This is a genomic window from Mesorhizobium sp. B2-4-1, assembly GCF_006442185.1.
Lineage (GTDB): Bacteria > Pseudomonadota > Alphaproteobacteria > Rhizobiales > Rhizobiaceae > Mesorhizobium.
The window spans coordinates 1-109,477 of the sequence record NZ_VFVN01000013.1 but is presented as its reverse complement, the minus strand read 5'-3'; the positions used below and the strand labels follow the sequence as shown (position 1 = coordinate 109,477).

Sequence of the window (109,477 nt, the reverse complement as noted above, 5' to 3'; positions counted from 1 at the left end):
TATCGATGCATCATGTTTCGGAGAGATTTCGTGAAATGCTCGTTTGTGTTTCGAATATGTTTCCTCTGGTTAACGGGCCAAAGTTCCCAAATGGCGGACATTGACGCTGTCACCCTGGACAGGAGTAGGCACATAGGTATCCAGCCCGAAACGAAAGTTCGGATTGGCCAGACTTGAAAGGTTGGAGCCCTATTTCGAAACAGAATCTGCAACAAAGCGCATTTTCGGCGGCATGAAGCGGATACAGGCCGCCGGCAGAGTTGACGTAACGAAAGCAGACGGCAACGACCACGGGAACGAAAACGAACATGCGGTCCTGGTTTCTCGGGATCAGCATCGCAGCAGCAGCCATTAGCGGCGCCGGCACGGTTGCCGACGGTTCCATGGCCCGCCTCGCGGCGATGAGTTCGAGTGAGATCTCAACCCTCTATACCGTCCTGTTTTGTGCCACGGTCTGGATTGTTCCAGCCTGCGCATCGTCCGGCCCAAGGCCCACTGGCGGGTTGGCCTTCAGCTGCTGGCATTGCGCGGCCCCTCCGGCAACTTGCTGCTGAGAGGACCGAAGGCCCGCGCCGTGACGGGGGGCTCCGTAGACGGCGCGGGCACTTCGGGAGTTCCTGAAGTATGCCGAGGCGTCACGCGCCCACCCAAGACGGGCGTTGGTCTTCGGAAAACAAGCTGCCGCAACATGATTTACTGGGGATTGACGCAATGAAAACGAAACTTGCAGCTTCGGTGCTTTCGGCACTGCTCTACGCACAGGGCCTGCTCGGCTTTGCCGGGCTCGCCACCGTGCTCTTGAAAGAGCGCGCGCATGCAGGCGAGTTCGTGGCAGGCAGCGACATGCCGCCGGGGCCATCGCTACTGGTGGTGCGCTGAGCGCAGGGCAATCGGGCCCGAGGTGAAAACCGGTTTGGAAATCCGATGCTCAACCAGAGGAATTGCGTGAACGCCCAGCCGTCAATCGGCGAATTGCGCCGGCGGATCGAAACGGTAGCCGGCGCCGCGTATGGTGATGATAGCTTCCGTATCGAGCTTGCGGCGCAGCCGCACGATGCGCGAATCGATCGAGCGGTCGAAAGCGTCGACATTCTCGGCCGGCGCCGCCGCGATTATGTCGTCGCGCGTCAGCACCTTGCGGGGACTGGCCAGGAACAGCCGAAGCAGCGCCACCTGGCCGGGCGAAAGCTGCTCCTCCGTGCCCGAGCGGTGCATGACGATGGCCGACCTCAAATCGACGGTCGCGTTCTCCAACACGATCAGTTCCTGGGCGGCCCTGCCCCGCCGCGTCAGCAGGCCGCCGACACGGGCGGCGAGTTCCCTGACATTGAGCGGACTTTCGATGACGTCGGCCGCACCGAGCTCGAGCGCCAGCACCTTGTCGACGAGGTCGCACGGCCGGCAGATCAGGATGAAATCCGGTCCGCCTTCACCGCCCCCGCCTTGGCTGCCATAACGCCTGAGCAGATCACGTCCCTCCGCCTGGCTGAGGCTGTCACCGACGACGACGACGTCGACGCCCTTTCCCGCCAGCATAGATTCCGCTTCCCAGGGCTGGCGCGCCTGACGCACGTCGTGGCCTCGCCGCTCAAGGTGATCGGCGAGTTCGGTCGCCACCACGTCGGCGACGCAGATAAGCCCGATAACGGCGCGTGCAGCCATGTTTTCCAACCATTTCCTGGCAACCCGATATGAGTGCTGGACATCATGTTTATACCCAATCTACTTTCCACCGAAAGTGGGAGCGAGCGCATCGTGCGGGCAAGAATTTTAATTGTCGAGGATGAGCCCGATCTAAGAGAGGCGGTCGCCGAATATCTCGGCGCCGCCGGCTATGACGTGGCGACCGCCGAAACCGCGGCCGCCGCGCGCAGCCTGGTCGAAACGCAATCATTCCACCTCGCCATCCTCGACATCGCCATGCCGGGTGAGGATGGGCTATCGCTCGGCCGCTGGTTGCGCTCGAGACTGCCGATCGGCATCATCTATGCCACCGCCGCCGGCACCGCGCTTGATCGCATCGTCGGACTTGAGCTCGGCGCCGACGACTACATCGTCAAACCCTACGAGCTGCGCGAGGTGCTGGCCAGGGTCCGCAGCGTGCTGCGCCGGGTTCCGCAGCACGCGCCGATGCACGGCCAAAAGGCGAGCGATCCCCGCCGCTCCGTCGCTTTCGGCTCCTTCCAGGCTGATCTCGACGGCAGGCTGGTCACCGGCGCCAACGGCGCGGTGATCGACATGGCCAAGAGCGAGTTCGACGTGCTGGAGGTTTTCCTGACCCGCGCCAACCGGCTGCTGACACGTGCTGCCATTTCCGAAGCGATCGGCCTCACCGAAGATCCGGAATCCTCGCGCGCGGTCGACATTCGCATCATGCGCCTGCGCAAGAAGATAGAAACGGATCCGGCCAGCCCGAAATTCCTGCGCACGGTGCGCGGCGAAGGCTATATCTTCTCGCTGCCGGCCGGCGACGGCCACTAAGTGGGCGCGGGGGATTGCTCCCGCGCCTGTGCTGGTCTGTGGACGGATCCGTCGCAATACTTGTCGCCCAAAAACGCTCTTGGTTTTGGGACAACGCATAAAAACAAGGATTTGAGACGCGGCGCATGAAATCCGCTTGGCACCGCAACAATGGCTGAAAATGACCGCTGAAGCAGCAGGCACGGACATGCAAGACGGCCGGCAAGGCGCGGCGATGGCGGCCGTGCGCGTGGTGCGGCGGCTGCGCGAGGCCGGCGACTGGCAGCGCGAGATGGAAGCCATACTGGAAACGCTTTGCCACGCAATGGACTGCCAGCGCGGCATCCTGTTCCGCCTGCGCGAACTGCCCGGCCAGGGATTTGCCCAGTCGGTGGCCGCCTACTGGATCGATCCCGTGGTCGGTGGCGAGCTGGCCTCGCCGACGGTGATCGTGCAGTCGATCATCAACGCCGATCCGCTGCTGGAACGGCTGCAGGAGGATGAACGGCAGGGCAAGATTTTCGCCGGCCATACGCGCGACCTCGAGGGCTTCCTGAGAGCCGACTTCGAGAAACAGAGCATTAAATCGTTCCTGTCGGTGTCCGTATTCGCGCATGGCCACCTGTGGGGGACGCTGGCGGTCAATGACTGTATCGAGGAGCGCGAATGGACCGATGAGGAAGAAGCGACGCTGCATATCATCGCGCTGGCCATCGGCGACGCGATCGAACGCTCGCCCTCCGACGCCCACGCCAGCGAGGTCATCCGCCGCACCATGCTGCAAGCCTCGCTCGATGCCATCCTCGTCATCGACGAGACCGGCTCGATCGTCGAATTCAATCCGGCCGCCGAGAAGATGTTCGGCTTCCTGCGCAGCGATATCCTCGGCAAGGACCTGCTCGACACCATCGTGCCGATCTATTACCGTAAGGGCTATGCGTCGGGGGCCGAATACATGTCCGGCCGCGGCGCGCCAATGGTCGGACAGCGGCTCGAGACGGTGACCCAGAACGCCGCCGGCGAGATTTTCCCCATCGAACTGACGGCAACCGAGATGCGGGTCGCCGACCGCCGTCTGATCTTCGGCTCCATCCGCGACCTGCGCGACAAGCTGCGCGCCGAGGAGGAGATCAATCGGCAGCGCGAGAAGTTGCACCAGAACGAGAAGATGGCGGCGATGGGTTCGCTGCTTGCGGGTGTCTCGCATGAACTCAACAACCCGCTGGCCGTGGTTGTCGCCCAGTCGACGCTGCTGCACGAATTCGCCTCCGATCCGCAGACCAAGGTTCGCGCCGAGAAAGTGCGCGCCGCCGCCGAGCGCTGCGGCCGCATCGTCAAGAGCTTCCTGTCGATGGTCCGGCTGCATCCGACGGAGCGGGCCGAGACGGACCTCAACCAGGTGATCCGCGCGGCGCTCGAGGTGACCGCCTACGGCGCGCGCTCGAGCGGGATCATCATCGACACCGATTTCGCGCCTGGCCCGTTGCTGGCCATGGCCGACGCCGATCACGTCACCCAGGTGGCCGCCAATTTCCTCATCAACAGCCAGCATGCGCTGGCAGGCATAGGCGGCGACCGGCTGATCAAGGTGCGGACCTTCCGCAGCGAGCGCGGCGATCCCGGTTTCTCGGTCGAGGACAATGGGCCTGGCGTACCGGAAGCGATCCGGTCCCGCATCTTCGAATCCTATTTCACCACCAAGCCGGTCGGCGTCGGAACCGGCATCGGCCTGTCGATCTCGAAATCGATCATCGAGCGGCACAATGGCAATGTCTGGTTCGAGGAAGTGCTGCCAAGTGGCGCCCGTTTCGTCGTCCAGCTGCCGGCCATTGTAGCCGGCGTCGCCATCGCCGGCGAGGGCCAGCCGCGATCGAGCGGGCTGCGCCACGCCTTGATCATCGATGACGAGCCCGACGTCGCCGGTTCGCTCTCCGACATACTCGAACTGATGGGCATCAAGTCACGGATCGCGCCCCTCTGGGACACGGCCACAGCCATATTGGCTGGCCACATGCCGCCCGACATCGTCTTTTCGGACCTGCGCATGCCTGGAACAAGCGGCATGACCATCTATCGAGAGTTGCTTGCCGAAAGACCGGAACTGGCGCGGCGTTTCGTGCTGGTCACTGGCGACCTGATCGGCGCCAAGGCCGAAATCGAGGCGCTGCCGCTACTGCAGCGTCCGCAGATCCTGGAGAAACCGTTCAGCACGCTGGATGTGCGCAGCGTGCTTTCCGCCATTGCCGACCAGGTGGTTTCGAAGGGATAGACCGCACCAACCGGTAAAAAAAGCCCCCGGCCGACATGCGGCGGGAGCCGAAGGGAGCGCTGGACGCGCTCGGGGAGCGCCGCGGCACGTTCCAAAGCGGAGCCGCTTCGGAACCATGTTTCAGTCGAACTCAGAAAATATTCGGCGTATTGGTCAGCGGCGCGGCATTGGCGATCATCCGGACCGCACGGGCTTTGTGGGCTCCGGACTGCTCGGCTATGGCCCGCAGGCAATCGACGCTCTCGGCGCCCCAGGCCTGACCCTTGCAGGCAAAGTCGACCATCGACATCGGCAGGCGTGCGGTTCTGGTGGTGGTCATTGCGCCGCCGACGACGTTGGCTGGTGGATTGAGCGAAGCAAAGGCCGGGCCGACCGTCGGCGCGAACGCCATGCCGGCGAAGGCGCAAGCAGCCAGCGCCATGAACATCGCCATGGGGTGGTCGCTGGCGCGCTGGCGCAACGCCAGCTTCGGGCGGCGGCCAACGCGCTCCGGAGCCTGGGACCGGCGGTCGTTGCTGGCAATCTGAACTTTCGCATGCATCATCATCCCCTTCGTTGACTTTCTTTTTTTGATAAAACGAACTTAGTCGCGCTCTGTATCAGCGGAAAGCTGGCGTGAATCTGATATTGTAACCGCCTTGAAACGGGCCCGTGGCCAGACCACATCAAGCGGGCATCTCGCGCAGCCGATCCCGGCTCGGCGGACCGGCAAGGGCAAGCGCGGCGACGCCCTTTGTCTCGGCTTCCCTCCTGGCAGGATTTGCTTCGAAAACACGCCGGAACCAAGCTTTGAAACCCGGGCTAACGCCCGGATTCTCCGGGGTTTTCGGGGCGAGCCGTTGCATCGGATTGGATTGAAATCGGCGCGCCAACTTTCTTTCGAAAATATGCCTGTTTCCACAAGCCATTGCATTTCAATGAAAAATATGATTATATTGAACGGATATTCAATAAAAAGAAGAGACGTTTTATGAACCCGCATCTCCGTGACGTGGCCATTCCCAACGATTGGGACCGGCGGGGACTGCCTGGCTGGAGCTACCATTCCGATGCCCTCCTCGAACTCGAGAAGGAGCACGTTTTCCGCAACCACTGGCAGATCGCCGGACATGTCAGCGACATCCCTGACGCCGGCGATTACCTGGCCATGGACGTCGTCGGCGAACGCGCTCTGATCGTGCGCGGCAAGGACGGCGTCGTGCGCGGTTTCAACAATATGTGCCGCCATCGCGGCAGCCGTGTCGTCGCCGACAGCCAGGGCAACTGCAAGAACGCGCTAGTGTGCCCGTTCCACGGCTGGGTCTACAATCTCGACGGCACGTTGCGCGGCGCTGCCCGCCCGCGTTCCTTTCCCGATCTCGACAAGACCGAGTTCGGCCTGATGCCGCTCGATCTGGAGGTCTGGATGGGCTTTATCTTCATTCGCTTCCGCGCTGGCGGCCCGCAGCCCTCCGTCGCCGAGCTGATGAAGCCGATCGAGCCCGAATTCTCGCACTACAAGGCCGCCGACATGGTGCCCTCCTGGGGGATCTGGACCCAGAAAACTCCGGTCAACTGGAAGTCGGTGCGCGACGTCGACAATGAGGGCTATCACGTCGCCATGGCGCACCCGGCTCTGCAGGACCTCTATGGCGCGACCTATTTCGACGAACCCTTCGTCAACGGCGTGTCGCGCTCCTTCGCCAGCTACAACCCGCATGCCGGCCGTCGCTGGAGCGTAAGGAACTACGTCAAGATCGCGCCGGAGCCGGCGCATCTGCCGGACTATCTGAAGAAGGCCTGGGTCTATTATGGCATCTTCCCCAATGCCGTCCTCTCGGTGATGCCGGAATCGGTGCAGTTCTATCAGGAGTTCCCGCTGTCGACGGGTGAGACCCTGCTGCGCGGCGCCATTTACCGCTATCGCGACGAAAGCCGCGAGCAGGCTGCGGCCCGCTATCTCTCCTTCCGCATCGACCGCGACACCATGTCGGAGGATGTCCAGCTTTCGGTGTGGTCGAACGAATCCATGCTGTCGGAAGCCTTCGAGGGTTTTTACCTCTCCGACCTCGAATACGGAGTGCGCACCCACCACGACCATCTGCGCAGGCAGATCCCCGTGCTTGGGCTCGAAACGGCGCCGGAGGAGAAGGACATGTGGAACTTGAACGACGCGCTGCGGTCGCGTGGATAGGCGACGCCGATAATTGGCGAAACCATCGGTGAGAGCGCTCCTCTCCCCGTCCTATGCGGGGCGAAGAAAGAACGTCATCCCCGCCACACCCCTTCTTTCCTGAGATCATCCATCGTGCGCGAAATGCCCTCGCGCAAAATGCCGACCATGTCGTCGATCTGCTCGCGCGTGATGACCAGCGGCGGCGACATCACGCACATGTTGATCAGCGGCCGCACCAGCAGGCCGAGCTCGTGGCAATGCGCGTCGATGCGTTTGCCGACATTCTTGTCGAGCTGCAGCGGGTCCTTGCTTTCGCGGTCGGCGACACATTCGACGCAGCCCATCAATCCCAGCCCGCGCACCTCGCCGACCAACGGCAATTCTTCCAGCGTCTTCAGCTGCGCCTGGAAGTAGGGCGCGACCGCTTGCGTATGGGCAAGTACGCCCTGTTCCAGAAGGTCGAGATTCCTGAGCGCCACTGCGCAGCCGACCGGATGGGAGGTGTAGGTCAGGCCATGGCCGAACATCGCGTCGGGATGGTTCGACCGGCGCAGTTCCTCCAGCAGCCGTTCCGATATGATGACGCCGCCGAGCGGGAAATAGCCTGACGTCACACCCTTGGCGAAAGTGATCATGTCGGGATCGATGCCGAACACATCGCCGGAGGCGAAGACATGGCCCAGCCGTCCAAAGCCCGTCACCACCTCGTCGGAGACATAGAGGATGTCGTTGTCGCGGCAGATTTCGCGGATGCGCTTGAGATAGCCGTCCGGCGGCACGATAACGCCGCCGGAGGCCTGCACCGGCTCGCCGACGAAAGCGCCGATCCTGTCGGCGCCGACACGCGCGACGGTGTCGCGGAACTGGTCGACGAGGAAGTCGGTGAAATCAGCCATGCTCATGCCCTGCGGACGACGGAACGGATCGGGCGAGGACAGCTTGATCACCAGCTCGTCGGCGCCGTCCATCCAGTCGCGGTCACGCGGGCGGCCATTGAGCGAGGCCGACAGATAGGTCGAGCCGTGATAGGCGCCGCCGCGCGACAGGATCAGCTTCTTCTCCGGCCGGCCCCGCACATTGTTGTAGAACTGCATGAAGCGCAGCGCCGTCTCCACCGCCGAGGAGCCGCCTGTGGTGTAGAAGACGTGGCTGAGATCGCCGGGCGCATGACCGGCTATGCGACCGGCAAGCTCCGCCGAAGGCGCGTTCATCGTGTACCACGGCGTGTTGTAGGACAGTGCCATCGCCTGGTCGTACATCACCCTGGCGAGTTCCTCGCGCCGATGACCGACATTGACGCACCACATGCCGGCCGGCCCGTCGATCAACCGCTTGCCGGTGCCGTCGGTGATGTAGATGCCGTCGCCTTCGCCGATCAGCGCGCGCGCTTCCGCGCCGACCGAACCGGCATACGGCCAAGGCTGGACGAGATGGCGCCTGGCCAACTCGACGGCATCCGCGGCTCCGGCTCCGGCCATTTCGCTCGCCTTCAGGTCCCTCGCAGCCGCCATTGTCATCTCCACATAATTCGTCGAATTCAGGATTTCGAAATTTGGCCGGCAGTGCCGGAAATTTCCGGCATAATCCGCACTATTTTGAATGTCCGTTCAATCAATATCTCAGAAATAGCGCTTGATTTCAATCCGCGGATGCGGGCATGATGAAAGAAAGCCGGCAAGCTCGGGGCGCGATCAGCAAAACTGGTCACCGGTTTCGCGTTCGATCGCGCTCCAAAACAAAAATGGGAACAAACAGCCGGCGCCAGTCCAATGGGATAACGCATGGCGGGACGCTCCAGGCCAGCAACCGAGATCACAGCCGGAGCCCTGCCCCCCGGAGCCTGGCAATGACGGCGGCGGCGGAAGGGTCGCCCCCGTTGCGCATGACGCGGGCCAGACGAAATGCCCTTCTGCAATCCGAACCCGTGCAGGGCTTTGCCCTGATCAGCCCAACCTTTCTCTACGCGCTCATCCTCCTGGTCCTGCCGATCCTGGTGGTCATCGCCCACTCCTTCTGGACGCAGAACTATCTGACCATCGACCGCACCTTCACGCTGGAAAACTACCGCGTCGCCCTGACCGAGCCGATCTATCGCGATCTGTTGTGGCGCTCGCTGTATATCTCGCTGACGGTCAGCTTCTTCACCGTCGTCCTGGCTTATCCGATCGCCTATTTCATTTCCTTCCACGGCGGCCGCCACAAGAGCCTGTGGCTGTTCCTCATCACCATCCCGTTCTGGACCAGCTATCTCCTGCGCGTGATGTCGTGGAAGGTCATTCTCGGCTATAATGGCGTCTTGAACTCCGGGCTGATCGGCCTCGGCATCATCGACGAGCCGTCGACGGCGCTGCTCTACAATTCGAGCGCCGTCATCATCACGCTGACCCACGCCTGGGCGGCCTTTGCCATCCTGCCGATCTTCGTCTCGCTGGAGAAGATCGACCGGACCCTGGTGGAAGCGGCCACGGATCTCGGCGACGGTCCCTTTCGTTCGTTCCTTCGCGTGACTTTGCCGCTGTCGGCGCCAGGCATCATCTCGGCGGCGCTGATCGTGATGATCCCGACGGTCGGCGACTATGTCACCCCCAAGCTCGTCGGCGGCAAGGACGGCGTCATGATCGCCAACGCCATCCAGGCGCAGTTCGGCAAGGCCTCGAACTGGCCGCTGGGCGCCGCCCTTTCCGTCACCACCATGCTGGTCGTGACATTGATGGCCGGCGCCACGGTGCTGGTCATCCGTGCCGCCCAGAGGCTTGCGCGATGAGCGCGGCGCGACGTCTGCTGCCGGGCGGCTGGCTGTCGGCCTATGCCTTCCTCTATGTAGGTTTCCTTTATCTGCCTGTGATCTTCCTGCCGATCTTTTCGATCAACACGGCGGCTACGCCGAAATTCCCGCTCACCGGCTACACCCTCAAATGGTACGAGGACCTGCCCAACACGCCGGCGCTGCTCGACGCCACCTGGAACAGCCTGATCGTTGGCGTCTCGGCGTCCGTCCTTTCGACGGTTCTCGGCATCCTCGCCGCCCGCTCGATCACCCGCTACCGCTATCCCGGCCGGCGGGCCATCAACGGCCTGATCATGGCGCCGCTCGTGCTGCCGGAAGTCATCGTCGCCATCTCGATGCTGCTGGTGATGCTGCAGCTCGGCTTGAGCCTCTCCCTGTTCACCGTCGTGCTCGGCCATGTCCTGGTCTGCATCCCCTATTCGATGACGGTGCTGACCTCCGGCTTCGAGGGTTTCGACCGCAGCCTCGAGGAGGCCTCGGCCGACCTCGGCGAGAGCGCCTTCGGCACCTTCCGGCGGGTGACGCTGCCGATGGTGGCGCCGGCGATCATCTCCAGCCTGCTGGTCTGCTTCACCATTTCGCTGGACGAGTTCATTATCGCTTTCTTCCTGACCGGTACCGAGGCGACGCTGCCTATCTATATCTGGGGCCAGTTGCGCTTCGCGGCCAAACTGCCGGGCGTGCTCGCGCTCGGCACGCTGCTGCTGGTCGCCTCCTTCCTGCTGATGACCGTCGCCGAAACCCTTCGCCGCCGCGCGGCCAGACGCACGAAGAACGAGGGAGGGCTTTATGCCTGAGCAGGCCCCATCGGCACGAACCCTGTCCGAACGGACGATGATCGAGATCAACCGCGTCACCCGCAGCTACGGCGCCTTCAAGGCGCTCGACGATGCCTCCTTGACCATTCGCGAGGGCGAATTCTTCTCGCTGCTCGGCCCGTCCGGCTGCGGCAAGACCACGCTGTTGCGCATGATCGCCGGCTTCGACAACCCGACGAGCGGTTCGATCTCGGTCGGCGGCCAGCCGATGGAAGGCATTGCGCCCAATCGCCGACCGACCAACATGGTGTTCCAGAGCTATGCGATCTTCCCGCATCTCAATGTCGAGCAGAACGTCGCCTATGGCCTGAAGCGGCTGAAATTGCAGGGCGGCGAGGAGAAGCGCCGCGTCGAGGAAGCCCTGGCGCAGGTCTCTCTCACCGGCCTCGGCAAGCGTCTCGCCACCGAGCTGTCCGGCGGCCAGCGGCAACGCGTCGCGCTCGCCCGCGCGCTGGTGATGCGGCCCAAGGTGCTGCTGCTCGACGAGCCGCTGTCGGCGCTCGACAAGAAGCTGCGCGAACAGATGCAGGTCGAGTTGCGCCGCCTGCAGCAGGCCGTCGGCATCACCTTCGTGCTGGTCACCCACGACCAGTATGAAGCGCTGGCCATGTCCGACCGCATCGCCGTGATGTTCGGCGGCAAGATCGCGCAGGTCGCCTCGCCCAAGGAGATCTACCAGCGGCCGGTCAACCGCCAGGTCGCCGACTTCCTCGGCGGCATGAATTTCGTCAAGGCCGAGATCGTCGAGGAGAACGGCGGCTCGCTGGTCGTCGACACGCTGGGCTTCGGCCGTGTGAAGACCGACAAGCCGAAGGCCTTCGTGCGCAATGGCGGCGGTGCCACGCTCGGCATCCGCCCGGAGCGCCTGCGCGTCCTGTGGGACAACGCGACGGCCAAGTTCGAGGTTGCCGGAAAGGTGGTCGAACGCCACTATTTCGGCGAGATCACCCATTTGATCGTCGAGATCCCCGGCCTGGAAAAGCCGCTGTCGGTAACCGAGACCAACGATTTCGGCGCCGACGATATTCCGGTCGGCACTTCGATCCGCCTTGCCTACGATCCCGAAGCCCTGGTGGCGATGGCGGATTGACGGTTCGCGATGATCTTTCGCGCCGCAATGCGACCGGCAACGATCGCCCCTTCGACATAGCCGGGGAATGACGGCGACAGCTCCGACGATGCGAAATGAACAGGCGGCGCGCCGGCCAGGAGCACAGGTTCGGCATCGGTCGCCGCGACGTCGACGATGAGGTCGCTGTAGCCGCCGCCGCTCCAGCGGTCATGCGTCCAGTCGCGCTGGCTGAAACCCGCGATTTCGGCCGCGCCGGGGCCGAGGGCTTCCACCAGTTTCCCGGTCACTTCGGCGCGCAGTGCCGCCTCGCCAAGCTCACCCCAGCGCAAGGCGAGCGGGCCGCCGACGAAGACGACCAGCGCCGCGTGGCCTTCATCCGGACTGGCATCGCAAGCGAACAGCCCCGGCGGGTCGCGCCACATCACCATGCCGCTCAAGCCGCGGCGGCGCCAGAAGGCAGCGGGGTAGCGCACCAGCACCTTGATCACGGCGCCGCTTTCCCAAACGCCGAGTGCCTTCGCCAGGGATTCGGGCAGAGCGGGTGCGAAGTCCAGTTTCGCCGCCATGACCGGCGGCACCGCGACAAGTGCCGCCCGCGCTTCAATGACACCCGCCGCCGAGATGATGCGAACGCCTTGCGGCCCATGCTCGATGCATGAAACGGCTGCGTTGAGCCACAGCCGGTCGCCGAGATCGCTGGCCAGGTCCTCGGCCACCGACTGCATCGTCTCGCGCAGGAAATACTGGAGCTCCGGCACCTCATTGGTGATGCGCCGATCATTGTCGATCAGGTGCCAGAGCGGCAGTTTCTCCAGCGTCAGGCACCACAGGCCTTCGATCATCGAGCGGAAGGCTGCCTTGGCGGCATCGGCATCATCCTGCCGGTCGAGCCAGGCGGCAACGGTCAGCCCGGCAATCGAGGGATCGTCCGGCGCGATCGCGTTCATCCGCTCGCGGATCGCCATCGAACCAGAATAGGTTCGCTTCGCCTCGGCGGCGGAGATCGGCGGCTGGGCGATAAACGCGCCCTCGACATGGGTTTCGACCAGCATCTTGCCGCGCGCTTCGACAAGCGCCATCAGCTCCGGCATGTCCTCGCACAGGAACTGGCCGCCACTGTCGATGCGCTCGCCGGAACCGATCTCCGCCGACTCGACGCGCCCGCCGACACGGGCGCGCGCCTCGAGCAGCACGAAATCGACGCCGGCCTTTTTCAGCTCGAGCGCGGCCGACAGCCCGGTGAAGCCGGCGCCGATGATGACGACATCGGCTCTTGTGGACTCGCTGTTCAATAGCCGGCCTTGATCTTCTCGAACTCGGCGACCATGCGCTGCTTGAGCTCCGGCGGCACCGGCTGTTGGAACAGCGTCTTGTCGAGGAATTTGTCGAGATCGTCGAAGCCGCGGTCGGCCAGCACCTGGTGATCGACTGCGGCCATGCCGGCACCGTTGCCATGGCCGTAGCCGAAGGTCTTGACCATATAGTCCGACACCCCGGGCGCGTTGACCGCGTTCAAGAAATCATAGGCCTGGTCGAGCTTGCCCGGCGCATCCTTCATCAGCACATAGCCGCACACCCAGGTCGAGATGCCTTCCTTGCTGTCGCGGTTCATGGCGATCGGCAGGCCTTGCCCCTTCAGCGTCACATAGGTCTCGTTCCAGCCCCAGACGAGATCGACCTCATTGCCGATGAAGGCCTGGTTGAGATCAGTGTCGTCGGTCCAGTAGAAACGGATGTTCTTGTGCACGTCGCGCAGGAAGGCGGACGCCTCCTGGAACTGGGCATCGGTCATCCTTGTCCAATCCTTGAGGCCGATGACGAGGCTCGCCAGCGCGTAGGCGTCGTCGACATTGTCGCCGATGGTGACGCGGCCCTTGAACTTCGGGTCGGCGAAGATCCTGAGCGACTGCGCCTGCTCCGGCGTCACCTTGTCGGTGCGGTAGAGAAGCGAGGTGTTGCCCCAGTCGAATGGCATGAACCACGCCTTGCCGTCGTCGGTAGTGGCGAGATCCTTCATCGCCATGATGCCGGGATTGAGGTCTTTCCAGCCTGCTATCCTCGACGTGTCGAGCGGCTGCAGCAAGCCCGCCTCGCGCCACTTGACCACGCTTTGCGAACAGGGATGCGCGATGTCGGCCTTGAAGCCGGCCCGCATCTTCTCGAAGGCTTCGTCCTCGTCGCCGAAGAAGGCGAAGGTCGGCTCGGCGCCGTATTTGGCGGCATAGGCGGGGTGCAGCAGCGGGTCCTCATAGCCGGACCAGTCGAACACGACGAAGTCGCCGCCACCTTCCGCCCAGGCATAGACGGCGCCGGCGCCGATCACGCAGGCGGCGGCAAGGGCAAGGCGGCGTAGCACTGGCTTCATGGTGCGAATTCCCCCGTCGCGAAAGGCTGCCGCGAGGTTATGAGAATTCGCCTCTCTTGGCGAGCCCGTCCACCCACCATCTCCGCAGGCGGACGGGCGGCCGAGCCGGCTCAATATCCGGCTTTGATCTTCTCGAACTCGGCGATCATCTTGAGCTTGAGCTGCGACGGCACCGGCGACTGGAACAGCGTCTTGTCGACGAATTTCTGCACATCGTCATAGCCTTTTTCCTTCAGGACGGCCTGATCGACGCCGGCCATGCCCTTGGCGTTGGCCTGGCCATAGCCCCAGTCCTTGACCAGCACCTTGGCGGTTTCGGGATCGTTGACGGCGTTCAGATAATCATATGCCTTGTCGACATTGCCGGGCGCGTCCTTGAACAGCACATAGCCGCAGACCCAGGTCGAAATGCCTTCGTTAGTGTCCTTCTTGGCCTTGATCGGCACGCCGGCGGCGACCGATTGCACGGTGGCGTCGTTCCATGCCCAGGCAAGATCGACCTCGCCGCCGCTCAAAAGCTGCACCACGTCCGTTGTGTCGGTCCAGTAGGAGCGCACGTTCTTATGCACCTGGCGCAGGAAATCCGACGCCTGTTTGAACTGGTCGTCGGTCATCTTGGTCCAGTCCTTGACGCCGATGGCGAGGCTCGCCAGCGCATAGGCGTCGTCGACATTGTCGCCGATCGACACCCGGCCCTTGAACTTCGGATCGGCGAACGCCTTCAGCGACTGCACGTCCTTGGCGTCGACCTTTTCGGAATTATAGGTGAGCTGGGTGTTGCCCCAGTCCCAGGGCATGAACCAGGCCTTGCCGTCCGCGGTCGTGGCGAGATCCTTCATCGCCATGATTCCGGGATTGAGATCTTTCCAGCCTGTGATCTTCGATGTGTCGAGCGGCCGCAGCAGGCCGGCCTCGCGCCATTTCACCACGCTCTGCGAGCAGGGATGGCCGAGATCGGCCTTGAAACCCGAGCGCACCTTTTCGAACGCCTCGTCCTCGTCGCCAAAGAAGGCGACGGTCGGCGAATCGCCGTTCTTTTCGACATATTTCGGATGGAAGCTCGGATCCTCATAGCCGGACCAGTCGAACACGACCAGGTCTTTGTCGGCGGCAACCGCCAGGGCTGCGGCCGAGGCCGCCAGCACGCCGGTCAATGCCAGGGTCAATGTCAGGCGTCGGGCCAATGTCAGCCGCTGGATTGATGTCTTCATTGCTGTTCCATCCTCTTTTATTTATCGATTGCTTCATGCCTTGCGACGGGTGGCGGCTGCTCCCTGGTAATGTTTAGGGAATGCGGCCGACAGGAATTCGTTGGCTGCCTGCAAGGCGCTCTCGCGGGTGGTGTCTTCGGTGCCCATCATCAAGCGCAGCCACAGCCCCTCCAGCATCGCGCTGAGCGCCAGCGCCATGACCTGCGGCTCGTAGTCATATCCGCCGCTTTGCTTGAGCGTCGCGCAAAGCTCGATGAAGATGTTCTGGTAGACGGCATCGCGGGCGCTGCTCAGCGCCTGGTAGGTCGGCCGCGACTTGGCCTCGCCCCAGAAGGCGCACCAGGCCGCCAGCTTGCGCTTGTTGCAGATCGAACGGTCGAAATCGGCCGCGACCAGGGTCCGCAACTGGTCGGCGGGGTCGTTCCCCGCTTTCTCCAAGGCATTGCGCCAATGCGCCGAGTACTCGTCATACATATGCTGCAAGGTCGCGATCAGCAGTTTTTCCTTGCTCTCGAAATGGAAATTGACGATGCCGCGCGACAGGCCCGCGCCATCGGCGACGTCGGCCATCGTCGTCTCCGAATAGCCGCGCTTGGCCAGCGAATCGATCGTCGCCTCGATCAGCTGAAGCTGCCTGACCTCCTTGGAGGCCTTGCGCCCGCGTTTCTCGGGTTCGCTCGATGCCTCGGCGGACTGCTCTTGGCGTGCTGCAATTTTCATGGGTGCGGTCATGCTCCACATCGCCGGCTAGCCGACCATCTTCGGTTTTTGCCCGCGAAGATGAGTGGGACGGTGCTCGCCACTGTCAAGCACCTTCTGAATGGCCTCCCAGGTTCGTATGTTCTTGTCGACATAGGCGGCGCCCACTGCCGCCGCGACCGTCGGATAGAGCGGCCCCTTCAGCCTTTCCAGTTCGCCCCGCGCCACCTCGCGGTACCAGGGATTGCGGTCGCGAACCGCGATCTCGGCAAAGCCCGCCTGGCGCATCGCCTGTGCGTAGCGCGCCGGCGAGGCCATCGCGAAGGACAGCCCTTCGGCGGCGACATAGGCCTTCATCTCCGGTGATGGTTCGCCGTCATGCGAGATCATCCAGTTTGATGCCGCAAAGGCGCCGCCGGCCTTGAGCACGCGGAATATCTCCGCAAACAGCGCATCCTTGTCGGCGACATGCAGCAGCGCATCCTTGGAGAAGACGACGTCGAACGACTGATCCTCGAAAGGCAACCGCCCAGGCGGCGCCTGGATGAAGCTGGCGCGGTCGGCAAGCCCGCGGGAGGCTGCCCGGCGCCTGGCCGTTTCGATCACCGGCCGCTCGACATCGAAGCCGGTGACGTGCGCGGCGCCATGCCGTTCGACCAGATGCAGCGTGATGCCTCCGGACCCGCAGCCGATGTCGAGCACGGTCTTGCCTGCGAGCGAAAGTCCCTCGAGCACGCGGTCGACTTCGTCGGGCCCGCCCGGCGACAGGTAGCCGTCGCCCCACAGCGCCTCGAGGAAGCGGATGGCGGCTCCGTCGTACTCCGGCTCGGCCTCGGCCGTTTCGATCATCAACCCTCGATCCCCAATCGACGAATGTCCGTCTCGAACGCCTGCAAAGCCTAGCCCAGGTCTGGGAAAACGCAACATCATTTGTTGAACATTCATTCAATACGGCTGGACAAAACGACGACTACCGTGCCAAATTTCGCGCATTGAGGGGACGGATTACGCCAAAATGAACAGCGGATCGCATGGAAAGACTGGGCCAAAATGAAAGCTTGGGATGCGATCGTCATCGGCGGCGGACACAACGGACTGGTCAACGCCTGCTATCTCCAGCGCGCCGGGCTCGACGTGCTGGTGGTGGAGAAGAATCCCTGGGTCGGCGGCGCCGCCACCAGCCGGGAATTGACGTCGGGCTTCCTCTATTCCAACTGTTCCTATGTCTGTTCGCTGTTTCGCCCTGAAATCATGCGCGACCTCGAACTGCCGCGCTTCGGCCTGCAGGTTATCTCCTATGAGGGCGGCGCGGTGTTCACCAGGGATGGCGATTATCTCGCCAATTACCGGGACCATGATGCACACCGGCGCGAATTTGCGCGCTTCTCGAAACGCGATGCCGAAGCCTACGACCGTTATGCGCGCGACGTGACGCGCCAGTGCCGTTTCATCCAGCCGCTGTTGATGCGCACCGCGCCCGACCCGACCAGTCTGCGGCCGCGGGATCTGGGCGAGCTCCTTTATCTGGGCAAGAAATTCGCGGGCCTGTCGGCGGAGGAAATGGCGCTGACGCTGCGCTTCTGGACCATGTCGATCTCGGACTTCCTCGATGAATATTTCGAGACCGATGTCATCAAGGCCAATTTCGCTTTGTCCGGTATCATCGGCACGGCGCTCGGGCCGATGTCGCCCGGCACGGCTTATGTGCTGCTGCACCACTATATGGGCGAGGTCGACGGCTCGGTCGGCGCCTGGGGCTATGCGCGCGGCGGCATGGGCGCGGTGACAAAAGCGCTGGCGGCATCCTTCAAGGCGTCGGGTGGAACCATTCGCACCGGCGCCGAGGTCGACCATGTTCTGGTGAGCCGCGGCAAGGCCAAGGGTGTGGTGCTGGCCGGCGGTGAGGAGATCCGTGGCAAGCTCGTCGTCTCCAACGCCGACGTGAAGCGAACCTTCCTGAAACTGGTCGAGGAAAAGGAACTGCCCGAGATTTTCCTGCGCCGGGTCAGGAACTTCAAGATCCGAGGTTCGTCCGGCAAGGTCAACATCGCGCTGGACTCGATGCCCGAATTCCCGGCTCTGCCGAAGGATTCGCCGGTCTATCGCGGCGACATGCATTTCACCGATTCGATGGAGCGCATGGAGCGCGCCTATGACGACTGGAAGGCCGGGCGCTGGTCGGCCGATCCTTTCCTCGACATGGTCATCCCGACGACGCTCGACCCGACGATGGCGCCGCCGGGAAAACACTTCATGAGCTGCTTCGTGCAATACGCGCCGCCCAAGGTGAACGGCCATGAATGGTCCGACGCCGATCGCGACGGATTCGCCGAAAGCGTGATCGCGCAGATTGCCGACTACTCGCCCGGCTTTCGCGACCGCATCGTCCACATGGAGGTGCGCACGCCGCGCGAAATCGAGGCCGAGGTCGGGCTCACCGAAGGCAACATCTTCCAGGGCGAACTGACCTTCGACCAGCTTCTGTTCAACCGCCCGGTGCCGGGCTACGCGCAATACCGCTCGCCGGTCGGCGGTCTTTATATGTGCGGCTCCTCGACCCATCCCGGCGGCGGCGTCATGGGCGCGCCCGGCCGAAATGCCGCGGCCGAGATCCTGCGCGATCTCGCCAAATCGACCTCGCATATGAGCCCGGCCCATGACGTCATATGATGCAATCGTCATTGGCGGCGGCCATAATGGCCTCGTCACTGCTGTCACGCTGGCGAAGGCAGGGCGCAAGGTGCTGCTGCTGGAAGCGGGAGCCGATCTCGGCGGCGCCGCGCGCACGGAGGAATTCGCGCCGGGTTTTCATGTCTCGTCGATCGCCCATCTGCTGAACCGCCTGCATGCCGACGTGGTGAAGACGCTGGAACTGGAGAAGCATGGCCTGCGGATCACCCCAGACGACTTCGCGCCGTCGGTTGCGCTGTCGATGGACGGCTCCCCGCTGGTCCTGCACAGCGCCTATGGCGAAACGCTGACCGGCGCAAGTTTGTCCGAGCAATCCGCGTGGAAGCAGTTGCGCGCGCAACTGCTTCGCTATGCCGGCATCCTGGAACCCCTCCTCTCGCGTCGTCCGCCCGAGCTGGCCGGCATGTCGCTGCTGGAGACAGCGGCGCTCGGCCAGGCCGCACTGGCGCTGAAAAGGCTCGGCAAGGAAGACATGCGCGATTTCCTGCGTGTGCTTTTGATGAACGTCGCCGACCTGCTCGACGAGCAGCTTGCCGACATCAGGCTGAAAGGGCTGCTGGCCTTCGACGCGACGCTCGGCAGCCATCTCGGTCCGCGCTCGCCCACCTCGTTGCTCGGCCTCTACTACCGGCTGGCCGGCGAGGCCGGCGGTGCGGCCGGCGCGCAGACAGTGCCGAAGGGCGGCATGGGCGCGGTGATCGCCGCCATCCGCGCCTCGGCCGAAAAGGCGGGCGTGAACGTCCGCACATCGGCGCCTGTCGCAAGGATCATTGTCGAGAAAGGCCGTGCCGTCGGTATCGCATTGGACAATGGCGAGGTGCTGCGCGCCAGGACGATCGTCTCCGCGACAAATCCGGCGACGACTTTGCTCGACCTTGTCGGTCCACGCGAACTCGACACCGGCTTCGTGCGCAAGGTGAACAACATCCGCATGAAGGGTGATGTCGCCAAGCTTCACCTGGCGCTCGACAGGCCGCCGCAATTCACAGGTGTCGATGCCGCCGGCCACAGGGGGCGGCTGGTTATCGCCCCCTCGCCCGATCATGTCGAGCGCGCCTTCAATCCATCCAAATACGGCGCGTTCTCGCCCGAACCGGTGATGGAGATCACGCTGCCAAGCCTCGCCGATCCATCGCTCGCGCCCGACGGCGCCTGCGTGCTGTCGGCGGTGGTGCAATACGCGCCCTATGCTCTGAAAGAGGGATGGGGCGCCGGCAAGGCGAAATTCCTGGAGGCAATCATGGCTCAGCTCGAAGCCTACGCGCCAGGCATCGGCAAGACGGTGCGCCACACCGAGCTCTTGACGCCCGCCGACATCGAAACGCGCTACCGCATGCCGGGCGGCCACTGGCACCACGGCGAGTTGCAGGCCGACCAGATGCTGATCTCGCGCCCGGTCTCGGGCTGGTCCGGCTACGACACACCGCTCGACGGGCTGTTTCTCGCCGGTGCCGGTTCACATCCCGGCGGCGGCGTCTCCGGCGCACCTGGATTGAACGCCGCTCGACGCATCATTGCGATGAAGGGGTAAGGCGATGTTTCAGTTGGCGGCAGTCGCGTTCTACGGCGAAGGATCGCCAGCATGAATCAGCAACCATCATCCGCCCGCATCGCCGCCCAATCCCACTTCCGCACGTTGCGTCTCGGCACGCCGTTCCAGCCGCGCATCGATGCTCTGGCCAAGACCCAGGATTGGTACAACTGGGCGGGCTACCGCGCCCCCCATTCGCTGTGGGACGAGGAGCTCGAATATTTCGCCATTCGCAGCCAGTCGGCGCTCTTCGACATCTCGCCGATGACCAAATACCGCGTCGAGGGACCGGACGCCGAGGCCTTCCTCGACCGCGTCACGCTGCGCGACGTGACCAGGCTGAAGCCGGGCCGCGTCCATTATACCGCGTGGTGCGACGACGAGGGCTTCGTCCTCGATGACGGCACGCTGTTCCGGCTCTCGCCAACGCGGTTCCGGCTGTGCTCGCAGGAGCGGCATTTGCCTTGGCTGCTCGACAGCGCCATCGGGTTCGATGTGACGGTGGAGGAAGAGACCGAAGCCGTCGCGGGCCTGGCACTGCAAGGTCCGACCTCTTTCGCCGTGCTGCGTGATGCCGGTTTTGCCGATGTCGAAAAGCTGAAGGCATTCGACCTCGCCGAATTCCCGCATGATGGCGAAACCGTCACCATCTCGCGCACCGGCTTCACCGGCGACCTCGGCTATGAATTGTTCATGCCGGTCGACAAGGCGCTTAGCCTGTGGGACCGGCTGATGGCGGCCGGCGAACTGCGCGGCATCCGCGCCATCGGCTACACCGCGCTCAACCGCGCCCGGCTCGAAGCCGGGCTGATCGTCGCCAATGCCGACTTCACGACAGCCGAACACGCCATCCGCGCCGACCGCTTGCGCATGCCCGACGAGATCGGGCTCGGCTTCATGATTGATCTGGAAAAGGCCCATTTCAACGGCCGTCGCGCCATCTTCGAGGCGCGCGCCAAGCGCAAGCTGCGGCATGTGCTGGTCGGGCTGGAGATCGAAGGCAACATCCCGGCCGAACACGCCATCGTCTATCACAGGAAGAGCCAGGAGGTCGGGCTGGTCAGCGCCGCCATGTGGTCGCCGATGGCCAAGCGCAACATCGCCATCGCTTCGCTGGTGCGACCATATGGTGATACTGTCGTCGACGACCTCTGGGTCGAGATCTACGCAATGCGCGAGCTGCAATACCAAAAGCTGATGAAGCGGGCCAAGGTGGTGCCGCGGCCGTTCATCAAGCTCGATCGCCGCACCGCCAATCCGCCGGCGGATTTCTGACCATGGACGAGGAAGCCGACAAGCAGCAAGAAGAGGCGGCCGAACAGTGGGAACTGGTCAACACGCCGCTCGGCGAAAAATGGTCGGGCCGCACACGCTATGCCGCCGCCATGTTCTTCTACAAGCGCGGCGAGATGAGCGCCGAGACGCTTGAGGTCTACCGCATCTGCGCGCGGCTCGATTCGGAAAACCCGCTGCCGATCATCCGCGACCGCGGCGTCGGCAAGGACTGGCTGAAGCGCATGGGGTTCGGCTGACCTGCCTATCCTATGGTTCTTTCCAGCATGGCCAGCCAGTTTCGGTAGGCGATCTTTTCGATCAGCGCGCGGCCGAAGCCGCGTGCGGCGAGCGCATCGATGAGCTTCGGCAGACCGGCGGCGTCGCCAATGACGGCCGGGATCATGGCTCCGTCGAAATCGGAGCCGAGGCCAACCCCATCCTCACCCAGCGCCTGCAGCAGGGAATCGATGTGGCGCACCATGATGTCGAGGCCGGTATCGGCATTCATCTTTCCGTCCTCGCGCAGGAAGCCGGTGGCGAAGTTCAGCCCGACCATGCCGCCGGTTTCGCGAATCGCGCCGAGCTGCCAGTCGGTGAGATTGCGTGAGTGGCCGCAGATCGCATGCACGTTGGAATGGGTCGCGACCAGCGGCGCATCGCTGAGCGCGGCGACATCGCGAAAGCCCTTCTCGTTGAGATGCGACAGGTCGATCATGATCCTGAGTTGGTTGCAGGCCTTGACCAGCGCCTTGCCGGCATCGGTCAGGCCGGGACCGGTATCGGGCGAGGACGGAAAGCGGAACGGCACGCCATGGCCGAAAGCGTTCGGGCGGCTCCAGACGATGCCGAGCGAGCGCAAGCCGGCGGCATGCAGCACGTCGAGCATGGTGAGTTCGGGATCGATCGCCTCGACCCCTTCGATATGGAATACCGCAGCGATCGAGTCGCGCACCATGGCGCCGCGCACATCTGCGGCATTGCGGCAGACGCTCAGCGCTCCGGCCCGTTCCAGCCTGAACAGGATCGAGGCCATCGCGATCGTCGAGGCCAGCGCATCGCTGTGCGGGAGTTCGGGCGGCAACGGCTCGGCATCGCTGGGCGTCGACGGGACAGCGCCGCGCCGGCCTCTCTCGACAGGGGGCGGGAAGATCGCGAACATGCCGCCGGCGAACCCGCCGGCCCGTGCGCGCGGCAGGTCGATATGGCCGCCCGATTTCCCTTCCATGAACAGCTTTTCGACGTCCGGGTCTTTCGACTGATAGAGTCTGAGCAGCGTGTCGTTATGGCCGTCGAAGACGGGAACGAGATCGGTTTCGGTCATGAAGGGATCATTCGGTTCGATGTGCGCACGCCGCCCGCGATATATCATATCTACTTAGGCAAGATGGGCCGAGCGTGCAAATGCCAAAGCCGTGCTGGCCTATCACACTGTTTTACTCCCGAGGGTCCGGACTGGCAAAGCGCCGGCTGATCCTACCCCTTCAGCACGTCGGCCCACTCCGGATGACGGCGGAACTGGGCGTTGGCAAAGGGACAGAGCGGGATGATCTTCTTGCCCGCCGCGCGCGCGTCCTCGACGGCGCGGGTGACGAGCCGAAGCCCGGCACCCTGGCCGCGAAACGCGTCGGGCACTTCGGTGTGGTCGATGATGATCTGGTGCTCGCCGATCCTGGTGAAGGTCATCTCCGCCTCGGCGCCGCCCGGACCGCGCAGCACGTAGCGGCCCTTGGAACCACGATCTTCGAGTTCGATCTCCGGCAGTTGGTCAGGCATCGCTTACTCCTTGGGCCACGCCGGCAAAGAGCCGCCGCGCCGCCTCGATTTCGTTCGGCCGCACTTCGTGCCCGCCTTCATGCCACTCCACTGTGACATCGGCGCCATCGGCGCGCAAATTGGCTTCGAGCCGCGAAGTCAGGTTCGGCGGACAGATCGGATCCCGCCTGCCGGCGGTCACCAGAATGCGGCGCCCGGCAAGACTCCCGTTCACCTGCGGTTCGAACGGGATCAGCGGGTGCATCAGCACCGCCGCGTCGAACAGGTCAGGGGCTTCGAACAGCAGCGACGCCAGGATGTTGGCGCCGTTTGAATAGCCGAGAGCGTAGACCGCCGACGGTTTTGCCGCTGCTATCTGCGCCTTGACGAAGCCCGCCATCTTCCGAGTCGCGCGCGCCAGGTCCTGCATGTCATAGACGCCCTCGCCGGTGCGACGGAAAAAGCGCGCAGCGCCTTGTTCAGACACATCGCCGCGTGGCGAGATGATGGTTGCCTGGGGCGCGAGATCGCGCCCCAGCGAGACGAGCTGGCCCTCGTCGCCTCCGGTGCCATGGAAGACGAAGAGCAGCGGACCGCCCGGCGAACCGGGCAGCACCTTGTGGATGTAGCTGTCTGTGCTCATGACCCCGCCCCTCGGTCTTCCAGCTTCTGCAGATGCTGTTCGAGATAGGGCCGCAGGTGTTGATGCTGCGCCGGCAGCTTCAAAGCTTCACCGAGATGGGCGGTGTCCTCGTCGCGGTCGAAGCCCGGCTCGTTGGTGGCGACTTCGAACAGAACGCCGCCCGGCGTGCGGAAATAGATCGCCCAGAAGTAATCGCGGTCGATCACTGGCGTCACCTGGTAGCCGGTATCCATCAGCGCCTTGCGCACTTCGAGCTGCCTGGCGCGATCCTCGACGGCGAAAGCGACGTGATGGACCGAGCCCGCGCCGAGATCGGCAAAGGCGGCACCGGGTAGCGATTCGATGTCGACGACGTCGGCGCCATTGCCGTTCCTGATCGCCAGCCGCCTGACATTGCCGGATTTGTCGAGCTCCTCATAGCCCATGAACTTCAAGAGTTCCTCGGTGGCGCCGCCATCCTTCAGGCGCAGCGACACGGAGTGAAAGCCCCGGATCGCCTCGTCGGCGGGAATGCCGCCCTTCGCCCATGGCGCGCGCGTGTCGGCCCTGTCCTCGACGAGCGCGAAACCGTCGCCGTCCGGTCCGGCGAAGGCCAGACGCTTCTCGCCAAAGGTCTCTTCGCGCGAAAGGCCGGCGATACCTTCCTCGGCGAAGCGCCTTTCCCAATAGGCGAGCGTGCCTTCCGGCACCGAATAGGCGGTGGTGCCGACTTCGCCGACGCCGTGACGGCCCTTGCCGATATTGGGAAACGGAAAATAGGTCATCACCGAACCCGGCGTGCCGAGCTCGTCGGCATAGTAGAGATGGTAGACGTCGGGCGCGTCGAAATTGACCGTTTTCTTGACCCGGCGCAGGCCGAGCTTCCCAGTGAAGAACTCATTGTTCTGGCGGGCATCGCTGGCCATCGAGGTGACGTGATGCAAACCCTTGATCTGGTCGAGCATGAGTGCCGCTCCCTTGTTCTATTGCGGCCCCTGCCGCTGTCGCCGCCAATATGAGCATCGGCCTGTCCCCGTCAAAGGCGGCAAAGGCGGGATGGACTGTACTCTGGAAGTGAACAATCGAAAGCAATTTGTTCACCGATCCACCAGCAGCCCGGGCTTGCGCCGGGGCGGGATTTCGGTTCCATGAGCGACGCTCGCACATTAGCCAAGGATTATCGCCAGTGACCGGAAAAGGCAGGCGTCCGAACGTTCTCCTGATCACCTGCGACCAGTGGCGCGGCGATTGCCTTTCGGCGGCCGGCCATCCCCTGGTGAAGACGCCGAATGCCGACGCATTGGCAGCGGAAGGCGTATTGTTCAAGCGGCACTATGGCGGCGCGGCACCCTGCTCGCCGGCCCGTGCCTGCCTCTATACCGGCCTCTACCAGATGAATAACCGGGTTTGCCGCAACGGCACGCCGCTCGATGCCCGTCACGGCAATATAGCGCTTTCGGCGCGCGCGCTGGGCTACGATCCGACGCTGTTCGGCTACACCGACGTATCGCTGGATCCGCGCCGGCTCGCTCCGGCTGATCCGCGGCTGCGAAGCTATGAAGGCGTGCTTCCTGGTTTCACGGTGCGCCAATTGCTGCCAGAGCATCAGAAGCAGTGGCTGTCATGGCTGGGAATGCAGGGCATCGATACCGACGCCGGCTCCCCCGCGATCCATCGACCGGCGAACGGGGCAGGCGATGCCGGCTCCGTGACGAGTGCGCCGCCCGTCTATTCGAAGGAGCAGACGCCGACCGCTTTTCTTGCCGGCGAATTCATCCGATGGCTGGGCGAACAGGAGCATGCCGCGCCCTGGTTCGCGCATCTCTCTTTCATCAGCCCGCATCCGCCTTTCATCGTGCCTGCACCATACGACACCGTGTACGACCCCGCCGACGGCCCCGACTTTCGCCGTGCGGCAGACTGGCAGAAAGAGGCGGACAGCCATCCCTATCTCGCCTACGATTTCGGCAGGCAGAAAAAGCACAAGTTTCGACCTGGCGCCGCAGGCAGTGTACATGACTGGAGCGAGGATGATTTCCGCCGCATCCGCGCGATCTATTACGGCATGATCTCGGAAGTCGATGCGCAGCTCGGCCGAATCTGGCAGGCGGTCAAGACGGCGGGCGCGTGGGACGACACCATCGTTGTGCTTACCTCCGACCATGCCGAGATGATGGGCGACCATTTCATGCTGGGCAAAGGCGGCTTCTTCGACGCCAGCTATCATATCCCCTTGGTCATCCGCGACCCGCGTCACGGCCGCACCGCAGGCGTGGCCGTCGACCGCTTTACCGAGGCGGTGGACATATTGCCGACCTTGCTCGACCTGCTGGGGGGCGAACCGGCGCCGCACCTCGACGGTCATTCGCTGCGGCCGTTCATCGCCGGCGAGGAGCCGCCGGACTGGCGCGACGCCGCGCATTGGGAATTCGATTTCCGTTCGATCGCGGAAGGCGAAGCCGAACGGCATTTCGGCCTTGCCTCGCGCCAGTGCAATCTCGCCGTGATCCGCACGGAAAAATTCAAATATGTGCATTTCGGCGGCGGCCTGCCGCCATTGCTGTTCGACCTGGAAAAGGATCCCGCCGAGCTCGCCAATCTCGCCGCCGATCCCGCCTATCTCCCGATCAGGCTCGAGTTCGCCGAACGGCTGCTTGCCTGGCGGACCGAACATCTCGACCAGTCGCTGGCGCTGGCGGAGCTGACCAGGGATGGCGTTGTGGGCTATGTAAGTAGGGCAGTAGGGGAATAGGGAATCCCTACTGCCCTACTGCCCTACTGCCCTACTGCCCTACTGCCCTACTGCCGTTGTTGCTATCTCACGATCATCCGCTGCTGCTCGCGGTTCTGCGCATAGCTGCCTTTGTCATAGGCGGCCTGGGCCTCGAGCTGCTCCTTGGTGAAGGTCGTGTAGAGATATTTGTTACCGTCCTTGTCGGTCATGAATTTCAGGTTGTCCATGCCGACGGCGACTTCCTTCTCGCCGACGCCGAGGAAACCGCCGACATCCACGATGACCGCGTCGGTCTTGTTGTCGGGCGTCAGCACGACATCGCCGATCTCGCCGACCTTGACGTCGTTGGCGCCATAAACTGTGGTACCCTTGAGATCGTCGCCCCTGACCTCGCCGACAGGCATTTCGGTCAGTTTCGATTTGTCGATCGCTGCGGTCTTCGTCTGGTCGGGAGCGGTCGCATCAGGGGTGGAGGCGGACGGGGCCTGCGCCGTCTTGTCCATCGGAGCCGTATTGGTTGTCGGCGCGACGGCCGGGGTGGACGCAGCAGGTGCGTTCGATGCCGTCGTGACCGGAGCCGGATCATAAGCCTTGCGGTTGAAGTCCGGCAATGCCTGCAGCTCTTCCTTGGTGGTTTGGGCCACCAGCCAGCGGTCGCCGTTTTTCTCGGCCCACTGGGCCTTGCCGAAATCATACGTGACGTTCTTCTCGCCGATGCCGAGGAAGCCGCCGACGCCGATGACCAGTGATTGCGCCTTGCCTTCCTTGGTCAGGACGATGTCGTTGACGTTGCCGATGTTCTGCGCATCGTCGCCGGTCCCGTTATAGACGCTCTCACCGATGATATTGGTGGCGAGATTGCCGTCGGCGCGCTTCACCGGTTCCGCCGGAGCCGCGTTCATGTCGACTGGCGCCTGGGCGGTATCGCTCGGCGCGGATGTTGACGGCGCCTGTGCCGCTGTCGGTGCGGCCGGTGCCGGAGCATAGGGCTTGGTGTCGAACTCCGGCTGCGCCGTCAACTGGTCCTTGGTCGTCTGGGCGACCAGCCAGCGGTCGCCGTTTTTCTCGGCCCACTGCAGCTTGTCGTAATCGAACGCGACATTCTTCGTCCCAACGCCCAGAAAGCCCCCGACGCCGATGACTATGGATTTGGCCTGACCGTCTTTGTCGAAGACGATGTCGGTTACTTTGCCGATATTCTCGGCATTGTCGCCGGTGCCGTTATAAACCGATTCACCGATGATGTTGGTGGCGATGCTGCCCTCGGCGTGCACCACAGGAGCGGCGGGTTGCTCCGCGCCAGGCGCAGCCGGTGTCGGAGTTGTCTGCGCATGCGCGCCCGTCGCCACGAACATGGCAAGAGCAGTCGTGGCTAGAAGATTGCGGATCATGATGGTGTCTCCTCGTGCCTGATTTCATGCATGCCGCACCGGCCTCCGCCGTCACCGGCGACGGGCGAACGCGGCATTCGCCTGATCACAACGTCGTGACTGCGCCCATTGTTCCGACAAAAGCCAGGACGCATATTCTCCGCACACGCGGCCCGCAACTTGCGTCCTGCAAAGGGAAATTCGCCGCATCATCCGGAACCTTTTTGCCACTTGCGCCGTTCAGCCGACGGCTGGAGCTTCTCCGGCTCGGAGTTTTTTTGAGAACACGGAGGGGACATGCGGTTTGCGGCGGTGCTGAACCGGGACGGTGGCACCTTGCGCACCCTCGACCTGGATGGCTTTCGCGATCGCATGCGCGACCTGCTGGAGGCAGCAGGCCATTCCATCGATATCGACGTGGTTGCCGGCAAGGACATCGTGCCGGCATTGGACAACGCGGCTTCGCGTCGCGGCATCGACGTGGTTCTCGCCGGCGGCGGCGATGGCACGATATCGGCGGCGGCGGCGCGGCTGATGGGCAAGAAAAAGGCGCTGGCCATATTGCCCGCAGGCACCATGAACCTCTTCGCGCGCGGGCTCGGCATCCCGCAGACGCTCGATGCGGCTTTGCGATCCTTCGCCGATGGCGAGGTGATGGCGGTGGACATCGCCACCGCCAATGGCCGGCCTTTCGTGCATCAGTTCTCGATCGGCATGCACGCCAAGATGGTGCAGCTACGCCAGAACATGGAGTTCGGCTCCCGGCTGGGCAAGATGCGGGCATCCGCGAAAGCGGCTTGGCAGACGATCAAGAATCCGCCGGCGATGACGGTCACCCTGACCATTGGCGAGGCCGAGATCACGGCGCGAACCACCGGCGTCGGCGTCACCAACAACCTGTTTGGCGAGGGTCACCTGCCCTTTGCCGACAATCCGGCGGGCGGCGTGCTCGGCATTTATGTCACGGTCGCGCGGCAGCGCGCCGAACTGGTCAAGTTCTTCTTCAACGTCGCGCGTGGCAAATGGCGTGACAATGAACATGTCGAAATCCATCAGACAGAGCGGGCTGTGCTGAAGATCCGGTCGGCGGCCAGGAAATACCGCGCCGTCCTCGACGGTGAACTTATCAAGCTCGAGGACGAAATTACCATCGAAATCCACCCGGGCGCCTTGAACGTGCTGGTGCCGCGGCACGCCATGCGGGCAAAGGCGGCCTGATGCAGGGGCAGCCGACGAGGAACAGAAGACTAGCCGCTCGGAGCGCTGCCTTGTTCGGTGGTCGGGGATTTCGTGTACTCGCCGTAAATCTCGACGATGCCCCAAACGACAAAGGCCAGGAGAAGTCCCGCAATCAGGATCCGCAAGCCGTGCCAGCCCCAGTGTCCCTGACGCGCTTTGTTTTCAGGAATGGTCTTGGGCATAGCCGGCCTCGATGCGATGTGGACGCGTTGAGCGTCTCTGGCAAAACATCTTCGGGTAACGGTTCCTTGCTACGAAGGTTCCGCGTTTGGCCAAGCCCTTCGCCGGCAAGTCGGGAAGGCGAAGTCGGAGGGCTCGCGAGGAAGCGTCGGGGGCGCTGGTGAACAAGGCGGCGAAATTGGCGCCGGGCCTTCCGGCCGAAGTAATGCACGTCGTCAACGACGCCGGCCGGCTGGCCGTGCTGCACGGCTTGCAGGCGCTGGATACGATGACTGACGCCGACTTCGACGGCGTCAGCCGCCTTGCCGCGGCCGCCATGCGCGCACCGATCGCGCTGGTTACGCTCGTCGACGTCGAGCGGCAATGGTTCAAGTCGCGTGTCGGCCTGGACGAGATGGAGACCGCAACCGACATCTCCTTCTCCGCCCATGCGATTGCCGCGGGCGGCGAACTGATGGTGGTACCCGACGCGACCTTGGATCCGCGTTTTAAAGCCAACTCACTGGTCACGGGCAAGCATCACATCCGCTTCTTTGCGGGCGCGCCGGTGACCGTCGCCGGCGCCAGGATCGGAACGCTCTGCGTTTTCGACCGCAAGCCCCGTCCCTTTCCATCGCGCGTCAGGCTCGACCAGTTGAAGGCGCTGGCCGGCCTAGCCGCCAGCCTGTTCACGCTGAAGGATGCGACGCGCAGCGGCGCCATCGCCGAGGCGGCGCTGGTTCGCGAAGAAAAACGGCGCGCCATAGCGCTCGACGCGGCATCGCTTGCCAGCTGGGCCTGGGACATCCGCACCGACATGATCGAATGCGATGGTTTGCTGCCGGAATTGTTCAATCTGCCGCGATCGAACCGGTTGCGGGCGCGCGACATCCTGATGGCAATAGATCCACGCGACGTCTATCAAACCGAAACCCGCTTCCGCGACGCCTTGGCCGGCGGCGACGACTATTTCGGCGAGTACCGCGTGAAAGGCTTCCATCCACCCCGCTGGCTGGCGACGCGCGGCCGCGTCATCGAGCGCGATGGCGACGGCAAGCCGACGCTGATCTTCGGGGTCAATTACGACATATCCGAACGCAAGCTTGGGGAGGAAAGGCAAAGGCTGCTGCTTCGCGAACTCAATCATCGCGTCAAGAACACGCTGGCGACCGTTCAGGCGCTGGCGACGCAGACCGTGCGCCATGCCCGGCAGCCGAGCGCTTTCCTGGAAGCCTTCGGCGCCCGGCTCCAGGCACTCGGCATTGCCCATAATCTCCTGTCCGACCGGGAATGGCGCGGCATCGGCATCCATGAACTCATCCAGATCGAGGTGAGGCCCTTCGACACCGCCGAGCAACTGCGCATGACGATCACCGGTCCCGATCTGTTGCTGTCGCCGGACCAGGCAGTGGGGCTGGGCCTGATCTTGCACGAACTGGCCAGCAACGCCCTACAATATGGGTCGCTGTCGGCAACATCCGGCAAGGTCGATCTGAGCTGGAAGACACAAGGCAGAAAAAGCGACCGGCGCCTTGTCCTGAGCTGGCGCGAAAGCGGCGGTCCTGCGGTTGCCCCGCCCGAGCGGCACGGCTTCGGCTCGATCCTGATCCGCCGCAGCCTGGCCAAGGTCATCTCCAGCGAAGTGACGCACGAGTTCCGGCCGGAAGGCGTCTTTGCCGAAATATCCATGCCGCTGGAGGATCTCTCCAAGTGACCGCCCAGCCTTAATCCGGGCCCAGCCTTCATCCGGTCAGCCTCAATCAGGATCGCCGCCAGCCGGCCCGCCGGGACCTGGTTTCACGTTCTCGCGGTAGATGGCATAAGCCGCCAACGCCACGGCGGGACCGAGAATGGCCCCGAGGCCGCCCTTTCCCTTGAGCAGCGCCGGCAGAGCGGCCAGTGCGGCGGTGACCCCGATTGCCGTCATGTCCGCCTTGCGCCGTTCTGCCCGGCGCCGTGCGCGCGAGCCGGCCGAGAAGCGATAGATCAGCAAGATCAGGCCCGCGACGATCAGAAAGCCGACGCCGAATCCCAACGCCGCAGCGAGCGGCCCATAGCGGTCCGCAGCCCAGATATAGCCGGCCCCGATCAGGAAGCCGAGACCGCACAGCGCCGCAAGCGCGGCAAGCGCATAGACAATTGCAGCCGTGCGCGCGCGGCGCATGGCTGCAACGGTTTCGCCCGAAGCCAGGCCCGAGACAAGGGAAGCCAGCAATCCCATTTGAGCGGGACTAGCGGCGCGCCAGGAGCGCAAACAGGAAGCCGACGCCGGCGGCGATCGCCAATGAAGTCACCGGCTTCTCGCGCACGCTTGCCGCTATCTGCGCCTCGATATCCCTGGTGTTGCTGCGCAGGCTGTCAAAGGCTGCCTCGCCTTGGGCGCGCAGATGCTCGACACCTTCGGCGGCGGCACGGCGGGCGGTGCCGTATCCATGCTCGCCTGTCTTGGCCAACTGCTTCGTGAGCTTGTCGATATCGGCCTTCAACTGCCTGATATCGGCTTCGAGGTCCGAGTTCGCCCGCGCTTCGCCTGCGTTCTTTCCTGCGGCAGCTGCCATCGCTTAACTCCCTGTGATTGCTTTGGTTTCAACGCGCTGCATGTCTCAAAGTTCCGAGCCCCTCGGATAAACGGGCATGATCCCGCAAAGCGGGTGTCGGTTTGCCAAAAGATCACGCTCAATCCAATGGATAGAGGCCGTCCCGGTTCCATCGATCTGGACCCTAGCTCAAAACGGGGCCTCCTGCATCCGGTCAGATCAGCGGCCGCCGTTCCTTGCCCTGCCCCTCCCAGCCGGCAAGCTGCTTCAACCCTTCATGATCGATGATCTCGCAGCCGCCATCGCGCCACGCGATCAGCTTGCGATCCATCAGCTTGCGAATCGTCTTGTTGGTATGGACCAACGACAGCCCGAGCGTATCGGCGATGTGCTGCTGCGTGAACGCGATCCGGGTGAGCCGCCCGCCATTGAGGCCAACGGCCTTGGCCCGGCTGCCGATGAAGGCGATGAGATAGGCGGTGCGCTCGATCGCGCTGCGGCGGCCGACGCTGAGCAGGTTCTCATCCAGCATCCGCTCCTCGCGCGACGCGATCCAGGTGATGTCATAGGCCAGGCCCGGATGGTTGCGGAAAAGCTCATGCAGGGACTCCCGCTCGAACACGCAAAGCAGCATCGGCGACAAGGCTTCGACGGAATGCTGCATTTCGCCCATCACGCTGCCTTGCAGCCCGATGAGATCTCCAGGGATGGCGTAGTTGAGGATTTGACGGCGGCCATCCGACAACAGCTTGTAGCGGAAAGCCCAGCCCGACAGCACCGTGTAGAGATGAGTGCTGCGGCGTCCTTCCACCAGCACCGTTGCGCCCTTGTCGACCGCGAGCTCGCCTTTCTTCAATTTGTCGATGAAGGCCAGTTCCGATCTCTCGAATTTGCGGAAACCCGGCAGCGGCCGCAGTGGGCAATTCTCGCAATCGTACCGGCGGCTGGAGGAAGCAAGGCCGTTCTGGATTGACATTTCGACCGCTCCTCGAGAGCCGCGGGCTCAGCCGCTGCGGTGGCATGTCTTTTTTAAATGACAGCGCGTCAAATAGCGATCATGACTCGCTGCGTTTCAAGGAGCCATTGCCTGTGTCGCCTTTGCTTGACGGATTGCGCATTCTTGTCCTGGAAGATGAATTTCTCATCGCCATGGATGTCGAGCAGCTTTGCCGTGATCACGGCGCCGACGACGTGGTGCTTGTCCGTGACCTGGCCGAGATCGATGGCCGACAGGTTGCCACCCAATTCGATGCGGCGATCGTCGACCTCATGCTGGGGGGCACTCCGACTTTCGACTTTGCATCGCGCCTGCGTGAAACGGGCGTGCCCTTCGTCTTTGCCTCCGGTTATTCGGATGCGGACGAGATCAAGGTTGCCTTTCCAGGGATAAGGCTGGTCAGCAAACCTTATTCGGGCGAAGATCTTGTGGAAGCGGTGGCCCGGGCCTGCGGACGAGTCCCGCCCGCCTGACGACGTCGCATCGCGTAAGAGTCAGAGCGGATGCGATGGCGATTCTGTCAGCCGTTTCGATGCGACGCTTTTTTAGTGCGCCGCCGTGCCCGTGACCTGTGCTGAGATCGCATCGGGACCGTACTCGTCTTCGCCGGAGATTTTCAGTATCTCCTGCAGGCGCGTGCGGGCTCGGCTGACGCGGCTCTTGATCGTCCCGACCGCGCAACCGCAAATCTCGGCCGCCTCCTCGTAAGAGAAGCCCGAGGCGCCGATGAGGATGATGGCCTCGCGCTGGTCTTCGGGCAGTTGCTCGAGCGCACCGCGGAAATCCTTGAGGTCGAGCTGGCCGTGCTGGGCGGGATGCACCGCAAGCCTGGCTGTCATGATGCCGTCGCTGTCCTGCACCTCGCGGCCGCGTTTGCGCATCTGCGAATAGAACTCGTTGCGCAGGATGGTGAAGAGCCATGCCTTCAGGTTGGTACCGGGCTGAAAGCTCTCATGCTTGTCCCAGGCCTTGACCAGCGTTTCCTGCACGAGGTCGTCGGCCTTGTCGGCATTCTGCGTCAGTGACACTGCGAAGGCACGCAAGCTCGGTATTGCCCCAAGCAGATCGGTCTTGAAGCCTTGTGAGACCGTTGCCATGCCTCAGTCCTTTTTCTGTGCGGGCTCGGCCCGCTCCAGTTGGCTGAGCAACTGCGCGAAACGATCCGGCACATCGTCGGAGACCAGCTCGTCGTAATACTGCTTGAGTTTGCGTCCGATTTCGGAATTCGGCCCGAGCGGGTCGCCCACGCCGTTCCGGCGCCTGATTGAGGCGCCAGTCAAGACATCTTTCGTCATTTCCTTCATTTCGCCCTTTAATCCAGCCCCATAGCCGCTCAACATAACTCAACACAACACAAGCGGCATCCTCGTCTGGTTGCCCATCCCCAATTCAAACGCCGTTCAGGCGTATTAGTTCCCGGGGCCGGAACTTTTTGCGAAAGCCCGCGTTTGTGTCGTTGGGGCTTGCAATGGGGCTTGACCTGCATTTTTAGTCAATCACGTCATCTGAGGGAGACGTCCGTCATGAGTTTATCCGCCACCATCGCTCCGCACCTGCCGTTCCTGCGCCGCTTCTCGCGTGCCGTATCGGGATCGCAGGAGAGCGGCGACGCGCTGGTTGCCGCGATGCTCGAGGCCATCATCGCCGATGTCGACATTTTTCCCGAGGCATCCAGCGACCGAATCGCGCTGTACAAGGTCTTCGCCAAACTGTTCACGTCCGTCGCCATCCGCGTTCCACAAGAACAGGCGCAATCGGCATGGGAACAGCGCGCTGCGGCCAATCTCAATGCGATCGCGCCGCTTCCCCGCCAGGCCTTCCTTCTGGTGGCCGTCGAGGGTTTCAGCGAGGATGAGGCGGCCGAAATTCTTGGCGTCGGCGAACAGGAATTCTCAGAACTGCTTGCCCAGGCGAGCAACGAGATTTCCCGCCAGGTGGCGACCGACGTGCTGATCATCGAGGACGAACCGCTGATCGCCATGGATATAGAGGAGATGGTCGAGAGCCTGGGCCATCGGGTCGTCGGCACCGCCCGCACCCATGCCGAAGCGGTGACGATGTTCGGCAAGACGCGGCCGAAGATGGTGCTCGCGGACATCCAACTCGCCGACGGCAGCTCGGGCATCGAGGCGGTGAACGAGATTCTGTCGTCGACTTCCGTGCCGGTGATCTTCATCACCGCCTTTCCCGAGCGTCTCCTGACCGGCGAGCGCCCCGAACCGGCTTTCCTGGTGACGAAGCCGTTCAACCCGGACATGGTCAAGGCGTTGATCAGCCAGGCTCTGTTCTTCGACCGGCAGGCGAAAGCAGCCGCATAGCCATGCGCAACTGAAGTCGCAAACGCGCGCAAAAGCAGGGCGCGACCAGCCGGAAGGTTCCGCTGGCCGCGCCTTGCTTTTCCGCGCCACGATGGTGCGCGGGGGGATCGTCTTTTTCGGCAAAAAGTGGAACAAACCGCATCCACCCACGTTTTTCTCACATAGTTGGAAGGAGATGGAACCATGCTTTACTGGGCGCTCGTATTTCTTGTCGTGGCAATCATCGCCGGCGCGCTTGGTTTCGGCGGCATTGCTGGTACGTCTGCCGGGATAGCGCAGATATTGTTCTTCATCTTTCTCGCTTTCCTCATCATTTCGCTTCTCGCCGGCCTGTTCAGACGGGCCTGAGAGTTATCAGGCGAACACTGGAAGCCGCACCCCTCAAACGGTTTCCAGCCACCGCCGGGTGGTGTCCCACAAGGACGCCGCCCGGCGGACCGCTTTTGGGCGTCTGGTTCCCGTAAAACCTGCCTTGGAACCCATTGGACGGTGAGCCGTTCAGCCTGAGTTGGGTGAACAGGTCGGATGCGTTCCAGGGCTCGAGATACCAAGAAGAACGAGCGGGGGGACGAGGTCATCGCCCTGCATCCCGCCGAAAGCGGCATGCAACTTGGCCGGGCGCTTCTCCACGCACTGCACAATGCCGGCATTTCCGTCCTCTACCAGGACCGCGACATGAAAACGGTCTGGGCGCGGAACATGCGTGCGCCCTGGGCCGCCGACAGCAGCGAGGGCGACGGCATCCTGCCGCCGGCACAGGCCGACCGCATTGGCGCTGCCAAGCGCAACGTCGTCGCAAGCGGCGATCCGCAGCGCCTCGAGATCGGCGTCCCGATGGAGGACGGCATGCGCTGGTTTCAGGTCTGGATCGACGCCGACCATGGCGAGGCCGGCGACGTGCAAGGTGTCGTCACCACCATGGTCGAGACGACCGAGCAGCGACGCCGCGAACAGACGCTGACGACGCTGTTGCGCGAAGTCACGCACCGCTCGAAGAATTTGCTGGCAATCATCCAGAGCATCGCCACCCAGACGGGACGCTATTCCGACAGCATCGGCGATTTCCTGACCCGCTTTCGCGGCCGGCTCCAGTCGCTGGCCTCCTCCCAGGATTTGGTAACCTCCTCCAACTGGCGCGGTGCTGCCCTTCGCGAACTCGTCGCCGGTCAGGTCGGCCGCTACGGGACGGACGCGTCGCACAGCCTTCGCTTCCGCGGCGCAAATCCTTACCTCAACCCCAACGCCGCGCTGCATATCGGCCTTGCGATGCATGAACTGGCCGTCAACTCGGTCAGCTATGGCGCCCTGTCGCGGCCGGAGGGCTTCGTCGAAGTGACCGCCGTCCTCGACACCGCCGCCGATGGCGGCATTGCCCTGTCGCTGACCTGGGCCGAAACCATAGGAACCGACAGCAACCAAGAGGGCAAAAAGCGCTTCGGCAGCGTCGCACTGGAACGCGTAGTGCCCTCTTCCCTGAACGGAACGGCGCGCCTCGAGATCGCGGATGGTCGCCTCGAATACCATCTCGTTGTTCCGCACGGCAATTTCGAGACGGAGTAGGCGACCGCCATTTTTTAACCGGCTGTTCACCATAGAAGCAGATGCTGTTTTTGCCAGATACCGATGGAACTGCCGAGCCGACGAGCATGCTTTCGAGGGCTTTGCCGCAGCATAGTGGGGAGGAGCGCCTTGACGGTCGCCGATATCAACAGACTCGAGCATGCCGCTCGCATTTCGATGGGCGAAATCCAGGATCCCGAGACATCCACAGCATCGCCGGTTGCTCATGGCATCCTGCCCATCGTCGCTCCGGCGTTGGCCGCGGCAATTGTCCTGATCGCCCTGTCCCAGCTGGCCTGATCCCGCCCCCACGTTCGCGCGCGCACATCGCTCGGGTTTTCGGCGGCCGAGGCATCGGAAAGCTGCGCCCAGAAAAAGACTCTCTTCACCAACAATAAATTGGAGCAGCAAAGGTCGTTTTTTCATGCTAAGTGACGGCTGGAGCTTATTAAAGTGAGGACACGAAGTGAGGAGTGACCCTATGCGGAAAATTCTTATTGCCATGGCTGCCGTGGTCGCCGTCAGCGGCTGTACCTCGACCGAGCAGGATGTCGTCGGCGGCGGCTTGATCGGCGCCGGCGTGGGCGGCTTGGTCGGCGGCGGCAAGGGCGCGCTGATCGGCGCGGCCGTCGGTGCCGGCTCCGGCCTGCTGGTCCGCAACCTGCGCAATGGATACTGCCAGTATCGCGATCATCGGGGTCGCATCTACACGGCTCGCTGCAACTAAGGCAATTCGGGCGGGAAAAGCGCGGAGCGGTTTTCCCGCCGGAATTGCGAGCAAGGAGCGGATCGGCGATCTATCAGACGCTGAACCGCTCCGAGCAACTTGAATCGCGCGCTGTCGGGCTCATTCGCGAACCCGGCAGCGGTGCGGCAATTTATTGGCCGCCGCGTGAAGCCTGGAGCGATTCCGCCAAGGCCCGATGGCATTCACGCCGGCAGCGGAATCCTGATTTCCACATTCAATCCGTCATCGCGATAATCGCGGTGGATCGTGCCACGCAGCTCACGCGTGACATTGAGGTCGATCAATTTGGTGCCGAAGCCGGTCGTGGCCGGCGCGTCGACCTTCTTCTGCCCGGTTTCCTGCCAGCTCAGAGCCAAGACCCGGTCACGCCCGCGCCCTTCGACCGACCATTCGATCCTGAGGGCGCCGACCGTATTGCCGGCCTCGCCATATTTCAGCGCATTCGTTGCCAGTTCGTGGAAGGTGAGGCCCAGTGCCTGCGTCGTGGTTTCGTCAAGCAGCACCTCCGGCCCGGACAAAAGCTCTTCCGGCAGCTCCTTTCCGAACACTTGGCCAAGCTCGATGCGCAGGAGATCGCCGAGATCCGCCTTCTGCCAGCGCGAGCGCGTCAGCATGTCCTGGGACGCGGCCATTGCCTGTAGCCGGGCCGAGAAAGATGCCGAGAACTCATTGACGTCGCTGGCACGTGACGCGGTCTGGCGCGCGATCGCCAGCACTCGCGTGATCGAATTCTTGATGCGATGCTTCATCTCCTGCAGCATCAAATCCTTTTCGAGCAGGCTCTTTTCCGTCGTCTCATGCAGCAGCGATGCTGCCTCGTAGGCTCGCTCCTGATAGCGCGCGACGAGCGCGATGGCGCCGGCCAGCAGCAGCCCGAACAGGCCGAGCATGACCGGGATGGCCCGTGACGATGGCTGCGAGAAGGCGCTTGTCGGCCTGAACTGCACGGTCCACGGCCGGCCCGCCACGCTGATCTTGCGAGTAACCAGCAGCCTGTCGCCGAAGGCCGAGACGGGCGGCGTCTCCGACCGGAAAAGCAGATGATCGGGATCGACCGCGCCATCGTAGATTTCGGTGTTGACCGGCAGCAGCGGCGCGCGGCTGAGCGCGATCTGGAACAACTCCCTGGCCCGGAAGGCCGCGTAGAGAAAGCCTACCGTCGAGGATCGCGATGCGTTTATGGCATCAGGTGCGGTCTCGACGTTGAGCCGCACGAAGACGAGAAAGCCGGTGAAGGTCTGTGCTGCACCCGTGTCCTGGCCGAGTTGCACCAGCCCGCTCGCGTGCTGCTGGTCATCTGCCATTGCCTTCTCGATTGCCGCGCGCCGCACGGGCTCGGTGAACATGTCATAGCCGATGCTGGCCTTGTTGGACGGGTCGAGCGGCTCGAACAGCACAACGGGCGTCCGCCATGGCTGCGTGGTGTCCGGATAGATCGCACGCCTGGTGCCCTGGTCATGCAGCATGTCGCGCTCGACCGTCGCCTCGTCGCCTGCTTTCACCAGCCGGAGAAAGCCGATGCCGCGCAGGCCGGCGAAATTGGTATCGACGTTGAGGGCATTGAAGAACGCTTTGAACTCGCTCTGCGAGATGTCGCCATTGCGGGCGTCGAACAAGGCTTGCGACGAGCGCAGCAGCGACAGCTGCAGGTCGATCCGGCTCTCGATACGGTTGAGCGCATCGTCCGCGGTCGCGTCGAACTTGATGCGAGCCGCCTCTTGCGTCGCGAAATAGGCGAACCCCGCCATTGTCATGCTGATCAGCGCAACGGCAACGAAAGCGACGATTGGAAAAAGCTTCTTCAACGGATAATGCGGCCTATCAGCATGTGAGCCCTTTATGGGCAAGTCGCCCGGTCAACACAATGGCAAGGCCAAGCCATCCCGCCGGCTGGCATATCACCTGATCGGCAGATCGGTAACGGGCTCAGGCCAGCAGGCTTCAGGCGGCGATCTTCAGCGCGCCTGGTCCGGGAATGGCGCCAGGCGGACATTTGCCCAGGATGATCATGCCCAGCACCTCGTCCTGGGTCACATCGGTGGTGCGGGCAGTGCCGACGACCTGGCCGTTTTTCATGACGCACACCCGGTCGGCCAGTTCGAATACGTCGTGAATGTCATGGCTGATCAGGAAGATGCCGATGCCGTCGGACTTGAGCTGCCTGACCAGTTCCCCGACCTGGGCCGTTTCCTGCGGTCCAAGTGCTGCCGTCGGCTCGTCCATGATCAGGATGCGGGCGTTGAACAGGATCGCGCGTGCGATCGCCACCGACTGCCGCTGTCCGCCCGACAGCTTGATCACCGGCTCCTTGAAGCGCTGGAAGCGGGGATTGAGCCTGCCCATCACCTTGCGCGCCTCGGCCTCCATGGCGACATCATCGAGCGTGCCCCAGGCGGTCCTCAGCTCGCGGCCGAGGAACAGGTTGGCGGCGGCGTCGACATTGTCGGCGAGCGCCAGGGTCTGGTAGATCGTCTCGATGCCGTATTTCTTGGCATCGCGCGGGTTGGAGATCGAAGCCTCTTCGCCGTTGACGAAGATTTGGCCCGCGTCACGCTTGTAGGCGCCCGACAGGATCTTGATCAGTGTCGACTTGCCGGCGCCGTTATGGCCGAGCAGGGCCACGACCTCGCCGGGGAAAAGATCGATCGAGGCATCGTCGACGGCGCGAATGCCGCCGAACGCGATTGAGATGTTGCGCATGTCGACCAGCGGGTTGCCGGCGGGAGCGATCCTGTCAGCCATGATTGTCCTCCTCCCTCAAACGCGTTTGCGATAGACGGTGTCGAGCCACACCGCGATGACCAGCACGGCGCCGACGACGATGCTCTGCAGAGGCGAGTCGACGCCGAGCAGCACCATGCCGGATTGCAGCGACTGCATCAGAAGCGCGCCCAGCATGGCGCCGATGATCGTTCCCGAACCGCCGGCGAGCGACGTGCCACCGATGACGGCCGCCGCGATCACCAGCAATTCATCGAGCGTTCCGAGCACGTTGGTGGCCGAGTTCTGCCGGGCCGACGAGATCGCGGCGGCGATCGTGGCCAGCACGCCCATGATCATGAACACTTTCATCGTGATCCAGCGTGTATTGATGCCGGCGAGGTTGGCTGCTTCCGGATTGCCGCCAATGGCAAAGACATAGCGACCAAAACGGGTGCGTTTGGTGATGAAGGTCATGACCAGCCCGACGGCGATGGCCATCAGCACCGGTATGGCGATGCCGTGGGCGATGAACAGGCCGCCCTCGGGCACGGTTATGTTGTTGGCGGCTGCATATCTGTTCACGATGCCGACTGGCCACGGATAGGAATTGGCCAGCCAAACCGCGCCCATGATGACGGCGCAGGTCAGCACGCCGATCAGCGTCTCGGCCCAGATCGGACGCAGCGGGAAACGGAAGCGCTTGCGCTGTACCCGCCCGTTGAACAGCGCAAGCACCACCGCAAGGCAGGCGGCGATACCGACCACCCAGCTCCAGGTCGCGCCGATCGATCCGGCCGGGCCGCCGCCCATCAGCTGGAACGTCGCGTTGAGCGGCGCCACCGTCTGGCCGCTGGTAACCCACCATGCCGCACCGCGCCAGACCAGAAGCCCGCCCAGCGTCACGATAAAGGCCGGCACTTCGAGATAGGCGATGACAAAGCCCTGGAAGGCGCCGATCAACAGACCGAGCACCAGGCCGATGACCAGCGCCAGCACCCAGATCCATGGGTTGCCAAGCTCAAGCCCGACGAAGCGCACTAGGAAATGCACTTGGGCGAAGCCCATGACCATGCCGATCAACCCTTCGGCGGAACCGACGGACAGATCGATATTGCGCATGACGATGACCAGCACCATGCCGCAGGCCATGATGGCGACGGCCGAGGTCTGCACCGACAGGTTCCACAGATTGCGCGGCGTGAGAAAGGTACGGCTGTCGAAATCGAGCGGATTGACGCCGAGACGCAGGCTGGACAAGACATGCAACCCGATCCAGATCAGCAGCAGCGCGCCGATCATGCCGAGCATGCGCGTGTCGATCTCGGTCGCCTTAAGGAACCGGGCGACGGCGCCGAGTTCCGACGCACGCGCGGTGTCGGCCTGCGGGTTGGACGTCGTATCGGTCATGATTTTCTCCCACCGGCCTGCCCGTCCGATGCGGGATGCCGGAAGCCAGCCTAGAAGTTACCCGCCCGGGGCGGAAAAACAAATTTTCTTGAAAAAACGCCGCGGCTTGGCAGCCGCGGCGTTCATCGCATGAAATGGAAGATCAGTTGCAGGCCGCGACGCTGCCCGCCGCGACGCCGGCACAGACCTCGTCTTTCTTGATCCAGCCGGCGTCGATGACGACGTTGAGATTGTCCTTGGTGATCGCAACCGGGGTCAGGAACAGCGATTTGACGGTGTTCCCACCGGGCGTTGTGAAGTCCTTGACGCCGGCGATATCGGTCATCTTCTTGCCGTCGGCCAGCTGCGAGGCGATCTCGGCGGCATTCTTGCCGAGTTCACGCGCGTCCTTCCACACCGACACGGTCTGCGTGCCGAGCGCGATGCGGTTCAGCGCCGCGTGGTCGCCGTCCTGGCCCGAGACCGGAACGGTACCGGCCAGGCCTTGAGCCGTCAGCGCCGCGACGACGCCGCCGGCAGTGCCGTCATTGGCCGCGACGACCGCGTCGACCTTGTTGTCGTTGGCGGTCAGGAACTGCTCCATGTTCTTCTGCGCATTGGCCGGCAGCCAGCCATCCGTATAGGCTTCGCCGACATTCTTGATCTTGCCGCTGTCGATGGCGTCCTTGAGCACTTCCATGGAGCCCGAGAACAGGAAATCGGCATTCGGATCGGCACCCGAGCCCTTGATGAAGACGTAGTTGCCTTCCGGCTTCACCTTGAACACTTCGCGGGCCTGCATGCGGCCGACTTCCTTGTTGTCGAAGGTCAGATAGAAGACGTCCTTGTTCTCGATCAGGCGGTCATAGCCGACGACCGGAATGCCTTCGTCGAGCGCCTTCTGCACCGCCGGGCCGATGGCGGAGGCGTCCTGCGCCAGGATGATCAGCGAATTGGCGCCCTGGGAGATCAGGCTCTCGACGTCGGTGAGCTGCTTGCCGGGATTGGACTGGGCGTCGGCGGAAATATACTTGTCGCCGGCGGCTTCGATCGCCTTCTTCATGGCGGCCTCGTCGGTCTTCCAGCGCTCTTCCTGGAAGTTCGACCAGGAAACGCCGATGACCTTGTCCTTCGCCTGCGCGACCGACGCGAGCGTCAGCGACATGGCGACACCCGCCAGGATGGCGGCTGTGAATCTCTTCATCTTAATCCTCCCTGCGCCGCGTATGGCGCGACCAAACAGGCCCGTAGGCCGGCACAAAGGCTCTATTTTTTCGAGCCTCGAAAAAACACTGGTCCATCGTCGGAACGCTGTCAACGTCGATTCTGATGTATTTTGATGTCCTCGTGAATTTTTTTCGAGCTCCGGAATAAATAATGACAGCCAAGGCCGGTTCTGCCAGTATTTGACGGTCGTCGGGATCCTGGGGAGAGAACGCGGCGACGGGGAGGATGCGAGAAACATGTCGGTCGGAATCCGCCACGACGATTTGCGCCGACGCAACCGGGCGATGGTGATCGCGGCCGTGCGCCGTGCCGGGCAGCCCTCGCGCACCGAGATTGCCGCGACCACCGGGCTCAGCCATTCCACCATATCGGCGATCTCCTCCGACCTGATTGGCGAAGGCATCCTGGCGCAGAGCAAGCCGAGCGAGGCCGGTGCGCTGAAACGCGGCCGGCCGCAGGTCGGCCTCAGCCTCAACCCTGAAGCCGCGGCGGTGATGACCGTGGTGCTGTCGCTGAATTTTCTCTCCGTCGCCGTCATCGACTATGCCGGCCAGGTGATATCTGAAGAGCAGCGCCGGCTGGACACGCTCACCCTGTCGCGCGAGGCGCTGATCGGCGAATGCGTGGCCATCGTCAGGCGGCGGTTCGAGGATCCCGACCTCGACGTCGGCAGCATCGCCCGTATCGCGCTGGCGATCCAGGGCATCACCGACACGGATGCGCGCACCATGCTGTGGTCGCCGATCACGCCGCAGACCGACATCGCCTTCGCCGACATACTGGAGGCCGAGTTCGGCATTCCCGCCACCATGGAGAACGATTGCAACATGATGGCGGTGGCGCTGCGCTGGCGCGATCCCCAGCGCTACCGCGACGACTTCATCGCCATCCTTTTGTCGCACGGCATCGGCATGGGCTTGGTGCTGAAGGGTGAACTGTTCACCGGCACCCATTCATCCGGAGGCGAGTTCGGCCACATGATCCATCGCCCCGGCGGGGCGCTCTGCCGCTGCGGGCGGCGCGGCTGCGTCGAGGCCTATGCCGGCAACTATGCCATCTGGCGCAACGCGAGGCAGCTTGGCGAGGACACCGAGCCCGTCGACGTCAGCGACGCCGACATGCGCACCCTGGCGGCCTCGGCGCGCGAAAAGGACGGGCCGGAGCGCGAAGCCTACCGCAAGGCCGGCGAGGCGCTGGGTTACGGCCTTGGCAGCCTGTTCGCGCTGATCGATCCGGCGCCGGTCGCCATGGTCGGCGTCAGCGCCGCCGCCTTCGACCTGATCGAGCCGGCTCTGCGCGAGGCCATTGCCCAGACCGCCGGCGGCCAGCACTCGAAATCGATTTCCTTCGACACCGAGCCGAACGAACTGCCACTGATCCGCGAGGGCTGCGCCATGCGCGCGCTGACCTTCGTCGACCAGGAGATTTTCGCGCCGGGGGCACAGGCGAAATCAGGCGTGGGCGAGAACGTTGCGTGACATATCCCTAGTCTTCGCGAATCGCATACCCCGCGCCCCGAATGGTGCGGATCACGTCAGGCATGCGGCCATTGTTGACCGCCTTGCGCAGCCGGCCGACATGCACGTCCACGGTGCGCTCGTCGATATAGATCGTTTCGCCCCAGACATTGTCGAGCAGTTGGCTGCGCGAGAACACGCGGCCGGGATGTCGCATCATGAATTCGAGCAGGCGGAACTCGGTCGGCCCGAGCCGGATCTCGCTTTTCTTGCGGTAGACCCGGTGCGATTCACGGTCGAGCACGATGTCGCCGACCTTGAGCACGCTGGACAGAACTTCGGGCTTGGCGCGGCGCAGCAGCGCCTTGACGCGTGCCATGAATTCCGGCGTTGAGAACGGCTTGACCAGATAGTCGTCGGCGCCGGTGGAGAGACCGCGCACCCGGTCGCTTTCCTCGCCGCGCGCCGTCAGCATGATGATCGGCAGCCGCTCGGTCTCGGGCCGCATGCGGAGACGGCGGCAGAGCTCGATGCCGGACACCGCCGGCACCATCCAGTCGAGCACAAGAAGGTCAGGGACATTCTCCTGCAAGCGGATCTCGGCTTCGTCGCCGCGCGTCACCACCTCTACCTGATAACCCTCCGATTCCAGATTGTAACGGAGCAGCACACCCAGCGGCTCCTCGTCCTCCACCACCATGATGCGTGGCGCGATCATCGACTGGTCACCCCTGCCGTCAAGCCGCTGGCGCCGACATCGCCGTCTCGTCCTGCTTCGGGCGATTGGCGGGCAATTGCGTGCCGGTCAGCACATAATAGGCATTTTCGGCAATGTTGGTCACGTGATCGCCGATGCGCTCGAGATTCTTGGCGCAGAACAAAAGATGCGTGCAGGCGGTGATGTTGCGCGGATCCTCCATCATGTAGGTCAGCAGCTCGCGGAACACCGATGTGTATTTGACGTCGATGCGTTCATCGTCGGCGCGCAGCTTGGCAAGTGCCGCGGCATCGCGCGCCGCATACTCCTCGATCACGCCTTGCACCTGGATCAGCACAAGCTGCGCCATGGCGTCGATGGAGTGCGACAGGTCGCGCGGCGTGGCGGCAAGGCCGACGGTGCCGACGCGCTTGGCGATGTTCTTGGCGAGATCGCCGATGCGTTCGAGATCGCCCGCCATGCGGATCGAGCCGACGACATGGCGCAGATCGTCCGCCATGGGCTGCCGCTTGGCGATCAGGGTGATGGCGCGGTCGTCGAGTTCGCGCTGGCGCGCATCCATGATCGCGTCGTCGGAGACGACGCGCTGGGCGAGCGCGTTGTCGGAATTCAGGAGCGCCTTGGTCGCGCCGCCGACCATCGATGAGGCGAGATCGCCCATGTCGCGGATCAGCCTGCTGATCTGTCCGAGATCTTCGTCAAAGGCTGCGACTGTGTGTTCGGCCATGATCTTGGTCCTCGTATGCCTGGGATCAGCCGAAGCGGCCGGTGATATAGTCCTGCGTGCGCTTCTCGCGGGGCGACGTGAAGATCTTCTCGGTGCGGTCGAACTCGACCAGCTCGCCCAGATACATGAAGGCGGTCTGCTTCGACACGCGCGCCGCCTGCTGCATGTTGTGGGTGACGATGACGATCGTATAATCGGCCTGCAACTCGTCGATCAGCTCCTCGATCTTGGCGGTCGACAGCGGATCGAGCGCCGAGGCAGGCTCGTCGAGCAGGATGACCTCCGGCTTCACCGCCACCGTGCGGGCGATGCAGAGGCGCTGCTGCTGGCCGCCCGAAAGGCTGAGGCCGCTGGCGTTGAGCTTGTCCTTGACCTCGCTCCACAGTGCCGCGCGCTTCAGCGCCTGCTCGACACGGCCGTCCATCTCCGCCTTGCTGAGCTTCTCATAGAGCCTGACGCCGAAGGCGATGTTCTCGTAGATCGACATCGGGAACGGCGTCGGCTTCTGGAACACCATGCCGATCTTGGTCCTGAGCAGGTTGAGATCCTGCGAACGGTCGAGGATATTCTGGCCGTCGAGCAGCACCTGGCCCTCGGCGCTCTGCCTCGGGTAAAGCTCGTAGATGCGGTTGAAGACGCGCAGCAGCGTCGACTTCCCGCAGCCCGAAGGCCCGATGAAGGCGGTGACGCTGCGCTCGGGCAGCGACAGGCTGATATCCTTCAGCGCCTTCGACTGGCCATAGTAGAAATTGAGGCCCTTGACCTCGATCTTGGCTTTCTCGACCGCGACTTCGGGCGTATTCAACTCGGTGGACAACATCGGTTTCATCTGTCCTCTCTGCGTCCGGTAAGGCTGCGGGCGAAGATGCTCAGCCCGAGAACCGTAAGGGTGATTATGAGTGCGCCGGTCCACGCCAGCTGCTGCCATTCCTCGTAGGGGCTGAGAGCGAACTGGAAGATGGTGACGGGCAGGCTGGCCATCGGCGCATTGAGATTACTCGACCAGAACTGGTTGTTGAGCGCCGTGAAGAGCAGCGGCGCCGTCTCGCCGGAAATGCGGGCGATGGCCAGCAATATGCCGGTGACGATGCCCGACAGCGCCGCACGGTAGGCGACCGAGCGGATGACCACCCAGCGCGGCGCGCCGATCGCGGCGCCGGCCTCGCGCAGGGCGTTCGGCACGAGGTTGAGCATGTCCTCGGTGGTGCGCACGACGACCGGGATGACCAGGATGGCCAGAGCGACGGCACCGGCGATCGCCGAGAAATGTCCCATCGGCCGCACCAGCAGCTCGTAGACGAACAGGCCGACGATGATCGAGGGTGCCGACAGCAGGATGTCGTTGATGAAGCGCACGACGGTGGTGAGGCGCGAGAAGCGGCCATATTCGGCCATGTAGGTCCCAGCGAGGACACCGATCGGCGTGCCGACGATGACGGCGATGACTGTCATCATGATACTGCCGTAGATGGCATTGAGCAGGCCGCCGGCATCGCCGGGCGGCGGTGTCATTTCGGTGAACACAGAGAGCGAAACACCCGACAGGCCCTTATAGAGCAGTGCGCCGAGGATGAGCGCCAGCCAGGCCAGGCCGATGCCCGCCGCCGTGACGCATAGCGTCATCATCACGGCATTCCTGCGCTTGCGTCGATTGTGAAGCGATGTGGCCGTCGACATCGGTCAGGCTCCCGTGCGGCTGTCCATGCGCAGCAGCATGTAGCGCGCAAGGGCAAGGATCAGGAAAGTGATGACGAACAGGATCAGGCCGAGCGCCACCAGCGAAGACGTATAGAGATCGCCGTCGGCTTCGGTGAACTCGTTGGCGATGGTCGCCGAGATCGTCGTGCCGGGCGCGAACAGCGAGCCGCTGATGCGGTGGGCGTTGCCGATGACGAAGGTTACCGCCATGGTTTCGCCGAGCGCGCGGCCGAGGCCGAGCATGACGCCGCCCATGATGCCGACGCGGGTATAGGGGATGACGACGCGGCGCGTGACCTCCCAGGTCGTGCAGCCGATGCCGTAGGCCGATTCCTTCAGCACCGCCGGCACCGTGTCGAAGACATCCTTGGTGATCGAGGTGATGAAGGGCAGGACCATGATGGCAAGGATCATCGCCGAGGTCAGAAGGCCGATGCCGTAGGGCGGGCCGGCAAACAGGCTGGAGAGTCCCGGCACGTCGTGGAAAAGCTTGATGATGAAGGGCTGCACCGTCGTCTGCAGGAACGGCGCGAACACGAACAGGCCCCAGATGCCGTAGATGATGGAGGGTATGCCGGCAAGCAGCTCGACGGCGATGCCGATGGGGCGTCGGAGTGGCCGCGGGCAGAGTTCGGTAAGGAAGATGGCGATGCCGATGCCGATGGGAACGGCGATCAGGATAGCGATGGCGGCGGTGACGATGGTTCCGTAGATCGGGGCCAGCGCTCCGAAATTCTCGGTGACCGGGTTCCACGATTCGGTCGTCAGGAAGGAGAACCCGAATTTCGACAGCGCTTCCCACGAGCCGGCAAACAGCGAAATCGCCACGCCGCCGAGGATGAGCAGGACGAGGATGGCGGAAAAGCGTGTCGCCGTTCGGAAAATCGTATCGGTGAGCGCGAAGCGTCGGACCGTCGCTTCCCTGGCCCGCATGGCGGCCGACGATGGCATGGCTTCGGAGACGGCGGTCATCTGGCCCTCGCGTTTCAAGGAAGACAGGGAGGGCGCCGTGAAGCGCCCTCCTCGTTCAGCAGGGATTACATGGCGGAATAGAGCGGCTTGCCGTCTTCGCCGACGATGTCCTTGGCCCACATGTCCTCGACGCTCTTGACGACCGCGTCGGGGATCGGAACGTAGTCCAGCGCCCCGGCCATGTCGTCGCCCTTGGCGTAGGACCAGGCGAAGAACTTGAGCGCTTCACCGGTCGCCGCCACGTCGCCGGGCTTCTTGTAGACCAGGATCCAGGTCGCCGACGTCATCGGCCAGGATTCGGCGCCCGGCTGGTTGGCCAGGATGACGCCATAACCAGGCTGCGAGCTCCAGTCGGCATTGGCCGCCGCCGCCGAGAACGCCGCCGCCGTCGGCTCGACCTTCTTGCCGTCCTTGTTGATCATGTCGGCATAGGTCAACTTGTTCTGCTTGGCGTAGGCGTATTCGACATAGCCGATCGAGCCACCGGTCTGCGAGACGTTGTTGGCGACGCCTTCATTGCCCTTGGCGCCGATGCCAACCGGCCATTCGAGCGCGGTGTTGACGCCGACCTTCGACTTCCAGTCGGCGCTGACGTCGGCCAGGTAGTAGCTGAAGTTGAACGTGGTGCCCGAACCGTCGGAGCGATGCACGACGGCGATCGCCTGGTCGGGAAGCTTGACGTCGGGATTGAGCTTGGCGATCGCCGCGTCATTCCAGTTGGTGATCTTGCCGACGAAGATATCGGCCAGCGTCGGGCCGTCGAGCACCAGTTCGCCCGGCTTGATGCCTTCGAGATTGACGACCGGAACGATGCCGCCCATCACCATCGGGAACTGTGCAAGTCCGGTGGATTCGAGATCCTCGCCCTTCAGCGGCGCATCGGAAGCGCCGAAGGTGACGGTCTTGGCTTTGATCTGCTTGATGCCGCCGCCCGAGCCGATCGACTGGTAGTTGAGACCGATGCCGGTCTCCTTCTTGTAGGCATCGGCCCACTTCGCATAGATCGGGTAAGGGAAGGTGGCGCCGGCACCGGAGATGTCAGCTGCCATTGCCGCGGAAAGGGTGAGGGTGGACGCCGCAGCCATTGCGATCGCAACGGCCGCCGAGCGGATCAAATGTCTCATATGGCCTGCTCCTGTTCGGAAGATGGTCTCTCGGCGCCATTCCTTGCCAGCGCCCGCTGAGGCCAATAGCGTTCGATTATAACAGTCGCATGACAGTTTCGTGTCAGCCCGGTAACGCGTCGCCGGCGCTTGGAAAGGCGATGGCGATTAGCGGCTGCGGCATGGCGCCGGTTTGCCTTCGGGAATCAGGGACTTGCGCTATCCGGCCACCCAAACAGCCATCGGATTCGGCATGGATCGCTGATCTAAGAAAAGCCGGACGGGAGCGCGTTGCTCGAGGCCAGAGGATGTCTTGGCCGGGCCATCGCCAAAAACAGGTCCGTTGGGGTAGATTGACGCTGCTTCATACTGGCGGTCGCTGCTCCCGCCCGTAACTAGAAGAGAGCGGAAATTCGATACCGTCATTGTCCCGGCTGGACGCCGGCTTTGATATGGTGCGATCGCACCATAGTCTTGCTCGAAGGGCAGCGGCCGACCCCGACTGATTCTCGCCGCAATCCGACCGAAGGCGCAAAGTCTATCCCGCGTTGCGCCGGGCCTGGCGACCAGCGCCGACCCAGCGCTCGACCTTTTCGAGCAGGGCCCTGGGGCTGATCGGCTTGGGCAGATAATCATCCATGCCGGCGTCCAGGCAGCGTTCGCGATCGCCCTTGAGCGCATGCGCGGTGACCCCGACGATCGGCACATGCGTGCCGGTTTCCTCTTCCAGCCGGCGGATGGCGGCGGTTGCCTCGAGCCCGTTCATCTCCGGCATCGAGACGTCCATCAGGATCATGCAGGGATTGAGCCTGCCGAATGCGTCCAGCGCCTTGCGGCCATTGCCGACGATCTCGAAACCGTAGCCGGTCTCGCCGAGGATCTGGGTGAAGACCATCTGGTTGACCTCATTGTCCTCGGCCACGAGGATGTCCAGCCGCTGCTCGCCGCCAGTCGCGGCAAGCCGAGGCCTCACCGGCGGCGGCTGCAGCAACGCGCGTTGCCCTGCCGCCGGTGGCGGTGACTGCGGATTGTTCCCGCCGCCTCCCCCGACAACAAGCGGCCGGGCGACATCCGTGGCGTGGCGATGCCGCTGGATGGTGGCGACCAGCGTTTCCAGGAGCACCGAGGAGCGTGCGGGCTTGATGAGTTGGGCATCAATGCCGAGATCGCGGTAACTGGTGTTGGCCAGCGACTGGTCGACGGAGGTCAGCATGATGATCGGCGTGTCGGCAAGCCCGGCGGTGTTGCGCACGACACCTGCCATCTCGGCGCCGCTCATCTCGGGCATCTGATAATCGAGCACGACGCAATCGACCGGCACGCCGTAGGCGGCGGCCGCGATCAGCACTTTCAGTCCCTCGGCGCCGCTCTCGGCCGCGCAGGAATCGAAGGTCCATGACGTCATCTGCTCGGTCAGGATGGCGCGGTTGACGGCATTGTCGTCGACGATCAGCACCCGCGCGCCGGTCACGTCCACCGGCATGATGCGCTGCGCGTTCTGTTGTCCGGCCCTGGGCAGCGTGACCGTGAACCAGAAGGTCGACCCCTTGCCTTCGGCGCTTTCCACGCCGATGTCGCCGCCCATCAATTCGACCAGCCGCGAGGTGATCGCGAGCCCGAGCCCAGTGCCCTCATGCCGCCTCGTCGAGGAGGTGTCGACCTGGCTGAATTTCTCGAACACCTGTTTCAGCTTTTCCTCAGGGATGCCGATCCCGGTGTCGGTGACCGAGATCGTCAGCCTGGTTCCGTCCGGCACACTTTCGCCGGTGACGTCGACGAGCACATGGCCTTCTTCGGTGAACTTCACCGCATTGCCGAGCAGGTTGGTGACGATCTGCCGGATGCGGCCGACATCGCCGATGAACAGGCTTTCGAGCCCAGGCTCGATGCGCACGATGAGCTCGAGGTCCTTTTCCTTGGCCCGCGTCGACACCAGCGTCGCCACGTCCTCGATCGCCTCGGCGAGATTGAAGGGGGCGGGATCGAGCACCAGCTGGCCGGCATCGATCTTGGAGAAATCCAGGATATCGTTGATGATGGTGAGCAGCGCGTTGCCCGATTTGACGATGATGTCGGTGAAGGTCTTCTGCTTCGGATCGAGATCGGATTTGGCCAGGAGTTCGGCCATGCCCAGCACGCCGTTCATCGGGGTGCGAATCTCATGGCTCATATTGGCGAGGAATTCCGACTTGGCGCGGTCGGCAAGTATGGCGCGCTGGCGCGCCTCGCGCAGTTCCGCCTCGCGCAGCTTCAATTCGGTGATGTCGGTGGTCGACCCGATCAGGTAGAGCGACCCGTCGGACGCGATCATCGCGCCCTTGCGGGCGAACTGGTGGCGCACGCTGCCGTCCGGGAGCATCACCGTCTCCTCGACCTCCTGGGTTTCGCCGCTGCGCAGCACCGCGAGGTCGCCATTGACGAAGGCTTCGCCGTCGGGCCCGAAAATTTCGATATCGGTCTTGCCGATCGCGTCCTGCTTGCTGAAGCCGGTGAGATCGCACCACCCCTTGTTGACGTAGAATTGCCTGAGATCGGAGCGTTTGGCATAGATCGACACCGGCACGTTGTCGATCAGGCTGCGGAATACCTCGTTCTCGCGCATGCTTTCTTCCAGCGCCCGCTCGCGCGCCTTGACCTCGGTGATGTCGGTGCTGGAGCCGACCAGATGCACCGATCCGTCCAGCGCCACCAGCCGGCTCTTGCGCGTCATCAACTGCCGCACCGTGCCGTCGCGATGGGTGACGGGCTCCTCGACCTCCCTGACGCTGCCCGTGAGGGCGACCTCGGTGTCGTCCAGGCTGTAGCTCTCTCCATCCCCGTCGCCGAACAGCTGCCGATCGGTGCGGCCGATAACGTCTTCCTTGGCGAGCCCGGTGATCGCGCACCAGGCCTTGTTGACGAACTCGATGCTGAGGTCCTGCGCCTTGATGAAGGCGGCCACGGGCAGTTCGTCCAGCACGTGCCGGAACAGGTCGATCTGCCGCATCGAATCGTGCAGCGCCTTTTCGCGGCTCTTGATCTCGGAGATATCGACACGCACGCCGATGAACGTGCCGTCGTCGGTGCGCATGTCGTAGACCTGGTACCAGCGACCGTCGGGATTGAGACGTTCGAAGGATGAGTATGGCAGGTGGTAGCGGGCGAGGATGCTGTTCAGCCAGGGATCGAGATCGCCATCATAGAGCGCATCGACCTGCGGATCGCCGCTCGAGCGGAAATAGCCGGCCGAATGACCGAGTGCCAGCGCGTCGCGGAAGGTGCGGCCGGGCTGCCACGCCGGCTTCAGCGCCGGCAGCGTGTCCTGCATCTTGCGGTTGGCGAAAACGAAATTGTCGTCGCGGTCGTAGATGATCACGGCGGCCGGCAGCGATTCCAGCACGCTGGCCAGGTGTTTGCGGGCGTCCTGCGCCTCGGTCTCACGGCCCTTCATGTCCGAGACGTCGAAGAGGAAGCCGGCCACGTAGTTGCGGCCGCTTGCCATTCTAACGCGGTTCTTCCTGACGACGCGCGAGCGGTTGACGCCGTCGACCTGGAAACTTTCCTCCACCTCGTAAGGCCGCCCGGTCGCCAGCACCTCGCGCTCGCTTTTCTCGAACAGCGCAACCTCGGCCGGCGCGAGAAAATTGCCGCCGGGCTTGCCAAGCATGGTTTGCGGCGTCTGGCCGAACAGGCCCGCAAACGCCTCGTTGACGAAGACGAAGCGCAGATCGTCGTCCTTGACGAAGATCGGATCCTTGACGCCGTTGATCACCGCTTCCGCCAGTCGCGCCTTTTCCAGCGCGTCGGCCAGCTCGGCCTCGCGATCCTTCATGTCGGTGACATCGACATAGGAGATGAGCCGCTTGCCGCCGGCCAGCGGCGCCAGCGATGCAACCAGGGTACGCCCGTCATTGCGCGGCAATTGTCTCGAGCCGGCGACGCCGGCCCTGATCTCGGCCTCGCGCTCGGCGGTATGACGCTGCCAGGCAACGTCGTCGGCGCCGTAGGAATCGGCGGCGCGGCTGGCCTCCATCAACTCGCGGAAGCCCGAGCCGATCCCGGCGCGCTGGGGATCGATTTTCCACAAATTGTAGAAGGCCTGGTTGATCACTTCGGCGCGCAGGTCGGCGTCGAGGACCATGATCCCGATCGGCATCGAATCGACCATCGTGCGAAGGTCGGGAAGGCCTCCCGAAGACGCCTCTCCTTGCTGCTTCTGCTCCAGTTCTTCGAAGGCGACGGCCAATCCCGTGACATTGCGTCCAATGCCACGATAGCCGGCGAATTTCCCCTCGTCATCGAAGCGTGGAAAGCCTGAGGTCAGCACCCAGCGGCAATCGGCGCGACCTCCCTTCAGTTCGTAGACAAAGTCACGGAACGGCCGATGCGCCTGCAGATCCTCCAGATGCATTGCCGCGCTGCGGTTGCCGTTCAGGACCTGCTTCAGGAAATCGAAACGGAAGCGGCCGAGCACGGCGGCCGGGTCGATGCCCGTGACCGCCTGGTAGTTGTGCGAAAGCCAGGAAAAGCGCAGCTCGGCGTCGGTCTCCCAGATCCAGTCCGAGCCCGTTTCGACCAGCTGGCGTAGCATGGCCAAATCCATGCCTGCGGTGAACGAAGCCGCGTCGTTCACCGCCATTTCGCCCGACCCGCGCTCGCCGCGCACGCCGGCTGTCTCGTTCGCTTCAGCCATGCCGTCCCCACCCCGAATCCAAGGCCGAACCCTCCCTCCGCGGTTCGTCGGCGGAATGTGCCCGAGAAGCATTAACGATCCGCTAACCTTAACAAGCCGTTGCGCACCGGACGGGCCCTGGCCTGCGCCATTGCGCCCGGTTGTCGGCCTGATCGAAGCCGCGCTATAAGCCAATATTGGGGTGTTGCTGATGTTTGGACGGATTGTGCCTTGCTTGCTGAGCGCGGCGCTGCTTTTCGGCAGCGGCTGTTCGCGCAGCTATGACGGCACCGTCGTCATTCCGCGCCCGCTCGATGCCCGGCGTTTCTGGGACCGGCCGCCGCCCAATGTGGAATACGGGCCGTCCGGAATGGAAAACGGCGCTTTTCCGGCGCCGCCACAACCGCCAACCCGGTTTTCCGAGCGCAGGCCCGCGCCGCGCGCCGCACCGAGACGTCATCTTTCAAGAGTTTCGAGGCCACCTCCGCCGTCCTCCGATGAGGAAAAGCCCCTGGCATGCAGGAATGTCAGCGAACCCGGAAAGAGGGTTCGCATGGTCTGCGACTGATGGGTGCCACCCAAAACTGACCTTGGCTGAGAAACCGGCGCCTACAACCGGGGGCGGATGATCATTCGGCTGGGAAGAAGGCCGGGCCGACTATTCTCACCGGCCGCTTGCCGGCCTCTATCGACTGATGCTGGGCCGCCCCGGAGGCTTCGGCGTCCGCCGCGGGAATTGCCGCGACGCTGCCGAGGTCCGGCTTGGCCGACGGCAAGGGGATGATGGCATTGGTCATGTTTGTGGGCGTTACCGTTCGGGCCCTCAATTCGGCGACCCTGCTGTAGTAGCGTTTTAGGTCACATGCCTTGAAATTGACGTCGTCGCGGTAGCGGAATGCGGTCGGCAGATCGGTGTAGGGCTTGCCCGTGTCGAGAGAGACCATCTTTTCGGTTTCGAGGCTGACGTCGCTGAGCGTATAGAGGTCGACGCCCGGCTCGTCGCAGATGTAGCGGCATTGATCGGCCATATCCTTCACATCGTCGCTGCCGGCGAACTGCGACTTGGGTGCTGGGAAGAAATATCCATCCGAAAGGCGCACGCAGAACAGCATCGCGTTGCCGGCGCCCGTTGCCCTCGCCGCTGGCGCCGCCGCAGACACCGATTGGGTCTTCGCCGCCGCGCGCTTTGCCGCTGGCGCGCAGCCAAGCGCGACAAAGCGTGCCCGCAGCCCCGACATGTCCCGGCCTGAATTGGAGGCCGCAGCGATCTGGCGCTGCACCTCGCTCCTGTTCCTGGCAAGATCGGCGCATGCGTTGAAGAAACCACCGAGGGAATTTTTCGCCGTACACTTGCGCTGCCTCTCGATGCCTTGGATCGCGGCAAGCTGGCGGTGCAACTGGGCAAGCTCGGGGCTCGTGCCGCCGCCACGGCCGGCCGAAGACAACTGATTTCTTATTGCACTGCAACTGTCGGCATAAGAACTGGACATGCCGAGCGCGAGCACGGTCAGGGTGACGAACGCGATCATCATGGGGGACCAGAAACGGATCATCGGAAGGACGCGGTCCTTGTTGCTGAGAACCTGGAATGACAACTCTTTCGACTTCGGTAAGCTTTCGCTAAATGAGTTTTATCTAATCTTTCTAGTCTCCATGCATTGAGAGACTTGTCTTTAGTTTAATAGAAGAACCTCTGTGAATTCAATATTGCATTTTTATTTCAAGATTGAGACGAACTGCAAAACAATGCAGCCGGACCGACGGCTGGCAGGCCTGCCGAATCACTCCGGCGTTACCGGAAACGGGCCCTGAAACCTTTGCCCGTCCTTTCGCGTTGAAGCGCGAAGGAGAACGCAGATGTCGATCCAGGTCACGGTATCGGAACTGACAAGAAATCTTTTTCATTCCCTGGGACTTGATCCGAGGCCCCTGAGCGCCGAGCAAAACCTGCTGCTGGAATGCTATCTGGCCGGGCAAATCCCGGAATCGGCTTGGAACGACTACGTCTTCGAGACACCCGACCTGGCGCGGCACGCCGAGGCGCGGCGTACCAGCCACTGACCGGTGAAGGCGGTGCTGGGCGAGATGGTTTGGTGGTAGTCGCTACCTGAGCGGCTGGCTGGCAGACGTTTTCCGTCAGGATTGCGTAAAAAATTGAAGCGGGATCGGCGATCCGAACGCCGAACGGCTCTAGCGCATTAAGCCGCGGCGCGCCCTGCGCGGAGAGTTGCGGAAAACAGCTATTGGCCGATCTTGGGAGATACGAATTGCAAGGTGAACACGTTGCCGGCAATCCCTTGCGCCAGTTGCGGCGAAAGGCTGAGCGGCGTGCAATTCTTCACCGCGGTCATTGCGGCGTCGATGAACGACTTTCGCGCCTTGTCGTCGCCGGCCACCTTGGCGGCGGTCGGCCGTGGCGGACCAAGCAGCGTGCCGTCGCGCTTGAAGCTGAAGCTCAGAGTGACGATGGAATTTCCAGCATCCGCCGGCGGCGTCCAGCATGCCTGGATCGCCGTGCCGACTTCGTCCATCGTGTTGAGCTGGGCGGCAGCCGACGGGCAGGTGGCGCCAATCGCCAATGCGCCGCTAATCAGGAGCATTCCAGCGGTTCTTTTCATTGCAATTCCTCCACCGTCGACCCTTCCGGCCGCCCGCGTGCGATCGTCAGGATTGATGGTAGGGCTGGAGATGGCAAGGGCAATATGCTTTGGCGAAAGCTCTTGCCGAAAGCATTGGAGGCAGCCCTGCCCGCAGCGGCCGGCCAAAAAACAAAAGGCCGGCAGTGGGCCCACCTTTGTTTTCACAGCAGCGCCAGTACATCCGTGGTCGCGGGTGAATTGTCTCCAATAGACAGATTATAGGTAAACGAAACGTTAATCGAAGCCGCCATGCCATAGCTCCGAGCCCGGCTTTTGCCAGCGCTCCATGCGGTCATATGCGCGCATATGACGAAGCTTCCGCGGAGGCCTTGAACATTGTTTGATGCTGGAGAGATCATCAACGGCTGAGCCGTCGCCTTCTTGGTACGCCCAAGGGGAATCGAACCCCTGTTCCCGCCGTGAGAGGGCGGTGTCCTGACCGCTAGACGATGGGCGCGTTCAAGAACCGGCGATATAGGCTGGCGGCGGAGAAAAAGCAACTGGGGTCCGCCGGCTTTCCCGGGATCAAGAAAAAGCTGGCTGCCTGCTAGCGTTTTGGCTCGATCAGGTCCCATAGATTGCCGTGGAGATCGGCGAAAACCGCCACCGTGCCGTAGGGCTCGAAGCGGGGTGGCTCGCGAAATTCGACGCCCTTTGCCACCATCGCCGCATGATCGCGGGCAAAGTCGTCGGTTTCCAGGAAGAGAAAAACCGCGCCCGCCGGTCTGGTTGCCGATGCTCTTCCTTTGTGCCTCGTCGGAGGCCTCGGCCAGAAGCAGCCGCGCGCCGCGCCCGCTGGCCGGCGCGACCGTCACCCAGCGCTTGCCGCCGCCAAGGTCCACATTCTCCAGGAGCACAAAGCCCATTCGCTCGACATACCAGTCGATTGCTTCGTCATAGCTGTCGACGACCAGCGCAACGGTGGCGATATGACGGTTTTCGGCAAAGCCGGTCATTGCGCGCCGGGCTTCATTTGTTGCGGATCGCGAAGCGGCCGATTATGCGCCGCTCGCCCATATCGTAGACGAAGATCGTGCGGCTGCCATCGACAAGTTCGGCGTCGATCGAGACGCGATTGCCGGATAGCGACTGGCTGACCACCCTGGCGCCGACCGGCAGCACGATGTCTCCGCTGAGCGGTTCGCCGGCGGGCACCTGGATGTCGCCGGCCAGCGGCGGGCTCACCGGCGCTGCCTTGCGTGATTTGTAGACAATCGCCGCGATCACCACCATAAGGGCCAGCAAGAGCAGGCCGAGATTGATGGCCATGAAGCGGATGAGCCTGCCGCGCACCTTTTCGATCTCGGGGTTGAGCGGCTTTTCCCCGCCTTCAACAACGGCGTCTTCGTCGGCGGCGGGGCGGGCCATGGCAAACATTCCGGAACGATTCTCGATGAGCGCTCATAACGAAGAGGCCCCCGGATTGATAGAGGACCAATTCATGCAGGCAGAACCGATCGTGCTCGTGGCCGGCGCCGACGATGCCGGCCAGCGCATCGATCAGTGGCTGGCAGGCAGGCTCGGCCCGGAAATGTCGCGCAGCCGCGTGCAGATGCTGATCAGGCAGGGCGCGGTCTTGGTCGACGGCAAGGCCGTTGTCGAGACCAAGTGCAAGATGTCGCCGGGCGAAACTGTCTCGGTCGCCATGCCGGAGCCGGAACCGGCGGAGCCACAGGGGGAAAACATCGCCCTCGATATCCTCTATGAAGATGACGAACTGATCGTCATCAACAAACCCGCCGGGCTTGTCGTCCATCCCGGCGCCGGCAATTGGACCGGCACGCTGGTCAATGCGCTGATCCATCATTGCGGCGACAGCCTGTCCGGCATCGGCGGCGTGCGCCGGCCGGGCATCGTTCATCGCCTCGACAAGCAAACCAGCGGCGTCATGGTCGTGGCCAAGACCGACCGCGCCCACAAGGCGCTTTCGGAGGCCTTTGCCGATCACGGCCTGACAGGCGATCTCGAGCGCGCCTACCTGGCGCTGGTCTGGGGCATACCGCAGCGGCCGGCCGGAACGGTGGATGCCCCACTCGGCCGCGCCGCCGACCGTGTGCGTCGCGCCGTAGTACCCGAAGGACGCGACGATGCCCGCCGCGCCGTCACCCATTTTGCGGTGCAGGAGCGCTTCGGCGAAAACCAAAAGGAATTCGCGACCGCAAGTCTGGTCGAATGTCGCCTGGAGACCGGCCGCACCCATCAGATCCGCGTCCACATGGCCCATATCGGTCATCCGGTACTCGGTGATCCCGATTACGGCCAAGCCTTTCGCACCAAGGCCAACCGGTTGCCCGAACCGCTGAGAAGCCAGGTCAAGGCCTTCTCCCGGCAAGCTTTGCACGCCTGGCTCCTTGAATTTCGCCATCCGACTACCCATCTATCGATGAGGTTCGAGGCACCGATTCCGAGGGACATGGAGGAACTCGTCGGCGGCTTTCGCAGTCTCTGAATCCGCCGCCCGGCAAGCTTCAAATCAACCATCAAAAAACCTGACTGGCGTTGTTCACTTCAGCGTGACACACTGTTTCGTGTTGAACAAATGCCTGTCTTTTCTGGTTTTGTTCCTGTATATATCTGATGTCGCGAGCGAGCCTTTGGTGCTCGCGTCACATGCCCGCCGCGTTTCGGGGGCATCACTCCAATAGAGAGGGGGCGCTATCATGGCCCAGTCACTACCCAGTATCGTTTCCGGCGAAGGCGGCCTCAGCCGCTACCTGGAAGAGATCCGCCGCTTTCCGATGCTTCAGCCGCAAGAAGAGTACATGCTCGCCAAGCGTTATGCCGAGCATGAGGACACTTCCGCAGCGCACAAGCTCGTCACCAGCCATTTGCGGCTCGTCGCCAAGATCGCCATGGGCTATCGCGGCTACGGCCTGCCGATTGGCGAAGTGATCTCGGAAGGCAATGTCGGCCTGATGCAGGCCGTCAAGAAATTCGAGCCAGAGCGTGGCTTCCGCCTCGCGACCTACGCCATGTGGTGGATCAAGGCCTCGATCCAGGAATACATCCTGCGCTCGTGGAGCCTGGTCAAGATGGGCACGACCGCCAACCAGAAGCGTCTGTTCTTCAACCTGCGCAAGGTGAAGGGCAAGATTCAGGCGCTTGACGACGGCGACCTCAAGCCCGACCAGATCGCCGAAATCGCCACGAGGCTGAACGTCTCGGAAGCGGAAGTCGTGTCGATGAACCGCCGCCTGTCGGGCGACGCCTCACTCAACGCGCCGATCCGGGCGACGGAAGGCGAGTCCGGCGAATGGCAGGACTGGCTGGTCGACGACCACGAAAGCCAGGAAGAGATGCTGATCGAGCAGGACGAGCTGGAAAACCGGCGCGGCATGCTGTCGGGTGCTCTTGCGGTGCTCAACGAACGCGAACGGCGCATCTTCGAGGCGCGCCGCCTCGCCGATGAGCCGCTGACCCTGGAAGAACTGTCGGCTGAGTTCGACATCAGCCGCGAGCGCGTGCGCCAGATCGAAGTGCGCGCTTTCGAGAAGGTGCAGGATGCCGTCAAGGCCGCCGCCAAGCGCCAGACCCAGGCGCTGCGCACCATCGAGGCGCAGCCGGCGGCTTAAAGCCGGCATCGGCAACAAGATAAAACGGCGGCGTCAGGAGACTGGCGCCGCCTTTTTGTATACCGCAGCGGGTGCTGTGATTGCTTCAAAGCCCATCCAGCGGAAATTTCAGATACCGTCGGCCATTGGCTTCCGGTTCCGGCAGGCGTCCGCCATTCATGTTGACCTGCAGCGCATGCAGGATCAGCCTCGGCATCGGCAATGTCCGGTCGCGCGCCTCGCGCAGGGCAACGAATTCGGCCTCGCCGCGCGCGGCGGCAAGATGTATGTTGTCGGCTTTCTGCGCGGCAACCGTGCTCTCCCATAACGCCTGGCGCCCGCCGGGCTGATAATCATGGCCGACAAAGACGCGCGTGTCCTCCGGCAGGGCCAGAATGCCCTGGATCGAGTGCCACAGGCGCGCGGCGCTGCCGCCGGGAAAATCCGTCCTTGCCGTGCCGCTGTCGGGCATGAACAGCGTGTCGTGAACAAAGGCTGCATCCCCGATCACATAGGTGATCGACGCCAGCGTGTGCCCGGGCGAGAAAAGCACCCTTGCTGGAAGCGTTCCCACCCGAAAAACCTCGCCGTCGCCGAACAGCCGGTCCCACTGCGAGCCGTCGGCGGGGAAATCCGGCCAGTTGTAGATCGCCTTCCACAATTTCTGGACCTCGACGATCCTCTCGCCGATCGCCGTCGGCGCCGCGGTCCTTTGCTTCAGGTACTGCGCGGCCGAGAAATGATCGGCATGCGGATGGGTGTCGAGAATCCATTCGACGCTCAGTCCCTCCGCCCTGACGAAATCCAGCAGCGCATCGGCATTGGCTGTCGAAACTGCGCCGGACTTCTCGTCGAAGTCGAGGACCGGATCGATTATGGCACACCGCTTCGTCACCCGGTCGGCGACGACATACTGGATGGCGCCGGTCGGCTTGTCGTGGAAACCGGTGACCTCAGGCTTTGCCGAACCTATGTCCAATCCGACGTCCCCTCCGTTAGCCAGACAGGAATGATTTTCTCTGCCAGAGCAACATAAGAGCATGCTTGTCTAGCGGGGCCCTGCCGTCAAGCACGCCTTGCCAGAAAAGCGACGGAAGTCGAAAAATGCCGGCCAGGCAACTGGAGCAATTCCAAGCGGTTTCCCGGGAAAGGCGCGTGGCGCTTTGCCCAAGGAATTGCGCAAAAACAAAGAGATGGTTCGCCGTTTCCGTGAACCGGAGAGCCGCTTTACGCGGAAGGCTGCTTGGTCTTCCTGAGATAGGGCAGGATGGTCTCGTAGGCGCCGAAGCGCTTGATGGCGTCCTCGTTGGAAACGGCCGCGGTGATGATGACGTCCTCGCCCTGTTTCCAGTTCGCCGGCGTCGCCACCTGGTGCTTGGCGGTCAACTGCATGGAATCGACCGCGCGCAGGATCTCGTCAAAGTTGCGGCCCGTGGTCATCGGATAGGTCAGCACCAGCTTGATCTTCTTGTCGGGCCCAATGACATAGACCGAACGCACGGTGGCATTGTCGGCGGGCGTGCGGCCTTCCGAGGTCTCGCCGGCACCGGCAGGCAGCATGTCGTAAAGCTTGGCGACCTTGAGATCCTTGTCGCCGATCAGCGGATAGTTCACCGAATGGCCGGTCGCCGTCTTGATGTCGTCCTGCCATTTGCCGTGGCTTTCGACCGGATCGACCGAAATGCCGATGATCTTGACGTTGCGCTTCTTGAACTCGCCCTCGAGCCCCGCCATCGTGCCCAACTCGGTCGTGCAGACGGGAGTGAAATTCTTCGGGTGGCTGAACAGCACCGCCCAGCCGTCACCGATCCACTGGTGAAAGCTGATCGGTCCTTGCGTGGTCTCGGCGGTGAAATCCGGGGCGATATCGTTGATGCGAAGGCTCATGTTGTTTCCCTACCCTTGAAATGTTGCCGGCAACGGCTGGCGAGCGCTCAAATCTTTTTAACACCTCGGCGGCAACCCACAAATGCCTAAAGCCACAGGCGCCCGTCACGCCCGCGAAAAAATTTCTCTTCTTGCCGCCAAGTTCGGCAGGAATTTCCGAGGAGACCGCTTATGCCTTGTTGACGGCCAGCGTCGCCGCAAGATCTTCCATGCGCTGCGCCAGCGCGCCAAGCGCGTTGGTCAGCACGCTGTCGCTCTTGTCGGCCTTGGTCAGCGCCTCGTCGCGGGTCTTGCGCAAGGTCAGCACTTCGCTTTCCATGCCCTTGACGCGCTTCTGCAGCTCCGAGAGTTCATCCATGACCATGATGCCGGCCATGACCGTCAGCCGCTGGTCGCCGATCTCGCCGAATGAATCCTTCAGATGCGAGACGTAGCGGTCGAAACGCTCGGCGAGATCGATCAGATGCTCTTCCTGGCCTTCGTCGCAGGCCATCCGATACTGCTTGCCGTCGATGGAAACCGTGACCTGTGCCATCAGCCTACCTATCCAACACAGCGCGGATGGTTTCCATGGCGGTCACCAGTCGTCGCGACACTTCCTTGTTGGCATCCTCCAGCCGCTCGGCGCGCGCCTCGGAACTGTCGAGCTCCTGCGCCAGCCGCGAGCGGTCGGCATTCATCCGCTGCACCTCGGCCTCGGCTTCCGAATAATCGCGCTCATGCTCGAGCTTGGCCGCGACGGCGTTTTCCAGGCCTTCCATGGCCTTGCCCAGCCTTGCGATGACTTCCTTGAGTGTCGTTTCCCCGGTCATGGCCTCGTCCTGTGCCCTGCCCATCACCGAATCGCTCGCGTTCAGAACGCGTTATCTCTGAAACATTAGGCACCGGGTGAAGGCGACGTCAACAAAGCTCTCGCGACTGTCCCCTGCTAACGCTAATATAGGCCTGCCCGCGGCATCACAAGGCCGGCAAATGCGCACCGGTTTGTTGACTAAAAGTGCGCGCCTGCTATGTGTCGCGCACGCTTTTCAAGGGCTCTCCCAAGGCCCCAAACCCCACCCCGGAGGAACCATGACGTCGCGTGAACAACATGACCGGATGGCCAATGCGATCCGCTTTCTCTCCATGGACGCGGTCGAGAAGGCGAACTCCGGCCATCCCGGCCTGCCCATGGGCTGCGCCGACATTGCCACGGTGCTGTTCACCCGTTTCCTGAAATTCGACGCCAAGGCGCCGCATTGGGCCGACCGCGACCGCTTCATCCTGTCGGCCGGCCATGGCTCGATGCTGCTCTACTCGCTGCTCTACCTGACCGGCTACGAAGACATGACGATCGACCAGATCAAGCACTTCCGCCAGTTGGGCTCGAAAACCGCCGGCCATCCCGAATATGGCCACGCCGCCGGCATCGAAACGACCACCGGCCCGCTCGGCCAGGGCCTTGCCAATTCTGTCGGGTTCGCGCTCGGCGAGCGCATCATGAACGCCGCCTTCGGCAACGACCTCGTCAGCCACTACACCTATGTGCTGGCCGGCGACGGCTGCCTGATGGAAGGTGTCTCCCAGGAGGCGATCGCGCTTGCCGGGCACCTCAAGCTCAACAAGCTGATCGTGTTCTGGGACAACAACAACATCTCGATCGACGGCCCGGTGTCGCTGGCTGACAATACCGACCAGGTCGCGCGCTTCCAGGCTTCCGGTTGGAACGCCAGCCACATCGACGGCACGGATCCGGAAGCCATCGCCTATGCGATCGAAGCCGCCCGCCATTCCGACAAGCCGACGATGATCGCCTGCAAGACGACCATCGGCTTCGGCGCCCCGACCAAGGCCGGCACCAACAAGGCGCACGGCTCGCCCCTCGGCGCCGACGAGATCGCCGGCGCGCGCAAGTTCTTCAACTGGGAGTCACCCCCCTTCGAGGTTCCAGCCGACATCCTCGATGCCTGGCGCACGGCCGGCACGGCCGGCGCCGAGGCGCGCGCCGACTGGGAAGGTCGCCTCGCCAAGGCCGACGCCAAGCTCAGGGCAGAGTTCGAGCGCCGCGTTGCCGGCAAGCTGCCGTCCAACTTCGACGCCGTCATTGCCGACTACAAAAAGAAGCTCTCCGCCGACAAGCCGAAGGTCGCCACCCGCAAATCTTCCGAAATGGCGCTGGAAGTCATCAACGGCGCCGTGCCCGAAACCATCGGCGGCTCGGCCGATCTCACCGGCTCCAACAACACCAAGACCAGCCAGACCAAGAACATCACCCCGGACGACTACGGCCAGCGCTATGTTCACTACGGCATCCGCGAACACGGCATGGCTGCCGCCATCAACGGGCTGACGCTGCATGGCGGCCTGATCGCCTATGGCGGCACTTTCCTGTGCTTCTCAGACTATGCCCGCCCCTCGATGCGACTGGCCTCGCTGATGGGCGTCCGCTCGATCTTCGTCATGACCCATGACTCCATCGGTCTCGGCGAAGACGGCCCGACCCATCAGCCGGTCGAGCATGTGGCGGCACTGCGCGCCATCCCCAACCACAACGTGTTCCGTCCGGCGGACGCGGTCGAGACCGCCGAATGCTGGCAGTTGGCCCTTGAATCGGAAAAGACGCCGTCAACGCTGGCGCTGACCCGACAGAACCTGCCGACCGTGCGCACCGAATTCACAGAGAAGAACCTGAGCAGCCAGGGCGCCTATGAGCTCGCCGCCGCCAGCGGCGAAGCCGCGGTGACGATCTTCGCCACGGGTTCGGAAGTCGAGATCGCGCTCGGCGCCCGTGACCTCCTGGAGAAGCACGGCCATCCGACCCGCGTCGTCTCGGTTCCTTGCTTCGAACTGTTCGATAAGCAGAGCGAGGACTACCGCCGCAAGACGATCGGCAATGCGAAGGTGAAGATGGCGATCGAAGCCGGCATCCGCCAGGGCTGGGATCACCTCATCGGCTCCGATGGCATCTTCATCGGCATGACCGGCTTCGGCGCCTCGGGAACGATCGAGCAGCTCTATCCGCATTTCGGCATCACCGCCGAGGCGGCCGCCAAGGCGGCGGAAGCCCGCCTGCATGGCAAGTAAGGCCGTGCTTGTTGCCCAAAAGTGTATCTCGATTTTGGGACAGCGACATGTATGAAACAAGAACGCTCGGCGAAACCGCGTACAGCGGTTCCGCCGGACTGGCCTGACCTAATCGATTTAAATCCACGTCGCCGCGGCTGGATTCTTTCCGCTTCCGCCGCTATGAAGCTGCGGACCAATCGTCTGCCCTCCAGCTCCCAAGGAGAGAAAAATGACCGTCAGAGTTGCCATCAACGGATTCGGCCGCATCGGCCGCAACATCCTGCGCGCCATCCATGAATCCGGCCGCAAGGACATCGACGTCGTCGCCGTCAACGACCTCGGCCCGGTTGAAACCAACGCCCACCTCCTGCGCTACGACAGCGTACACGGCCGCTTCCCGCACGAAGTATCGGTTTCCGGCGACCAGATCACCGTCGGCAAGGAGACGTTCAAGGTCACCGCGATCAAGGATCCGACCCAGCTGCCGTGGAAGGAGCTCGGCGTCGACATCGCGCTCGAATGCACCGGCATCTTCACCGCCCGCGACAAGGCAGCCGCACACCTGACCGCCGGCGCCAAGCGCGTCCTCGTTTCGGCGCCCGGTGAAGGCGCCGACCTCACCGTCGTCTACGGCATCAATCACGACAAGCTGAACAAGGACCACATCGTCATCTCGAACGCGTCCTGCACCACCAATTGCCTGGCGCCGCTGGCCGCAGTCCTGCACGAGACGGTCGGCATCGAAAAGGGCATGATGACGACGATCCATTCCTACACCGGCGACCAGCCGACGCTGGACACCATGCACAAGGATCTCTACCGCGCCCGCGCCGCGGCACTCTCGCAGATCCCGACCTCGACCGGTGCCGCCAAGGCCATCGGCCTGGTGCTGCCCGAGCTCAAGGGCAAGCTCGACGGCATCTCGATCCGCGTGCCGACGCCGAACGTCTCGCTCGTCGACTTCAAGTTCATCGCCAAGCGCTCGACGTCGGCGCAGGAGATCAACGAGGCTGTGATCGCCGCCTCCAATGGCAAGCTCAAGGGCATCCTGTCGGTTACCCATCATCCGAACGTGTCGATCGACTTCAACCACGACCCGCACTCCTCGATCGTGGCGCTCGACCAGACCAAGGTGATGGACGGCAACTTCGTTTCGGTGCTGTCCTGGTACGACAATGAATGGGGCTTCTCCAATCGCATGGGCGATACCGCGGTCGCCTTCGGCAAGACCATCGCCTGATCGCGGGCCCATCTTCCAGAGACTTGAAACGCCCGGCTTGGTCCGGGCGTTTTTCGTCGGAGTGCTCGGCAAGGCGCCGCTTCGCTCCTGCTAAGCCGAAGGACGACGAACTTGTAGGGCTTCGGCCAAAAAACCGCTCTCCCGCCTTGCGCCGGCCATGCCTTCGCCCCACTCTTCCTTGAATCGAGAGAAGAGGCAGGGGACAAGTCACGGATGGAGCATGCGATCTATCTCGTCACGCTGGTGGGCACCGCGCTTGTCGTCGTCGCCGCGTTTTCGAGCCTGATCGCCTTCCGCTTCGGCGCACCGCTGCTGCTTCTGTTTCTCTGCATCGGGCTCGCCACCGGGACCGATGGCCTCGGCATCGAGTTCGACAATGCCCGCATCGCCTATTTTGCCGGCTCACTGGCGCTGGCGGTGATCCTGTTCGATTCCGGCTTCGGCACGCCTCTCAATGCCTTGCGGCAGGCAGCCGGGCCGGCGCTGTCTCTGGCCACATTCGGCGTGATCCTCACCACTGGCCTGTTCGGCGCCGCCGCCTACTATATGCTCGATCTCACCTGGCTGGAATCCTTCCTGCTCGGTGCCGCCGTCGCCTCCACCGACGCGGCCGCCGTGTTCTTCCTTTTGCGCGCCGGCGAGATCAATCTGCGCGAGCGCGTGCGCTCCACGCTGGAGGTGGAGTCCGGCACCAACGATCCGATCGCCATCTTCCTGACCATCACCCTGGTCGAGATCATAGCCGCCCATGCCGACCCCGAGGCCAATGTCCTGGTCACCAACCTCGTCCTCGGCTTCCTCATTAACATGGGCCTGGGCGCCATTGTCGGCGTGCTGGGGGGCCTCGCCATCGTGCGCCTCGTCGACCGGCTCAATCTCGACCATGGCCTGCTGCCGATCTTCGTGCTGACCCTATCGCTGATGGTCTTCGCCGCCGCCGGCGCCATCGGCGGCTCCGGTTTCCTGGCGGTCTATCTTGCCGGTCTCATCGCGGGTAATTCCGACATCCGCGCCGTCACCATCCTCAAGCGCTTCCAGGACGGCATGTCCTGGCTGGCGCAGATCATCATGTTCCTGATCCTCGGCCTGTTCGCGACGCCCTCGCAATTCCCGGCGATCATGGTGCCGGCGGTGCTGCTTGGCCTGTTCCTGATGTTCGTCGCCCGGCCGATCGCGGTCTGGCTTTGCCTGGTCCCGTTTCGTCTGCCGCGCCCCGAAGTCGCCTTCGTTTCCTGGGTCGGCCTGCGCGGCGCCGTCTCGATCCTGCTTGCCATCACTCCCTTGCTCGGCGGGCTGGAGAATGGCCGCACCATCTTCAACGCCGCCTTCATCATCGTCCTGGTGTCGCTCGTCATCCAGGGCTGGACCGTTGGTCCGCTGGCGCGCCGTCTCGGCCTGATCGTGCCGGCGCGGCTCGGACCTCTGGACAAGGTCGAGCTCGAACTGCCGGGCTCGGCCCATCACGAGCTCCTCGCCTACCGCGTCGCGCCGGGCAGCCCGGTGGCGCGCGGCGAGCGCATCCCTCGCTGGGCGCGGCCCTCGCTGGTGTTGCGCGACGGACGCTCGATGCGTTTCCAGGACATGGGCAGGCTTGCCGCCGGCGACCAGGTCTACATCTTCGTGCCGGACCGCTATCCACGCCTGCTCGACAAGCTGTTCGCCAGCCGCGCCGTCGTCGACCCCGAGGACGCCGATTTCTTCGGCGCCTTCGCCGTCGATCCGGCGCGTTCCGCTGCCGAACTGGAAGCCGCATACGCGCCGGGCCTGAGCGAGGCGGAACAGAAGCTCACCGTCGGCGCCCTGGTCACGGCGCGGCTCGGCGGCCATGCCGAATATGCTGACCGCGTGCTGATCGGCCCGATCGAGCTGATCGTGCGCGATGTCGACGACAAGGGCAGGATCACAGGCCTGGGCCTCTCCTTCGAACCGACCGCGCCCGTTGCGCGGGTACCGGTCTTCCTCAGCGCCGGCGAGATCGCCGACCGGATCAAGGCCTTCGTCCAGACTTGGCGCAAGCCGGTGGAACCACCGATCGCAGAGGCACACGCGGACGAGAAACCGGAGCCGGCGGCGGAAAAGGCGACGACCGAGAGCTGACAACGGCGACCCTTTGCGCCCCCCTCATCCGCCTGCCCTGACGCTTCGCGACGTCAACGCCCTCGCCTTCGCCTTCGCCTTGAAAATTTCGCGCCCTCCCCAGCCAAGTCTTGCATCGTCGTCGGTGCGGGGTATGGTCCCGGCGATTTCTCAGCGAAAGGAACCAGCATGGCCAGCTTCAAGACACTGGACGATATCGGCAACATCAATGGCAAGCGCGTGCTGGTGCGCGTCGACCTCAACGTTCCCGTCGCTGACGGCAAGGTCACCGACACGACCCGCATCGAACGCATCGCGCCGACCATCGCTGAATTGTCAGGCAAGGGCGCCAAGGTCATCCTGCTCGCCCATTTCGGCCGGCCCAAGGACGGTCCCTCGCCGGAATTCTCGCTGGAGCCGATCGCCAGGGCGACGGCCGAGGTGCTTGGCCGTCCCGTGGGCTTTGCCGGCGACTGCGTCGGCGACACGGCGGGAAGTGCGGTCGCCGCGATGAACAAGGGCGACGTGCTGCTGCTCGAGAACACCCGCTTCTACAAGGCCGAGGAGAAGAACGACCCGGCCTTCACCGAACGGCTCGCCGCCAATGGCGATATCTTCGTCAACGACGCCTTCTCCGCTGCCCACCGGGCGCATTCCTCGACCGAGGGACTGGCGCATCTGTTGCCAGCCTTTGCCGGCCGCACCATGCAAGCCGAACTGGAAGCGCTGGAGAAGGGCCTTGGAAATCCTGTTCGCCCGGTGGTCGCCATCGTCGGCGGCGCCAAGGTCTCGACCAAGATCGACCTGCTGATGAACCTGGTCAAGAAAGTCGACGCGCTGGTCATCGGCGGCGGCATGGCCAACACCTTTCTCGCCGCACGCGGCACCGATGTCGGCAAGTCGCTGTGCGAGCACGACCTCGCCGCTACCGCCAAGCAGATCATGATCGAGGCGGCCGAGGCCGGCTGCGCCATCATCCTGCCCGTCGACGGCGTCGTGGCGAAGGAATTCAAGGGGGGCGCGGCCAGCGAAACCGTGGCCATCGCCGACGTGCCTGCGGATGGCATGATCCTCGATGTCGGCGAAAAGACCGTGAGGGCCGTTGCCGACTGGATCGACCGCGCCGCGACCTTGGTCTGGAACGGGCCGCTCGGCGCGTTCGAGATCGAACCCTTCGATCGCGCGACGATGGCGGCAGCCAGGCATGCGGCGGCGCGCACCAAGGCCGGCAAGCTGGTTTCGGTGGCCGGTGGCGGCGATACCGTGGCGGCGCTCAACCAGGCCGGGGTTGCCGACGATTTCACCTATGTCTCGACTGCCGGCGGCGCCTTCCTCGAATGGATGGAAGGCAAGCCGCTGCCGGGCGTCGACGTGCTCAAGCATTGAGACGATCAACTCGAGGCGAGCGCGCGGCGTTGCCGGGACTTTCGATCGATTGGAGCTTTCCGGCGTCATTCCTTTGGCGGTAGTGTCCTGTCAGGCGCAGAACAACACCGTCAAGGAGAAGCACGATGAGCGAACGTCTCGAAGACATTGCCGCCGCGATGGTGGCCAACGGCAAGGGCCTGCTGGCCGCCGACGAAAGCTCGGGAACCATCAAGAAGCGCTTCGACGTCATCGGCGTCGAATCGACCGCGGACAGCCGGCGCGACTACCGCGAGATGATGTTCCGCACCAGTGACGCCATGACCAGGTATATTTCCGGCGTCATCCTTTACGACGAGACCATTCGGCAGAAAGCGGCCGATGGCACGCCGCTGGTCGATATCATCAAGGCTTCAGGCGCCATCCCCGGAATCAAGGTCGATGCCGGCGCCAAGCCCCTGGCCGGCTTTCCCGGCGACACGGTCACCGAGGGCCTCGACGGCCTGCGCGAGCGGCTCGCCGACTATTACAAGCTCGGCGCCCGCTTCGCCAAATGGCGTGCCGTGATCGACATCGACAAGGCAAAGGGCGTGCCGTCGGTCACCTCGATCAGCGCGAACACCCATGCGCTCGCCCGCTATGCGGCCCTTTGCCAGGAAGCCGGCATCGTGCCGATCGTCGAGCCGGAAGTGCTGATGGACGGCGCCCACGACATCGACACGTGCTATGAAATCTCGAGGGCGACGCTGACGAAGCTCTACGACGAGCTCTACGCGGCCCGGGTGGTGCTCGAGGGCACGATCCTGAAGCCCAACATGGTGCTGGCGGGCAGGAAGTCGGGCGCGGTGAGCAGCCCTGAAGAGGTCGCGCAAAAGACCATAAAACTGTTCCGTGAGGCCGTGCCGGCGGCGGTGCCGGGCATCGCCTTCCTCTCCGGCGGCCAGGAGGACGAGGAAGCGACCGCCAACCTCAACGCCATCAACGCCATCGGCCCGCATCCGTGGAAACTGACCTTCTCCTATGGCCGCGCCCTGCAGGCTGCCCCGCAGAAGGCCTGGAGCGGCAAGGCATCCAATGTTGCCGCGGGTCAGGCCGCCTTCACCCACCGTGCCCACATGAACCACCTGGCGGCGCTTGGACAATGGAAGCCGAGCCTGGAGCAGGCTGCCTGACCACGGTTTTCCGTCTCTATCGGACCCGGGCCATGCGCCCGGGTTTTGCTGCGCTCCGCCGGACTTGGGATGAAGCGCCTCCATCCCTATTTCTCTCCAGCGCAGCCGGCGCGATGTCGGCTCATGCCCGTCCCGAACGTCCTTGGGATGAAGCCAGGGAGAGGTTCATGCATCGCAACAAGGTCGTTTCACGCGAGGATTGGTTCCGGGCACACAAAGCGCATCTGGCGCGCGAGAAGGAATTGACGCGATTTCGCGAGCGCATCGCGGCGGAACGGCGCGAATTGCCCTGGCTGAAGGTGAGAAAGGACTACGTCTTCGAAACCGAGCAGGGTCCAAGATGCCTGGCCGAACTGTTCGCCGGCCGCAGCCAGCTGATCGTCTATCATTTCGTGTTCGGGTCCGGCTCGACCCATCATTGCGAAGGCTGTGCGTTCGTCGCCGACCACATGGACGGTGCCAATCAGCATCTGAGACACCATGACGTGTCACTTGTCGCGGTGTCACGCGCGCCGCTCGCCGAGCTGCTGCCCTACCGAGAGCGCATGGGTTGGAAATTCGACTGGGTCTCATCCTATGCCTCGGACTTCAACTTCGACATGCAGGTGTCGTTCACCGACAAGCAGATCGCATCCGGTGAAGCGATCTACAACTTCGAGACGCCCGTTCTGAAATCGAAAGACCTGCCGGGCACCACCGTGTTCTACCGGGACGAGACCGGCGACATCTTCCTGACCTTCATGTCGCGCGCCCGCGGCAGCGAACAGCTGATCGGCGCCTATCAATATCTCGACCTTGCGCCGAAAGGCCGCGACGAGACCGGGCCTTATAGGACCTTGATGGACTGGGTGCGGCTGCATGACCAGTATGGAAACAGGTCGCAAGCGGACAGGGCTTAGGCATTCAGCGATCCCATCGAACATTGGACGCTTGAAGGCGTCCGCCACCGGTGCAAGGATCGTTCACCTCCGGCGCAACATGCGTTAAATGCTGCTCGATGCGACGCTTTCCGGCTCTCCTCACCTGGCTCGCCTTCCCTGTCTATGTCTGGCAGGGGCTTGGCGTGCGCCGACGCACCTCGCGCATGCTGCCCGCGCAAGGCCCGGTCATGCATGAGATAGCCGGCGGCCAGCCGGCGGTCTGGCTGCTGGTGCTGGGCGATTCCTCCGCCGCCTCGGTCGGCATCGAAAAATCCGAGAATGGCCTGGCCGCGCAGCTGGCCGTCCTGATCTCGCAGCGAACCGGCCGCGCCGTGCGCTGGCGCGCCGCCGGGTTCAATTCGGCGACGTCGGGGCAGATCCGCGACCACGTCCTGCCCAATCTCTCGGCCGATCCGTGGACGCATATCGTGCTCGCCATTGGCACCAACGACACCAAGAATTTCCACTCCGTGCCCCGCTTCAAGAGGGCGTTCGGCGGTCTGCTCTACGCCCTGCGCGCCAAATGGCCTGAGGCCCGCGTGGTGTGGTCTCCTGTGCTGGAGTTCACGCAAGCGCCAGCCATGCCGCCGCTGCTCGGCAAGATCCTGGAAATTCGCGCCGGTGAGATGAACCGGATGGGCAAACGTCTTTGCCTCGAACGCGGTGCGGTGCCGGCGCCGCGCTTGCCGATCACCAATCCCGAAGCCGGCTTCGCCTCGGACGGATTTCATGCATCGGAAGCCGGTTACCGGGCCTGGGCCGAGCACCTCGTCGGCTGCGTGATCGAAGAGTGATTGCCGCCGGCTCGTGCCGGCCCGATATGCCATCCTGCGCATTCCAGGCGGGAAACCGCCAGACACCTTCCTGGAACTGCGCTACGTCCAATGTCCAAGCACGGCCGTTATCGAAATGGCCGCCATGGCCAGGAGCGCCAGCTTCCAGAAGTCGCTGCGCCGTTTCAGCCCCGGCCAGCCGAGCGGCTTGATCAACTGGATGACCATGATGCCAAGGATGACGAGGGCGAGGAGTTTCGACATGCCGCCTTTGACCAGCATCGCGGTCGGCTGTCAAAGCGCGTCGTTCGTCGCTCGAAAAAAATAGGCGCCGCGATCCGGACTGGAACGCGGCGCCAGCCTTTGATCGGGGAACGATCTACTTCAGCGGCTTGAGGCCGGCCTCGATCGAAGCGCGCTTCGATTCCAGGAATGGCGGCAGGGCCAACTTTTCGCCCAGCGTCTCCAGCGGTTCGTCGGCGGTGAACCCCGGCCCGTCAGTGGCGATCTCGAACAGGATGCCATTCGGCTCGCGGAAATAAAGCGAGCGGAAATAATAGCGCTCGACCTCGCCGCTCGACGGCAGACGGAATTCGGCCAGCCGCGCCGTCCATTGATGCAGCGTCTCCTGGTCCGGCGCCCTGAAGGCGACGTGATGAACCGCACCGGCACCTTGCCTTGCCGGCGCCAGTCCCGGCTGCACCAGGACGTGCAATTCCGCCGCCGGCCCACCCTCGCCCATTTCAAAGACCTGAACCTGGCCCTCCGGCGAGGCATAGTCGCGGACCTTGCGCATGTTCATCACTTGCGTCACCACTGCTTCGGTATTGGTGAGGTCGGGAACGCTGATGACGATCGGCCCGAGCCCGCGGATCTGGTGTTCGACCGGCACGCGGCTTTGCGCCCAGGGGCGGCTGTCGCCCTTGCCGTCATCGCTGACGAGGCGCAGACGCTGGCCCTCGGGGTCCTCGAAATCCAGGCTGGCGTAGCCACCGATGTCGGCAATCTCACTCGTGACGATATTTTCGTCAGTCAAGTGTTGCTTCCACCAGGCAAGGCTGTCCTCGCCACCAACCCTGAGGCTGGTCCGGACAATGCTGTGGGTGCCGCGTCGCTCGCGGCCGACCGGCCAGTCGAAGAAAGTAAGGTCGGTGCCCGGCGTCGCTTCGCCATCGGCATAGAAGAGGTGGTAGGCTGAGGTATCGTCCTGGTTCACCGTCTTCTTGACCAGCCGCAAACCCAGCACCCTTGTATAGAAATGAAGATTTCCACGCACATTGGCGGTGATGGCGGTCAGATGGTGAATTCCTGTCAGTTGAAGGCTCATGGTCGTCTCCCTGTTTTTGGGGAAGAATTTTCTCCTTCCATATCAGAACTTCGGATCCCTGGCTGGAGACCACGTATCCTGACAGTCCGTCGCCAAAGGCTGAACAATGGATCATGACCAGGCATTGCATTAGTGAACAATCTCGGCCTTCTAAACCTGCTTCGGGCCGCGGTCTGATGCAGTGAAAACGATACCTTTCACAGGGATAACGCACCGATCGCAACTATTATCCAGGCCCTGCCATCCTCCTGACAGACTGCTGTCAGGAGGGGTGTGCGATACTGTCTTCATTCACAGAGAGGAGACTAGCCATGACCGGTTCCACCATTCTGCGCGGCATGCAGCACTATGTCGGCAAGATTCGTACGATGCGCAACGAGATCCGCACCCAGCGGTTCATCAACTCGCTGCCGGCGGACATTCGCAAGGATATCGGCTGGCCGGACATGTATGCCGAACGTCGCCTTCGCGACAATTGAGACGAATTTTTCGGCAAAGCGGTTGGATGTGGGCGCCCCAACGCCCAGATGATAAGTCCGGCGAGGGACGGAGCGAGCGTATGCCCAAGCAGAAGACAATTGGCCTTATTTTCATGGACGGCTTCGCCGACTGGGAATATGGCCTGCTGGCCGCCTCGGCGGTCGAATGGTTCGGCGCCCGCGCGGTTTCGCTCCGATGGCAGGCCGGTGAGCGGGATCAGCGGTTTCCGGCTGACGCCCGACCGCTCGGCCGGCGCTGATGAAAATGCCGATCTCGATGCCATCGCCGTCATTGGCTCCGACCGATGGGCGGGCGAGGCGCCGCCCGAGGTGGCGGAATTGCTTAGGGACGTTGCGATGCGGGATGGTGTCGTCGGCGGTATCTGCGCCGGAACGCTGGCGCTGGCCCGAGCCGGCATGTTCGAGAAGGCGAGGCACACCAGCAATGGCCGTGACTGGATCAATCGCCACATTGCTGGCTATGCCGGCGATCACAATTATCAGGACGTGCCGCATGCCGTGTCCGACGGCAAGATCGTTTCCGCGCCAGGTTCGGCGCCCGGCACCTTCGCGCTGGCCTTCCTGAAGACGCTCTATCCTGAACGAAACGGCGAACTTGCCGAGATGCGGACGCTATTCGCCAGGGAGTATGCTGAACCCTCCTGACAGAATGGTGTCAGGAGCGCCATGCCATAGATGCGAGCGGTGAACAGGACGAGCGATGAAGAGCTGGACCGACAGATTGAACACGCCGGGGGTGAACGGCATCAAACCGGCCCCGCGCACGGTGGCAGATGGAGTCGAAGAGCAGACGATGCTGGTGCCGACGGCGCAACAGGTCGACGAATTCATCCGCTCGATTCCCGAAGGCGTCGAGATGGACGTTCGCGTGCTGCGCACGGCGCTTGCCTTTGACCGTGGCGCCGAAGTGACATGCCCGGTCGCGATCGGCTATCATCGGCGTGCCGTTGCCGAAGCAGCCATTGAGGATCTCGGGCACGGCATGACGCTGAGCGATGTCGCGCCATTCTGGCGCGAGCTCGATGCCAATGACGCCGACAAGGAGGAAATTGTCCTTCGGCGCGGAATCTGTGGCCGCGCAGCGCGAGTGCGAAGGCCTGAAACCATGATGCATGCCGCCGAGTGTTCTGCGGTTTCGGAATAAAGGCATGCGCAAGAACACGATGCATGCAGCCCAAAAGTGGGAACCGGTTGGGCGACATGCATAGGAACAACATCGAGGGACCATACGATGCGACGCGCCGACAGGCTCTTCCAGATCGTGCAGCATCTGCGCGGTGGCCGTCTGGTCACCGCGCAGAAGCTTGGCACATGGCTCGAGGTTTCCGAGCGAACCATCTATCGCGACATAGCCGACCTTCAGTCGACCGGAGTGCCGATCGACGGGGAAGCGGGCGTCGGCTACATGATGAGGGAGGGTTTCGACCTTCCACCGCTGATGTTCACGCGTGACGAGATCGTGGCGTTGGTCGCCGGCGCCCGCATGGTGCGTGCCTTTGGCGGTGCGGCCATGGCCCGGGCCGCTGATGAGGCTTTGGTCAAGATCGGCGCTGTGCTGCCCGATGCCGAAAAGGACCGTATCGCCCGCACTGAGATCCACACGCCGATGTGGGTGGTGAGCGACGCCGCGCGCGAAGCGATCGACCTGATCGAGCGCGCCATAGAGAAGCGCCAGGTGCTGACCATCGACTATTCGGACGAAGCTGGCCGCGGCACCGCCCGCGACATCAGGCCCTTGGGCCTTTGGTTCTGGGGCAAGGTGTGGACACTGGTCGCCTGGTGCGAGATGCGCGACGATTTCCGCGCCTTCCGCATCGATCGCATCGCCTCGGTGGTCATCGCAGGCCGCGTCTTCAAGCCGGAGCGCGGCAAGCAGCTCGCCGATTTTTACCGGGCGGTGGAACGCAGCGAGGATTACGGCATGGCGCCGGACCGTGCGGCGCGAAGCTGAGATCTCCAACCCGTAAATAAAAAAGCCCGCTCGAAGCGGGCTTTTCGGTCGAGTTCGCGAGAATTCTACTCCTCGTCGTTATCCTTGTCCTTCGACTTCAGAGCCGAGAGCTTGGCGAACACGGCGTTGGCGTCGAGTTCGGCATCCTCGTCCTTCGGCTTTTCGGGAGCCGGAACCAGGCGCTCGGTCAGCGCCGCCGGCAGCAATGTGTCGCCGACCGGCTGTGCCTGCTCGCGGCCGCGCGATGCGCGGTTGACTTCCATGTCAAGATCGATCTGCGAGGCGAGACCGAGCGTCACCGGGTCCATCGGCTGCAGGTTGGCAGAGTTCCAGTGCTTGCGCTCGCGGATCTGCTCGATCGTGGACTTGGTGGTGCCGACGAGGCGCGAGATCTGCGCGTCCTTCAATTCGGGATGGTTGCGCACTAACCAGAGAATGGCGTTCGGTCGGTCCTGACGCTTCGACAGCGGGGTGTAGCGCGGCCCCTTGCGCTTGGATTCCGGCACCCGCACCTTGGGGTCCGAAAGCTTCAACCGCTGGTTCGGATCCTTCTCGGCACGCGCGATCTCGTCGCGGGTCAACTGGCCGGTCATGATCGGATCCATGCCCTTGATGCCTTGCGCCGATTCGCCGTCGGCGATCGCCTTGACCTCGAGCGGATGCAGCCCGCAGAACTGTGCTATCTGCTCGAAGGAAAGCGCGGTGTTGTCGACCAGCCAGACAGCGGTCGCCTTTGGCATCAGCAGCGTATTGGCCATTTTTAAAAATCCTTCTCGTTCGCCCGCGTTCCCGCGCGGGCGGTGGTTTAGAGCCACCAAAATGGGAAATTCGCAGGTTATATAACCGCTCTCCGGCGGTTCCGCAATGTTTTTGGGAAGGCGTTTTTGGGAACGCCCGTCGATCTGGCAACCACACCGGGGCAGATCAATCACGGGCGGCATGAAAATGGTGCCGCGAATATGTTTGGGGTCCAGAAAGACAAAACCCGCCGGACAGGTCCGGCGGGTTCGGAACCGGCGACGAGCAAGCGTCTGCGGCGGCTCTGCTTTGCGACCCCGCCTTGCGGCGGGGCGGTTCTTGAAGTCAGATCGCCTGGCGGGCGATCTTTTCGATGTCGGCGCGGTTGATGCCGAGATCGCTGAGCTGGCGCGCGTTGAGGCGGTTCAGTTCGCGCACGGTCTCGTTGTACATACGCCAGTTACGGAAAGCGCGGATCGGGTTCATGTCAGTCCTCCAAATGGGGTGTTCGTTTCGATGATGCTCAAATAGTCATCATCGAGCGGCACTTGAATGGCTGATTTTGCATAGCAATGATGCAAATGCTGCATTGCACCATTAAGCTTTTGTTCAGCTTGCAGGCAGGGGCCGGGTCGCGGGTATGAGCCCGCCTCGGCCAGCCGGGCATCGGCAATGTTCCCGTCAGCCGACGTCGAGCACGATCTTGCCGATATGATCGCCTTCCTCCATACGCTCATGCGCCCGCCAGGCATCGGCAAGCGGGAAGATCATGTCCATGACGGGCGCGATCCGGCGCGTGCCGAGCAACGGCCACACCTGCGCTTCGAGCGCGGCTGCCAGCGCCGCCTTGAACTCGACGGTGCGCGGCCTCAGTGTCGAACCGGTATGAACAAGCCGCTTGACCATGATTTTCGAGAAATCGGCGCTCGCCACCGCGCCGCCTTGCAGGGCGATCTGGACGATCCGGCCCTCGACCGCCGCGGCCTCGTAGTTGCGCGCCACATAGTCGCCGCCGACCATGTCGAGGATGACGTCGGCACCCTTGCCGCCCGTCGCTTCCTTGACCGCTGCGACGAAATCCTCCTCGCGGTAGTTGATCGCCCGGTCGGCTCCGAGCTTCAGGCAGGCATCGCATTTCTCCTTGTTGCCGGCCGTAGTGATGACATGGGCACCGAAGGCCGATGCAAGCTGGATCGCCGTTGTGCCGATACCCGAAGAGCCGCCATGAACCAGCAGCGTTTCGCCTTTCTTCAAGCCGCCGCGCTCGAACACATTGTGCCAGACGGTGAAATAGTTTTCCGGCACGGCCGCCGCTTCCGTGTGGGTGAAACCGGCCGGCAGCGGCAGCACGCTGCCGGCATGAACCTTGACATATTCGGCATAGCCGCCGCCGGGGGTGAGCGCGCAGACGCGCTCGCCAAGGCGCCAGCGAGAGATTTCGTCGCCGAGCGCGGCCACTTCGCCCGACGCCTCCAGGCCCGGCAGGTCCGACGCACCGGGCGGCGGCGGATAGGCGCCCTTCCGCTGCTGCACGTCGGGCCTGTTGACGCCGGCGGCGCGCACCTTGATCAATATCTCGCCGGGACCGGGCACAGGCACATCGCGCGTCTCCGGTTTCAGCACCCTGGGCCCACCCGGCTCGGAGATCGCGATGGCCGTCATCCTTGCCGGAATTTTAGATCCGCTCGCCATGAAATCTCCCGTCTTTCCTCGCCGCATTCTTGCCGGCTGTTTGCATCGACGCCCCTGCCCTATGTATGCTCATTGGCAAATCAGGCAAATGGCCAATCGGTATGGCGGAGGAGGAGCACAAATGGCGATCTTCGACGACGAACCCAAGAAGAAGGCGCGTCCGCACGAGATCGGGCAGGACCTGTCGCTGCTCTCCGTCGGCGAGTTGTCGGAACGGATCGGCATCCTGCGTGACGAGATCGCCCGGTTGGAGGCTGAACTCAAGTCGAAGGACAGCACCAAATCCGCGGCCGAGGCGCTGTTCCGCCGCGGATAAGGCCGAAAAGACCCGCCTCCGAAAAGCCCGAATGCGACTGTCTTCAGACTCTGCGTCTCTCCTCGATTTCAGCCGGATCAAAAAATGCTCGCAGCCTACAGACCGATCCTTTCGCTGCTTCGGGGCACCGCCTTCCTTTTGGCAGCGTCGGGATTGCACGGCTTGCTGTTGCCGCTGCGCGGCCAGGTGGAAGGCTTCTCCACCGCATCGCTTGGCCTGATGGGCACAGCCTGGGCCGGCGGCTTCGTCACCGGCTGCTTCTTTGCACCACGTATCGTGCGCCGTGCCGGCCACGTGCGCGCCTTCGGCGCCTTCGCCGCGTCCGGCGCCATCGTTGCGCTGCTCACCGGACTGGTCATCGACGAATATGTCTGGATCCTGTTGCGCGCCTTCACCGGCTTCACCATGGCCGGCGCCTTCATGGTCATCGAAAGCTGGCTGAACGAAAAGGCCACCAACGAGAATCGCGGCACCGTTTTCGGCCTCTATATGATGGTCACCTATGCCTCGATCATGGGCGGGCAGATGATCGTCGCCGGCGGCGACGTGAAATCGGCCTCACTCTTCATGATCACCGGCATCCTGTTCTGCCTGTCACTGATCCCGACCGCGGTATCGACCGCCTCGCACCCCAAGCCGCTCCAGGACGTCAAGCTCGACGTCAAGGGGCTCTACGCCAACTCGCCGGTCTCGGCCATCGCTTGCGTCCTCATCGGCATCGCCAACGGCGCATGGGGCACGCTTGGCGCCGTCTATGGCGCCCGCATCGGCATCTCCACCGCTGAGATCGCCTTGATGATGAGCCTGGTGGTGGTGGCGGGTGCCGCCATGCAGCTTCCGGCCGGGCGTTTCTCCGACAAGACCGACCGGCGCTTCGTGCTGGCGGGTGCCGCTTTCGGCGCTGCGCTGTTCGCGCTCTTGATCTTCCTGTTCGAGCCACGCTCCGGCGTCTTCGTCATCGTCTTCACCGCCGCCTACGGTGCTTTCGCCTATACGCTCTATTCGATCGCCGTGGCGCATGCCAACGACCACGCCAGTGCCGAGGACTTCGTCAAGGTTTCGGGCGGCCTGCTGCTGCTCTATGGCTTCGGCACCATGATCGGACCCTTGCTGGCGGCCGCCCTGATGGGCTGGATGCGTCCGGAGGGCCTGTTTCTGGCGACCGCCTTCGCGCATCTTTCCCTGGCAGGCTACACGCTGCTGCGCATCAGCCGCCGCGCGCCGGTGCCGATCGAGGACCGCGACGCCTTCAAGACGCAGCCCGCCGACCGTTCGGTGACGCCGGAAGCATTGCGGCTTGACCCACGAAGAAAAGCAGAAGCAAACGGTTGAGATTCGAAGAACTTTGCCCCACAAATGAGGCATGATGCTTTCCGACGCCTTCATGGCGATCGCCGATCCCAACCGGCGCCATCTCCTGGAAGAACTTCGACGCGGTCCCAAAACCGTCAATCAACTGGCAGCCGGGCTGCCGGTCTCACGTCCGGCCGTATCGCAGCATCTGAAGGTGTTGCTCGATGCCGGCCTTGTCCACGCCAAGGCCGAAGGCACGCGGCGCGTCTATACGGTGAGCAATGCCGGCTTCCTGAAACTCAACATCTGGCTCGACCAATTTTGGGAGACTTGATCGTTCCTGTTCAAACGACCGGTCACGCACCACGATCAGCCATCATTATAGGGGAAGAGCTTGAAATAGGGCTGCGCCTCCTCAATCACCTGGGCGAAGGCCGGCCGCTGCAACAGCCGGTCATGGTAGCGACTCACGGCAGGATATCTGTCGCCGAATGGCTCGACCTTGTTGGCGTAGAACAGGGCCGGCGAGGCCGCGCAATCGGCCATGGTGAAGGCGTCGCCCACAGCCCAGTTCCTCGACGCCATCTCCTGCTCGATGATCGCATAGGAATTGCGCAACTGGTCGCGCGCCTGTTCGACGCCGAACGGATCGGTCCTACGTTCCGGGCGCAGCCGGTCCCCGACGATCTTCTGCATCGGTTCCAGCACATAGAGATCGTAAAAGCGATCGGCCTGGCGAACCGCGATTGCGAGGTCGATATCGGCGGGGACGAGGTCGACCGGTCCGGGATAGTGCGCGGCCAGATACTCGATGACGAGGGTCGACTCCAGCACGGTGCGGTCGCGCGCATCGTCACGCAAAGCGGGCATCTTGCCCCAGGGCGCTATCTTCAGGAAGGCCGCTCGCGACTGCTCGTCGCCGAGATCGACGATGACGGACGCGAACGGCGTGCCGTTCTCGTAGAGCGCGATCAGCGGCTTCCAGCAAAACGAGGCCAGCGGATGATAGTGAAGCGTCAGGGACATTTTTGCTCACCTGTCTCGGGGTTCACGTCGTCTAGTACCGAAATGTTTACTTAACTATTGCCCAAACTTGTGGCGTCAGGACCGCGCTTTGAGTGCCAATCGGCCCGGATATGAGCAACGATGCCGGTGAGGATCACATCCCAATCGTCCGGATGCAGTTCGTGGCCACCGCCTTCAACCCGGAGGAGTTTCGCGCCGGCGACCGCCCCGGCCAGCGCTTCGCCATGCTCGACCGGAAAGATGGGATCGGCCGTACCATGGATTACCAGCAGCGGCGCGTTCATCTCGTGCAGTCGGCCCCTCCATCGATCACTATCGCCCTTGAGCAGGAAATGATTGGTCGCGCTGAGCAGGCCGCCGGAGCGATCATAGTCCCGCTCGATGAAGGCTCTCATGCGGCCCTCGTCGAAGGGATGCGCTGTGCTGGCGATCGCCTTGGCATCTTTGATCATGAAGTCCATGACCTGGCGGCGATCCGACCAGTCAATGTGCGCGCCTTCAGCCGAATGTTTGATATAGGCATCGCTGGTCTGCGGCAGGTTCGAGGTGTCCACTCCCATCGGCGAGCTGCTGATCACGGTCAGCGACGCGACGCGGGACGGATGCTTGAGCACCACGAGCTGCGTGATCATGCCGCCCATCGACATGCCGGCGATATGCGCCTTGTCGAGGCCGTGGCTGTCGAGAACGCCGATCGCATCGTCGGCCATGTCGTCGAACGTGTAGGGCGGCTCTCCCGGCGGATATTTGGTCGAGCGGCCGGTATCTCGATTATCATAGCGGATTACGAACAGTCCCGCGGCGGCGAGTTTCCGGCAAAACGCCTCCGGCCACCACAGCATTGAGGCCATCGCTCCCATGATCAGCAGCAGAGCGGGGTCGGCGGGGTCGCCAAAGGCTTCGGATATGATAGTGGGGCGTCCAGTCTTCGTCATCGCGTCGCCTCCTCATCTGCTTGCATTTTGCAATCGGTTGCACCATAATAAAACCGATACAATAATGCAACCGGTTTTGGAGAAGTCGAATGAACATCGATCGCCGCTCGGGTTGCCCGATCAATCTTTCGCTGGAAGTGTTCGGCGACCGCTGGAGCCTGATCATCCTTCGCGACATGATTTTTGGCGGCAGGCGCCATTTTCGCGAGTTGCTCAACGGGTCGATGGAAGGCATTGCTTCCAACATACTGGCCGACCGGCTGAAGCGGCTGATGGATCTGGGCATGCTGACCAAGGCCGACGATCCTTCGCACAAGCAGAAGGCGATCTACAGCCTGACCGAAATGGCGATCACCCTGGTGCCGATCCTGGCCCATCTCGGCGCCTGGGGCCGCGTCTGGCTGCCGGTCAGCGAGGAATTGTCGATCCGGGCCGAGCTTCTGGAAAAGGGCGGGCCGCCGCTATGGGAGAAATTCATGGATGAGTTGCGCCACGAGCATCTCGGCACGCCCCTCGATGCAGCGTCCGGCCCCTCTGTACGCGCGACCCTGCAGGCCGCCTATGAGGCCGTGCTCGCCAGCAAGGCTCTCGGCGCCAACCCGGCCGCGTGACCAACTATTTTCCCCGTTGAATGGCCGGCTCTGCTACAAGAGGCCGAAAATCACGTCACGAGATTGGAACAGACTCTTGGTTGAGAACTCTAGGGATACTGCCCGCGCGCGCGCCGATCTGCGCTTCAAGAAGCAGGAGGAAGCGGCCACGGTCCGACAGAAGGCGATGGCCGAGTATGTCGCCGAGAGCGATGCCCGCAAGGTCAAGACCGACAAGCTGCGGGCGCTGCGGCTGGCCAAGGAAGCCGAAGACCTTGCCAACGCGCCGGCAGTGCCCGCCAAGAAGCCCGCCCGCGCCAAGAAGAAGTAGCACGCCGCTCCTTCGTTGCCGGCCCTGAGCCGTTGGCCGTTGACCGCGTTGGCATCGCGGCATCAGCGCGATCTGGATTGGCGGCGCCTTCATCCCGCTTTCCAGCGCAAAGCAATTTCTACCGGAACCTCGGTTGCCTCGTTCGGCTGGCTGCCGATGATATCCGTTTCAAACAGGAGATCGCCATGACCGCACTGCCGCTCGACAAAGCCCTCGAGATCATCGACGCCGCCTTCGCCAAGGGCGCGGAGCTCAAGCTCAGGCCGCTCGGCGTCTCGGTGCTCGACGCCGGCGGCCATCTCGTCGCCTTCCAGCGCCAGGACGGCGCCTCGTTCCTGCGCCCGCAAATGTCCGCCGGCAAGGCCTATGGCGCGCTCGCCATCGGCATGGGCTCGCGCCGCGTCGAGGCCTTCGCCAAGGAGCGCCCGCATCTCATGACCGGCATCTCCGACGTCTCGGGCGGACGCGTGTTGCCGGTCGTGGGCGGCGTGCTGATCCGCGACAAGGCAGGCAGCATCATAGGCGCGGTCGGTATTTCGGGCGACAGCTCGGACAATGACGAAGCCGCCGCCATCGCCGGCATCGAGGCCGCCGGCTTCACCGCCGATCCGGGCTGAGGTTAATTCAGGTTGATATCCCTGCTCGCCGACCGCATCGACACCGAGAAGCCGGCGAGCACGTCGAACAGCGCGATGATCATCAGCGTGAAGAAGACCGAGTGCGCGGCGCCCTTGACCAGCAGGAACTCGACCAGGAAGGCCACGAAGACCAGCGTCGACAACAGATGGTCCATGATCGAGGCGTTCGTAGTGCGCGCCGATTTCACGATCTCGACGAAGAGGAAGATGAGCCCGATCAGCACCATAAGGTCGCCGAGCGTCATCGAGAACACCCCGCCGGACATCATGCCGACGGAAAAGACCTCGCTTGCCCAGGGATCGTCACCGCTGCCGAATATTCCGAGCAGCCCGAGATTGTAGAGGACAAAGGGCACGATCAGCAGCGGGACGGCACCGAACATCTGGCGTCTCCATTTGGGGGCACCCCTTTGTAGAGTGCGCCACCGGCACGCCGTCAAGAATTTTCGCAGCACGCCCCAAACACGCTAGAAGACCGAATGCAACAACGATGTCAGCCGGTTGTCCGGCCGACATCTTAGAAATCGAGCCGCGGGATGCGTGACCGCGCACCCCGCTCGCGATCAGCGCTTGAAGTAGCCGGCGCGCACGGCCGCGCCGATGACGTTGAGGATGATATGGCCGGCCGTCATCGAGGTGATCTCGTTGACATCGCGCGCCGGCGCGATCTCGACGATATCCATGCCGACCAGCTTTCCTTTGCCGACCAGCCCCTTGATGAGTTCAATCGTCTGCCGGTAGCTGACGCCGCCCGGCTGTGGCCCCTCGACCGCCGGCATCACCGCCGGATCGAGGCCGTCGGCATCGATGGTGAGATAGTAGCGGCCGCCGTCGGGAATTCGCTTCAGGAGCGCCGCGGTGCCGATGTCCTGCCATTCATTGGTGGTGATGATGTTGGCGCCATAGGCGCGGGCGGCCTCGACCTCCTCGGTGCGCGCGCTGCCCTGGCCGCGAACGCCGACTTGGAAAATGTCCTTGATATGCGTCATTTCTGAGGCCCGGCGGATGGTGCTGGAATAGCCCTCCTTGACCCCGTTGACGTTGTCACGCCAGTCGAGATGGGCATCGAGCTGAACCAGCGTGATCGGACCCTCGCCGTCAAGCGCCCGGAAGATCGGGATCGGAATGCCGTGGTCGCCGCCGATTGTGATCGGCAGTGCGCCCGCGGCGCGGATCTTGCGGATCGCCGCTTCGGCTCTGCCGTAGTGCCCGACATGATCGGCCGCCGCGCCGGGAACATCGCCGACGTCTACCACCTTGATGTCCTTGCCGTCGAAGACTGGCCCACCGATGTCGAAATCATAGCGGTCGAGCGCCTGGCTGATCCGCTGCGAGGCGCGCCGCACCGCGGTCGGCGCATTGGTCTGGTCGTTGATCAGCTCGTCGATCGTGTAGGGATCGCCATAGGGCATGCCGATGATGGCGACATCGGCCTTCAGTGTGTCGAGGTCATCGACCAGCGGAAAGTTCATGAATGTCTGGAAGACGTCGCGCGGCGCGGTGGTGAATTTGGACATGGGGTCTCCTCTGCGTTGAAGCTTTTTTGGATCAGGCGCCACGGCGGGCTGCGAGATGGGGCTGCAGCCTATGCTCCAGGCTGCGCGAGATCGCTGCCACGAAGGCCGTCAGCCCCCAGTACAGCAATGCGATGGCGGTGAAGATCTCCACCGGCGAGAAGGTGCGGCCAATGATGTTCTGGGCCATGTAGGTGAGTTCCGGTACGGTGATCGCCGACAGGATCGCCGATTCCTTGATCAGCGTGATGGTGAGATTGGTGGCCGCGGGCAGGATGTAGCCGAGCACCTGCGGCACCAGGATCTTGCGGAAGATGGTCAGGTAGCGCAGTCCCAGCGCGTAGCCGGCCTCGACCTGGCCGTACGAAATCGACTGGATCGCGCCCCTGATGATCTCGGCCGAATAGGCGCTGGCGTAGGCCGACAGCGCGCCGATCGACACGACCACGGGCGAGAGCCTGACACCGAACATCGGCAAGGCGTAGAACAAAAGGAAGATCTGGATCAGGAACGGGATATTGCGGAATATTTCGACATAGGCCGAGACGATCGCCGTCGGCACCCGTCCGCCGCGCAGCCGGATCAGCGCCAGCACGGTACCGAGCGCGAAGCCGAACGGCAGTGCGACAGCGCACATCAGCGCCGTGTTGCCGAAGCCCTTGGCGAGGATCTGCCAGTTGTCCGCTATGACGGAAAAATCGAAGCTCATGCGCGTGCGCCTCGCGCCTTGAGTTCCAGATGCCTAGTCAGCAGGCTGCATGATAGCAGCACGACGAAATACAGCACCGCCGCGATGCAGAAGGCCTCGACCGGCCGGTAGGTGACGTTCATGATGTTCTGCGCGGTGCGGGTCAGTTCCACCACCGCGATCACCGACAGGATCGAGGATGCCTTCACCAGCATGGTGAACTCGTTGACCATCGGTGGGATAATGGCGCGGAAGAGCTGCGGCAGGATGACCTTGAACCAGGTCACGGCAGGCTTCAGCCCGAGCGCCTTGGCCGCCTCGTACTGGCCGGCGGGAATGCGCGTCAGCCCGGCGCGCAGGATTTCGGCGACGAAGGCCGCGCTGTTGAAGCTGAGCGCCAGCACGCCGGCCAGGAGCGGCGGCAGGTCGATACCGACGAGGCCCGGCAGCACGTAGTAGACCATGAAGATCTGCACGATCAGCGGCGTGCCTCGGATGAAGCTGGTGTAGACCGCGCCGATCCAGCGGATCACGCGCCAGCGCGACCTGCCACATGCGAGCAGGCCGAAGCCGATCAATGTGCCCACCAGAAACCCCAGCGCCGAGACGCTCAGCGTGATGCCGGCGCCGGCCAGGAATTCCGGCAGGAAGGTCAGCGTCTTTGAAAAATGGAACATTTTTCAGCTCGAATGATCCCTGGACGTCCGGGCCATCCGAGACCGGCGCGTCCAATGACTGGAACCACCGGTCCGGCAGCGCCGGGCGCCTGGTTGGGGGCTTAGAGCGCGCCAGGCGGCAGATAACCCTCGTCGGGCGTCTTCATCTCGAACCCGAACCATTTGAGCTGAAGCTCCTTCAGCTTGCCGCTGTCCTTCAAGTCGCCGATTTTGGCGTTGATGAAGGCGCGCAGATCCTTGTCCTCCGGCCGCACCACCCAGGAGAGATAGGAGAATTCGCCGATCGAGCCGACGACCTTGTAGGTATCGGGAACGTTCTTCATCAGAACGGCCGCCGAAGGCGAGGCGATGACGATGGCGTCGACCTGGCCGGAGGCCAGAGCGACATGGGTCTCGGGGAAGGAGGTGAACAGCTTCATCTCGCCGACACCCTTGCCGCCCTTATCCTTGAGCTCCTTGTCATAGGCCTCGATGATGGGCTGCACGGAGGAGGCGAGTTGCGTGGCCACCACCATGCCGTTGATGTCCTCCGGCTTCTTGATGCGCTCCTCGTCGACGCGCACGACGACGACGTTCTCGAACGAACCGGTTGGCCGCGTGTAGGCGTATTTCGCCGCCCGCTCGGCGTTGATCCCGGTCGAGGTCGCCATCAGGTCGAACTTCTTGGCCAGCAGCCCTGGCAGCAAGCCTTGGAAAGGCAGGTTGAGCTGGTCGAGCTTCACGCCGAGCTGGCTGACCACATAGTCGAGAATGTCCTTGTTATAGCCGACGATCTGGCCGTCGCGGACGAATTCGAACGGCTCGAACGCGGCCTCGGTTCCGACAAGGATGGTGCCGCGCTGCTTGATTTGGTCGACCAGCCCATTGGCATGGGCGGTGGCAGTGAACGGCAGGAGGAGCGGCGCGGCGGCAAGAAGGGTCAGGACGCGGCGGCGCGAAGCGGAAAGAAACTCACCCATTGTTACCCTCTTTTTTCTTCGGTTTTGCTGTGCTGGTAAGCCCGGCCGCTATGCTTGAAGACGCGACCGATCATGTAGCTCTCGGAATCCTTGATCCCGGGAACGTTGGCCAGTTCACTGACGAGGAAATCGTGCAGGCTGGTCGTGGATGGCAAAGTGAGCTGGATGATGATGTCGAACGGCCCGGTCATGGCGTAAACGCTGTCGACGAACGAGTATTCCGACAGTTTTCGAGCAACGCTGATGATGTGCTCGCGGTCGACGTCGAGCCCGACAATGGCCGCAATGCCGACATCGCTGCGCAAAGGGCGCACGACCGCCTGGATGCAGATATCCGGGTCCTCGAGCACACGGGCCATTTTCCGCCGCACCGTCGCTTCGGTGACGCCGATGCGCTTGGCGATATCCACACTCGACATCCGCCCATCGACTTTGAGTTGGGAAAGGACGGCCTGCTCGGTATCGTCGAGATCACTTGTGCTGACGAAATCCCACATCGAATTCCCAATCTGTGTCGATTTCCGACTATAAATTCAAAAATCGCATAAGAAACCGTCTATGGCAATCCCACAGATTGCGAAAAACACCAGCGACGCTGCCTCCGGCGATTGCCGCGCATCGGGCTCACGGTTCGATCATTGGGAAAAGTCGTGTCGACCGAGTCGAAGGCGATGTGCGGTATGCAATCGGCCATGCCTCGAGGATGCACGATGAGGCGGCGTCCGGGCCGATCGGAGATCAAGGCCTGGAGACGCAGCTACGCTGTCGGTCGTCGGTCCCGCCAGACGCAAAAAGACCGGCCAGCGGCCGGTCTTTTTAGCTCAAACATCAGGAAAGCTGGTCTCAGCTTTCCTTGGGCGTCAGCACCTGGCGGCCGCGATACATGCCGGTCTTCAGGTCGATATGGTGCGGGCGGCGCATTTCGCCGGAGTTCTTGTCCTCGACATAGGTCGGGGCCTTGAGGGCGTCTGCCGAGCGGCGCATGCCGCGCTTGGACGGAGAGGTTTTTCGTTTCGGAACGGCCATGGATATGCTCCACTACATGGTCAAAAGCCCCGCCCGCCCTCGTGAAAGGGCCGTGTCAGGGGCCGGAATCTGAGAAAGTCGGGTGCCTATACACGCCCGGTGCCGTTTTGGCCAGCGCTGCCCGCGAATTTTTTTATGTCGGCTACTGGAGGCAGCCGACATAAGCGCCGGATCGGCCGGCGCGCCGCTCGATCAGGTTGGCCAGCCTCCTCAGCCCCGGCCCGGGCTTGGCCGGGTTGCGGGCGATCGGATTTGGCAAGCTGACGGCAAGCAGCGCGGCCTGACGGCGCGACAGCTGTTTTGCCGAAATACCGAAATGGTGCCGCGCCGCCGCCTCGATGCCGTATATGCCCGGCCCCCACTCGGCGATGTTGAGGTAGATTTCCATGATGCGCCGCTTCGACATCACCGCGTCGAGATACACGGCCAGCGGCAACTCGACCACTTTACGAACCGTGCCCAGCGGACGAGACCACAAAAACAGGTTCTTCACCGTCTGCATGGTGATGGTCGAGGCGCCGCGCGTCCCCTCGCCGGCCAGCGCGTCGTCGACGACACCCCGCAATTCGCCGAGGTCGACGCCGCGATGGAAACAGAACTGTCCGTCCTCCGACATGATCACCGAATTGGCCAGCACCGGTGCCACGTCGTCGATCGACACCCAGCGGCGGTCATAGCCGGAGAAGGTTGCAAGATCCTTCAGCATTAGCGTCGACACCGGATGCACGAAAGACGGCAGATAGAGAAAGGTCAGCACCGTAGGGATAAGCGCCAGCACGGCAGCCACGACGATACCGCGCCGGACCCAGCGTTTGAGAGCACGACGGTTCACGCCACGGGATCTCGTCGCCATGTCCAGCTTTTCGGTTTCATGATCGACGATCGGTTCCGCCAAGTCGCCCAACCCGTGTCTCTCCCTCCCCCGGCATAATGGCGCTTGTCTTCTTGCGCAACGTCTGAGTGTCGGCTACCGGTCCGGGCCATGACGAATGACGATGAAATGGCGTTCGAAACGGCGCTCGTCGCACGGGCCGCCGCCGTCGAGACGTTGCTGCGGCGATTGCTCGACGACCGCGCGCTCACGGGCGAGATCGCGCGGCCCGAGCGCCTTATGGCGGCGATGCGGCACGGCGTGCTCAACGGCGGTAAGCGCCTGCGCCCCTTTCTGGTGATGGAAAGCGCGGCCCTGTTTTCCGCCGACGGCGAAGCGGCACTGCGCGTGGCGGCCGCACTGGAATGCGTGCACTGCTATTCGCTGATCCATGACGACCTGCCGGCGATGGACGACGACGATCTGCGCCGCGGCCAGCCTACCGTGCACAGGGCCTTCGACGAGGCGACTGCCATCCTCGCCGGCGACGCCCTGCTGACGCTTGCCTTCGACATCCTCGCCGACGAGACTACGGCGCTGCCGGCGGAGCGGCGGGCCGCCCTTGTGCTGGCGCTCGCCCGCGCCGCCGGGGCCGGCGGCATGGTCGGCGGCCAGACGCTGGACCTCGAGGCCGAGCGCATCGCGCCGGACGAGGCCGGGATCATCCGGCTGCAAGCGATGAAGACCGGTGCGCTGATCCGCTTTGGCTGCGAGGCGGGCGCGGTCGTCGCCGGCGTGCCTGCCGGGGATCGCGAAAGACTGGCCGAGTTCGGCTCGGCGATCGGGCTTGCCTTCCAGCTTGCCGACGATCTTCTCGATTTGACCGCGGATGCCGCACAGATGGGCAAGGCGACGGGCAAGGACGCCGCCGCCGGCAAGGCAACGCTGGTGGCGCTGCACGGGGAGGCATGGGCACGCGCCCAGTTGCATGGCCTTGTCCATCAGGCGCATGCGCTGCTCGAACCCTATGGCGAGCAGGCTGGCCTGCTGAAGGCAGCCGCGACCTTCGTGGCGACGCGCAACAATTGAGATCGGGGCAGACCCCGAGGCTTGGCGTGAAGGTTTCTGTTTAACGGGCCAATCGGGAGGATCAGGTTCGATGTCGACCAAATTGTTCGATCTCAGCGGGCGCACCGCCCTCGTAACCGGCTCCTCGCAAGGCATAGGCTTCGCCTTGGCCAAGGGTTTGGCCGAAGCCGGCGCCAGGGTGATCCTCAACGGCCGTGACGAGGCAAGGCTCGCCACCGCGATCAGGCAGATTCCCGGAGCGGAAAAGCTGGCCTTCGATGCTACCGATCATGAAGCGGTTCGCTCGGCGGTCGACGGTTTCGAACTGGACGGCGGAGCGATCGACATTTTGGTGAACAATGCCGGCATGCAATTCCGCGCGCCGCTCGAGGAGTTTCCCGCCGATGCGTTCGAGCGCCTGCTGCAGACCAACGTCGCCAGCGTCTTCCATGTCGGCCAGGCCGTGGCGCGCCATATGATCAGGCGCGGCCGCGGCAAGATCATCAACATCGCCAGCGTGCAGACCGCGCTCGCCCGTCCGGGCATCGCGCCCTACACGGCGACGAAAGGCGCGGTCGGCAACCTGACCAAGGGCATGGCTACGGATTGGGCCAAACATGGCCTGCAATGCAATGCCGTTGCACCCGGCTATTTCGATACGCCGCTCAACGCTGCCCTTGTCGCCGACCCTGCGTTCAGCACCTGGCTGGAAAAGCGCACGCCAGCCGGCCGCTGGGGAAAGGTCGAGGAACTGGTCGGCGCCTGCGTCTTCCTGGCCAGCGAGGCCTCCTCTTTCGTAAACGGCCATATTCTCTATGTGGACGGCGGCATCACAGCGTCGATCTGATCCGCCGCGCCGAACAGGCAGGCGCGCCAAATGCTGCCCGATCGATAACCGGTTGACGCGGAGCTGACATCACTCGTGGCAGCATTCCGCTGTTCGAAGATACGCGGCTGCGGTGGTCTCACTCCCGGCCAGAGCGTTTGGGGACCTTGCGTTTCGGGAACAATTGCACCCGTCGCGACGTTCGGGACCAGAAGCAGGAGGCAACCCATGAACAACAACAAGCATCGCAAACAGCCGAGGCCAAGCGATCGCGACTTGCGCAACGATCCCGGCATCGGCGCATCCAAAGGCACCATCAAGGGTGGCGACATTCTTGACGACGACGAGGAACTCGATGGCGAAAATACTTTTCGGGGCGATGTCGAGAACGACACCACCCCGCAAGGCGGTGTGAACCCCGACCAGACCGGCCGGACGAACAAATAGAGGGAGATATCCCATGACCGGCAAGAAGACCCACGAACAGCAGGTGCAAATCATCGAGGAGCGGGTGAACACCAAGAATGCGGACAAGAATTTCAACGCCGAGGACGAACTGAAGCGGTCGAAGCAGGAAAGAACGGCTCGCCAGCAGGGCCAGTCGCTCAGGGGCGGCGACGTCGATCTGGTCGATGCCGATGACCGTGAAATGCTTCGCGGCTCGAACCAGGAATCCCGGCATCACAAACGGCCCGCGGATTGAAATAATATCCGAAGCTTGACCGTCCCTTGAAGTGGCGCGGCCCTTCATCTCGGCGCAGCCGGCAGGCTACATGGGAGGCTGCGGGAATCCGAAATTCTCGGTCGCCAGAACGAAATCTTAATGTAAATCAAGCGTAATCCCGACCGTTAAAATAATGCGTATGTGTTGGGGTTGCGCATGCCGGAATATTCTTCCTTCATACGGTCCATCCGGAGCCGTTATCTCTCAGGATTGCTGATCTTCGCGTTGGCTTCGCTGGCGATCATGCTCGCACTTGATCGCGTCAATTCCTTCCGCCACCAGATCGATGCCCTGAGCAGCAACCTTGTCATCTTTACCCGCGATCTGCGCAACGCGACCAGCTTCGCCGAGACGACGGGAACCGCCTGGCGAGCGGAGACGCGCGATGCGCTGACCGCGTCGGCGCGCGGCCATTCGGAACGCCTGACCAGCGAGATTGGGACGCTTGCGACCCAGATCGCCGCATTGCGTCCACGCCTGTCGACAAAGACGATCAACGAGCTCGAATCCGCTTCGGTCAATGGCGACCTTTTCTGGTCTCCGCGCGACATGATTCGAAACTTCAACCTGATGTCGGTGGCGCAGAAGGTCGATGAGTGGAGCTATCGCGAAATCCGCAACCAGAACGACCTGTTTGCCCAGCCGATGCTGGTCCGCGTCCGCACCGCCATGGACGACGAGCGCCATTTGGCCGATGCCTCCAGTGACCGGCTGCTGCTGTGGGCGAGCGGATTGCTGTTCGCGGTGCTCTCCATCGCCGCTTTCTGGATCTTCCGGCCGATGGAGCAAGCCATCCGCCGCGCCTTCGCCGAATCCGCCGAGTCGCTGTTCAAGGCCGAGGCGGCCGACCGCGCCAAATCGGAATTCCTCGCCAATATGAGCCACGAAATCCGCACGCCGATGAACGGCGTGCTCGGCATGGCCGAGCTGCTGGCCAAGACTGAGCTGACCGCGCGCCAGAAGACCTTCACCGACGTCATCGTCAAATCCGGCAATGCGCTGCTCACCATCATCAACGACATCCTCGATTTCTCCAAGATCAATGCCGGCCAGCTCACGCTCGACCCGGCGCCGTTCCGCCTTGCCGAGGCGGTCGAGGATGTGGCCACGCTCGTCTCCGCCCATGTCGCCGAAAAGAACCTCGAACTGATCGTGCGCGTCGACCCGCGCCTGCCGGCCTACGTCGTCGGCGACGCCGGGCGGTTCCGCCAGATTGTCACCAACCTGCTCGGCAACGCGGTGAAGTTCACCGAGAAGGGCCATGTGCTGATCGACGTCGGCGGCGAAACCGTCAATGACGTCGTCCAGCTCAAGTTGCGCGTCGAGGACACCGGCATCGGCATCCCGGCCGAAAAGTTGCAGAACGTGTTCGAAAAATTCGCCCAGGTCGACGGCTCCTCGACCCGCCGTCACGAGGGCACCGGCCTTGGTCTCGCCATCGCCGCCCGCCTCGTCGACCTGATGGCCGGCAAGATTGGCGTCGAGAGCGAGATCGGCCGCGGCTCCGTATTCTGGTTCGCGGTGCCCCTGCCCGTGCATCGTGCCGAGGCTCGCGACGAGATCGTGCCGGTCGACGTCACCGGCGCCCGCGTTCTGGTCATCGACGACAATCCGGTCAACCGCGAGATCCTGCTCGAACAGCTCAGGAGCTGGAGCTTCGACTGCGCCGCCGCCGAAAGCGGTGCGGTCGGCTTGGCTTTCCTCGACCGCGCCTGCCAGCTGGGGGCCGCCGTCGATTGCATCATCCTCGATTACCAGATGCCCGGTATGAACGGCGCCGATGTCGCGAAAGCCATCGCCGCCGACAGCCGGCTGTCGGCCATACCGGTCGTGCTCCTGACCTCGGTCGACCAGGTCGATTTCGGCAAGATGATCATTGATTTCGGCATTGCCGCGCACCTGACCAAGCCGGCGCGCTCCGCGGTCCTGCTCGGCACCGTCATCTCGGTCGTCCAGAAAGCCCGCTCGCAGGTCGGCAGGGCGCAGTTCGTTCGCGAACCCGTACCGGCGCTGCCGCAGGCGGCGCCGCCCGCCTTTACCGTCATCCGCGGCCCGGCAATGCCAGCCGTCCCCGTGCCGGAACCGACGGTCGCGCCGAATGGTCCGATCGACATCCTCATCGCCGAGGACAACGAGGTGAACCAGCTGGTGTTCGGCCAGATTCTCAACGGGTTGGGCTTGAGCTATCGTATAGCCGGCAACGGCCGCACGGCGGTCGAGATGTACCGCTCGTTGCGCCCGAGGCTGATCCTGATGGACGTCTCCATGCCGGAGATGAACGGTTACGAGGCGACCCGCGCCATCCGGGCGACGGAGGCCTCGGATGGCAGCCACATTCCGATCATCGGCGTCACCGCGCATGCGCTGAAGGGCGACCGCGACAAGTGCATCGAAGCCGGCATGGACGACTATCTGCCGAAGCCGGTTTCACCCGACCGCCTCGGCGCCAAGATCGGCACCTGGCTCAGCGAAACGGTGGTGGCGAAGACGGCATAGCTATACCGTCGACGCCTCGGACGCCGCATCCAGATGATAACGGCGCATCCAGTTGAGGCTTGTCTCGTCGGCAAGCCTTGCGACGCCGGGTCTTATATCCCCAGCATCCGGTGCCTGAACCCCCAAGGCGTCGCAAACGGACGCCAACGTTGCAACCGGATCGCTCGACAGGCGCTCATAGCCGATCCGCAGCGGGATTACCTCTTGCTCCGCGAACCACATGTTCCAGGCAGCGTCATAAGCTCCGAGCTCGGCAACCTCATCCTTGATCCGCCCGAAATCATATTGAGGTTCCCGGGGAGGCCCCACCCTTTCCAGCTCGGTTCCATCAGGAGCGACATGCCAAAGGCCGGTTTGCTGCGCCTTGACCAGCGATACGGCCTGCGCAAGCTTGTCCTCGCGTGACAGATGTATGTAGAGAACACGGCCAAACGCCCTCTCGAAACGAGCTTTATCCGAGACAAGCCCCGGGAAAATCCGGTCGAGTATCGCTGAAAGCTCATCCAGATTCTCTCGCATCAGGCGCAGGCCGAAAATACCGGTTCCACCCTTGCCGGCGGCGATGGCCGCATTGAGATAGGCGGCATTGAATTCGAGTTCGCCCATCGTGTCGCGGCCGGGCAGCCCCCACTCTTCGGCCCATTCGGGCACGTCCTGCCGCCGATAGAACGAATGAGGATCGCCCGCCGCCTTCGTGGAGGCCAGGAGCTTGCACAGCAAAGTGCTTCCGGTCCTGGGCGTGCCGCAGATAACATATGCGTCGACCATCCTGCGGCCCTCATTGCTCGTTGAAGGCAGGGCAATGCCGGCCAATCCAGGGTCGCCTATAGCCGCGGCCGTCATTTTTATCGCCCCTTCACCCGCAACGACACACCCGCTATCGGTTGCGCACCACCACGCATGCCCCGCCGACACTTTGCAATTTCTGGCAGATAGCGCCGGCGGCGGCACGGTCGTCGACCCCGATCCTGACCGCGTAGATGCCGCGCCGGCCGATCGGCGTGCGCACCCGGCTGACCACCGGATCATGCCCGGCTAGCAGGGCCGGGAAGCGGCCCCTCACCCTGAGCCACTGGTTGACCGCGGCGCTGCGGCGGAAATTGCCGGCCACCTGGATTCCCCACGGCTTTATGTTGATGGAAGCCATCGCCACCGTGCGCGACATGATCACCGGGAGCTTACGGCAGGCCGCGACGAAATCGGATTTCGCGTCGAGTGGTCGCACGCTTCCGGCATAGGCGCGGTCGGCGAACTTATCGACCGGCTCGCCCATAATGTCGAAGACATAGCTTTCGGTTTCCATCGGCAGGAAGCCGCCCGAGCCCAGCCAGCGCGAGACCCGGTTTTCGCCGGCATTGTAGGCGGCGGCCGCCAGGCCGAGATTGCCATAGCTGGTCTTCATCTCGGCGAGGTATTTCGCCGAGGCCGGGATCGCCTGGTTGATGTCGAAGGAATTGGCGAGCCCGCGCATCTTGGCGGTCCCCGGCATGAACTGGGCGATTCCTTCGGCGCCGACCGGACTGACGGCGTTGGGATCGAACCGACTTTCCTTCCAGATCAGCCGGGCGAAGAAATCCCTGGGCAGGCCGTTCTTGTCGGCATGAGCCTGGATCAGGTTGCAGACCTTGTCGATCAGCCGCTGCTTGGCCGATTGCGGCGGATCGGCCTGGGCCAAGGTGGGCCACCCGCACAGCAGGATCAGCGCCACCGGGAGGAAGCGCAGCATTCGACCTACTCTGCCGCGGCCTTGCCGCGACCAAATCGTTGTTCGATATAGTCGGCGACCATCTTTTCGAAATCCTGCGCGATCGACGGTCCGCGCAGCGTCGCCGCCTTCTTGCCGTCGACGAAAACGGGCGCCGTCGGCGTCTCGCCGGTGCCTGGCAGCGAAATGCCGATATCGGCATGTTTGGACTCGCCCGGGCCGTTGACGATGCAGCCCATCACGGCGACTTTGAGGTTCTCGACCCCTGGGTATTTCTCACGCCACGCCGGCATGTTCTTCCTGAGATCGGCCTGGATGTTCTGGGCCAGTTCCTGGAACACGGTCGAGGTTGTGCGGCCGCAGCCGGGGCAAGCGGCGACGATCGGCACGAATTGCCTGAAGCCCATGGTCTGCAGCAATTCCTGCGACACCTGCACCTCGCGCGTGCGATCGCCGTTCGGCTCCGGCGTCAGCGATATGCGGATGGTGTCGCCGATGCCTTGCTGCAACAGTATGCCCATGGCGGCGGATGAGGCGACGATGCCTTTCGAGCCCATGCCGGCCTCAGTGAGGCCGAGATGCAGCGCATGGTCGGAACGGCTGGCGAGCTCGGTGTAGACGGCGATCAGGTCCTGCACGCCGCTGACCTTGGCCGAGAGGATGATCTTGTCGCGGCGAAGGCCGATCTCCTCGGCCATCTCGGCCGAGAGGATCGCCGACTGCACGATCGCCTCGCGCGTCACTTGCTGTGCGGTCAACGGAAAGCCGCGGGCCTGGTTGTCGTCCATCAGCCGGGTCAGGAGTTCCTGGTCGAGCGAGCCCCAGTTGACGCCGATGCGCACCGGCTTGTCATGTTTGATCGCCATTTCGACGATTGCCGCGAACTGCCGGTCCTTCTTGTCCTTGAAACCGACATTGCCGGGATTGATGCGGTATTTGGCCAGCGCCTCGGCGCAGGCCGGATGATCGGCCAGGAGCTTGTGGCCAATATAGTGGAAGTCGCCGACAATCGGCACGTTGATACCGAGCCGCGCCAGCCGTTCCCGGATGCGCGGCACGGCGGCGGCGCTTTCATCGCGGTCTACGGTGATGCGCACGATCTCGGAGCCGGCGCGATGCAGCGCCGCCACCTGGGCGACCGTCTGGTCGACATCGGCGGTATCCGTATTGGTCATCGACTGCACGACGACGGGAGCACCGCCGCCAACCACCACGCCGCCCACATCGACGCCAACCGAGGTGCGGCGCGGGAAGGGGAAGGAATAATATCCGGTCATGCCGGCAGCCTTTAATCTCTGGAGCGCCGCGCGTCCACTTGGACGCACAAAAGCACGCTCCGGGCCGATGCGCTGAAGTCCGGGCATGAGGTGGAGGAGCAAAGATGGCTTGTCAATGGCGACAGGTCGCCACTGGCCGCAATCGATGCCGCCGCCGGTTGCTCGGCGCCCGACTTTTATCGCTCGCTTGCGTCGGCCAATCGGCTACCTGGCGATTGCCGGGCCCCCATCGCTTCGTCTTTCCGGGAACGAGTGCGTCATTTCCGGGGAGGAACAAGGAGAAGAGCGACGCAGCGAAGACCCCAGAATCCAAGCCCTGACCTCAGAGCGCCGCGGCAAGGCGGAATTCTGCTCCGCTGCACTCTTCGGTCAAGGGTTACGGCATAGATTAAAGGAGGGGCCCGCGCCGAGCTTCGTCCCTGCTCGTCTTGGGATCACGAAGTCGGCAGGTCTCGGCCTGGTACGGATATCTGTGATGGCCGACCTGAAACCGAAGATAAAAACCACCGGTCCGGCGGCAATTGCCGCCGGCAGGAAAGACCCGAATGGTGAGCGGTTATGTCAGTGGGGCATCAATGCGTCGTGGGTTTGGCCCTCAGTTTTTCAATCTCGTCCTTGATTGCCAGCTTGCGTCGCTTGAGATTCACGATTTCGAGGTCGTCCACCGACGGGTGATTCATCGCGTCATCGAGCTCGCGTTCGATGTCGCCGTGTTTCCGCTGCAACTCATCAAGATGGGATGCAAGAGACATGATTGGTTCTCCCTTTCATGGTTTCCTCGATTGCAGCCGCCAAAGGCGCGTCCACCGCAGGCTCGCTCTGTGACGGCACAATGACAGTGTGCCACCTTCGCGCAGCGATGTCGAATGATCCGTGGTAGCATTCCACGACAACGTGAAATGTGATATGGGCTGCGCGCCGGTGGCAGAGAGTGCCACCCCCCGCCCAATCAGGCCCAGCTTTGGGCGCCGCAGACGTGCAGACGGTAGAGAATGTCCGATCAGGAACAGGCCGATATTCGCCTCGAATTTTCCCGGCTGAAGCAGGAACACGCCGATTTCGACGCCGCGATCAATGCGATGATCGCCATGAACTGCGACCCGCTGCAGATCCAGCGCATGAAGAAGAAGAAGCTTGCGCTGAAGGATCGGCTGATGAAGCTGGAAGACAGGATCATCCCGGACATCATCGCCTGACTTCAGGTCCAGGCCGCGATCGAAAGCCGCGCCGCGCGTTCGCGCAACAGGGCCAGGAGTTCGCCTGTCTTCTCCTGCGATGTGTCGATGGGCACCACTAGGCACATCGTCGCCTCGACGGTGCCGGGTGCTGAAAACACCGGCGCGGCGAGGCATTTCGTATAGGCGTCGACGAGCCCCGAAGTGATGCAATAGCCGGTGGCTCGCGCCGTCGCTATGTCGGCGATGAAATCGTCCAGCCGCAATCTGCGGCCATCGGGCAGCATAAGGTCGTCTTCCGATATCATGGCTTCGATCCGGGCCTGTTCGAGGCCGGCGAGCAGCAGCCTGCCTGACGCGGTCCAGGGCAGCGGAATCTGCAATCCGGTGGCGGAGCTGATGCGGAACGGCCGGGTGCCCGGGCTCGAGTGGACGATCGTGTAGCGGCCGCTCTGCAGCATGCACAGTTCGGAGGTCTCACCGGTCTCGCGCGACAGGTTGTCGACCTCCTGGCGTCCTCGCCTCAAGAGGTCGTTGCCGCGCACATAATCCATTCCATAGAGATAGAGCTTCTTACCGAAATAGACGCGGTTGCCGTCGCCGGCCATCTCCAGGAGGCCCGCATCGACCAGCGATCGCACCAGTGTGTAGGTGGTCGAACGCGGCGCGTTGACCCCCTTGGCGAGGTCGCCGATACCGATGGCGCGCTGCGTCGAATGAAGGAACTCCAGAATCTCGAGCACCCGGTTGAGGCCCTTCTCCCGAGAGACCGAAATCTTTGCGTCCGCTGAGACCGCCAAGGCGCTGCCATCTTGCATTGTCGATTCCTGATGTTAGTATCTGTCTTGTACAGGATACACTAGTCCCTTGTAAGAGACAATTTCTGTAACGATCCGGGTGCGCGTATTGCCTGTGCGTAGGGGAACACAACACGAAAGGAGGTCGCTGTGGACGACACATCCAAAAGGCGTGATTTTCTGAAACTGGGTATGGCCGGACTGGCAACGGCCGGCGTCATGAGCGCGGCGGCAACGGTCGACGTCCAGAAGGCGGCGGCGCAGGCTGCGCCCGATAGCCTGCTACGCACCGTGCTGGAGCGCGGCAAATTGATTGTCGGCACCGGAAGCACCAATGCGCCATGGCATTTCGAGAACGATGCCGGCGAACTCGTCGGCATGGACATCACCATGGGGCGCATCCTGGCAAAGGGCTTGTTCGATGACCCGGCCAAGGTCGAGTTCGTCATGCAGGACCCGGCGCAGCGCATTCCGAACGTGACGACGAACAAGGTCGACATCACCATCCAGTTCATGACCATGACCGCGCAGCGCTCGCAGCTGATCAACTTCTCCAGGCCTTACTACGTCGAGGGCGTCGCCTTGCTGACTTTGCCCGGCGCCGAGAACAAGACCTTCGACAAGCTGCTTGCCGCAGGCTCCGCGACGCGCGTTTCCATCCTGCAGAATGTCGACGCCGAATCTTCGGTGCATTTTGCCTTGCCGGAGGCGCAGGTGATGCAGATCGATACACAGGCCAACGTGCTGCAGGCATTGGAATCCAAGCGTGCCGATGCCGCTGCCGTCGACCTCTCCACCGTGCGCTGGCTCGCCTCGCGCAATCCGGACAAATACTTCGATGCCGGCAAGAGCTGGTACTCGATGCTTTATGGCGCGGCGCTCCGGCAAGGCGATCTCGATTGGCTGACCTTCGTCAACCAGACCTTCACCATCGCCATGTTCGGCCATGAAACGGCGCTCTATGACGCCGCGTTCAAGGACTATTTCGGGCAGGAGCCGCCGGCGCGCCACCCCGGCTTCCCGGTTATCTGACGTCATCGGCGGAACGGCGCCGACCCTTCCGCCTTTTTTCCTGGCGACGCGGCCAGCTTTGCGTCACATCGGGAGCACTGAGGCCGACGCATGGGTTATGCGCTCAATTTCAACCTGATCTGGCGGCATTTCGACAAGCTGTGGGGCGGTCTGCTGCTCAGCCTGGAGCTCGCCGTCATCTCGATCGCCATCGGCATCGTCATCGGCCTGGTCCTGGCGGTCTGGTACGTGTCGGCCGGACGCATGGTGCGCGGCATCATTGCCGCCTATGTCGAATTCATCCGAAACGTGCCGCTGATCCTGCTCGTCTATCTCGTCTTCTACGGTCTGCCGACCGTGGTCGACATCGCCTACAGCGCGCAAACCTCGTTCGTCGCCACGCTGGCGCTCTACAGCGGCGCCTATCTGGTCGAGGTGTTCCGCTCCGGTCTCGAAGCGGTGCCGCGCGGCCAGCTAGACGCCGGCAAGGCGATCGGCCTGACGCCCTGGCAAAGGCTGCTCCATGTGCGCCTGCCGACCATGCTGCGCATCACGCTGCCGGCGCTTTCCAACACTTTCATATCGCTGTTCAAGGACACCTCCGTCGCTTCGGTCATCTCGGTGCCCGAACTGACCTTCGGCGCGCAATGGATCAACTTCAACACCTTCCGCATCGTCGAGGTCTATCTCGTCGTGACGGCGATGTATCTGCTGACCGGCTACGCCCTGCTTTACGCGCTCCGGCTCGTCGAACGCTGGTTCAAGGTGGTGCACTAGCATGCTTGGCCAGATCGCCTACGCCTTGCCTTTCCTGGCTCAGGGTTTTGCGCTGACGCTTTGGGTGTCGCTGCTGGTCGTGACGTTCTCGCTCGTCGCCGGTGTCGTCCTTGGCGTCGGCCTGGTCTATGGCCCGGCGCCGGCGCGCTGGGCGGTGCGCATCTTCAGCGACACTATTCGCGGCATACCGATCCTGGTGCTCATCTTCTTCGTCTACTACGGGATGCCGGCCGTCGGGCTTCACCTGCCGTCCTTCTGGGCTGCCGTGCTGGCGCTGACCTTGTTCAAGACAGCCCAGGTCGTCGAATATCTCCGGGGCGCCGTCGGCTCCATCCCGAAGGGACAATCGGAGGCGGCAATGGCGATCGGCCTGACCTTCCGCCAGCGGCTGGCCCATGTCATCTTTCCGCAAGCGTTCAGGCGTTTCCTGCCGCCCTGGATCAATGGCGTCACCGACGCGGTCAAGGGCAGCGCGCTGGTCTCGCTGCTCGGCATCACCGATCTCATGCAGGCCATCAACCAGGTCATCGGCCGCACCTATGAGGCCATGCCGCTCTACATCCTTGGCGCCCTCATCTACTTCGCCGTCAACTATGCGCTTTCGCTTGCCAGCAGGCGGCTGGAGCGGCGTTTCTCCTTCATCCGGGAATAGCAATGTCCACAAGCTCGAACGATGCCCCGGCCCTTCTCGACATCCGCGATGTGTCCAAATCCTTTGGCGCCGTCCAGGTCCTGCGCTCGGTCAGCCTGCGCGTGGCGCGCGGCGAGGTGGTGACGGTCATCGGGCCCTCGGGCAGCGGCAAGACCACGCTGCTGCGCTGCGTCAACTTCCTGGAGAGCTATGACAGCGGGTCCATCCGCATCGACGGCAAGGAGGTCGGCTTCCGCGAAACCGGAGCCCGCCAGCGCCGCAGCGAACGCGACCTTGCCGCGATGCGCGCCGAGACCGGCATGGTGTTCCAGAGCTTCAACCTGTTTCCGCATCTCACCGCCGCCGGCAACATCATGCTCGGCCTCACCAAGGTGCGCGGCAAAAGCACAGCGGAGGCGCGCACGATTGCCGAACACTGGCTCGGCCGCGTCGGTCTTGCCCATAAGGCCGACAGCCTGCCGGCGGAGCTCTCCGGCGGCCAGCAGCAGCGCGTCGGAATTGCGCGCGCCGTGGCCATGGGGCCGAAAATCCTGCTGCTCGACGAGATAACCTCCGCCCTCGATCCGGAACTCGTCGGCGAGGTGCTTGAAGTGGTGCGCAGCCTCGCCGAGGACGGCATGACGATGGTGATGGTCACGCATGAGATGGCCTTTGCCCGCGACGCCTCGAGCCGCATCGTCTTCATGGCCGATGGCGGCGTCGGCGCGGTCGGCCCGCCGAAGGAGATTCTCGCAGCAGACGCCGAGAATGAGCGTCTGCGCAATTTCCTGGCGCGCTTCCGCGCCTCGCATTTCTGACATTGGATGGTTGACACCATCCCAAGGAGCCTTCTTCCATGACGCCTTACACCAGGCTCGCCGAACTCGGCCTCACATTGCCCGAGCCGCCGACGCCCATCGCCAACTTCGTTACCCATGCCGAGAGCGGCCGGCTGATCTTCCTGTCCGGCCAGGGACCGCTGCGGGCCGACGGCTCGCTCTGCACCGGGAAGGTGGGCGAGGATGTGACGGTGGAGGAGGCTTATCAGCATGCCCGCCTCACCGGCCTCAACCTGCTTGCCGTCATGCATGCTGCCGCCGGCGATCTCGGCCGCGTCGTGCGTGTCGTCAAGCTGCTCGGCTTCGTCAATGCCACGCCGACTTTCAGCGACCACCCCAAAGTGGTGAATGGCTGCTCCGATCTTTTCGCCGACGTTTTCACCACGATCGGCGGGCATGCCCGCTCGGCGATCGGCGTCGGCTCCTTGCCCGGAAACATCACCGTCGAAATCGAAGCGGTCGTCGAGATCGCTGCCTGATCTGTCATCCACGGGATTGCTCACATGAAAACCTATTCCGACACCGGCTCCAACACCACGATCCGCGAACGGCTCGGCCTTCGTCCGATCATCAACGTCTCCGGCACGATGACGGCGCTCGGCGCGTCGATCATCGTGCCTGAAGCGATCAGCGCCATGTCGGAAATGGCATCGCAATGGGTGGAGATGGACGATCTGCAGCGCGCCGCAAGCGCCGTCGTCGCGCGCCTCACCGGCGGCGAGGCCGGCTTCATCACCGCCTGCTGCGCCAGCGGCATCACCATGGCGATCGCCGGCGCGATGACGGGAACCAACCTGCTCGCCATCGAACGCCTGCCGGACGACACCGGCGACCTCAAGTCAGAGGTGATCATCCAGCTTGGCCACATCGTCAACTACGGCGCCCCGATCGACCAGTCGGTCCGCGTCGCCGGCGCCAAGGTGGTGCCCGCCGGCACGGTCAGCGTCACGCAGGACTATCATGTGCGCGACGCGATCAACGAGCGAACGGCGGCAGGGCTCTATGTCGTCGCGCATCACACGGTTCAATACGGCATGCTGTCGCTGGAGGAGTTCTGCGAAATCTGCCACGCCAAGGGCGTGCCGGTGATCGTCGACGCGGCTTCCGAATATGACCTGCGCGGCTTCCTGGCGCGTGGCGCCGACATCGTCATCTACAGCGGCCACAAATTCCTGAGCGGCCCGACCAGCGGCATCGTCACCGGACGCAAGGATCTGGTGCGCGCCGCCTATCTGCAGAACCGCGGCGTCGCCCGCGCCATGAAGGTCGGCAAGGAAAGCATCGCCGGCACCATGGCCGCGCTCGAGGCATGGGAGAAGCGCGACCACGCCGGCATCCGCCGGCGCGAAGAGGCCGCCCTCAACCTTTGGAAGGATGCTCTGCAGGGTATCCCGGGCATTGGCGCGGAGATCATTCCCGACCCGACCTCCAACCCGCTCGACCGCCTGCAGGTCTTCGTGCTGCCGGAAAGCCGCTTCACCGCCGCCGGCCTTGCCTCGGCGCTTGCCGGTGGATCGCCGCCCATCATCGTGCGCAATCACGAGGTCGAACGCGGCCATTTCTTCCTCGACCCCTGCAATCTTCATCCCGGAGAGGCGGAAATCGTCGCCGAACGGCTGCGCGCCCTGTTGACCGCGAAGGACCGGCCCGCCGACGCCATGAAGATTGCTCGCAAGGTCTCTTCCGGCGCCTTGCGCTGGCCGGATTGAGCACCAAGCGGACCAACGAACCCAAAGCACCGGCTGATCACGTAACCGTGAACAGCCGGATGCGTACGCGGCGGGAATAAATCTCGGCCGCAACGGGTCTCCTCGACATAGGCCGCCACAGGCGTTGAGGAGATCCGCATGTCCGTCATCATGAACACGACAGCGAACATGGCCGCGGCGTCGGCGGCCGCCATGTGCTGGAGCGCATGACCTCAACCGGCCTCTCTCCCATGATGCACGGCTTTCCCATTGCGCTTGACACTGGTGACGCAGATGAATTCACTTTCGCCACGGCAGGCGGCTTTGCCTGTTGCCGAGGGTTTCGCCCGCACGGGCGGGGCGAGACCGCCGGTATTGCTTGAAAGCGCACGGCCTGTTCCTCGTGGAGTATCGGATGGTGCTGCTTTGAGCGAGAAGGCCGGAGCCGAGCGCTTCAGCGAGGTGGTGCTGCCTCATCTCGGTGACGCGCTGGCGCTTGCCCGCTGGTTGACCGGCAATGGCGCCGATGCCGAGGACGTCGTGCAGGACGCCTGCATAAAGGCGCATGCGGGCATATCAGGCTATGCCGGCGGCAATGCCCGCGCCTGGCTGCTGACCATCGTGCGCAACACCGCCTATACCTGGATGTCGCGCAACCGGCCGCGCGGCATGTTGGCCGTCGGTGATCTCGGCGATCTCGACGAGATGGCGGCGGCACACGGCATCAGCGTGCCGGACGAATATGGTCCGGAGGCAAGCCTGATCGCCAAGGCCGACACGGTGGCGCTTGAAACGGCGATAGCAGCCCTGCCGCAGCCGTTTCGCGAGACGCTTGTGCTGCGCGACATCAGCGGCCTCAGCTATCGCGAGATAGCGGCCATGCTCGGCGTGCCGATGGGCACGGTGATGTCCAGGCTGGCCCGCGCGCGGAGCCTGCTTATGTCTGACCTGGGGAGAGCGCCATGACCATGCATGACGATGGACTGCCCAATGATCCGGAAGGCATCAGGCTGATGATCCACGCCCTAGTCGATGGCGAACTTGATGCAGCGGCCGCGCTTGCGGTGGAGCGGCGCATTGCGCCCGATCCGCGGCTTGCCTCAGAGCATGCCCGCATCGTGGCCTTGCGGGGCGCGGTCAGCCGCCTGCCGCGCCCAGATGTCGGCGACGCCTTTCGCGCGCGCATCGCGGCCATTGGCACTGCGGCCACCGCGCAGCCGGAGTCAGGCGAAACGGCCAAGCCGCAGCAGGGCCGGCCGGCGCTCCCGGGGGTGCTTGCCCCGGGCGGGAGAGGCCAGAGGCGAAACGCCGATACGCGGCTGTCGCCAAGTCGAGCGCGCCGCTTCGGTTCGTTCGACTGGCGCGCTCTTGCCGCCTCGATCATGATCAGCGCGGTGCTGGCCAGCGGGGCAACGCAATGGGTGATGGTCAACGGCGCGTCCGACAGCTTCGCCGCGGCGGTCGCCAGCGGCCATCGCCGCAGCCTGCTTGCCGCCAGCCCGATCGACATCGTCTCGTCGGATCGCCATACGGTAAAACCCTGGCTCGACGCCCGGATCGGCGTGTCGCCGCCGGCACCGGACCTTGCCAAGGACGGTTTTGCGCTGATCGGCGGCCGGGTCGAGGTGATTTCCGGCCGCCCGGTGCCGGCACTTGTCTACCGCCACCGCGAGCATCTGATCACGCTGGTCGCCGAACCGCAGCAGGGCGGCAAGGTCAGCGAGCCTGACGATCTTTCCTCGGGCGGCTTTTCGCTGGTGCAGTGGAGCGACGGCGCCTTCTCCTACTGGGCGATCTCCGACATGGAGCGGCCCGAACTCGACGATTTCGTCGCCCGCTTCCGCAAGGCTGCGGCATAGGCCGATTTCCCGGCCGGACACCGGCAATGCCCCGCATCCTTGCCGCCGCCGCCGAATTCCGCTAAGGCGCGCCTTTGTCGCCGGGAGCAGAAGCTTGAACGATCAACGCGCCGACGTCGCCATTATCATGGGCAGCCAGTCCGACTGGGCGACCATGCGCCATGCCGCCGAGACACTGGAGGCGCTTGGCATCCCGCACAAACGGCTGATCGTCTCGGCGCACCGCACTCCCGACCGGCTCTACGCCTTCGCAAAGGGCGCCAAGGCCGCCGGCTACAAGGTCATCATCGCCGGTGCCGGCGGTGCGGCGCACCTGCCCGGCATGACGGCGGCGATGACACCGCTGCCGGTGTTCGGCGTGCCGGTGGAATCCAAGGCCCTGTCGGGACAGGATTCGCTGCTGTCCATCGTCCAGATGCCGGCCGGCATTCCGGTGGGGACGCTGGCCATCGGCAAGGCCGGTGCGGCCAATGCGGCTCTGTTGGCCGCCGCCGTGCTGGCGCTCAACGACGACAAGCTTGCCGGGCGGCTCGATGCCTGGCGCGCCTCGCAGACCGCCAAGGTCGCGGCCGAACCCACGGACACGCCGTGAGCCTGCCCGCCGGATCGACCATTGGCATCATCGGCGGCGGCCAGCTCGGCCGCATGCTGGCAATGGCGGCCGCTCGCCTCGGCTACCGCACCGTGGTGCTGGAGCCGCAGCCGGATTGCCCCGCGGCACAGGTCGCCAACCGTCAGGTCACGGCCGCCTACGATGATCCCGCCGCGCTTGCCGAATTGGCCGAGGCAAGTGCCGTCGTCACCTATGAATTCGAGAACGTTCCGGTTGCCGCCGCCGAGGCGCTCGCCGCAAAGGTGCCGGTCTATCCGCCTGCGCGCGCGCTTGATGTGGCGCAGGACCGGGTGACCGAAAAGACATTTCTCAACGGCATCGGCATTGCCACGGCGGATTTCCGCGCGGTCGACAATGACGGCGAGCTGACCGCAGCGCTGAAATCCTTTGGCGGCAGCGGCATATTGAAGACGCGGCGCATGGGCTATGACGGCAAGGGCCAGCGCGTCTTCCGTGACATGCAAGCCGGCGGTTTCGCCGGCACCTGCGAGGCCATGGGCAGCGTGCCGCTGGTCCTCGAGGCCTTCGTTTCCTTTGAGCGCGAAGTCTCCGTCATCGCCGCGCGCGGCATCGATGGCGTCGTCGCCGCCTACGATCCGGCCGAGAACGTCCACCGCAACGGCATTCTCCACACATCGACCGTGCCGGCCGCGATCGCGCCCCGGACAGCCGAGGCGGCCCGGACAGCGGCGGTGAAGATCCTGTCGGCGCTCGACTATGTCGGCGTCATCGGCGTCGAGTTCTTCGTGCTGGCCGATGGCTCGCTGCTGGCCAACGAGATCGCGCCGCGCGTCCACAATTCAGGCCACTGGACGGAAGCCGCCTGCACCGTTTCGCAGTTCGAGCAGCATATCCGCGCCGTGGCCGGCCTGCCGCTCGGCGACCCGCGACACCATTCCGACTGCGTGATGGAGAACCTGATCGGCGACAATATCTCGCGCGTTCCGGAATTGCTGGCGGAGCCCGACCTGATGCTGCATCTCTACGGCAAGGCCGCAGCGCGGCCCGGCCGCAAGATGGGCCATTTCACCCGGATCAGCCGCCGCGCCTGACAGCAATCTCGACGCCGCGAGCTACCGGGCAGGAAAACTCGGCGCATGGCGTTCTCAAGTCACGTGGCGACCACCACATCATACCAGCCGGTGCCGAGCCATTGGCCGATTGCGGATATTTGACAACACCGGGCATTCATCTCCGCTACCGGGCATGCTTGCGGTTGACACGGACAAGGCTCCTCGTTTATGAGCCACCCACAGTTCAAAGGCGCGTCTTCTGGCGCGCCTTAAAATTTCGACCCGGACCGGGTCCACACCGACAGGCAAGACCATGAAGATCAAGAATTCGCTCAAGGCGCTGAAGGCGCGTCATCGCGACAACCGTCTGGTTCGCCGCAAGGGCCGCGTCTACATCATCAACAAGACCGCCCCCCGCTATAAGGCGCGCCAGGGCTGAGCTTCGTCGCGAGGCTTTTGCCTCCGCAGTTGGTGTTTATCGTCGGTCCGCCGGCCGTTCACGCTAAAATCAGTTTGACGTTCCGCCGCCCGGGACTAGATTCGGGCGATGCGGATTCTTTTTGCATTTTTGACGGTCCTTCTCTTTTGCAGCGCCATCTCGTTGCCGGCGCGGGCCGATGATCGGGCGGTGGTGCAAGCGGCCCCGGAGCCGGCGCCTCCGGATGCCCAGCCAGTGCCGCAAGCCGCGCCTCCCGCAATGAACAGGGAAGCCCGCCTCGACAAGCTGTTTGCCGATCTCAAACGCGAGCGCAACGAAAAGGCGGCAGAGCGTATCGCCGGCATCATCTGGAGCGAATGGTCCCAGTCGGGCAGCGCCTCGATCGACCTGATGATGCAATGGTCGCAGAAGGCGCTCGAGAACCAGAAATTCGACGTAGCGCTCGATTTCCTCGACCAGGTGGTCACCTTGCAGCCGGCCTATGCCGAGGGCTGGAACCGGCGCGCCACGGTGCATTTCATGATGAAGAACTACGGCAAGTCGATGTCCGACATCGACCATACGTTGCAACTCGAACCACGCCATTTCGGCGCGCTGTCGGGCCTGGCACAGATCATGACCGTGACCGGACGCAAGCAATCGGCGCTCGAGGCTTGGCAGAAGGTCCTTGCCATCTATCCGATGCTGCGCAGCGCCCAGGATCAAGTCGGTACGCTTTCGGAAGAACTCGCCGGCGAAGGCATTTGATATTTAAGGCAGTAGGGGAATAAGGCAGTAAGGCAGTAGGAAAGAGATCGCCCGGAAATACTCCCCTACTCCCCTATTCCCCTATTCCCCTATTCCCCTA

At 63.4% G+C, this 109,477-nt stretch carries 116 protein-coding genes, 1 tRNA gene and 2 pseudogenes; 59 read left to right on the top strand and 60 right to left on the bottom strand.

Annotated elements, in window-relative coordinates; translation table 11 throughout:
* Window positions 1–711 precede the first annotated feature (711 nt).
* Window positions 712–879 carry a hypothetical protein gene (locus tag FJ949_RS26495; protein ID WP_140500618.1) on the top strand — a complete coding sequence of 56 codons (168 nt, stop codon included), beginning with the start codon at window positions 712–714 and terminating at the stop codon, window positions 877–879.
* Between the two features lie 81 nt (window positions 880–960).
* Here the strand turns inward: FJ949_RS26495 and FJ949_RS26490 are convergent, their stop codons facing one another.
* The gene (locus FJ949_RS26490; RefSeq protein ID WP_140500617.1) at window positions 961–1,662 is read right to left on the bottom strand and encodes a response regulator transcription factor; all 702 of its coding nucleotides are present in this window, start codon (window positions 1,660–1,662) and stop codon (window positions 961–963) included.
* A gap of 45 nt (window positions 1,663–1,707) precedes the next feature.
* Here FJ949_RS26490 and FJ949_RS26485 point away from each other — a divergent pair, with 45 nt between their 5' ends.
* Together FJ949_RS26485 and FJ949_RS26480 are read left to right on the top strand one after the other, a co-directional pair.
* Window positions 1,708–2,481 (top strand): response regulator transcription factor, encoded by a 774-nt coding sequence (locus FJ949_RS26485; protein WP_181167426.1) that lies wholly within the window; start codon window positions 1,708–1,710, stop codon window positions 2,479–2,481.
* Window positions 2,482–2,641: 160 nt separating this feature from the next.
* Window positions 2,642–4,729 (top strand): sensor histidine kinase, encoded by a 2,088-nt coding sequence (locus FJ949_RS26480; RefSeq protein WP_181172158.1) that lies wholly within the window; start codon window positions 2,642–2,644, stop codon window positions 4,727–4,729.
* Between the two features lie 130 nt (window positions 4,730–4,859).
* On the opposite strand, the gene FJ949_RS26475 is transcribed toward FJ949_RS26480, so the two are convergent.
* On the bottom strand, window positions 4,860–5,270 hold the full coding sequence (locus FJ949_RS26475; RefSeq protein WP_140500616.1) for a hypothetical protein: 411 nt from the start codon (window positions 5,268–5,270) through the stop codon (window positions 4,860–4,862).
* Window positions 5,271–5,699: 429 nt separating this feature from the next.
* Between FJ949_RS26475 and FJ949_RS26470 the strand changes: the two genes are divergently transcribed.
* Window positions 5,700–6,902: an aromatic ring-hydroxylating dioxygenase subunit alpha gene (locus FJ949_RS26470; protein WP_140500615.1), complete on the top strand. Its 1,203-nt coding sequence runs from the start codon at window positions 5,700–5,702 to the stop codon at window positions 6,900–6,902.
* Window positions 6,903–6,976: 74 nt separating this feature from the next.
* On the opposite strand, the gene FJ949_RS26465 is transcribed toward FJ949_RS26470, so the two are convergent.
* Entirely contained in the window at window positions 6,977–8,395 is a 1,419-nt protein-coding gene (locus FJ949_RS26465; RefSeq protein WP_140500614.1) for an aminotransferase, read from the bottom strand.
* A 26-nt stretch (window positions 8,396–8,421) separates the two neighbouring features.
* On the bottom strand, window positions 8,422–8,667 hold the full coding sequence (locus tag FJ949_RS26460; protein WP_140500613.1) for a hypothetical protein: 246 nt from the start codon (window positions 8,665–8,667) through the stop codon (window positions 8,422–8,424).
* 63 nt (window positions 8,668–8,730) lie between these two features.
* On the opposite strand from FJ949_RS26460, the gene FJ949_RS26455 reads away from it, so the two are divergent.
* The 3 genes from FJ949_RS26455 to FJ949_RS26445 are packed head-to-tail and all read left to right on the top strand — an operon-like array spanning window position 8,731 to window position 11,580.
* A complete protein-coding gene (locus FJ949_RS26455; RefSeq protein ID WP_140500612.1) occupies window positions 8,731–9,648 on the top strand; it encodes an ABC transporter permease in 918 nt (305 codons plus the stop codon).
* Window positions 9,645–10,469: an ABC transporter permease gene (locus FJ949_RS26450; protein WP_140500611.1), complete on the top strand. Its 825-nt coding sequence runs from the start codon at window positions 9,645–9,647 to the stop codon at window positions 10,467–10,469. The genes FJ949_RS26455 and FJ949_RS26450 overlap by 4 nt, the downstream gene beginning before the upstream one ends.
* Window positions 10,470–10,506: 37 nt before the next feature.
* The gene (locus FJ949_RS26445; protein ID WP_140500639.1) at window positions 10,507–11,580 is read left to right on the top strand and encodes an ABC transporter ATP-binding protein; all 1,074 of its coding nucleotides are present in this window, start codon (window positions 10,507–10,509) and stop codon (window positions 11,578–11,580) included.
* On the opposite strand, the gene FJ949_RS26440 is transcribed toward FJ949_RS26445, so the two are convergent.
* The 5 genes from FJ949_RS26440 to FJ949_RS26420 all read right to left on the bottom strand — a co-directional run bounded on the left by FJ949_RS26440 (window position 11,544) and on the right by FJ949_RS26420 (window position 16,686).
* Window positions 11,544–12,854 (bottom strand): flavin monoamine oxidase family protein, encoded by a 1,311-nt coding sequence (locus tag FJ949_RS26440; RefSeq protein WP_181172157.1) that lies wholly within the window; start codon window positions 12,852–12,854, stop codon window positions 11,544–11,546. The genes FJ949_RS26445 and FJ949_RS26440 overlap by 37 nt on opposite strands.
* Complete coding sequence (locus tag FJ949_RS26435; protein WP_140500609.1) at window positions 12,851–13,927, bottom strand: extracellular solute-binding protein; 1,077 nt, start codon at window positions 13,925–13,927, stop codon at window positions 12,851–12,853. Before FJ949_RS26435 ends, FJ949_RS26440 begins: the two co-directional genes overlap by 4 nt.
* Window positions 13,928–14,037: 110 nt before the next feature.
* On the bottom strand, window positions 14,038–15,138 hold the full coding sequence (locus FJ949_RS26430) for an ABC transporter substrate-binding protein (RefSeq protein WP_140500608.1): 1,101 nt from the start codon (window positions 15,136–15,138) through the stop codon (window positions 14,038–14,040).
* A gap of 33 nt (window positions 15,139–15,171) precedes the next feature.
* Window positions 15,172–15,858, bottom strand: a complete 687-nt coding sequence (gene betI / locus FJ949_RS26425) for a transcriptional regulator BetI (protein ID WP_224647079.1) — start codon at window positions 15,856–15,858, stop codon at window positions 15,172–15,174.
* Window positions 15,859–15,885: 27 nt separating this feature from the next.
* Complete coding sequence (locus FJ949_RS26420) at window positions 15,886–16,686, bottom strand: class I SAM-dependent methyltransferase (RefSeq protein ID WP_140500606.1); 801 nt, start codon at window positions 16,684–16,686, stop codon at window positions 15,886–15,888.
* A 201-nt stretch (window positions 16,687–16,887) separates the two neighbouring features.
* On the opposite strand from FJ949_RS26420, the gene FJ949_RS26415 reads away from it, so the two are divergent.
* Genes FJ949_RS26415 through FJ949_RS26400 form a run of 4 tightly spaced genes read left to right on the top strand, consistent with a single transcriptional unit; the run spans window position 16,888 to window position 21,591 of the window.
* Complete coding sequence (locus FJ949_RS26415) at window positions 16,888–18,507, top strand: NAD(P)/FAD-dependent oxidoreductase (protein WP_140500605.1); 1,620 nt, start codon at window positions 16,888–16,890, stop codon at window positions 18,505–18,507.
* On the top strand, window positions 18,494–20,059 hold the full coding sequence (locus tag FJ949_RS26410; RefSeq protein ID WP_140500604.1) for an NAD(P)/FAD-dependent oxidoreductase: 1,566 nt from the start codon (window positions 18,494–18,496) through the stop codon (window positions 20,057–20,059). The genes FJ949_RS26415 and FJ949_RS26410 overlap by 14 nt, the downstream gene beginning before the upstream one ends.
* A gap of 51 nt (window positions 20,060–20,110) precedes the next feature.
* A complete protein-coding gene (locus tag FJ949_RS26405) occupies window positions 20,111–21,334 on the top strand; it encodes an aminomethyltransferase family protein (RefSeq protein ID WP_140500603.1) in 1,224 nt (407 codons plus the stop codon).
* Window positions 21,335–21,336: 2 nt separating this feature from the next.
* Window positions 21,337–21,591: a hypothetical protein gene (locus FJ949_RS26400; RefSeq protein ID WP_140500602.1), complete on the top strand. Its 255-nt coding sequence runs from the start codon at window positions 21,337–21,339 to the stop codon at window positions 21,589–21,591.
* Window positions 21,592–21,596: 5 nt separating this feature from the next.
* Here the strand turns inward: FJ949_RS26400 and FJ949_RS26395 are convergent, their stop codons facing one another.
* The 4 genes from FJ949_RS26395 to FJ949_RS26380 all read right to left on the bottom strand — a co-directional run bounded on the left by FJ949_RS26395 (window position 21,597) and on the right by FJ949_RS26380 (window position 24,673).
* Entirely contained in the window at window positions 21,597–22,655 is a 1,059-nt protein-coding gene (locus FJ949_RS26395) for a dipeptidase (protein ID WP_140500601.1), read from the bottom strand.
* A gap of 152 nt (window positions 22,656–22,807) precedes the next feature.
* Window positions 22,808–23,107 (bottom strand): GNAT family N-acetyltransferase, encoded by a 300-nt coding sequence (locus FJ949_RS26390; protein ID WP_140500600.1) that lies wholly within the window; start codon window positions 23,105–23,107, stop codon window positions 22,808–22,810.
* Window positions 23,100–23,729 carry an alpha/beta hydrolase gene (locus FJ949_RS26385; RefSeq protein WP_140500599.1) on the bottom strand — a complete coding sequence of 210 codons (630 nt, stop codon included), beginning with the start codon at window positions 23,727–23,729 and terminating at the stop codon, window positions 23,100–23,102. Before FJ949_RS26385 ends, FJ949_RS26390 begins: the two co-directional genes overlap by 8 nt.
* A complete protein-coding gene (locus tag FJ949_RS26380; protein WP_140500598.1) occupies window positions 23,726–24,673 on the bottom strand; it encodes a VOC family protein in 948 nt (315 codons plus the stop codon). Before FJ949_RS26380 ends, FJ949_RS26385 begins: the two co-directional genes overlap by 4 nt.
* A gap of 221 nt (window positions 24,674–24,894) precedes the next feature.
* On the opposite strand from FJ949_RS26380, the gene FJ949_RS26375 reads away from it, so the two are divergent.
* Window positions 24,895–26,460: an alkaline phosphatase family protein gene (locus tag FJ949_RS26375; RefSeq protein WP_140500597.1), complete on the top strand. Its 1,566-nt coding sequence runs from the start codon at window positions 24,895–24,897 to the stop codon at window positions 26,458–26,460.
* A 62-nt stretch (window positions 26,461–26,522) separates the two neighbouring features.
* Here FJ949_RS26375 and FJ949_RS26370 read toward each other — a convergent pair whose 3' ends face one another.
* Entirely contained in the window at window positions 26,523–27,833 is a 1,311-nt protein-coding gene (locus FJ949_RS26370) for a PRC-barrel domain-containing protein (protein ID WP_140500596.1), read from the bottom strand.
* A 276-nt stretch (window positions 27,834–28,109) separates the two neighbouring features.
* Here FJ949_RS26370 and FJ949_RS26365 point away from each other — a divergent pair, with 276 nt between their 5' ends.
* Window positions 28,110–29,030, top strand: a complete 921-nt coding sequence (locus FJ949_RS26365; RefSeq protein ID WP_140500595.1) for a diacylglycerol kinase family protein — start codon at window positions 28,110–28,112, stop codon at window positions 29,028–29,030.
* A gap of 29 nt (window positions 29,031–29,059) precedes the next feature.
* Here FJ949_RS26365 and FJ949_RS30470 read toward each other — a convergent pair whose 3' ends face one another.
* Window positions 29,060–29,233, bottom strand: coding sequence for a hypothetical protein (locus FJ949_RS30470; protein ID WP_181165417.1), 174 nt, complete (start codon window positions 29,231–29,233; stop codon window positions 29,060–29,062).
* 158 nt (window positions 29,234–29,391) lie between these two features.
* Here FJ949_RS30470 and FJ949_RS26360 point away from each other — a divergent pair, with 158 nt between their 5' ends.
* A complete protein-coding gene (locus FJ949_RS26360; RefSeq protein ID WP_224681157.1) occupies window positions 29,392–30,924 on the top strand; it encodes an HWE histidine kinase domain-containing protein in 1,533 nt (510 codons plus the stop codon).
* A 42-nt stretch (window positions 30,925–30,966) separates the two neighbouring features.
* Here the strand turns inward: FJ949_RS26360 and FJ949_RS26355 are convergent, their stop codons facing one another.
* The 3 genes from FJ949_RS26355 to FJ949_RS26345 all read right to left on the bottom strand — a co-directional run bounded on the left by FJ949_RS26355 (window position 30,967) and on the right by FJ949_RS26345 (window position 32,723).
* Window positions 30,967–31,431, bottom strand: coding sequence for a hypothetical protein (locus tag FJ949_RS26355; RefSeq protein ID WP_140500594.1), 465 nt, complete (start codon window positions 31,429–31,431; stop codon window positions 30,967–30,969).
* Window positions 31,432–31,441: 10 nt separating this feature from the next.
* Window positions 31,442–31,768, bottom strand: a complete 327-nt coding sequence (locus tag FJ949_RS26350) for a DUF883 family protein (RefSeq protein WP_140500593.1) — start codon at window positions 31,766–31,768, stop codon at window positions 31,442–31,444.
* A gap of 193 nt (window positions 31,769–31,961) precedes the next feature.
* Window positions 31,962–32,723: a Crp/Fnr family transcriptional regulator gene (locus FJ949_RS26345; RefSeq protein WP_140500592.1), complete on the bottom strand. Its 762-nt coding sequence runs from the start codon at window positions 32,721–32,723 to the stop codon at window positions 31,962–31,964.
* 44 nt (window positions 32,724–32,767) lie between these two features.
* Here FJ949_RS26345 and FJ949_RS26340 point away from each other — a divergent pair, with 44 nt between their 5' ends.
* Window positions 32,768–33,217 carry a response regulator gene (locus FJ949_RS26340; RefSeq protein WP_140500637.1) on the top strand — a complete coding sequence of 150 codons (450 nt, stop codon included), beginning with the start codon at window positions 32,768–32,770 and terminating at the stop codon, window positions 33,215–33,217.
* A 72-nt stretch (window positions 33,218–33,289) separates the two neighbouring features.
* On the opposite strand, the gene FJ949_RS26335 is transcribed toward FJ949_RS26340, so the two are convergent.
* Window positions 33,290–33,841, bottom strand: coding sequence for an RNA polymerase sigma factor (locus FJ949_RS26335; RefSeq protein WP_140500591.1), 552 nt, complete (start codon window positions 33,839–33,841; stop codon window positions 33,290–33,292).
* Window positions 33,842–33,844: 3 nt separating this feature from the next.
* The gene (locus FJ949_RS26330; protein ID WP_181165418.1) at window positions 33,845–34,048 is read right to left on the bottom strand and encodes a NepR family anti-sigma factor; all 204 of its coding nucleotides are present in this window, start codon (window positions 34,046–34,048) and stop codon (window positions 33,845–33,847) included.
* A 219-nt stretch (window positions 34,049–34,267) separates the two neighbouring features.
* Between FJ949_RS26330 and FJ949_RS26325 the strand changes: the two genes are divergently transcribed.
* The 5 genes from FJ949_RS26325 to FJ949_RS26310 all read left to right on the top strand — a co-directional run bounded on the left by FJ949_RS26325 (window position 34,268) and on the right by FJ949_RS26310 (window position 37,349).
* Window positions 34,268–35,062, top strand: coding sequence for a response regulator (locus FJ949_RS26325; RefSeq protein ID WP_140500589.1), 795 nt, complete (start codon window positions 34,268–34,270; stop codon window positions 35,060–35,062).
* Between the two features lie 183 nt (window positions 35,063–35,245).
* Window positions 35,246–35,410 carry a DUF1328 domain-containing protein gene (locus FJ949_RS26320; protein WP_006203859.1) on the top strand — a complete coding sequence of 55 codons (165 nt, stop codon included), beginning with the start codon at window positions 35,246–35,248 and terminating at the stop codon, window positions 35,408–35,410.
* A 177-nt stretch (window positions 35,411–35,587) separates the two neighbouring features.
* Window positions 35,588–36,622, top strand: coding sequence for a PAS domain-containing sensor histidine kinase (locus FJ949_RS26315; protein WP_140500587.1), 1,035 nt, complete (start codon window positions 35,588–35,590; stop codon window positions 36,620–36,622).
* Between the two features lie 129 nt (window positions 36,623–36,751).
* Entirely contained in the window at window positions 36,752–36,922 is a 171-nt protein-coding gene (locus FJ949_RS30465; RefSeq protein ID WP_181165419.1) for a hypothetical protein, read from the top strand.
* Between the two features lie 181 nt (window positions 36,923–37,103).
* The gene (locus FJ949_RS26310; RefSeq protein ID WP_140500585.1) at window positions 37,104–37,349 is read left to right on the top strand and encodes a YMGG-like glycine zipper-containing protein; all 246 of its coding nucleotides are present in this window, start codon (window positions 37,104–37,106) and stop codon (window positions 37,347–37,349) included.
* A 203-nt stretch (window positions 37,350–37,552) separates the two neighbouring features.
* Here FJ949_RS26310 and FJ949_RS26305 read toward each other — a convergent pair whose 3' ends face one another.
* The 4 genes from FJ949_RS26305 to xylF form a co-directional block, all read right to left on the bottom strand.
* The gene (locus FJ949_RS26305; protein WP_140500584.1) at window positions 37,553–39,175 is read right to left on the bottom strand and encodes a CHASE domain-containing protein; all 1,623 of its coding nucleotides are present in this window, start codon (window positions 39,173–39,175) and stop codon (window positions 37,553–37,555) included.
* A gap of 136 nt (window positions 39,176–39,311) precedes the next feature.
* The gene (locus tag FJ949_RS26300) at window positions 39,312–40,112 is read right to left on the bottom strand and encodes an ATP-binding cassette domain-containing protein (protein WP_140500582.1); all 801 of its coding nucleotides are present in this window, start codon (window positions 40,110–40,112) and stop codon (window positions 39,312–39,314) included.
* A 15-nt stretch (window positions 40,113–40,127) separates the two neighbouring features.
* Window positions 40,128–41,480 carry a sugar ABC transporter permease gene (locus FJ949_RS26295; RefSeq protein WP_140500580.1) on the bottom strand — a complete coding sequence of 451 codons (1,353 nt, stop codon included), beginning with the start codon at window positions 41,478–41,480 and terminating at the stop codon, window positions 40,128–40,130.
* Between the two features lie 142 nt (window positions 41,481–41,622).
* Window positions 41,623–42,663, bottom strand: coding sequence for a D-xylose ABC transporter substrate-binding protein (gene xylF / locus FJ949_RS26290; RefSeq protein WP_140500579.1), 1,041 nt, complete (start codon window positions 42,661–42,663; stop codon window positions 41,623–41,625).
* A 259-nt stretch (window positions 42,664–42,922) separates the two neighbouring features.
* On the opposite strand from xylF, the gene FJ949_RS26285 reads away from it, so the two are divergent.
* Entirely contained in the window at window positions 42,923–44,164 is a 1,242-nt protein-coding gene (locus tag FJ949_RS26285; RefSeq protein WP_140500577.1) for an ROK family protein, read from the top strand.
* Between the two features lie 7 nt (window positions 44,165–44,171).
* On the opposite strand, the gene phoB is transcribed toward FJ949_RS26285, so the two are convergent.
* The 8 genes from phoB to FJ949_RS26240 form a co-directional block, all read right to left on the bottom strand.
* Complete coding sequence (gene phoB, locus FJ949_RS26280) at window positions 44,172–44,861, bottom strand: phosphate regulon transcriptional regulator PhoB (RefSeq protein WP_010911896.1); 690 nt, start codon at window positions 44,859–44,861, stop codon at window positions 44,172–44,174.
* Window positions 44,862–44,880: 19 nt separating this feature from the next.
* Window positions 44,881–45,588, bottom strand: coding sequence for a phosphate signaling complex protein PhoU (gene phoU, locus FJ949_RS26275; RefSeq protein ID WP_140500575.1), 708 nt, complete (start codon window positions 45,586–45,588; stop codon window positions 44,881–44,883).
* 25 nt (window positions 45,589–45,613) lie between these two features.
* On the bottom strand, window positions 45,614–46,417 hold the full coding sequence (pstB, locus tag FJ949_RS26270; protein ID WP_140500574.1) for a phosphate ABC transporter ATP-binding protein PstB: 804 nt from the start codon (window positions 46,415–46,417) through the stop codon (window positions 45,614–45,616).
* Complete coding sequence (pstA, locus tag FJ949_RS26265) at window positions 46,414–47,265, bottom strand: phosphate ABC transporter permease PstA (protein ID WP_140500572.1); 852 nt, start codon at window positions 47,263–47,265, stop codon at window positions 46,414–46,416. Before pstA ends, pstB begins: the two co-directional genes overlap by 4 nt.
* A 3-nt stretch (window positions 47,266–47,268) precedes the next feature.
* Window positions 47,269–48,258: a phosphate ABC transporter permease subunit PstC gene (gene pstC / locus FJ949_RS26260; protein ID WP_140500571.1), complete on the bottom strand. Its 990-nt coding sequence runs from the start codon at window positions 48,256–48,258 to the stop codon at window positions 47,269–47,271.
* A gap of 65 nt (window positions 48,259–48,323) precedes the next feature.
* Window positions 48,324–49,382: a phosphate ABC transporter substrate-binding protein PstS gene (gene pstS / locus FJ949_RS26255; RefSeq protein ID WP_140500569.1), complete on the bottom strand. Its 1,059-nt coding sequence runs from the start codon at window positions 49,380–49,382 to the stop codon at window positions 48,324–48,326.
* 517 nt (window positions 49,383–49,899) lie between these two features.
* Window positions 49,900–54,033 carry a PAS domain-containing protein gene (locus FJ949_RS26250; RefSeq protein ID WP_181172156.1) on the bottom strand — a complete coding sequence of 1,378 codons (4,134 nt, stop codon included), beginning with the start codon at window positions 54,031–54,033 and terminating at the stop codon, window positions 49,900–49,902.
* Window positions 54,034–54,641: 608 nt separating this feature from the next.
* Window positions 54,642–55,565: a DUF2865 domain-containing protein gene (locus tag FJ949_RS26240; protein ID WP_140500564.1), complete on the bottom strand. Its 924-nt coding sequence runs from the start codon at window positions 55,563–55,565 to the stop codon at window positions 54,642–54,644.
* A 304-nt stretch (window positions 55,566–55,869) separates the two neighbouring features.
* Between FJ949_RS26240 and FJ949_RS26235 the strand changes: the two genes are divergently transcribed.
* A complete protein-coding gene (locus FJ949_RS26235) occupies window positions 55,870–56,073 on the top strand; it encodes a hypothetical protein (protein ID WP_140500562.1) in 204 nt (67 codons plus the stop codon).
* Window positions 56,074–56,252: 179 nt separating this feature from the next.
* On the opposite strand, the gene FJ949_RS26230 is transcribed toward FJ949_RS26235, so the two are convergent.
* The 4 genes and pseudogenes from FJ949_RS26230 to FJ949_RS26215 form a co-directional block, all read right to left on the bottom strand.
* Window positions 56,253–56,612, bottom strand: coding sequence for a hypothetical protein (locus FJ949_RS26230; RefSeq protein WP_224519158.1), 360 nt, complete (start codon window positions 56,610–56,612; stop codon window positions 56,253–56,255).
* Window positions 56,613–57,033: 421 nt separating this feature from the next.
* Window positions 57,034–57,108: transfer RNA gene (locus FJ949_RS26225), tRNA-Glu, on the bottom strand.
* 90 nt (window positions 57,109–57,198) lie between these two features.
* Window positions 57,199–57,607: pseudogene (locus tag FJ949_RS26220) on the bottom strand (VOC family protein).
* Window positions 57,608–57,620: 13 nt separating this feature from the next.
* Complete coding sequence (locus FJ949_RS26215) at window positions 57,621–58,019, bottom strand: fimbrial protein (protein ID WP_140500558.1); 399 nt, start codon at window positions 58,017–58,019, stop codon at window positions 57,621–57,623.
* 25 nt (window positions 58,020–58,044) lie between these two features.
* On the opposite strand from FJ949_RS26215, the gene FJ949_RS26210 reads away from it, so the two are divergent.
* Together FJ949_RS26210 and rpoH are read left to right on the top strand one after the other, a co-directional pair.
* Window positions 58,045–59,100, top strand: a complete 1,056-nt coding sequence (locus tag FJ949_RS26210) for an RluA family pseudouridine synthase (RefSeq protein ID WP_140500557.1) — start codon at window positions 58,045–58,047, stop codon at window positions 59,098–59,100.
* Between the two features lie 211 nt (window positions 59,101–59,311).
* A complete protein-coding gene (gene rpoH, locus FJ949_RS26205) occupies window positions 59,312–60,223 on the top strand; it encodes an RNA polymerase sigma factor RpoH (RefSeq protein WP_027023478.1) in 912 nt (303 codons plus the stop codon).
* 85 nt (window positions 60,224–60,308) lie between these two features.
* Here rpoH and FJ949_RS26200 read toward each other — a convergent pair whose 3' ends face one another.
* From FJ949_RS26200 to FJ949_RS26185, 4 genes are all read right to left on the bottom strand, one after another.
* On the bottom strand, window positions 60,309–61,181 hold the full coding sequence (locus tag FJ949_RS26200) for an MBL fold metallo-hydrolase (protein ID WP_140500555.1): 873 nt from the start codon (window positions 61,179–61,181) through the stop codon (window positions 60,309–60,311).
* A gap of 248 nt (window positions 61,182–61,429) precedes the next feature.
* Complete coding sequence (locus FJ949_RS26195) at window positions 61,430–62,089, bottom strand: peroxiredoxin (RefSeq protein WP_140500553.1); 660 nt, start codon at window positions 62,087–62,089, stop codon at window positions 61,430–61,432.
* Between the two features lie 169 nt (window positions 62,090–62,258).
* Window positions 62,259–62,624 carry a cell division protein ZapA gene (locus tag FJ949_RS26190; protein WP_140500552.1) on the bottom strand — a complete coding sequence of 122 codons (366 nt, stop codon included), beginning with the start codon at window positions 62,622–62,624 and terminating at the stop codon, window positions 62,259–62,261.
* Window positions 62,625–62,628: 4 nt separating this feature from the next.
* Window positions 62,629–62,901 carry a DUF4164 domain-containing protein gene (locus FJ949_RS26185; protein ID WP_140500550.1) on the bottom strand — a complete coding sequence of 91 codons (273 nt, stop codon included), beginning with the start codon at window positions 62,899–62,901 and terminating at the stop codon, window positions 62,629–62,631.
* A 259-nt stretch (window positions 62,902–63,160) separates the two neighbouring features.
* Between FJ949_RS26185 and tkt the strand changes: the two genes are divergently transcribed.
* The 7 genes from tkt to FJ949_RS26150 all read left to right on the top strand — a co-directional run bounded on the left by tkt (window position 63,161) and on the right by FJ949_RS26150 (window position 72,701).
* The gene (gene tkt / locus FJ949_RS26180) at window positions 63,161–65,152 is read left to right on the top strand and encodes a transketolase (RefSeq protein ID WP_140500548.1); all 1,992 of its coding nucleotides are present in this window, start codon (window positions 63,161–63,163) and stop codon (window positions 65,150–65,152) included.
* 211 nt (window positions 65,153–65,363) lie between these two features.
* Entirely contained in the window at window positions 65,364–66,374 is a 1,011-nt protein-coding gene (gene gap / locus FJ949_RS26175) for a type I glyceraldehyde-3-phosphate dehydrogenase (protein WP_140500546.1), read from the top strand.
* A gap of 213 nt (window positions 66,375–66,587) precedes the next feature.
* Window positions 66,588–68,471 (top strand): potassium/proton antiporter, encoded by a 1,884-nt coding sequence (locus FJ949_RS26170; protein ID WP_140500544.1) that lies wholly within the window; start codon window positions 66,588–66,590, stop codon window positions 68,469–68,471.
* Window positions 68,472–68,639: 168 nt separating this feature from the next.
* A complete protein-coding gene (locus FJ949_RS26165) occupies window positions 68,640–69,836 on the top strand; it encodes a phosphoglycerate kinase (RefSeq protein WP_140500542.1) in 1,197 nt (398 codons plus the stop codon).
* Window positions 69,837–69,961: 125 nt separating this feature from the next.
* Window positions 69,962–70,987 carry a class I fructose-bisphosphate aldolase gene (locus tag FJ949_RS26160; protein WP_140500540.1) on the top strand — a complete coding sequence of 342 codons (1,026 nt, stop codon included), beginning with the start codon at window positions 69,962–69,964 and terminating at the stop codon, window positions 70,985–70,987.
* Between the two features lie 167 nt (window positions 70,988–71,154).
* A complete protein-coding gene (locus FJ949_RS26155) occupies window positions 71,155–71,886 on the top strand; it encodes a thioredoxin family protein (protein ID WP_140500539.1) in 732 nt (243 codons plus the stop codon).
* A gap of 98 nt (window positions 71,887–71,984) precedes the next feature.
* On the top strand, window positions 71,985–72,701 hold the full coding sequence (locus tag FJ949_RS26150) for an SGNH/GDSL hydrolase family protein (RefSeq protein ID WP_140500537.1): 717 nt from the start codon (window positions 71,985–71,987) through the stop codon (window positions 72,699–72,701).
* Window positions 72,702–72,782: 81 nt separating this feature from the next.
* Here FJ949_RS26150 and FJ949_RS26145 read toward each other — a convergent pair whose 3' ends face one another.
* Together FJ949_RS26145 and FJ949_RS26140 are read right to left on the bottom strand one after the other, a co-directional pair.
* The gene (locus FJ949_RS26145; protein ID WP_181165425.1) at window positions 72,783–72,962 is read right to left on the bottom strand and encodes a hypothetical protein; all 180 of its coding nucleotides are present in this window, start codon (window positions 72,960–72,962) and stop codon (window positions 72,783–72,785) included.
* 97 nt (window positions 72,963–73,059) lie between these two features.
* A complete protein-coding gene (locus FJ949_RS26140) occupies window positions 73,060–74,007 on the bottom strand; it encodes a ring-cleaving dioxygenase (RefSeq protein ID WP_140500536.1) in 948 nt (315 codons plus the stop codon).
* Between the two features lie 311 nt (window positions 74,008–74,318).
* On the opposite strand from FJ949_RS26140, the gene FJ949_RS26135 reads away from it, so the two are divergent.
* From FJ949_RS26135 to FJ949_RS26120, 4 genes and pseudogenes are all read left to right on the top strand, one after another.
* Complete coding sequence (locus tag FJ949_RS26135) at window positions 74,319–74,486, top strand: hypothetical protein (RefSeq protein WP_140500534.1); 168 nt, start codon at window positions 74,319–74,321, stop codon at window positions 74,484–74,486.
* 80 nt (window positions 74,487–74,566) lie between these two features.
* Window positions 74,567–75,152: pseudogene (locus FJ949_RS26130) on the top strand (DJ-1/PfpI family protein).
* A 55-nt stretch (window positions 75,153–75,207) separates the two neighbouring features.
* Complete coding sequence (locus FJ949_RS26125; RefSeq protein WP_224647093.1) at window positions 75,208–75,651, top strand: hypothetical protein; 444 nt, start codon at window positions 75,208–75,210, stop codon at window positions 75,649–75,651.
* Window positions 75,652–75,738: 87 nt separating this feature from the next.
* A complete protein-coding gene (locus FJ949_RS26120) occupies window positions 75,739–76,458 on the top strand; it encodes a YafY family protein (protein ID WP_140500532.1) in 720 nt (239 codons plus the stop codon).
* A 65-nt stretch (window positions 76,459–76,523) separates the two neighbouring features.
* Here the strand turns inward: FJ949_RS26120 and FJ949_RS26115 are convergent, their stop codons facing one another.
* From FJ949_RS26115 to FJ949_RS26105, 3 genes are all read right to left on the bottom strand, one after another.
* Entirely contained in the window at window positions 76,524–77,216 is a 693-nt protein-coding gene (locus FJ949_RS26115; RefSeq protein ID WP_140500530.1) for a DUF1013 domain-containing protein, read from the bottom strand.
* Between the two features lie 325 nt (window positions 77,217–77,541).
* The gene (locus FJ949_RS26110; RefSeq protein WP_140500528.1) at window positions 77,542–77,682 is read right to left on the bottom strand and encodes a DUF1127 domain-containing protein; all 141 of its coding nucleotides are present in this window, start codon (window positions 77,680–77,682) and stop codon (window positions 77,542–77,544) included.
* A gap of 195 nt (window positions 77,683–77,877) precedes the next feature.
* A complete protein-coding gene (locus FJ949_RS26105) occupies window positions 77,878–78,888 on the bottom strand; it encodes an NAD(P)H-quinone oxidoreductase (RefSeq protein ID WP_140500527.1) in 1,011 nt (336 codons plus the stop codon).
* Between the two features lie 121 nt (window positions 78,889–79,009).
* On the opposite strand from FJ949_RS26105, the gene FJ949_RS26100 reads away from it, so the two are divergent.
* The 3 genes from FJ949_RS26100 to FJ949_RS26090 all read left to right on the top strand — a co-directional run bounded on the left by FJ949_RS26100 (window position 79,010) and on the right by FJ949_RS26090 (window position 80,831).
* Entirely contained in the window at window positions 79,010–79,204 is a 195-nt protein-coding gene (locus FJ949_RS26100) for a DUF1192 domain-containing protein (RefSeq protein WP_140500525.1), read from the top strand.
* Between the two features lie 84 nt (window positions 79,205–79,288).
* Window positions 79,289–80,536, top strand: coding sequence for an MFS transporter (locus FJ949_RS26095; RefSeq protein ID WP_140500523.1), 1,248 nt, complete (start codon window positions 79,289–79,291; stop codon window positions 80,534–80,536).
* A 31-nt stretch (window positions 80,537–80,567) separates the two neighbouring features.
* Window positions 80,568–80,831, top strand: a complete 264-nt coding sequence (locus FJ949_RS26090) for a metalloregulator ArsR/SmtB family transcription factor (protein WP_140500522.1) — start codon at window positions 80,568–80,570, stop codon at window positions 80,829–80,831.
* A 35-nt stretch (window positions 80,832–80,866) separates the two neighbouring features.
* On the opposite strand, the gene FJ949_RS26085 is transcribed toward FJ949_RS26090, so the two are convergent.
* Together FJ949_RS26085 and FJ949_RS26080 are read right to left on the bottom strand one after the other, a co-directional pair.
* Complete coding sequence (locus FJ949_RS26085; protein WP_140500520.1) at window positions 80,867–81,523, bottom strand: glutathione S-transferase family protein; 657 nt, start codon at window positions 81,521–81,523, stop codon at window positions 80,867–80,869.
* Window positions 81,524–81,573: 50 nt separating this feature from the next.
* A complete protein-coding gene (locus FJ949_RS26080; RefSeq protein ID WP_140500518.1) occupies window positions 81,574–82,458 on the bottom strand; it encodes an alpha/beta hydrolase in 885 nt (294 codons plus the stop codon).
* Window positions 82,459–82,547: 89 nt separating this feature from the next.
* Between FJ949_RS26080 and FJ949_RS26075 the strand changes: the two genes are divergently transcribed.
* From FJ949_RS26075 to FJ949_RS26065, 3 genes are all read left to right on the top strand, one after another.
* Window positions 82,548–83,069, top strand: coding sequence for a helix-turn-helix domain-containing protein (locus FJ949_RS26075; RefSeq protein ID WP_140500517.1), 522 nt, complete (start codon window positions 82,548–82,550; stop codon window positions 83,067–83,069).
* A gap of 76 nt (window positions 83,070–83,145) precedes the next feature.
* Complete coding sequence (locus FJ949_RS26070) at window positions 83,146–83,379, top strand: hypothetical protein (protein ID WP_140500515.1); 234 nt, start codon at window positions 83,146–83,148, stop codon at window positions 83,377–83,379.
* A gap of 185 nt (window positions 83,380–83,564) precedes the next feature.
* Window positions 83,565–83,996 (top strand): heme-binding protein, encoded by a 432-nt coding sequence (locus FJ949_RS26065; RefSeq protein ID WP_140500513.1) that lies wholly within the window; start codon window positions 83,565–83,567, stop codon window positions 83,994–83,996.
* Window positions 83,997–83,998: 2 nt separating this feature from the next.
* Here FJ949_RS26065 and FJ949_RS26060 read toward each other — a convergent pair whose 3' ends face one another.
* From FJ949_RS26060 to FJ949_RS26025, 8 genes are all read right to left on the bottom strand, one after another.
* Window positions 83,999–84,400: a hypothetical protein gene (locus tag FJ949_RS26060; protein WP_140500511.1), complete on the bottom strand. Its 402-nt coding sequence runs from the start codon at window positions 84,398–84,400 to the stop codon at window positions 83,999–84,001.
* 180 nt (window positions 84,401–84,580) lie between these two features.
* Complete coding sequence (locus FJ949_RS26055; RefSeq protein WP_224647098.1) at window positions 84,581–85,489, bottom strand: agmatinase; 909 nt, start codon at window positions 85,487–85,489, stop codon at window positions 84,581–84,583.
* 76 nt (window positions 85,490–85,565) lie between these two features.
* Entirely contained in the window at window positions 85,566–86,240 is a 675-nt protein-coding gene (locus FJ949_RS26050; protein WP_140500508.1) for an amino acid ABC transporter permease, read from the bottom strand.
* Window positions 86,237–86,896, bottom strand: coding sequence for an amino acid ABC transporter permease (locus tag FJ949_RS26045; protein WP_140500507.1), 660 nt, complete (start codon window positions 86,894–86,896; stop codon window positions 86,237–86,239). The genes FJ949_RS26050 and FJ949_RS26045 overlap by 4 nt, the downstream gene beginning before the upstream one ends.
* Window positions 86,897–86,997: 101 nt before the next feature.
* Window positions 86,998–87,855, bottom strand: coding sequence for a transporter substrate-binding domain-containing protein (locus tag FJ949_RS26040; protein ID WP_140500505.1), 858 nt, complete (start codon window positions 87,853–87,855; stop codon window positions 86,998–87,000).
* Between the two features lie 2 nt (window positions 87,856–87,857).
* Window positions 87,858–88,352: an Lrp/AsnC family transcriptional regulator gene (locus tag FJ949_RS26035; protein WP_140500504.1), complete on the bottom strand. Its 495-nt coding sequence runs from the start codon at window positions 88,350–88,352 to the stop codon at window positions 87,858–87,860.
* 346 nt (window positions 88,353–88,698) lie between these two features.
* Window positions 88,699–88,881, bottom strand: coding sequence for a 50S ribosomal protein L32 (gene rpmF / locus FJ949_RS26030; protein ID WP_008834724.1), 183 nt, complete (start codon window positions 88,879–88,881; stop codon window positions 88,699–88,701).
* Between the two features lie 142 nt (window positions 88,882–89,023).
* Window positions 89,024–89,785 (bottom strand): transglycosylase domain-containing protein, encoded by a 762-nt coding sequence (locus tag FJ949_RS26025; protein ID WP_140500502.1) that lies wholly within the window; start codon window positions 89,783–89,785, stop codon window positions 89,024–89,026.
* 78 nt (window positions 89,786–89,863) lie between these two features.
* On the opposite strand from FJ949_RS26025, the gene FJ949_RS26020 reads away from it, so the two are divergent.
* The 5 genes from FJ949_RS26020 (at window position 89,864) to FJ949_RS26000 (ending at window position 94,806) form a co-directional block, all read left to right on the top strand.
* Window positions 89,864–90,781 (top strand): polyprenyl synthetase family protein, encoded by a 918-nt coding sequence (locus tag FJ949_RS26020; protein WP_140500501.1) that lies wholly within the window; start codon window positions 89,864–89,866, stop codon window positions 90,779–90,781.
* A gap of 70 nt (window positions 90,782–90,851) precedes the next feature.
* Entirely contained in the window at window positions 90,852–91,607 is a 756-nt protein-coding gene (locus FJ949_RS26015) for an SDR family oxidoreductase (protein WP_140500499.1), read from the top strand.
* A gap of 207 nt (window positions 91,608–91,814) precedes the next feature.
* Window positions 91,815–92,033 (top strand): hypothetical protein, encoded by a 219-nt coding sequence (locus tag FJ949_RS26010; RefSeq protein WP_140500497.1) that lies wholly within the window; start codon window positions 91,815–91,817, stop codon window positions 92,031–92,033.
* A 13-nt stretch (window positions 92,034–92,046) separates the two neighbouring features.
* Window positions 92,047–92,289, top strand: coding sequence for a hypothetical protein (locus FJ949_RS26005; RefSeq protein ID WP_140500496.1), 243 nt, complete (start codon window positions 92,047–92,049; stop codon window positions 92,287–92,289).
* Window positions 92,290–92,466: 177 nt separating this feature from the next.
* A complete protein-coding gene (locus FJ949_RS26000) occupies window positions 92,467–94,806 on the top strand; it encodes a response regulator (RefSeq protein WP_140500494.1) in 2,340 nt (779 codons plus the stop codon).
* Here the strand turns inward: FJ949_RS26000 and FJ949_RS25995 are convergent, their stop codons facing one another.
* From FJ949_RS25995 to FJ949_RS25980, 4 genes are all read right to left on the bottom strand, one after another.
* Window positions 94,807–95,619: a Stf0 family sulfotransferase gene (locus tag FJ949_RS25995; protein ID WP_224647095.1), complete on the bottom strand. Its 813-nt coding sequence runs from the start codon at window positions 95,617–95,619 to the stop codon at window positions 94,807–94,809.
* Window positions 95,620–95,683: 64 nt separating this feature from the next.
* Window positions 95,684–96,532, bottom strand: a complete 849-nt coding sequence (locus FJ949_RS25990; protein WP_140500492.1) for a lytic transglycosylase domain-containing protein — start codon at window positions 96,530–96,532, stop codon at window positions 95,684–95,686.
* 5 nt (window positions 96,533–96,537) lie between these two features.
* Complete coding sequence (ispG, locus tag FJ949_RS25985; RefSeq protein ID WP_140500491.1) at window positions 96,538–97,788, bottom strand: flavodoxin-dependent (E)-4-hydroxy-3-methylbut-2-enyl-diphosphate synthase; 1,251 nt, start codon at window positions 97,786–97,788, stop codon at window positions 96,538–96,540.
* 572 nt (window positions 97,789–98,360) lie between these two features.
* Complete coding sequence (locus tag FJ949_RS25980; protein ID WP_097571999.1) at window positions 98,361–98,540, bottom strand: YdcH family protein; 180 nt, start codon at window positions 98,538–98,540, stop codon at window positions 98,361–98,363.
* Window positions 98,541–98,780: 240 nt separating this feature from the next.
* Here FJ949_RS25980 and FJ949_RS25975 point away from each other — a divergent pair, with 240 nt between their 5' ends.
* A complete protein-coding gene (locus tag FJ949_RS25975) occupies window positions 98,781–98,984 on the top strand; it encodes a YdcH family protein (RefSeq protein WP_140500489.1) in 204 nt (67 codons plus the stop codon).
* 2 nt (window positions 98,985–98,986) lie between these two features.
* Here the strand turns inward: FJ949_RS25975 and FJ949_RS25970 are convergent, their stop codons facing one another.
* Entirely contained in the window at window positions 98,987–99,781 is a 795-nt protein-coding gene (locus tag FJ949_RS25970; protein ID WP_140500488.1) for an IclR family transcriptional regulator, read from the bottom strand.
* 129 nt (window positions 99,782–99,910) lie between these two features.
* Here FJ949_RS25970 and FJ949_RS25965 point away from each other — a divergent pair, with 129 nt between their 5' ends.
* The 12 genes from FJ949_RS25965 to FJ949_RS25910 all read left to right on the top strand — a co-directional run bounded on the left by FJ949_RS25965 (window position 99,911) and on the right by FJ949_RS25910 (window position 109,377).
* Entirely contained in the window at window positions 99,911–100,792 is an 882-nt protein-coding gene (locus FJ949_RS25965; protein WP_140500486.1) for a transporter substrate-binding domain-containing protein, read from the top strand.
* A gap of 90 nt (window positions 100,793–100,882) precedes the next feature.
* Complete coding sequence (locus FJ949_RS25960; RefSeq protein ID WP_140500485.1) at window positions 100,883–101,548, top strand: amino acid ABC transporter permease; 666 nt, start codon at window positions 100,883–100,885, stop codon at window positions 101,546–101,548.
* A 1-nt stretch (window position 101,549) separates the two neighbouring features.
* The gene (locus tag FJ949_RS25955; protein ID WP_140500483.1) at window positions 101,550–102,200 is read left to right on the top strand and encodes an amino acid ABC transporter permease; all 651 of its coding nucleotides are present in this window, start codon (window positions 101,550–101,552) and stop codon (window positions 102,198–102,200) included.
* Window positions 102,201–102,202: 2 nt separating this feature from the next.
* On the top strand, window positions 102,203–102,997 hold the full coding sequence (locus FJ949_RS25950) for an amino acid ABC transporter ATP-binding protein (RefSeq protein ID WP_140500481.1): 795 nt from the start codon (window positions 102,203–102,205) through the stop codon (window positions 102,995–102,997).
* 38 nt (window positions 102,998–103,035) lie between these two features.
* Window positions 103,036–103,497 carry a RidA family protein gene (locus tag FJ949_RS25945; protein ID WP_140500480.1) on the top strand — a complete coding sequence of 154 codons (462 nt, stop codon included), beginning with the start codon at window positions 103,036–103,038 and terminating at the stop codon, window positions 103,495–103,497.
* 24 nt (window positions 103,498–103,521) lie between these two features.
* The gene (locus FJ949_RS25940; RefSeq protein WP_140500478.1) at window positions 103,522–104,727 is read left to right on the top strand and encodes an aminotransferase class V-fold PLP-dependent enzyme; all 1,206 of its coding nucleotides are present in this window, start codon (window positions 103,522–103,524) and stop codon (window positions 104,725–104,727) included.
* 405 nt (window positions 104,728–105,132) lie between these two features.
* A complete protein-coding gene (locus FJ949_RS25935; protein WP_140500476.1) occupies window positions 105,133–105,672 on the top strand; it encodes a sigma-70 family RNA polymerase sigma factor in 540 nt (179 codons plus the stop codon).
* On the top strand, window positions 105,669–106,565 hold the full coding sequence (locus tag FJ949_RS25930) for an anti-sigma factor (RefSeq protein ID WP_140500474.1): 897 nt from the start codon (window positions 105,669–105,671) through the stop codon (window positions 106,563–106,565). The genes FJ949_RS25935 and FJ949_RS25930 overlap by 4 nt, the downstream gene beginning before the upstream one ends.
* Window positions 106,566–106,659: 94 nt before the next feature.
* Complete coding sequence (purE, locus tag FJ949_RS25925) at window positions 106,660–107,157, top strand: 5-(carboxyamino)imidazole ribonucleotide mutase (RefSeq protein WP_140500472.1); 498 nt, start codon at window positions 106,660–106,662, stop codon at window positions 107,155–107,157.
* Window positions 107,154–108,230 carry a 5-(carboxyamino)imidazole ribonucleotide synthase gene (locus tag FJ949_RS25920; RefSeq protein ID WP_140500470.1) on the top strand — a complete coding sequence of 359 codons (1,077 nt, stop codon included), beginning with the start codon at window positions 107,154–107,156 and terminating at the stop codon, window positions 108,228–108,230. Before purE ends, FJ949_RS25920 begins: the two co-directional genes overlap by 4 nt.
* A gap of 274 nt (window positions 108,231–108,504) precedes the next feature.
* Window positions 108,505–108,630 carry a type B 50S ribosomal protein L36 gene (gene ykgO, locus FJ949_RS25915; protein ID WP_125004464.1) on the top strand — a complete coding sequence of 42 codons (126 nt, stop codon included), beginning with the start codon at window positions 108,505–108,507 and terminating at the stop codon, window positions 108,628–108,630.
* A 108-nt stretch (window positions 108,631–108,738) separates the two neighbouring features.
* A complete protein-coding gene (locus tag FJ949_RS25910; RefSeq protein ID WP_140500468.1) occupies window positions 108,739–109,377 on the top strand; it encodes a hypothetical protein in 639 nt (212 codons plus the stop codon).
* The last annotated feature ends 100 nt before the right edge of the window (window positions 109,378–109,477 follow it).

Bases quoted from the DNA above. Each gene is read 5' to 3' on its own strand.
- FJ949_RS26015 (WP_140500499.1), top strand. From the start codon at position 90,852: ATGTCGACCAAATTGTTCGATCTCAGCGGGCGCACCGCCCTCGTAACC.
- FJ949_RS25960 (WP_140500485.1), top strand. From the start codon at position 100,883: ATGGGTTATGCGCTCAATTTCAACCTGATCTGGCGGCATTTCGACAAG.
- FJ949_RS26160 (WP_140500540.1), top strand. From the start codon at position 69,962: ATGAGCGAACGTCTCGAAGACATTGCCGCCGCGATGGTGGCCAACGGC.
- FJ949_RS26250 (WP_181172156.1), bottom strand. From the start codon at position 54,033: ATGGCTGAAGCGAACGAGACAGCCGGCGTGCGCGGCGAGCGCGGGTCG.
- FJ949_RS26430 (WP_140500608.1), bottom strand. From the start codon at position 15,138: ATGAAGACATCAATCCAGCGGCTGACATTGGCCCGACGCCTGACATTG.
- phoB (WP_010911896.1), bottom strand. From the start codon at position 44,861: ATGATCGCGCCACGCATCATGGTGGTGGAGGACGAGGAGCCGCTGGGT.
- FJ949_RS25945 (WP_140500480.1), top strand. From the start codon at position 103,036: ATGACGCCTTACACCAGGCTCGCCGAACTCGGCCTCACATTGCCCGAG.
- FJ949_RS26050 (WP_140500508.1), bottom strand. From the start codon at position 86,240: ATGAGCTTCGATTTTTCCGTCATAGCGGACAACTGGCAGATCCTCGCC.
- FJ949_RS26125 (WP_224647093.1), top strand. From the start codon at position 75,208: ATGAAGAGCTGGACCGACAGATTGAACACGCCGGGGGTGAACGGCATC.
- FJ949_RS26340 (WP_140500637.1), top strand. From the start codon at position 32,768: ATGTCTTTTTTAAATGACAGCGCGTCAAATAGCGATCATGACTCGCTG.
- FJ949_RS26040 (WP_140500505.1), bottom strand. From the start codon at position 87,855: ATGGGTGAGTTTCTTTCCGCTTCGCGCCGCCGCGTCCTGACCCTTCTT.
- ykgO (WP_125004464.1), top strand. From the start codon at position 108,505: ATGAAGATCAAGAATTCGCTCAAGGCGCTGAAGGCGCGTCATCGCGAC.
- FJ949_RS26135 (WP_140500534.1), top strand. From the start codon at position 74,319: ATGACCGGTTCCACCATTCTGCGCGGCATGCAGCACTATGTCGGCAAG.
- tkt (WP_140500548.1), top strand. From the start codon at position 63,161: ATGACGTCGCGTGAACAACATGACCGGATGGCCAATGCGATCCGCTTT.
- FJ949_RS26470 (WP_140500615.1), top strand. From the start codon at position 5,700: ATGAACCCGCATCTCCGTGACGTGGCCATTCCCAACGATTGGGACCGG.
- FJ949_RS26395 (WP_140500601.1), bottom strand. From the start codon at position 22,655: ATGACCGAAACCGATCTCGTTCCCGTCTTCGACGGCCATAACGACACG.
- gap (WP_140500546.1), top strand. From the start codon at position 65,364: ATGACCGTCAGAGTTGCCATCAACGGATTCGGCCGCATCGGCCGCAAC.
- FJ949_RS26035 (WP_140500504.1), bottom strand. From the start codon at position 88,352: ATGTGGGATTTCGTCAGCACAAGTGATCTCGACGATACCGAGCAGGCC.
- FJ949_RS26400 (WP_140500602.1), top strand. From the start codon at position 21,337: ATGGACGAGGAAGCCGACAAGCAGCAAGAAGAGGCGGCCGAACAGTGG.
- FJ949_RS26150 (WP_140500537.1), top strand. From the start codon at position 71,985: ATGCGACGCTTTCCGGCTCTCCTCACCTGGCTCGCCTTCCCTGTCTAT.
- FJ949_RS26230 (WP_224519158.1), bottom strand. From the start codon at position 56,612: ATGCTCCTGATTAGCGGCGCATTGGCGATTGGCGCCACCTGCCCGTCG.
- FJ949_RS26240 (WP_140500564.1), bottom strand. From the start codon at position 55,565: ATGATCCGTTTCTGGTCCCCCATGATGATCGCGTTCGTCACCCTGACC.
- phoU (WP_140500575.1), bottom strand. From the start codon at position 45,588: ATGGCCGAACACACAGTCGCAGCCTTTGACGAAGATCTCGGACAGATC.
- pstC (WP_140500571.1), bottom strand. From the start codon at position 48,258: ATGACCGCCGTCTCCGAAGCCATGCCATCGTCGGCCGCCATGCGGGCC.
- FJ949_RS26085 (WP_140500520.1), bottom strand. From the start codon at position 81,523: ATGTCCCTGACGCTTCACTATCATCCGCTGGCCTCGTTTTGCTGGAAG.
- FJ949_RS26190 (WP_140500552.1), bottom strand. From the start codon at position 62,624: ATGGCACAGGTCACGGTTTCCATCGACGGCAAGCAGTATCGGATGGCC.
- FJ949_RS26465 (WP_140500614.1), bottom strand. From the start codon at position 8,395: ATGGCGGCTGCGAGGGACCTGAAGGCGAGCGAAATGGCCGGAGCCGGA.
- FJ949_RS26095 (WP_140500523.1), top strand. From the start codon at position 79,289: ATGCTCGCAGCCTACAGACCGATCCTTTCGCTGCTTCGGGGCACCGCC.
- FJ949_RS26075 (WP_140500517.1), top strand. From the start codon at position 82,548: ATGAACATCGATCGCCGCTCGGGTTGCCCGATCAATCTTTCGCTGGAA.
- FJ949_RS26420 (WP_140500606.1), bottom strand. From the start codon at position 16,686: ATGATCGAAACGGCCGAGGCCGAGCCGGAGTACGACGGAGCCGCCATC.
- FJ949_RS26410 (WP_140500604.1), top strand. From the start codon at position 18,494: ATGACGTCATATGATGCAATCGTCATTGGCGGCGGCCATAATGGCCTC.
- FJ949_RS26170 (WP_140500544.1), top strand. From the start codon at position 66,588: ATGGAGCATGCGATCTATCTCGTCACGCTGGTGGGCACCGCGCTTGTC.
- ispG (WP_140500491.1), bottom strand. From the start codon at position 97,788: ATGACCGGATATTATTCCTTCCCCTTCCCGCGCCGCACCTCGGTTGGC.
- FJ949_RS26435 (WP_140500609.1), bottom strand. From the start codon at position 13,927: ATGAAGCCAGTGCTACGCCGCCTTGCCCTTGCCGCCGCCTGCGTGATC.
- FJ949_RS26405 (WP_140500603.1), top strand. From the start codon at position 20,111: ATGAATCAGCAACCATCATCCGCCCGCATCGCCGCCCAATCCCACTTC.
- xylF (WP_140500579.1), bottom strand. From the start codon at position 42,663: ATGAAGAGATTCACAGCCGCCATCCTGGCGGGTGTCGCCATGTCGCTG.
- FJ949_RS26480 (WP_181172158.1), top strand. From the start codon at position 2,642: ATGACCGCTGAAGCAGCAGGCACGGACATGCAAGACGGCCGGCAAGGC.
- FJ949_RS30470 (WP_181165417.1), bottom strand. From the start codon at position 29,233: ATGCCCAAGACCATTCCTGAAAACAAAGCGCGTCAGGGACACTGGGGC.
- FJ949_RS26450 (WP_140500611.1), top strand. From the start codon at position 9,645: ATGAGCGCGGCGCGACGTCTGCTGCCGGGCGGCTGGCTGTCGGCCTAT.
- FJ949_RS26100 (WP_140500525.1), top strand. From the start codon at position 79,010: ATGGCGATCTTCGACGACGAACCCAAGAAGAAGGCGCGTCCGCACGAG.
- FJ949_RS26215 (WP_140500558.1), bottom strand. From the start codon at position 58,019: ATGGCCCGCCCCGCCGCCGACGAAGACGCCGTTGTTGAAGGCGGGGAA.
- FJ949_RS26370 (WP_140500596.1), bottom strand. From the start codon at position 27,833: ATGATCCGCAATCTTCTAGCCACGACTGCTCTTGCCATGTTCGTGGCG.
- FJ949_RS26330 (WP_181165418.1), bottom strand. From the start codon at position 34,048: ATGAAGGAAATGACGAAAGATGTCTTGACTGGCGCCTCAATCAGGCGC.
- FJ949_RS26210 (WP_140500557.1), top strand. From the start codon at position 58,045: ATGAGCGCTCATAACGAAGAGGCCCCCGGATTGATAGAGGACCAATTC.
- FJ949_RS25955 (WP_140500483.1), top strand. From the start codon at position 101,550: ATGCTTGGCCAGATCGCCTACGCCTTGCCTTTCCTGGCTCAGGGTTTT.
- FJ949_RS26005 (WP_140500496.1), top strand. From the start codon at position 92,047: ATGACCGGCAAGAAGACCCACGAACAGCAGGTGCAAATCATCGAGGAG.
- FJ949_RS26490 (WP_140500617.1), bottom strand. From the start codon at position 1,662: ATGGCTGCACGCGCCGTTATCGGGCTTATCTGCGTCGCCGACGTGGTG.
- FJ949_RS26355 (WP_140500594.1), bottom strand. From the start codon at position 31,431: ATGGGATTGCTGGCTTCCCTTGTCTCGGGCCTGGCTTCGGGCGAAACC.
- FJ949_RS26460 (WP_140500613.1), bottom strand. From the start codon at position 8,667: ATGCGTTATCCCATTGGACTGGCGCCGGCTGTTTGTTCCCATTTTTGT.
- FJ949_RS26065 (WP_140500513.1), top strand. From the start codon at position 83,565: ATGACCGCACTGCCGCTCGACAAAGCCCTCGAGATCATCGACGCCGCC.
- FJ949_RS26000 (WP_140500494.1), top strand. From the start codon at position 92,467: ATGCCGGAATATTCTTCCTTCATACGGTCCATCCGGAGCCGTTATCTC.
- FJ949_RS26295 (WP_140500580.1), bottom strand. From the start codon at position 41,480: ATGACCGATACGACGTCCAACCCGCAGGCCGACACCGCGCGTGCGTCG.
- FJ949_RS26390 (WP_140500600.1), bottom strand. From the start codon at position 23,107: ATGCCTGACCAACTGCCGGAGATCGAACTCGAAGATCGTGGTTCCAAG.
- FJ949_RS26475 (WP_140500616.1), bottom strand. From the start codon at position 5,270: ATGCATGCGAAAGTTCAGATTGCCAGCAACGACCGCCGGTCCCAGGCT.
- rpmF (WP_008834724.1), bottom strand. From the start codon at position 88,881: ATGGCCGTTCCGAAACGAAAAACCTCTCCGTCCAAGCGCGGCATGCGC.
- FJ949_RS26455 (WP_140500612.1), top strand. From the start codon at position 8,731: ATGACGGCGGCGGCGGAAGGGTCGCCCCCGTTGCGCATGACGCGGGCC.
- FJ949_RS26445 (WP_140500639.1), top strand. From the start codon at position 10,507: ATGATCGAGATCAACCGCGTCACCCGCAGCTACGGCGCCTTCAAGGCG.
- rpoH (WP_027023478.1), top strand. From the start codon at position 59,312: ATGGCCCAGTCACTACCCAGTATCGTTTCCGGCGAAGGCGGCCTCAGC.
- FJ949_RS26235 (WP_140500562.1), top strand. From the start codon at position 55,870: ATGTCGATCCAGGTCACGGTATCGGAACTGACAAGAAATCTTTTTCAT.
- FJ949_RS26110 (WP_140500528.1), bottom strand. From the start codon at position 77,682: ATGAACCCGATCCGCGCTTTCCGTAACTGGCGTATGTACAACGAGACC.
- FJ949_RS26300 (WP_140500582.1), bottom strand. From the start codon at position 40,112: ATGGCTGACAGGATCGCTCCCGCCGGCAACCCGCTGGTCGACATGCGC.
- FJ949_RS26385 (WP_140500599.1), bottom strand. From the start codon at position 23,729: ATGAGCACAGACAGCTACATCCACAAGGTGCTGCCCGGTTCGCCGGGC.
- FJ949_RS26365 (WP_140500595.1), top strand. From the start codon at position 28,110: ATGCGGTTTGCGGCGGTGCTGAACCGGGACGGTGGCACCTTGCGCACC.
- FJ949_RS26060 (WP_140500511.1), bottom strand. From the start codon at position 84,400: ATGTTCGGTGCCGTCCCGCTGCTGATCGTGCCCTTTGTCCTCTACAAT.
- pstB (WP_140500574.1), bottom strand. From the start codon at position 46,417: ATGAAACCGATGTTGTCCACCGAGTTGAATACGCCCGAAGTCGCGGTC.
- FJ949_RS25910 (WP_140500468.1), top strand. From the start codon at position 108,739: ATGCGGATTCTTTTTGCATTTTTGACGGTCCTTCTCTTTTGCAGCGCC.
- FJ949_RS25990 (WP_140500492.1), bottom strand. From the start codon at position 96,532: ATGCTGCGCTTCCTCCCGGTGGCGCTGATCCTGCTGTGCGGGTGGCCC.
- FJ949_RS26120 (WP_140500532.1), top strand. From the start codon at position 75,739: ATGCGACGCGCCGACAGGCTCTTCCAGATCGTGCAGCATCTGCGCGGT.
- FJ949_RS26115 (WP_140500530.1), bottom strand. From the start codon at position 77,216: ATGGCCAATACGCTGCTGATGCCAAAGGCGACCGCTGTCTGGCTGGTC.
- pstS (WP_140500569.1), bottom strand. From the start codon at position 49,382: ATGAGACATTTGATCCGCTCGGCGGCCGTTGCGATCGCAATGGCTGCG.
- FJ949_RS26495 (WP_140500618.1), top strand. From the start codon at position 712: ATGAAAACGAAACTTGCAGCTTCGGTGCTTTCGGCACTGCTCTACGCA.
- FJ949_RS26325 (WP_140500589.1), top strand. From the start codon at position 34,268: ATGAGTTTATCCGCCACCATCGCTCCGCACCTGCCGTTCCTGCGCCGC.
- FJ949_RS26045 (WP_140500507.1), bottom strand. From the start codon at position 86,896: ATGTTCCATTTTTCAAAGACGCTGACCTTCCTGCCGGAATTCCTGGCC.
- FJ949_RS26080 (WP_140500518.1), bottom strand. From the start codon at position 82,458: ATGACGAAGACTGGACGCCCCACTATCATATCCGAAGCCTTTGGCGAC.
- pstA (WP_140500572.1), bottom strand. From the start codon at position 47,265: ATGTCGACGGCCACATCGCTTCACAATCGACGCAAGCGCAGGAATGCC.
- FJ949_RS26090 (WP_140500522.1), top strand. From the start codon at position 80,568: ATGATGCTTTCCGACGCCTTCATGGCGATCGCCGATCCCAACCGGCGC.
- FJ949_RS26320 (WP_006203859.1), top strand. From the start codon at position 35,246: ATGCTTTACTGGGCGCTCGTATTTCTTGTCGTGGCAATCATCGCCGGC.
- FJ949_RS26345 (WP_140500592.1), bottom strand. From the start codon at position 32,723: ATGTCAATCCAGAACGGCCTTGCTTCCTCCAGCCGCCGGTACGATTGC.
- FJ949_RS26145 (WP_181165425.1), bottom strand. From the start codon at position 72,962: ATGCTGGTCAAAGGCGGCATGTCGAAACTCCTCGCCCTCGTCATCCTT.
- FJ949_RS26350 (WP_140500593.1), bottom strand. From the start codon at position 31,768: ATGGCAGCTGCCGCAGGAAAGAACGCAGGCGAAGCGCGGGCGAACTCG.
- FJ949_RS26310 (WP_140500585.1), top strand. From the start codon at position 37,104: ATGCGGAAAATTCTTATTGCCATGGCTGCCGTGGTCGCCGTCAGCGGC.
- FJ949_RS26415 (WP_140500605.1), top strand. From the start codon at position 16,888: ATGAAAGCTTGGGATGCGATCGTCATCGGCGGCGGACACAACGGACTG.
- FJ949_RS25970 (WP_140500488.1), bottom strand. From the start codon at position 99,781: ATGCAAGATGGCAGCGCCTTGGCGGTCTCAGCGGACGCAAAGATTTCG.
- FJ949_RS26185 (WP_140500550.1), bottom strand. From the start codon at position 62,901: ATGACCGGGGAAACGACACTCAAGGAAGTCATCGCAAGGCTGGGCAAG.
- FJ949_RS26195 (WP_140500553.1), bottom strand. From the start codon at position 62,089: ATGAGCCTTCGCATCAACGATATCGCCCCGGATTTCACCGCCGAGACC.
- FJ949_RS26010 (WP_140500497.1), top strand. From the start codon at position 91,815: ATGAACAACAACAAGCATCGCAAACAGCCGAGGCCAAGCGATCGCGAC.
- FJ949_RS25940 (WP_140500478.1), top strand. From the start codon at position 103,522: ATGAAAACCTATTCCGACACCGGCTCCAACACCACGATCCGCGAACGG.
- FJ949_RS25975 (WP_140500489.1), top strand. From the start codon at position 98,781: ATGTCCGATCAGGAACAGGCCGATATTCGCCTCGAATTTTCCCGGCTG.
- FJ949_RS25950 (WP_140500481.1), top strand. From the start codon at position 102,203: ATGTCCACAAGCTCGAACGATGCCCCGGCCCTTCTCGACATCCGCGAT.
- FJ949_RS26380 (WP_140500598.1), bottom strand. From the start codon at position 24,673: ATGCTCGACCAGATCAAGGGTTTGCATCACGTCACCTCGATGGCCAGC.
- betI (WP_224647079.1), bottom strand. From the start codon at position 15,858: ATGAAAATTGCAGCACGCCAAGAGCAGTCCGCCGAGGCATCGAGCGAA.
- FJ949_RS26335 (WP_140500591.1), bottom strand. From the start codon at position 33,841: ATGGCAACGGTCTCACAAGGCTTCAAGACCGATCTGCTTGGGGCAATA.
- FJ949_RS25980 (WP_097571999.1), bottom strand. From the start codon at position 98,540: ATGTCTCTTGCATCCCATCTTGATGAGTTGCAGCGGAAACACGGCGAC.
- FJ949_RS26165 (WP_140500542.1), top strand. From the start codon at position 68,640: ATGGCCAGCTTCAAGACACTGGACGATATCGGCAACATCAATGGCAAG.
- FJ949_RS26285 (WP_140500577.1), top strand. From the start codon at position 42,923: ATGTCGGTCGGAATCCGCCACGACGATTTGCGCCGACGCAACCGGGCG.
- FJ949_RS26315 (WP_140500587.1), top strand. From the start codon at position 35,588: ATGCGTTCCAGGGCTCGAGATACCAAGAAGAACGAGCGGGGGGACGAG.
- FJ949_RS26055 (WP_224647098.1), bottom strand. From the start codon at position 85,489: ATGAACTTTCCGCTGGTCGATGACCTCGACACACTGAAGGCCGATGTC.
- FJ949_RS26105 (WP_140500527.1), bottom strand. From the start codon at position 78,888: ATGGCGAGCGGATCTAAAATTCCGGCAAGGATGACGGCCATCGCGATC.
- FJ949_RS25930 (WP_140500474.1), top strand. From the start codon at position 105,669: ATGACCATGCATGACGATGGACTGCCCAATGATCCGGAAGGCATCAGG.
- FJ949_RS26020 (WP_140500501.1), top strand. From the start codon at position 89,864: ATGACGAATGACGATGAAATGGCGTTCGAAACGGCGCTCGTCGCACGG.
- FJ949_RS26155 (WP_140500539.1), top strand. From the start codon at position 71,155: ATGCATCGCAACAAGGTCGTTTCACGCGAGGATTGGTTCCGGGCACAC.
- FJ949_RS26485 (WP_181167426.1), top strand. From the start codon at position 1,708: ATGTTTATACCCAATCTACTTTCCACCGAAAGTGGGAGCGAGCGCATC.
- FJ949_RS26140 (WP_140500536.1), bottom strand. From the start codon at position 74,007: ATGAGCCTTCAACTGACAGGAATTCACCATCTGACCGCCATCACCGCC.